We start from the raw sequence: 112945 nt of genomic DNA, 5'->3' as shown, positions 1-112945 counted from the left end.
CCATGCCAGCCATGTTGGACATGTCGCCTTTGCCCATGCCAGCCATCTTGCTGTGATCCATACCAGCCATGTTAGTCATGTCACCGCTGTCCATGCCGGTCATCCCGGTCATCCCGGTCATGTCACCTTGGTTCATCCCTGCCATCTTGCTGTGATCCATGCCGGCCATGTCGCCACCGCCCATTCCAGCCGAGCTGCCATGGTCCATACCAGCCATACCGCCCATCCCCATGTCATCCATAGTTACTATAGGACGTGGGTCAATTGCAGGTATCGGTGCCTTTAGGCCTTCACGCACTGCAAGTGTTCCGCTAGCGTAACCTGTACGATCCATAGACTGGGCGAAGATGGTGTAAGCCTCTTCACTGGCAGGCTCTACGATCACGTCATACGTTTCAGCTACGGCGATGCGGAATTCGTCAACGCTCACTGGATTGACGTGTTGGCCGTCGGCGGCCACAACGGTCATTTTCAAACCAGGAATGCGGACGTCGAAATAGCTCATCGCCGAGCCGTTGATAAAGCGTAGTCGTAGCTTCTCACCCGGCTTGAAAATACCGGTCCAGTTACCGTTGGGCGCCTGGCCATTCATGAGATAGGTGTAAGTATCTGCGCTGACGTCTCCAAGGTCGGTTGGGCTCATGTTCATTTCAGCCCACATCTTCCTGTCAGCTACTGTTGCTGACCAACCTTGCTTACTGACATCGTCGATGAAATCACCAACGGTGCGTTTATGGTGGTTGTAGTAGCCCGACTGTTTCTTAAGCTTGGCCATGACGCGACTAGGATCTTCATCGGTCCAGTCAGTCAACATCACCACGTAGTCGCGGTTGTATTGAAAAGGTTCAGGCTCTTTCGAGTCGATAACGATTGGCCCGTAAACCCCTGCCTGCTCCTGTAAGCCCGAGTGGCTGTGGTACCAGTACGTACCATTCTGATGAACCTTGAACTTGTACTCGTACATGCCGTCGGGTGCGATGCCATGGAAACTCAAGCCAGGTACACCGTCCATATTGGCCGGCAGAATGATCCCGTGCCAATGGATTGAGGTGTCTTGGTCCAAGCGGTTTTTTACACGCAGGGTGACTGTCTCTCCTTCGCGCCAACGCAGCAAAGGCCCTGGCAATGATCCATTGATGGTCATGGCTGTTCGCGGCGAGCCGGTAATGTTTACAGGGGTTTCACCAATAAACAGATCAAATTCATTGCCAGTGAGTACGCTCGGCAGACCTGGACTTGTCACCGCCCATACAGGAGTGCGCCAAAGGCCAAAGCCGCCGAGAATGCCACCAGCGGCCAAGCCTTTTACGAATGTCCGTCTAGAGGTTTTGGAATGCATGCCGTTTATTTCCAATCAGTCAAAAGGGAAGCCGTGCGAAACAACCGATCATGAGTTGCCCGGATCAGCTTTGCCCACCGTCACAAAAGACAAACTCTTACGGCAAGCGAGCTCAGAAATTGCCACATTTAAACCACCGCAGTGATTACATTTCTGTCAGCTTGGAGGGCCCAGCTATTTAGCAATTTTTGTGATCCATCGCCTTGGCTTTGCTTTCAGCGACGGGAGGTTGGGCATTTTGCGTTTGAGCTACTCGGTACGATTCCATCGAATTATTCCTGGCCACTTCCATGCGTGCGAAAGTCCGGTCACCACCGCCTTCAGCCATAGCCAAAGAAGAGACGGTCAGAGCCGCGATGAAGAACAAGGTTTTGATAGGGTTCATTTGGGGGGCCTCGGATGATTATTGGTAACCCCTGAATCCACATCAATCGTTGACTCTTGGGGGGTGAGCTTGAGGCTCAATAGGACTATAAGACTCATCCCCTGTCAGGAAGCTTAGGCCAATATTACAGTTGTGTCAGGTTGCGATATTTCTCTTGAGATACAGGGTGATTAGTCCGTAAGGTCTAAGCTATCCAACGACACATAACCGCCATCCACCATCTAAAATTTACCTGTGCGGTGTTGTAAGTTTCCGGTCACTGCACGATGGCGTGGCGTTTTTGAGGTTTCGCTGAAATCATACATCGGCTCGGACGCACTACGTTAAGCACTTGAGTGTTCGATAGGTGGGAATTAAATGGCAGCGTAACTAAAGGTGGCCACCGGTGAGTATTAATTTTGAAAAAGCGCTTGGCTCCGCAGAAAGAGCATTACTTTTTCGCAGCCAACGAGCTGAGGTACTTAGCAATAATATCGCTAATGCCGACACTCCTAACTTTAAGGCCAGAGACTTGGACTTTTCTGCTGTACTGGCTAGCCAAACAGAGGGAGGTTTGGCTACTCCGTTCTCTTTAAAAACAACAAACCCGAAACATATTGCCGTAAACGAATTAGCAAGTGATATTCACAGCGGTGCTTTGCTTTACAGTACGCCGAACCAACCTTCCATTGATCAAAATACTGTGGATCAACAGGTCGAGGTCGCAAAGTATACGGAAAATGAAATTCATTTCGAAAACGCCTTTACTAGATTAAATGGAGCATTTAAGGGGCTACTTAAAGCTCTGCGAGGTGAATAATAAACTTTACCCAGCGAGGGAATCAGCGCCTCAGGCGCTGATTTGGGAAGGGAACCCGAGTGCTTCGACAGTTTTACGGACCTGCTCTGGGTTTTCGCTACTTTCGACGCTCACTTTACCGGCAGCGCGATCTACGGAAACCGTAGCCTCGCTGTCCAGTGACTGGATCGCTTTGGTGATTTTGCTGACGCAGCTACCGCAACCAATGCCTGATACGTTTAAGACGAACATGGTTATTCCTCTTGTGCTGGGCGGTCTCTTTTCACCGCAACAACAGCATCAACGTTGACACCACGGTAAGGTCAAGAGTTATATATTGCGGGCTGCGAGCATCGGTTACTCTCAATCTATTCGGGTATTCCTCAATCTCAAAGCATTGAAAACTACAGATGCAGAACTGACGCTCATGGCTAACGCAGCGATCATTGGCGACAGAAGGTGTCCCGTCAGTGGATAGAGCAGGCCTGCGGCGAGGGGAATACCCATTGAGTTGTAAAGGAAGGCGAAACCTAAGTTTTGCCGCATGTTTTTTACCGTTGCAACCGAAAGTGCCCGTGCCCGTAAAATCCCCATCAGGTCGCCTTTTACCAGCGTGAGCTGCGCGCTATTCATCGCGACGTCAGTCCCTGTCCCCATGGCAATGCCCACATCAGCTCGCGCCAAGGCCGGTGCGTCGTTGATACCGTCGCCGGCCATGGCAACCTTTCGACCGTATTGCTGGAGGTCGGCTACCAGACGCTCCTTGTCCTGAGGTTTCACTTCACCATGAACCTCTTCAATACCCATCTCCCTGGCGACAGCACGTGCGGTGGTGATCCCGTCTCCGGTGGCCATGATGATTTTTACGTTATCAGCCTTAAGCTTGGTGACTGCTTCTTTAGAGGTTGGTTTTATCGGGTCTGAGACCGCCAGTAACCCCGCCAAGACCCCGTCAACTGCTAGATAGATGATGCTGATGCCTTCAAGGCGCAACAACTCTGCACGGTCTTGTAAGACCTTAGTGCTCACGCCGGCAGCTTCCATAAGTGCAGTGTTGCCCAGCTGTACTTTCTTGCCACCAACGAGGCCACTGACTCCAATCCCTGATCCGGACTCAAACGATTCAGGCTTGGTGAGCGCAACATTTTCAGTTCGGGCGTGATCGACGATGGCATGAGCCAAAGGATGTTCGCTGCCTTGATCAAGGCTAGCGGCCAGTTGAAGCACATCGTGTGGGTTGAAATCTGGTGTGGCCTCCACACTGTGAAATACCGGCCGTCCCTCTGTCAGGGTCCCCGTTTTATCGACAATCAGTGTGTCGATCTTGCAGAGATTTTCGATGGCACTGGCATCCCTGAACAGCACACCCATACTGGCGGCTTTACCCGTCGAAACCATGATCGACATGGGCGTTGCCAGACCCAGTGCACAGGGGCAAGCGATGATAAGTACGGCGACAGCGTTGATCAGGCCGAAGACCCAGCTGGGTTCAGGGCCGAACAGTCCCCAGCCTAAGAGGGTCAGCAACGCAATCGCGATAACCGCTATCACAAAGTAGCCTGCGATTGAGTCGGCCATTCGTTGCATGGGCGCTTTGGAGCGTTGGGCTAGTGCGACCATTTGTACTATCTGCGACAGCATAGTGTCAGCGCCGACCTTTCGCGCCTCCATCACCAAGCTTCCATGAGTATTAAGCGTGGCACCGATCAGACTATCCCCTGCACTTTTCATGACCGGCACAGGTTCACCAGTGAGCATGGATTCATCCACCGCACTTTCTCCCTCGAGTACAGAGCCATCAACTGGCACTTTTTCACCAGGTCTGACCCGCAAATGGTCTCCCAAGTGAACATGGGTAAGAGGAATGTCTTCCTCCTGACCATCAGCGTTGATCTTGCGTGCAGTTTTGGGAGACAGGCCTAGAAGGGACTTAATGGCGGCGGAGGTTTGTGACCGTGCTTTGAGCTCAAGAATTTGCCCAAGCAAGGTGAGCGAGATGATGACCGCAGCGGCTTCGAAGTAGACGCCGATGCGTCCATCTTGCATGAAGGTGGTGGGAAAACTTTGGGGAAATAGGGTTGCCGCGACGCTGTAAAGATAGGCTGCGGCAGTACCTAAACCAATCAGAGTCCACATGTTTGGACTGCGATTTCTAACAGATGCTATGCCTCTTACAAAAAAGGGCCAACCTGCCCATAAGGTGACCGGAGTGGCAAGAGCGAACTCGATCCAGTTTTGAACCGAACCATGGAAGAGTTGTAATGAGTGACCCGCCATGGCTAGAAGGGCCACCATTACGGTTAAAGGCAGCGACCACCAAAAGCGGCGGGTGAAATCCAGGAGCTCGGTTTTGTCATCGTCATCAAGCGCGGGCATGACCGGCTCTAATGTCATGCCACATTTAGGGCAATTGCCGGGCCCTGGCTGTCTTATTTCCGGGTGCATAGGACAGGTAAACTCAGTGGCTACCTGTAGCGCGGGCTCTATAGCGGCGCTGCTGGGTTCAGCGCTGGGATGATTACCAATGTAGCGTTCTGGATCTGCCCGAAATTTCTCTTGGCATTTCTGGCTACAAAATTGATACGTCTGTCCTTGGTAAGACTCGCCAAATTTACTTGGAGGTGTAACCGCCATACCGCACACCGGGTCACGTAGATCACCGTCATGGGGCGAGGCAGCGGGGGCGGGACCGTGATCGTGGTGGCTCGGTGTAGTGGGCATAGCTATTTCTCTTCCTCGTTGGTTCCTGCCTGATCGCCATGGGCATGTCCGCCATGTCCATGCCCAAAAAAATGCATCAATGGACAGATCAACAGGATGAGATAGGGCAAATACGGATAAACGTGGGTGAAATGTTCCCGCACCCCGTAAAAGGCACCGATCGCAACGAGCATGATCAGTACAACGCCTGTTTTGCGCCTCCAAAATGGTGGGGAGGTGCTTCCAGCCGGATGCTGATGGTTATCCATGATCTAGACCCAGTGTGTGAGCGTGTTGCTCTGATCTCTGCCTCAGAGCATAGCGAACTCTTGCGTCGACGCGGTTTTTGCGGTCGGTTCAGGCTTACTTCAAGTCAAATTGACCGACCATCCCCGACTGGTAATGACCTGGCACGTTGCAGGCAAATTGGAGTCCAGTTGTGTTGTTGAAGGTCCAGATCAACTCCTTGGTTGCCCCTGGCTCGATCAGCACGCTATTCGGGTCGTTGTGTTCCATTCCAACCATCTTCATGCCTCCCATGCTATGGCCCATGTTGCCCGACATTTTTCCAGTTCCGGTGGGTGTAAGCGTTCCATTCTGGAACATGCTCGCCATTTCTTTTTGGTGCGCCGCGTGAGCAGCGGCTTGGCCGATATTGAATTCGTGCAGCAGTGCGCCCTTATTGCGAAGGACAAAACGAATAGTCTCACCAGGTTTCACGTCGATGTTTTTAGGCATGAAGAAAATATCACCCATCTCCACCTCTACCGTACGGGTAACCGCAGAGGCGACGCCAGGCTGACCGATATCCTCTTTCCCATGACCTACGCTGGCCATCGCCGTAGCGCCGAGGAGTAGGGTGATTGCCGCAATAACTGGGGTAATGAGCTTAGTTTTCATGGTGACCTCGAGAGCAAGTGGAAAACACTAGCTATGCTAAAGGGATAGAGCTGCCCGTTAACTGACTTGAATACTACATTTCTGTCAGTTTTCCTGAGAAAACACGGCGCCCAGATGACGCCGTGTCTAGCGGGGCGGTTCAAAGAGCCCCGTGGGAGTTATTCGGTTACTGATGGTTCTCAGAAAGCATCAGTTTGTGCTCGCGCTGCATTTGGTTCAAAACGTCATCAACCATGGCGTCGTGTTTTTCCATCCAGGCGAGATGTTCCTGAGGTGACATTGATGCTTTTGGATGATCTAGATGAAGCTGGTCCATGATCTCGCCCAGTATTTTCATATGCTCGGCCATGTGAACATGGCGTTGCCCTTCAGGAGCTTTTTCAGCTTGTACCAAGGTCGCTTCGGCTTTGTCGCGCAGACTTTCCATGCGCTCCAGAATCCGATCTGCACCACCTTCAGCCAACGCAGACGCAGAGATGAGCATCGAACTAACAAAGAATAGGACTTTTAAACGGTTCATGAAGCAGCTTCTTTTGATTTGTTTTCTGGCTCCTCTAGGTTTCATGCTGAAGAGTCGGTCGAGCACCAAGAAGTACTCATGCTCGAACCCTAGACAGCACTTGCTGATATCTACCTGAAGCCAATATTACTTTTCTGTCAGTTGCTGGTTGGCAGAGGTATTTCATTGCAGACTCAGCCTCACAATTATTCGAGAGCCATCCTCATGAGACTTCTGGTTGCGGAAGACGAACCCAAAATAGGTATTTATTTGCAGCAAGGACTCACTGAGGCGGGGTTCAATGTTGATCGCTTCACCAATGGCCAAGACGCGCTTCAGCACGCATTGAGCGAGGCGTATGACCTGCTGATTCTCGATGTGATGATGCCTGGGCTGGATGGCTGGGAAGTACTTCAGAAAGTGAGAGCATCCGGAAAAAATGTACCTGTGCTTTTCCTCACGGCGCGAGACCGCGTTGAGGATCGAGTAAAAGGACTTGAGCTGGGCGCAGACGATTACCTGATCAAACCCTTCGCATTTTCTGAACTGCTGGCTCGCGTCAGAACGCTGCTGCGTAGAGGCACCACTGCACCCTCCCAAACCCATATGAAATTGGCTGATCTGGAGGTGGACCTCCTCAAGCGCAGGGTTATCCGCGCAGGCAAACGTATAGATCTAACGGCCAAAGAGTTTGCGTTGCTCGAATTGCTGCTCCGTCGTCGAGGTGAGGTTCTGCCCAAGTCGCTTATTGCTTCCCAGGTCTGGGACATGAACTTTGACAGCGATACTAACGTCATCGAGGTTGCTGTCAGGAGGCTCAGAGCAAAGATTGATGATGATTTTGAGGTCAAGCTTATCCACACCTCTCGAGGCATGGGGTACATGCTGGATGCGCCGGATTCGGGGACGGGGTCGGAATGAAGCGAATGTCCCTGACTACGCGCATGAGCCTGATGTTCATGCTAGCTGTAACGGCTGTGCTCACCGTCGCTGGACTCAGTTTTAACAACCTCAGCCGGCATCATTTCAAGATGCTGGATCAGCAGGCGCTGAACGAAAAGCTTCACTCGACGCAAAGAATTTTGACTGGGTTGAACAGCATTGATCAGTTCAGTGATGTTAAGCCTGAGCTGGAGGCACTGCTTGGTGCTCATCGTGATTTGACAGCTCTTATCATCGATGGTGACGGTAAGCTCCTGTTTGCTGACCCAGGTCCGATCGTAGTTCCTGAAGACTACCGAACGGTCACAAACAGCAATGTCTGGGAGTGGCGAGACCAGGAGCAGATATTTCGAGGCGTGACGGCGCAAGCCATTGTGACGGGGCAGGACAAGCCATTGACAGTGATGTTGATCTTTGATGTTACTCAACATATGGCCTTCTTCGAGACGCTTGAACGATGGTTTTGGATAGGACTGGTGATAAGCGCGCTGGTCAGTGCTGCACTGGGCTGGATGGTAGCGCGTAGTGGACTACGACCTATTCGCCTAGTCACTCAGGTAGCAGCTTCAATGTCAGCTAAATCGCTCAAAGAGCGTATTCCATTAGGTCCCGTTCCCCAAGAGCTCCAGCAGATGGTGCTCTCGTTCAACGCAATGTTATCTAGACTGGACGATGCGTTTGTTCGTTTATCGAACTTCTCTGCGGACATTGCTCACGAATTACGGACACCCGTTAGCAATTTGATGACTCACACTGAAGTGGTTTTATCTAGAAAAAGAAATATTGAGGACTACGAGGACAATCTGTACTCAAATCTTGATGACTTGAAACGTATGGGACGTATGATTGATGACATGCTTTTTCTAGCGAAATCAGATAACGGTCTAATTACACATGAAAACAAACCGATAGACCTGGTAGCAGTAGTAGAGAAATTACTCGAGTACTACCGTTTGCTGGCTGATGAGCGAGGGATCGACCTCAAGGTCACAGGCAGGGGCAGCGTCCGAGGTGACGTACTCATGCTCGACAGGGCCATCTCTAATTTGCTCTCAAATGCGCTCCGGTACACCCCCGAAGGAAAGTGTATTACTGTCGATATCCGGCAGAAAGGAACTTCAATATCAGTCTCTGTGGAGAACCCGGGAGAGCCCATCGCGTCCGAGCATCTTGAAAAGCTGTTTGATCGATTTTATCGCGTGGACCCAGCTCGCAGAGAAGGAAGTCCAAGTAATGCAGGGCTAGGTTTATCGATTACTCGATCAATCATTGAAGCGCATGACGGAAAAATATGGTGTACGTCGTTAAACGGAAAAACAGCCTTTCATATTGAACTCCCATGTGCTGATGCAAGAAAGGTCTAAGACACCTTGTTCATATGTATGCAGGCAACATGTGGTTAGCTCAATAGGATCGTTTTTGGATGAAAGAAAACTCTTGGAGCGTTCCAAAGAGAGTCGCGTATTTGGCGCCGTATCCGGGCAGATCAGTGCCAAAAACCCGCCCAAAGCTGACTGAAATGTAATCGAACAGTTTGCGTTCATGTGGCATCGTGTACTCGCACTGTGACGTTGGAAATCTTGTGATTTCTCCCTGTCCAGCCGGCCTTAGAACACGGAATCTGCTAGGTATTCGCCAGTGGTTTTAACGAGCGTCAAAAAGTAAAAAACTAGATATTCCCTAAAAACCTAGAACCAACAGCTTTTGCTGTGAGGAGTCTTGCATGTCATTCCTTAAAACTACCACCGTAGCTGTTGCTCTGACTGCGGGTTTGCTTCTGAGTGCAGTTGCTCAGGCACATCCAAAGCTGCTTTCTTCTACTCCAGCAGAAGGGTCGGATGTTGCTGCTCCTGCGAAAATTGAACTGCAATTTTCTGAGAATCTAACGACTCAGTTTTCCGGTGCTAAGCTGATCATGACCGATATGCCTGGCATGCCTAACTCCCCAATGGGCGTTAAAGCAGCTGTTGCAGGCGGTGGAGATCCTAAGACGATGGTTATTACGCCTGCATCGCCATTGACCACAGGTACTTATAAAGTTGAGTGGCGTGCCGTCTCATCTGACACTCATCCCATCACCGGCAATTTTTCTTTCAAAGTGAAATGATTCATGAGCGACTCAATAAATATAGCTGTTCGCTTTGCTCTATATTTTGATCTGATGCTGTTATTTGGACTGGCAATATTTGGTCTTTATAGCCTGAGGGGAAAAGAGAGAGTATCGGGAGCGGTTTTAAATTTTGAGTCGCTTCTTTACAGTACATCTGTTTTAGGTGTAGCTCTGTCTCTAGCAGCCATGTTGTTGCTTGCGAAAGCTATGAGTGGTGTGTCGGGCTTCATGGAGCTACATCACCATATTTTTCAAATGGTTCTCATGGGAACTGACGTCGGTTTGACCTGGATGGTCCGGATAGTGGCGTTGCTGACGGCTGTTGTCGGCGTAGCTCTGAGTAAGCGCTTTCCGACACTCAGTCTTTGGATTGTCACTGCATGTGGCGCCATTGCGCTAGCGACGCTGGCATGGACAGGGCATGGTGCGATGGACGAAGGGAGCCGTCGTTACTGGCATTTTACTAGCGACATCTTCCATCTCTTGGCCGCAGGCGGTTGGTTGGGTGCGTTGGCAGCATTTGCACTGCTGCTGCGTTTAAAATCGCTGAAAGGTGATCAGGAAGTACGAGTTCTTGCTCGGGTACTGACAGGGTTTGAATCGGCCGGCGCGGTGATTGTAGTGATCATCAGTATAACGGGCGTGGTGAATTATCTATTTATCGTAGGACCGAGCCTCGATGAGGTGATGCTCAGCACTTATGGCCAGTTACTATTTTTGAAAATCCTGCTATTTGCAGGGATGATCGTATTAGCCACGCTTAACCGTTTTCATCTAAGCCCCTTATTGGAGCGATCAGTTCGCAATGGCGAATACGCTGTCGCGGTGAATGCCTTGCGCCGTAGCATGAAACTTGAGTTTTCAATGGCGGTCATCATTATCTGTCTTGTCGCATGGTTAGGTACTTTAAGCCCTGTCATGGAAATGAGCGCAGCATAGACGTTGGTAACAGCCAATACAGGAGTCTTAAGGGTGAATTGTAAGGGCCATTTGCACCGTCTACACTTTAGCCCATGAAACACTATGTGCGGTTTTGCCTGATTTTCCTAATTAGCTTGGCGCTTCCCCTTAGCGGGATGGCGGGTGTTCAGGCATCGACTGAACCATGCCCGATGAAAACCATGGGTATAGCGATGATGGATGGTATGGGTCAAGACTGCTGCCACGACATGAAAAGTACCACTGAGCATGGCAAACCTTGTAAGTCGGGCCAGGAATGCAAAACGGGCGGCATGCTGCAAGTCTCGATCATCAAGCCTCCTATTACCTTGTCCAGTCCAATCGTTCCGCCCTTCTCCAGCCATTTCCCACTCGTACAAACCCTTTCTGGGTTATGGCGACCGCCCCGTACTTGATTCCTGTACCACACTGAGCCTCATTCCGCGTTAGCGGGATGGCATATCTGCGCGCATGTCTTATGAAGCGCGCGGTGGATCATCACAGGAATCGTGAACATGAACTCCAACTGCTTTTGCACAGGTTGGTCCCTCGTGGCCGGCCTGGCGGCAAGCGTACTGGCATTGCCGAGCCTTGCTGGTGCATTGACACTCGATGAAGCGCTGCGGCTGGCCGAAAACAATGCACCGTCGTTGACCGCACAAGACGCCAAAATTCAAGCAGCCACCAGTGTGGCCATTCCCGCCGGCGAACTACCCGATCCCAAGCTACTGCTGGGCGTGCAGAACTACCCCATTGGTGGTGCCGACAGATGGAGCATCGACCAGGACTTCATGACCATGCAAGTGGTCGGGGTCAGACAGGAGATGCCCAACAGCGATAAGCGCAAAGCACGTATCGAGGTCGCGGATGCGGCTGTTGATCGAGCGTCCGCTGAGCGTCGAGTGGCGCGTCTGAACGTCCGACAGTCCACGGCATTGGCCTGGATCAGTAGCTACTCGGTTGAGCGTAAAGATGCGATGTTCCAGGACTTCTACAAAGAAAACCGTCTTCTGACCGATACCGTCAGATCTCAGATTGCGGGTGGCCGCGCCCAACCCGCCGATGCGGTGACACCTAAACAGGAAGCTGCCCAACTGGCGGAGCAGCAGGATGATTTAGTTCGCCAACGTGCACAGGCCCGGGCGGCCCTCAAACGCTGGATTGGCCCTGCTGCCAATGACAAACCGGCGGGCAGCTTGCCTGATTGGCCCATTGAGACCTCTGGATACTCCCATAAGCTGCAACATCACCCTGAATTGGCGGCGTATGTGCCGATGACCCGTGAAGCACAAGCCAAGATCCGTGAAGCGGAGGCGGAAAAGCAATCTGACTGGAGCTGGGAATTCGACTATCAGCATCGAGGCAAACAATTCGGTGACATGGTTAGCGTCCAGTTTTCATGGGATCTCCCGCTGTTTCCTGACTCTCGGCAAAACCCCAAAATTGCGGCAAAGCACGCCGAACTCAACCAACTTGAAGCTGAGCGGGAAGCTCTGTCGCGCGAGCATACCCAGCAACTGGAGGATGAGTTGGCCGACTACGAGCGACTCAATCGTGCAGTCACCCGTAATCAGGAAAGCTTGTTGCCGCTGGCTAAAGAAAAGGTTGAACTCACCATGGCTAGCTACCGTTCCGGCAAAGGTGATTTGAATTCGGTTGTGGCCGCCCGACGCGAACTCATCGAAGCCCGTCTCAAGCAGATTGACGTTGAAGAGCAACGTGCTCTCACCAGCGCTCGCCTGTATTTCTCTTACGGGGAGCCCGCTCAATGAATTTCAAAGTATGGAAAGGGACTTTAGTTGTCGGCATCTCGATTGCCTTGGGTGTTGCCGGTGGTTACTGGTTAGCCCAACCGCGAATGAGCGGAGTAGCTGGTGTCGTACCGGATCATGAACCCAAAGCCTCTGCCGATCGAAAAGTTCTGTATTGGTACGATCCCATGTACCCACAACAGAAATTCGATAAACCGGGTAAGTCACCCTTCATGGACATGCAGATGATCCCTCAATACGCAGATACCAAGGGGGACAGCGCTGCCATTCGAATTGATCCAAGCCTGACTCAGAACCTTGGTGTGCGACTGGCTAGTGTCAGTCGAGGCGTATTTGCCTCGACACTGAACGTGGTAGGTGTGCTGGCCTTCAACGAACGGGACGTTGCAGTCATTCAGGCCCGCACGGCGGGTTTTGTCGAGCGTGTGTATGCCCACGCACCTGGTGATGTGCTGAAAGCGAATGCCGCCTTGGCAGATATCTTGGTGCCGGAGTGGGCAGCTGCTCAGGAGGAATTTCTCGCCCTCAAGCGTAGTGGCGATGCTGGCTTGCTGACAGCGGCCCGGCAGCGATTGCGGCTAACCGGAATGCCACCTACGTTAATTGCTCAAGTTGAGCGCACTGGCAAAGTTCAATCGAACCTGACGCTGACTAGCCCTATTGGTGGTGTGCTTCAAGAGCTGAGTGTGCGTGAAGGTATGACGGTGGCCGCAGGCGAGACGTTGGCTCGTGTTAATGGTTTGAGCAGTGTCTGGCTGGCCGTGGCTGTACCAGAGGCGGAAGCTGGGTCAATCGTAGTAGGGCAAGCAGCTGAAGCGCGTTTATCCGCATTCCCTGGAGTTGTGCTCAAGGGCGTCGTCAGTGCGATTCTTCCGGAAACCAGTTCGGACAGTCGCACACTTCGCGTTCGAGTTGAGTTACCCAATCCAGATGGGCGACTCAGACCAGGTTTGACCGCACAGGTAAGCCTCAATCGTTCAACGGAGCAAAGTGTTTTGTGGGTGCCGAGCGAGGCCGTCATTCGTACCGGTCGACGTGCGTTGGTCATGCTCTCTGAAGACGCTGGTCGATATCGCCCGGTGGAGGTGCAGCTAGGCCAGGATAACGATGGCAAGACGGCGATATTGAAAGGCTTGGAAGAGGGGCAGAAAGTGGTGACCTCTGGCCAGTTCCTGCTCGACTCGGAGGCCAGTCTCAAGGGCGTTGTCGCAAGCTCATTGGACGTTTCGCCATCTACTATGCCCGTTGGCGCTTTGCATGAGGCCGATGGTCAGATCGTTGAGATCAACGACAAAGAAGTCACGCTCGCCCACGGTCCCTTCAAGACATTGGGTATGCCAGGCATGACGATGACTTTCCCTCTCGCCACTCCAGCTCTGATGAAAGGCCTAAAAACGGGCGACAAGGTTCGGATCGCTGTTAGCCAGACGGATGATGGTCTGCGTGTTGAACGTCTGGAACGCTCTGGGGGCCAGCCATGATTGCGGCCCTTATTCGCTGGTCGGTGGCCAACCGCTTTCTTGTGTTGCTGGCGACGCTGTTCGTCACGGCATGGGGGATCTGGGCGGTTCAAAGTACGCCCATCGATGCATTGCCAGACCTGTCGGATGTTCAGGTAATTATCCGTACACCTTACCCAGGCCAAGCCCCACAGATCGTCGAAAACCAGGTGACCTATCCACTGGCAACCACCATGCTCTCAGTACCTGGGGCCAAGACTGTGCGCGGTTACTCCTTCTTTGGCGACAGTTTCGTTTATGTGCTGTTCGAAGACGGAACTGACTTGTACTGGGCCCGCTCGCGGGTGTTGGAATACCTGAGCCAGATACAAAGCCGCCTACCAGCCAGTGCTAAGCCAGCCTTAGGACCTGATGCCACTGGCGTTGGCTGGATTTTCCAGTATGCGTTGGTTGATCGCAGCGGTGGGCACGATCTGGCGCAACTGCGAGCCCTACAGGACTGGTTTCTCAAATTCGAGCTCAAGACGCTGCCGAACGTTGCGGAAGTTGCCACCGTAGGTGGCATGGTCAAACAGTATCAGGTCCAGCTCGATCCGCTAAAGTTGGCGAACTTGGGTATCACGCAGTCTGAGGTGACCGAGGCGATCGGCAAAGCCAATCAGGAAACCGGTGGAGTCGTGCTGGAAATGGCGGAGACAGAGTTCATCGTACGAGCTTCCGGCTACCTAAAGACGCTCAATGACTTTCGCGCTATCCCGCTCAAACTGGGCACGGGCAGTGTGCCGGTCACGTTGGGCGATGTTGCCACGATTCAGTTAGGGCCTGAGATGCGTCGAGGCATTACCGAACTCGACGGTGAAGGTGAGACCGTCGGCGGCGTGGTGATTCTGCGCAGCGGGAAGAATGCTCGTGAAACCATTGCGGCGGTCAAGACCAAACTCGACGAGCTGAAAAGCAGTCTGCCGGCGGGGGTTGAAATCGTCACCACCTACGACCGCAGCAAGTTGATTGATCGTGCCGTGGAAAACCTCAGCCACAAGCTGATTGAAGAGTTCATCGTCGTCGCGTTGGTTTGCGGAATCTTTCTCTGGCACCTGCGTTCATCTCTGGTGGCAATCATTTCCCTGCCGGTTGGGGTGCTGATCGCCTTCATCGTGATGCGCTATCAGGGTATCAACGCCAACATCATGTCCCTTGGCGGGATTGCCATCGCCATCGGCGCTATGGTCGACGCTGCCGTGGTGATGATTGAAAATGCCCACAAGAAGGTCGAGGCTTGGCACGTGGCCAATCCTGAGGAGGAACTGAAAGGTGAACGTCATTGGCACGTGATGACTGAAGCGGCTGCCGAGGTAGGACCTGCATTGTTCTTCTGTCTGCTGATCATCACCCTGTCGTTCATTCCGGTGTTCACGCTGGAGGCCCAGGAAGGACGTCTATTCGGTCCATTAGCGTTTACCAAAACCTACGCTATGGCCGCAGCGGCTGGACTGTCGGTAACTCTCGTACCGGTGTTGATGGGGTATTGGATTCGTGGACGAATTCCCAATGAGCAACAGAATCCGCTAAATCGCTGGTTGATCCGGATCTACGAGCCCGCTCTGGACGCCGTATTACGTCGACCTAAAGTAACGCTGCTGGTTGCGTTGCTAGTCTTTGTCAGCGCGTTGTGGCCGATCTCTCGTCTGGGTGGTGAGTTTCTTCCCCCGCTGGACGAAGGCGACCTGCTCTATATGCCATCAGCTCTGCCTGGATTATCGGCGCAGAAGGCCGCGCAACTGCTTCAACAGACTGACCGTCTGATAAAGACAGTTCCAGAGGTCGAACACGTTTTCGGAAAAGCCGGCCGCGCTGAAACCGCGACTGACCCCGCACCTTTGGAAATGTTCGAGACCACCATCCAATTCAAACCACACGAACAGTGGCGCCCAGGCATGACCCAAGAAAAGCTAGTGGAAGAGCTGGATCGAGTGGTGCGAGTTCCTGGGCTGACCAATATCTGGATACCACCGATTCGCAACCGAATCGACATGCTGGCTACGGGGATCAAGAGTCCTATTGGGGTGAAAGTTGCCGGCACCAACCTGACGGAGATCGATGCCGCGACTCAGGCGGTCGAGCGAGTGGCTAAGGGCGTACCCGGTGTCAGTTCGGCTCTGGCCGAGCGACTGACCGGTGGTCGCTATATCGATGTGGATATCGACCGCAAAGCCGCCGCCCGCTACGGACTGAATATCGCCGATGTGCAATCCATCGTGGCCGGTGCTATCGGCGGTGAGAACGTCGGGGAGACCATTGAAGGGCTCGCACGTTTCCCGATCAACGTGCGTTACCCTCGGGAGTGGCGTGACTCGCTCGGCGCCCTGGAGCAGTTGCCGATCTACACCCCGCTAGGGAGCCAGATCACCCTCGGCACTGTGGCGAAGGTCAAGGTCAGCGACGGCCCACCGATGCTCAAGAGCGAGAATGCACGGCCCTCCGGTTGGGTATACATCGACGTGCGTGGCCGGGACATTGCCTCGGTAGTCGCCGACCTGCGTCGGGTCGTCAGTGAACAGGTCAAGTTGCAGCCCGGCATGAGCCTGAGTTACTCAGGGCAGTTCGAGTTTCTCGAAAGGGCCAACGCACGACTAAAATTGGTGGTGCCTGCCACGCTGTTGATCATCTTCGTGCTGCTCTACCTGACTTTTGCCCGCTTCGATGAGGCCCTGCTGATCATGGCCACTCTGCCATTCGCCCTGACTGGCGGGGCATGGTTCCTCTATCTGTTGGGGTTCAACCTGTCGGTCGCCACCGGGGTCGGCTTCATCGCCTTGGCCGGTGTTTCTGCCGAATTTGGCGTGATCATGCTGCTCTACCTGAAAAATGCCTGGGCCGAGCGTCAAGACCTCGGTGACAACACAGAACGCGGGTTGATGGCCGCGATTCGTGAAGGCGCTGTGCAGCGCGTTCGACCCAAGGCCATGACCGTTGCGGTGGTTATCGCTGGTTTGTTACCAATACTTTTGGGAAGCGGTACCGGCAGCGAGGTGATGAGCCGCATTGCCGCCCCGATGATTGGAGGTATGGTTACGGCGCCCTTGCTATCGCTGTTTGTGATCCCGGCGGCCTATCACCTCATGCGTCGTCGACACTTGTCCGTTGAGTCTGGCAAGCACTGACGCGTAAAAATGCATACAAAAGGGGCTGCGCTTGCAGCCTCGTTTGAGCTGCACAGCCCGTTTTCATCGGTCCTACGCGCGGTATGTATCGAAATTAGCAAGTTTATGTCTTTTGCATAAACTCGCTAATTTCGATACATACGCTGTGGTCAGTGCCGTTACCCACCTGCACTTGCCAGAAAAACGAACGCTGCCGCCACTGCGTTTCGATGAGCCACAAACAGCATCCTGCTCAAAGCCGACTCAGCATTCGTCACCCTCAGATCACTCTTGAAATCGAGGCGAATGACCTTAATATGATCTTATCTTGCCATCATCATTTTCAATAATGGATGTTTCTCTGGGGTAGGTCGGAATGGCAGAACAAGAAGACGCTAAACCCGCAAGCGGGCGTTTCAACACAAATGATGAGACGAAGCGGATCGTATGGACACAGACCGCTGGTCATTGTGAACTGTGCGGCACGGATCTGACGTTCGATTATCGTGCCGGCAAGCCAATGAAATGGGGCGAAGTGGCGCATATCCTGCCCGCCAGTCCCAAAGGCCCTCGGGGACGCGCGGATCATGATGCTGAGGCGCACACGAACGATACTGCTAACCTGATGCTCCTGTGCCCAGGCTGTCATGACAAAATTGATCGTGACGCAGACGGTTATCCTGAAAATGATTTGAGTGGTTTACACCAAGCATACCTAGAGCGCATCCGAATCGCCGCAACGACCCCTGATGGTGGCAGAGCGATTCCTCTCATTGTCCAGAGTCAGCATTTCCAGACGATCAACGATATTCCCGTTCGCGATCTGTTGACTGCGATGTCTGCGGAGGGATTAACCGCCTTCGATCAAGGCATCAAAATTGCCTTCCCTGCGCCCGGACCGCGCGGCAGGGACGCTGCCTATTGGCAGAACGTCAAAGACAGCATCCAGTATGAGCTGGAGCAGCAACTCAAGCGTCGCGGCGGCACCTATGGCGACTCGCCCGCGCTAGCAGTAGTAGGCTTGGCCGATATCCCAGCTTTGATGATGTTGGGCCAGAGCATCGGCGATCGTTCCAAACGCTTAATCTTCTCTTTTCACCGCGAGCATCTTTTGCGCTGGCCTGATCAGTCTGCTGAGCCGCCCAGTTTTCTGTTTACGCCTCCACCCAACGGCGATGGTCCACTGGCGTTGGTGCTCTCCATTTCTGCGCAAGTTCCAGTTCGCGACGTGACCGACGCTCTACCCGGTGCACGTATTGCAGAGCTGTCGATCCCAGAGCCAAGCTATGCGATGGTACAAAACCGTCGGGTGATTCATGCCTTTCGTGACGCACTTCAAATACGACTGAGCCAGCTTGAAGCTTCGACTCCTGACCCTATTCACGTCTTCGCCGCTATTCCTGCGGCATTGGCCATCGAGTTTGGCGCGTTGCTCACAACGCAGCATCAACATACGTACCTGATCTTCGATCGGGACAAAGAAAACCAAGATCGGTTTACGCAAACACTGCAATTGGGCTCGGTGGCCCAGGAGGCTAGGTAAATGCTGTTGAGCAACGAACAGACCAAGCGCAGCAGTTGGGAATATTTTCTGCTTCGCGCTGCGCGGGAAATCTCGCTGTCGGAAGCGCAGTACGAAAAAATTAATGACCGCTACTCCCAACTGGAAAAAATCCTCTCGGCTTCCGACAACCCGCTGCTCGCTGAGGCCCATATCTTTGTGCAAGGCTCGATGCGGCTGAAAACGACCATCAAGCCAATCCCCGGCGCGCCTGCGGATCTGGACACCATTGATGCGGACGCGATTATCTGGCTCCCTCACGCTCAAGGCGCTGGTGCGAAGGAAGTTCTAGAAGCGATTGAGCAGCGTTTTAGGGAAGGCTCCCGCGTTCAGGAAGAAGTTAAGCAATTACGTCGTGGCATCCGGATCGTTTATGCCGACGAAAATCCAGGTTTCCACATTGATGTCACGCCTGCCCGCGCGATCAACGGAAATGGCGAAGCAAACGGCGAGGGTAAGCTGGAGGTTCCGGATCGGGTCACAGGGTGGAAAGCAAGCAGCCCTATCCCTTACTCGAATTGGTTGCAGGTTGCTTCTGCCCAGGAAATCTCTTTGGAAAGCTTGGTGGTTGCCAAAAGCCAGCGGATGCTTGATGCCGCGACACAAGATCCTTTGCCGCATTATCAGGATTACATCGATCAAGATCCCCTGCGTGCGACCATTAAGCTGCTCAAGCGGCATCGCGATGAATGGGCCATCAAGACAAGGAGCGCTGATACTCGCCCAATATCTGCGGTCATCACCACCCTAGCTACGCACGCATACCTGGATGTCGTAAAGGAGTCGCAGTCGAAGCCTCTGGCACCGCTCGATGCAATTTTGGAAATCGTTCGCAGAATGCCGCAGCACATCGCGCATAGAGGTAGCGACTGCTATGTCTGCAACCCTGCCGATAACGGCGAAAACTTTGCAGAGAAGTGGAATCGACCGGGCGAGGGGCAAGGCTATCGTCAGGCATTCGCCAAGTGGCATGCGGACGCCAGTGCGTCTGTGTCATTAGGTTTGGAAAGTTTTGAATCCAATGATTCCTTTGCCGAGGCAGTGAAAAAGAATTTCGGTATAGCACCGGCATTCATCACGGCAGTGAACAATGAAATCCCTGCGAATTGGACGATGCCCGGCCGACCGGATGGCACTACTCGAAACTCTGCTTCGATGGGTTCGCTCTTCGGAGGGGCCAGCGGTGGCGGAACCTTTCAGTCGAGCGTAAAGCCAGTTGGACGCCTTGGCTGACCCTATTAAGACGCCATTGCAGCGCGGAATCGCCGCACTGCGAGACACCCTAGGTCAGGATGCTGCCGATGCATTGCTCCAGCCCGCACCCATGCGGGCTGACGAAGCGGCGTGCTTTCACTTCCCCTTGCCCATCGATTACACGGGGCAGGAGCGGCGACTGCGTATAGGTTTCCCCTCCAACTTTCCCCGCGGGCTCTTGCGGCTGAACGTCGAACCCTCTCCATGGCTGGTTTGGCCGCATGCCACCAAGTCGGGGCTTTGCCTTCATGGCTTTCAGGAGCGCCCCATTATGGGCTCCCCGGAGGTCGTGGTAGAGGACAGCCTTGCTCGCTTGGCCCAGATCGTTTCGTTGTCCAAGATGGGATCAAGCCAGGCAACGCGCGATATCGAATTTCAGAATGAGATCACTACCTACTGGTCTTTTCAGCACGGTCAGTCATTCCAGAACCTCTTACTGTTGGATCGACCTCAGACTGCCTCGCAGTTGTTTGCGCTCAGCGATCCGCGCCGAGCTGTGCCATCCGGTCAGGAAACGGTTTGGTTAGCATCGAACGTAGCTGCACTCAAAGGGCATTACCGACGGGTTGTCGGGCGCTCCGCTGTCATTCGCGCGGCCGAAACTCCCGGTTTTTACGTCAAGCTTCAGACTTATCCTGACATACGCACCCCGGATCCCGAAGATTTATTGCTGTGGCTCACGCCACACCTTCAACCAGACGATGCCGAGCAATTGCTGGCATGGTTTGAGCTGCATGGAACGTTGCCGAGTCGATGGATTGTTCTGGAGCTTCCAGGAGGGGCAGATGCTCCAACATATTGCCTCAATGTTCGGTCGCTCGGCGTACAGCGGGAGCGGGGGGCAAAGTTTGGCTTGCGTACAGCGCGCCGTCGGCCAGCTATCGCAAATGCACATCCTCCGGCGCTCGTCCGAGCAACTGCCCTGGACGTGCTTGATCGAGCGTCCATTCTGTCCCGCGATATAAGTGGCACTGCACAGCACCTTGAAAATGCTCGAGTCGTTTTTGTTGGCGTTGGCTCATTAGGCAGTGCGGTGGCAATACAATTGGCACGATCCGGTGTCGGCCACCTAACCCTCATCGATCCTGACACTTTGGTGTCAGCCAATCTGGGGAGGCACGTACTGGGAGCGGATAGCCTAGGGAGACTGAAAGCCTTAGCGTTGAGGGACAAGATTCTGTTAGATCTTCCGACGACAGAATGTACCGCTTATGCGACTTTTGCCGAAGTGGTGATGAGCAGCAAACCAGAAGTGTTTGATAACGCAGATCTGGTGGTGATCACGACAGCAGACTGGCAGTCGGAGGTCACTGTATGGCGAGCCAAATCAAGCGGCGCTCCTTGGGGGCTTTTACAAGCCTGGAGCGAACCGTATACACAGGTAGGCCATGCTCTATTCGCACCAGCCGGCACCTTTGATGGCCGTCAGTTGTTCACGGACGTCGGCGATTTTCTGCATAGATTTACAGAGTGGCCGGGAGGCGGTGTTGTTCCACTGCCCGCGTGTGGCGAGAGCTTTATCCCAGGCGGCTCGCTGGGAATGACCAATATCGCCTCCATGGTGTCGCACACGGCCTTACGCGCATTGACCGGCAACATCGCCACTGCATCTTGGGTCAGCAGCATTTACAGACCTGAAGATGTGCTGAGCCTAGGAGGCCAATACCATGGGCCCAAGCTGCCAGAGGGGGCGCAGCAGATCCTACTCGAGCGCGGATGGCCGGAAGATAAGGACGAAACGGTATGACGGATATCGCATGGCGCTGGCGATGGCCGAAGGTTAATTCCGAGCTGTTGGTGTCCCAAGCTGTCGCGGACATCTTGGATAGCCATCGGCAGGGCCTTTTTGGCGTGGAGCGAGGGGGACAGTTATTCGTCAACCCGGTTGATCCGAAAGGGTTGCTGCTGGCCTTGGCCACGTTGCCTCATCGCGCCGATCGGTCAGGCTGGTCTTGGCTAGAGTTGGATGCGGAGCGGTGCCGTCAGGAGATCCAGGCTGCCAACGAACAAGGGTTACGTCTGGTGGGCTATTGGCATACGCACCCCCAATCCGTTCCGGTGATCTCTCCGGCAGACATCGGAAGCTTCTCCAAATTTGCTGCACGTTACACGCAGGATCTGCCGCACCCAATAGCCATTATTGTCGGCAAGTCCGAAAAACCAGAAGGTATCAAGGCGTGGTCGTTCAGGGACGGCAGATATGTTGAGGCAACCTGGGTCAGATGAGCTTCAAGTCCGTGCGGTGGAACGCAGGTCAGCGTTTACCTTTACCCGCTAGCATTAGTGCGAAGAGCTCTGCCTGAAAGCGGGCATCATCCAATGCGTTATGGTTCGGTTCGCTGAGTGGCTTCAGCGCAGCGGTCATCTTGGATGATTTTGTTTCCTGCCAGCTGCACCCTACAGCTCCCATGAAGTAGGCCTTCATGTCGATAGCTGTAAAACCAAAGGGGTTGGTTTCCAGGTATTTGTGGAAGTAGTAATTGACGAATGACCAGTCAAACGGTGCATTGAGTCCTACGAAAATGACTTTTTGCCCCGTTTGGCAGGACGATTTCAGCCACTGATCAAATGTCAGCATCGCCTGTTGCGGAGCGAGGCCCTCGCTCTCCAGCTTCTCCAGACTCAGCCCCGATACTGCCAGCGCTTCGGGGTCGTGTTTCGGACTGTCAGGCCGCAGTTCAAGATAGATGGACGTTTCAGGTTGGGCTACAAGACAAGCTCCAATGGAAAGCAGGCTGTATTCGCCGGGTATAGGCCCAGAAGTCTCGACGTCGACGGAAACATAAAGCTCATCAGGGTGCATGTCATATCCTTTTCGTGTAGTTACCTGATCACGCTCAGGCTCTTAACCATGTGAAGGTGGAAAGGCAGGTATAGCCATTGCCACATTTTTTGCTGTTTCACTCGCTAGCCGGCGTTCGAGCAGCGGCAGTGCCTGTCTACCAGCGGATTGCGCGTTCCTTTGGTCAGCTCTGGGCCCAAGCATAATGATGTGTGTCATTCTCTGATGGCGGATGAGGGCCGGACGATCATGAGTGAAACTGAGCGCTGGATAGTCAAATGCCAGAAAACTGAGGACGGTACTGGCGACATCATCATTGATCTGCCTCAAGAGTTGCTTGACCAAATGAGGTTAGGTGTTGGGGACGACCTGGAGCTAACGGTATTGAATGGCACATTAGTCCTGACGCCCGTGCGCAACGCAACATCAGTGCGGCCCATGTTTGCAGGCGTCCTGCGTCAGGATGCCTATCATGCTTACCGCATGCGGCTGGAGACGCTTCTTCATATCGCTGTCAATGCTTCGGATCTGGACATTCACGACATGATAGTAGCTGGCTTCTCGGTCAGCCTGATCAAAATGCTTTGTGATGATGGAACCCTCAGCGACGAAGAACGCGACAGAATCATTCAACCCAAAACGCTCAAAACAAAACTGTCAGCCAATCAGCTTTTAACGTTGCATGAGAGCGATCGCCTGTTCCGGTTTGCACATATTACCGCCATGGCCGAGGTGATCTTCGGTGACAAAGGGAAGGCCAAACAATGGCTTTCCAAACCCAAAGCCCGTTTTTTGGGAGAAAGCCCATCGGCGATGGTCACTACAACCTTTGGCACACATCTAGTCGAAGAAATGCTGATTCAAGTGTCTGAGGGCATGTCATTTTGATTCAGTCGCAGCCAAACGGCTTCTACCGCTCCTTGAGTAACATGGATTTCATGCGCCTATACCGGCGTCGCCTTGCCGAATACGGCATGCACGGGCATCCATGAAGCACTAGGTTTCACCCACATTGGCACCTACCGCTAGGTAGGGATCACGCGCGGCAATGGCATAGCTGGGTACTGGCGCAAACCACTTTATCCGGTGACAGCTCGATAGAAATCATCCCGTTCAGTGAGATGAAGGGAGAAGACGGAACAGCCATGAGATCACCCTGCTGCTATCCGTCGGCATCGGAACCTGGTGATCCGCTAGGAGCTAAGCTGAATGATGCTTCTCGTTCGAATCGGTTTTTTTGATCGGCAGGAGGTACAAATGAATTTGGCAGATTATGTTTCAGTGCTTTCTGCGGGTGAGAAAATAGATGGTTGCCAACTTACCACCTCAGATGCTGTGGACCTCGCCAGTCTGCATTTTCCTTCCAGTGCCTATTGTCTTGTTGCTGATTGGGCAATATTGGATCTCGACATTACACTACGTCAGCGAAAAGCCATTACGGATAGACAGCTAATACCTGCTCTCGTTTACGCTTTGACCGTTATCCAAGACAGTAAAGGCCGCTTCCTGCCTGGTGATTGGGTCCGAACAACGCTGGGTGTTTCCTTCACCCATGACTGCTTATTTCGAACAAAAAACACAGTTTATGTGCTGATGGGGACCGGTCGAAGGTTGCGCACGCATTTAGACGTCGCACTGAGCCTGTGCTGAAAAAGACTATTTCCGCACAGGTGAGTTACCGGTCGCGCTCACATAATATTTCGGCCTGAATGAACGCTCTCGCTGATGTGTCAATCTATGTTGTTACCAATCGAACCCCGTATTTGAAGTGCGACCTGTCTGTGTCAATCTATGTTGCTGTTGCCTTTACCCCGAATCATCCTACAGACCCCTATTTACGGGAGGGGCTGAGTCAAACTATGTTGCTGGTAACCAAAGGGTAATCGTAAACATTAAAGTCTGTCTCGCTTGGAGCCTCCGTGGGCTCCAAGCGACGATCTTCTCTCCCGCTCCTTTTGTGCCGAGTGCTGCACCTTGCGGCTCACCTTCCAGATTCAGATTTACAAAAAAAATCGCGGAGATTGGCAAGTCGTAAGCAGATTTCTGAAGAAAAACTAAACGCGATCTATTGAGTACTTGATTAGTCTAGAAAAATTTCAGATACAAACACGGATTATCGTCCTGACGTTATGTACAGCCTGGATATTATAGGCGTCATAGCAACTGCGCATGGGAGCTTCGCAGGTTTGCTGGATAGCCTGCGTAGAAAAGGTAGATTGGTCCGAAAAGTAGATGATCTAAATGTCGTTTAGTTGATGAGCCTCTGGCTGTTTCGATAATTAAAACGGTAAATAACGTACTCAGTTTGTTATGGCGTACGTACGTTCTTCATCTCGCAGTTATATTGAGGGCGGGCTGGCCTATTGCAGATCATGATGCCCACTATAATCAGTGCGCCCCCCATAAATGTGGGAGCGCTGAGCTGCTCATCCAACAAAAGAGCACCCAGTAACACCGCCGTCAGCGGATTGAGCGCGATGAACACTCCGGCACGTGTTGCGCCGATCTGCTCGATACCCTTGTAATACCAGATGTATGCCAGCGCCGAGCCTATGGCACCCAGATACAGCAAGCTGGAAAAGTCGGCAAGCGTTAGAGCTCGCAGTGATTCCTGATTGAACTGACCCGTGACGATAGCGGTCGCCGTCAGCATCGCGGCCCCCGCGAAGATGGAGTAGGTCACCGTATGTAGGGCGCCGATTTCTTTGACTACCGACTTACCGAACACGCTGAAGGCGACCCAACTGAGTACGCAACCAAAGATCAAAAGGTCTCCGCGCCAGTCGTTTTTATCTACGATTAATGTGCCTGACGACTTATTGAGAATCACGACAGCCGCCCCTATCAGGCAAAGAAAAATACCTGCGGTTTTCATTGCAGACATTTTTTCTCGGAAAAACACATAAGAGAAAAGAGCCATAACGGCGGGATTCAGGGCTACGATCAATGACGCGCGGGAGGCTGCTGTGTAATGTAGACCATAAAAAAAACAGAGGTTATAAGTATAAATTCCGCAAAATCCCAATCCTACGATCTTGACTAGTTGCGACCGATCAAGCCGGACAAAGCTCTTTTTTAAAAAGAAACCTAGGAACAGTCCGAGTGTGATTCCGGCGAATATAAACCTGACACTGGCGGCTAATAGCGCGGGTGTGTCTGCGGATAGATACCGACCAGCGACAAAGGTACCTCCCCAGATCATTGCTACCAGAGAAAGCTTAAGATAGGTAAGGCTGTCTGGAGTAAGGACCAGAGGATGAGAATGGCTGGTCATGCAGGTGCCCTCTCTTCAACGATCGGTCGGGTCTTGAGCTCTATGTATTCGAGAGTCAGATCAAGGACTTCGCGTTGGGCACGGCTCCCTCCTAACAATGGCCACTGGTCTTGGCTGGTACGCAAGAGCGCCAGGCTTTCGTGATAACGCTTCAAGGTGAACAGTAGAATGCCTTTGAGCACGTCTAAGCCTGCTCGGTGCGCTTCGGGCTCGATGCCGAAGCCGTCGCTTTCGGCGATTTGCTTCTCGATGAGGAGAGTCTGATTGGTCGCAGAAAAGGCAAGCGCAGCATGGATTTTGTGAAAGTAAGAGGTTGATCCAGAGACGCTGCCGGTCCACAAAAGAGCGAGACGTTCCCAGATTGCGTTGAACTTGCTGTCTGTGGCTTTCAAACGCAGGCGCCAGAGAAAACCCACCGCATCCAGATCCTGCTTCGCGAAGGGGCTGTCCTTTAATTCATACAGTTCCTCGAACGCTTGGAGCGCCTGCTCGACCTCGTTGCATCGCTCGTGGGCTATAGCCATGTGCCAATAGACGTGCATGCGTATGCCGCTATTTTCGATCCAGTCAGGCTTGCAGTCGATCAGGAAACTCGAAAGTTCCTGCCAGCGGCCCATCTCATGCAGTGCGTGCGCAGTAGCATGGATGCCGTAGATGTTATGGGGAATCAGCCTAACCGCCTCAAGGCCCAGTTCAAGGGCTTCTTGGAAGCACTGGTCTTCACACAAAACAAAAGATTTTATTGCCAGGTAGTAGGAGTACAAGGCATGAGTGTGCGGTATGTGTGGTTCGCAAAACGAAAATTCTGCCGTTAATCTAGGTGTCTTACCAGTACAGAAGTCGAGCATGTGCACAAAAAAAATTGTGATGATGTCGGAGGGGTACGCTTTCAGGTGTTGCGTAAAGAGTGTACGTGCTCGCTCATATTCAAAGTTTACCCAAGCTATAAATGCCTTATGGATCAGTAACAACTCCGGGGGTAAGTTCGATCGTTGATGCATCCGATTGAGAAACAGTTTGAACTTGTAAAGTTCTTTCATCTCGCAACTCGTGATTGCATCGAATCCTAATAGAAGGTCTTTGTACAGTTCCTGAGTCTCGGTGACCGGCATCAGATGCTCGGGTATACCTCGCAGGGACAGGAATGGGCCGTTGATTTCAGGCCACAGTGACGAAATCCCATCAGTCTTCCATTGGGCGACCATAAAACAATCCTTGGATATAAGTTGGCGAAAAGGGCTGGCCTATCTCGTTATGCCTGTTTCATCTATGCTTACGCAAAATCATGGTCATATGAAAATGAGCGATTACTCATGGATGAAAAATGACGCTGACCCAATTGGAAATTTTTGTCGCTGTCGCAGAGCGGCGTGGCTTCACCCTCGCAGCCGCTCAACTGAAAATATCCCAATCTGCGGTTTCTCATGCAATAAGGGCTCTGGAGCAAGAGTTGGGTGTCGAACTGCTACTTCGGCATCAAGGCCAGATTGAACTGACAGACATAGGGGCGCGAATCCTTCTGCGTGTGCAACCTATGCTTGGTCTGGCGGATGCAATTAGGCAGGATGCCAGCGATGCCCGCAGCATGAAACTTGGCACCCTGCGAATTGGTTCATTTGGCCCAACCTCATCCCAGCTTTTGTTGCCGCGGATTCTTACAGACTACCGCCGCCTTTACCCCAATATTGAAGTTCATGTGAGCGAGGGGCCTGATCGCCAAGTGATGGAATGGTTGTTAGACAGGGAGGTGGACGTAGGATTTGTCACCTTACCTGAAGCCCAGTTTGACACCTGGCCTTTACTCGAGGACCAAATGGTTGCCGTGCTACCGATTGCGCACCCTCTCGCTTCAAACGAAAGAGTGACATTGGGGGACTTATGTTCTGATCCGTTTGTACTAACCGAGGCTGGTTCATCCGAACTGGTCTCGCAGCTCTTTGCTGCTGTCAAATTGAAGCCGCGTATTCGCTACAAGACCTCTCAGTTAATGAGTACCTTGGCCGCGGTGGCTCGCGGAGATGGGGTAACGATTGTGGCTGAGTCTTCGTTGCCCGACGATAGCGAGAAGCTTTATGTGGTTAGGACACTCGATCCGGCAGTCAGGCGCCAAGTCGGAATTGCGGTGCTGGATTGCAGCGAGACTACTGCTGCAGCTCAAGCATTCATTGAGTTGGCAGAGAAGATTTACCGGAGTCGTAAGAGTGATTTGAAGGGAAATGGCTTATAAAGAGGGAGCCCCTCCGGTCATTTCAATGCTGTCGAGCGGGTTGATTTGCTGCGCGATGCCGTGCTGTAGCCCAGCCTGCCTAGCTGCGCATTACCTTATTCCTATCAATTTCGTATCCAGCATCCTGGAGCGCCCGGCTGAAGGCTTGCTTCCAACCATCGTCGTTGATCGACGTCCAGACCGAGGGTACGGTCTTCAGGATTAAAAACGGTCCCGTTTGGGGCCCCTCGGGGCTCCAAACGACGTCCTTCTCTAGCAAAAGGCGCAATTACAGGTGGAAGTGGCCCGCCGCCTCCGGCTGGTAAAGCACTTTCCTGATTTCAATCCGGCGGGTCCGATCAGAAATTCGCCATTCGATGGCGTCCCCCTCCTGATAGCCCAGGATGGCGGCGCCGATGTCGGAATACACGGAATGCTTGCCTGCGGTGCTGTCCGCGTCTTCAGGGTAGACCAAGGCCACTTCGATCTCTTCTTCGTCCAGTTGCAGCAAGGCCCTAGAGTTCATCGTGACGACATTGCACGCCACCTGCTGCGGCTTGACGACAATGGCTCGTTCAAGCTCATGTTCAAGTTCAACAACGGCCGGGCCTTGCTCGAGCGCGATTAGGCTTTCGAGCCTGGCCTTGTCGATTTCAGTAATGTAGATCCTGGTGGCGTCGCCAGCGGCACCTTCGCGCAAGAGCTGGAGATAGCGCCCCGCCGTCATGGAAAATGACTTCAATGTCGGCGTTTCGCCTTCAAGCAGAAAGCCGCTGCGCAGAAAGGCGTTCAGCGAGCGCGCGTTGTCCGGGTGGATCTTGGCGATGAGCTTCTTGGCCCGCATGTCGAGGAAGGCCAGTTTCATGCCTTCGCGGATCGTGCGGGCGCCAAGGTTCTGGCCCCATTTATCGCTGTCTCCGATGACCAGGACTATCTCGCAATCTGAGCCGGTCTTGATCAGACGGACAAAGCCCACCGGGGAGTCATGTCGGTCATAGGCCATGAAGAATCGGCCGCCCTGGTTGAATAGATGGGTCAGGATCGGCGATTGAGTCCGATCGATGGCTTGCTCGATGGAGCGGGAGACATGACGCGAATCGCTCAGATAGCAGGTGACGCGTTCATCCTCCAACCAATCCATCAGCGTCAGCGCGTGCGCCCGAGTAATTTCAGGGCACAGCGAAATGAAAGGCTTGTTCATCTTCATCACACTTACTTGTAAAGGATGGAAGCCCGTCATGGCTTTGGCCATGACGGCTCTTTGGGCAACCGACCATGTTAAGGCATAACGCGGGTAATGCCGAACCCTGCCCCAGCCAAGCACTCTATGAAGCCGACAGCGCTGCTCCTTCTGGCCCTGGGTCCGACCCAGAGGAAATGTACGTGGATGTCGTATCATTACTGGGTGCAACAGTTTTAACTCTCTAAATTCATAGGATAAACTTCAAGTCCTCCAAAAGTCTCGATGAGTTGATCTATGCCTTAGCCGGATATTTTATTTGCGCTGGTCATCCCGATAAGTCCTAGTACTTGATCTGAGATTAACTACTTGCAGCCTAGCCTGACAGAATACTATTGACCGACTTGAACAATAGAAATGAATAAGATTTTTAATTAATTAACTCTTTTGAAACGATGATTTAGTAGACGGATCAAGGTGTTTGTTATCCCGGTCTCAAGGCTGGCATAACGCCATTTCGGCGTCGTTGGGGCGCCTTTTTTTGTGTTATGATCCTGCGCAACTTTGGGCTGGCACCAGGTTCGATAGCGTTTGTCTATTTTGCCGCGCCCCCGGTTTTTCTGGCTTGGCCGCTGTTTCGGGCGTGCTTTGAGCCAACTGCTTCAAGGAAGAGCGATTTGAACGTTTGGCAATGGCTACCCCTTCTCGGCAGTGATGACCCTGCGGTTCTGAAACTCTCGGTCAGTGGTGTGAGGCATTCCGGCTATCTATGGCGATCTCGGATAAACGACTCATCCAGTCTTTTAATTAATTTTTGCGAGAGTTGGTGATGGCTTATTTTCCCTGTTTTTTATCTGTCGTTTTTGTCGTTCGTAATCAGGGCGATAAAATAGAAAAAATACTGTCCGAAGCTGCCGAAGTCATTGCGAAAACAGTCAGTGACTATGAGCTGATCGTTGTTGATAACGCGTCCGATGATGACAGTGTCATGGTCTTGAAGGGCCTGACGAGCGAGAAAGGCCTAGCCAACTTGCAGGTCTATGCATTGACCAAGGAAGTGGACACCGACACCGCATCCTGGGTCGGTCTGGAAAATGCCTTGGGTGACTATGTTGCGGTCATCGACCCGCTGGTGGACGACATCAACTTCGTTCCACAGATGCTTGATCAAGCGGTGAGCGGCGCCGATGTCGTCTTTGCCCACAACGAACAAAAGAGCACCCAGAGCCTGGCTTATCGTTGGGCGAATGCGGTGTTCCACAGCATGTACAACCGCTTCAACGGGGTCCATCTCGCCAAGGAAGCACCTCAGTACCGCATCCTGAGCAAGCGCGTAATCAACTTCATCCTGCAACACCCCCAGCCTTCGATGACGTACCGCCACCTGCCGGCCACCGGTGGTTTTGCCCGGGCCTATCTCAAGTACAGCGCCGTGCCCCAGGCTTCCAGCCCCAAGCGCCTGGGCGACAGTATTGATCGCGGCGTGCGTTTGCTGGTTTCCACCACGCGAGCGCCCATGCGTCTGGTGACCTACCTTTCGCTGTTTGGTGCGGTTGCCAACCTGGTGTACTGCGTCTATGTGATCTCGGTGGGTATCTTCAAGGCTGATGTAGCACCTGGCTGGATCAGTTTCTCGTTGCAACAGTCGGGCATGTTTTTCCTGATCTCACTGGTGTTGCTGGTACTGGGTGAGTACATCCTCAATATGGCCAGCCTGTCGAATGAAGGGCCGCTCTACCATGTAGGCCAGGAGTTCACCAGTGCACGCATGACCCGGCGCGAGAAGCTGAACATTGAAGAGGTAGCGTCGGGTTCGGTCGTGCCCAAGGCTCAGCCCTCCGAACGAGTTTCCTGATGTCGAGCGCCCAAGCCAGCCAGCCTGAGCAGGATGCCGTCATCATCGGTGGGGGGTTTTACGGTGCAGCCATTGCGGTTTACCTGGCCAAGCAACGGGGCTTCAAACGGATCCTGTTGATAGAGCGCGAGCCGGCACTGATGATGCGCGCCAGTTACAACAACCAGGCGCGTGTGCATAACGGCTACCACTACCCGCGCAGCTTCACCACGGCCTATCGCAGCCGGGTCAACTTGCCCAAGTTTGTCCAGGACTGGCCACAGGTGGTCAAGCAGGACTTTACCAAGCTGTATGCCATTGCCCGGCGCAACTCCAAGGTCACGGCCAAGCAGTTCGAGCGTTTTTGCCGGGACATCGGTGCGGACCTGAAACCTGCCGATCCAGCGCTGCGCGACTTGTTCGAACCACGCTTGATCGAAGAAGTATTCCTGGTCGAAGAATATGCGTTCGACACTACTCGCCTGGCAGCCTGGGCAGCTCGCGAGCTGGCAGAAAGCGGTGTGCAGATCCGCTACCGGACACGAGTCACTTCGATTTCCAGGGGCACCGAGGCGCCTTTGCAAGTGGTCACCCAAACCTCCCTGGGCGAGGAAGCGCTGACGACTTGTCGGTACGTCTTCAACTGTACGTACAGTGGCCTCAATCAGTTTGCAGGTGATTTCGCGGGGGTCAGTACCGGCCTCAAGCAAGAGATCACGGAAATGGCCTTGATGCAGATGCCCGAATCCCTCGAAGGGTTGGGGGTCACGGTGATGGATGGGCCGTTCTTTTCACTGATGCCGTTCCCGGCCCGTGGGCTGCATACCTTGTCCCATGTACGCTATACGCCGCATTTGCACTGGAACGATGAAAAAGGCCTCGATCCCTATGAGAAGCTGCGGCTATATGAGCGCGATACACGGGTCGATCGGATGGTCAGGGACGTCGGCCGGTATATCCCTGAAGTGCTCAAGGCCCAACACAAGGATTCGCTGTTCGAGGTCAAGACCATCCTGGTGAAGAACGAAGGGGATGATGGACGCCCGATTCTTTTCGAGAAGCATGCCGAGTTGCCAGGTTGCTTCTCCGTGCTGGGTGGCAAGATAGACAACATTTACGATGTGCTTGAAAAACTCGATACCGAGAGTTTTTCCCATCAAGGTTAATAAAACTTCAGGTTTGGAGCGGAAAAAGATGAATTCGCTTATTGGTTTCTCCGGGTTTGTCGGGGGCACGCTTCTTAAACAGGCTTCATTCGAGGACTTGTACCGGTCCACCAACATCGGTGAGATAGAAGGAAAATCCTTTGAACTTGTGGTCTGCGCCGGCGCCCCGGCGCAAAAATGGATTGCCAACCGCGAGCCTGAGGCCGACCGCGAGAAGATCGAAGCACTGATCGCCCACCTGAAAACCATCCAATGCAAGACCTTCGTGCTGATCAGTACGGTGGACGTGTTCAAGAGCCCCATCGGCGTCGATGAAGACACTCCCGTCGATGAGTCCGGCCTACATGCTTACGGCCTGCACCGTCGGCTGCTGGAAACCTTCGTTGAAAGTCATTTTCCGAATCACTTGATCGTTCGCCTGCCGGGGCTCGTCGGGCCTGGATTGCGTAAGAACGTGATTTTTGACTTCCTCAATGACAACAACCTGCAGGCGATCGATAGCCGGGGCGTGTTCCAGTTCTACCCGATGATCAACCTGTGGTATGACATTCAGACCGCACTCGATGCGGGGCTCAAGCTGGTCCACCTGACTGCTCAGGCAGTGAGTGTCGCCGACATTTCGCAGAAGGGCTTTGGCAAGCCTTTCACCAATACCCTGGCCAATGCTGCTGCTACCTATGACATGCAGACCAAGCATGCGCAGCTATTTGGTGGCACTGGGCGCTATCAGTACAGTGCTCGTGAAACCGTGCAGGCCGTACGGGCCTATGCGCAATCGGAGCCGCTTAAGGCCGCATCGGGAGCACAGGCATGAGGCTGGCGATTTCCAATATCGCGTGGGAGACCACCGAGGACGAAGTCATCGCTGAACTGCTTGCGCGTTTTGCCGTGGATGCGATTGATATTGCACCGGGCAAATACTTCCCGGAGCCTGCCAAGGCCACGGACGCAGAGATTGCGCAGGTCAAGGATTGGTGGGCGCAGCGTGGGATTGCGTTGACCGGCATGCAGGCACTGCTGTTCGGCACCACGGGCCTGAATGTATTCGGCTCCGAGCAAAGTCAGGCGGCCTTGCTGCAACACCTGGCGGGCGTGTGCCGCATTGGCGCAGGCCTGGGTGCAGCACGGATTGTGTTTGGCTCGCCAAAGAACCGTGATCGCAGTGGTTTGACTGATCAACAGGCGCTGGACGCTGCTGTATTGTTCTTCCGGAAACTGGGCGATATCGCCCAGGCGTGTGGTGTCACGATCTGCCTGGAGCCCAACCCCACCTGTTACGGGGCGAACTTCATGACCACCAGTGCTGAAACCGCAGTGGTGGTACGGGCCATTGATCACCCGGCTATCCGCATGCAACTGGATACCGGCGCGTTGGCGATCAACGGTGAAGACCCATTTACTGTGCTTGAGGACTGTGCCGAGTTGATCGGGCATATCCACGCCAGTGAACCGGACCTGCTCCCGCTGGGTGACGGCGGTACTGACCATGAAAAAATGGCACGTGCCGTGGCCCACTACTTGCCCGAGCATGTGGTCACCATTGAGATGGTGGCGACCAAGACCGAACCCCATGCGCAATCGATCGAGCGTGCGCTGCAGGTTGCTCGCCAGCATTACCGCACCTGCGACGAGGTGACGGCATGAGCATCAAATGGATCATCTTGATCCTGGGTATCCTGTCGAACGCCTCCGCCAGCGTCCTGGTGAAGATGGCGATGATGCCCCCGCGCAAATTCCCTTCCTTGAGCGACCCGATGGCGGCACTCAGCAACTGGCCGTTCTGGGTCGGGCTGGTCCTGTATGGTGCTGCGTTCCTGCTCTATGCCGCAGCATTGGCCCGTTTGCCGCTGAACGTGGCACACCCGGTCCTGACGGCTGGGGCTATTGCGACGGTCGCCCTGTTTTCCCTGCTGTTTTTCCGTGAGTCCTTCCACTGGACCACGGGAGTCGGCATCGCCCTGGTTATTGCTGGCGTAGGGCTGATCACAGCTCGCGTCGTTTGATGGAAATTAAAATGAATTCTTCTGATATTACTCCCGATGTACGTGCCGGTTGGCAGGTACCGTCCTTTGACACACCACTCTGGTTGGGCCGCCAGCACCCCTGGTGCGTGGTCATTCCGGTCATCAACGAAGGCGAGCGGATCAAGAACCTGCTCGCCCGTATGGCGGCATTCAACATTGCGGACATGGCCGACATCATCATCGTCGATGGTGGCAGTTCTGATGGCTCGCTTGAGTTGCAATCACTGCAACAGGTGGGTGTGCGCGGCCTGCTGGTCAAGACTGCCCCTGGCAAGTTGAGCGCGCAGTTACGTTGCGCCTATGCTTTTGCCCTGGACCAGGGTTACGAAGGTATCGTGACCATTGATGGCAATGACAAGGATGATCCAGAGGCCATCCCGCGCTTTATCGAAGCGCTGCAGCAGGGTGTGGATTTTGTTCAGGCTTCGCGTTTTGTCGAGGGCGGTGTCGCGGAGAACACCCCCAAGTCCCGCGATTTTGCGATCCGTTTTATCCATGCGCCGATGCTGAGCCTGTTTTCCGGCTTCAAGTGGACAGATACCACCCAGGGCTTTCGTGCCTATAGCCGCAAGATGCTGATTGATCCGAAGATGGCAATCTTCCGTGATGTGTTCAATACCTATGAGCTGCTTGCCTACCTGTCGTACCGCGCGCCGAAACTGGGCTATCGCTGCGTAGAACTGGCGACGGTGCGCCGCTACCCCCAAGGCGAAGTGCCTACCAAGATCAGCAGCGTGAAAGGCAACCTTTCGGTGCTGGCTGTATTGTTTCGAGCCTGTTTTGGCAAGTACAACTAAAGATCTGGTAGTTAAATGTTCAAGCATCTGGAAATGAATGAAAGGGTTTCTTCAGTACTGGCGACCGTGGTTATTACGGCGTTTGCACTGTTGCTATGTCTGGGTATCTCGACCGCACCCAAGTATGCCGACTTCATCGTGGGCTACATCAGTTGGACCGCAGATACCAAGTTTCAGGACCAGGTGGTTGCTCCGGTATTCATCGCTGTTCTTTTCTGCGCGTTGCTGTTTTTTACGTCCTTGATGGGGCGTCAGAAGAAACAATTCGGTAGCGACAGCGCGCTGGTTTTTTCCAACCAGCTGTTGTGGTGGTCGCTTCCGGCGATTACCGCTATAGCATGCATGGTGCTTGGGACGGACTTCGAGCCGAAAGTCCTCTACTGCTCGGTGTTTGGCGTCTCGTTTATTGCTTTGGCGGTTACAGTTGGCGCGGTCAAAAAAGTTAATGTCGACCCTCGGGTATTCGGCCTGGGGGCACTCGGCATCCTGTTGCTGGCGCTGGTACAGCTGGAGGTAGTGTTGGCTCTGGGCCGTGCGCCAGCTGCCTGGACCAATGGGGTTGAGCTGTCCAGATACGCCAAGCCTACCTATGGGATAGCCATCGTCGGATGGATCCTGGGTATGGCGTACATCGTGTGGAGCCCCAAGGGTTTTGCACGAATTGCCTCGTGGCTGGTGATGGCCGGTCAATTGGGATTGTCGACCTTTTACCTGGCGCTGTACCCCGCTCGAATACAGGAGCCAGATGGCAGTATTTCCAAGTACGAGACCACGGTCTGGTTGAAGGTACTGGTTATCGCAATGCTGGTCTGGGGCGTGGTGGATGTACTGCGGCGTTTCCGTCGGTATACATCAACTAGCGACATTGCCACGTTGCTGTCGCCTATCGCATTCTTCGGCTTGTTGGTGGGCTTGAAAATGGGCACGACCATTTTCCCCAACATCAGCGCTGACGACTATCACTTCGGTGAAAGCCTGTTGGGCTGGTGGTCCTACCTGCAAGGTGCCATTCCCTACATTGACTATATTCCTGCCCACGGCGTCATCGGTGATGACCTGACCCAGTTCTTGTCATTTGTGTTTTATGACGGTTCTGCCGGCAGCATTATTCATGTCGGTAACCTCAGCATCGCGCTGTTATCGTTTGCTGCGTTCCTGTCGCTCTATTATTTTTCGCGAAGTATTGGGCTGGCGTTCGCCGCCATCTTCTTCCTGACGGCCAACATTATCTGGCTGTTTCTGATCCCGTTTCTCTGCCTGTGGCTGAGCCCGTCGTTGCGCCAGCGTCCCGAGCGCTGGCTGTTGGTCTGGATGGTCACGGCACCGCTGGTAGTCCTCGGAATTCCGCCACAAGGGCTGCTGCTTGCGGCGGCATCTGGGGTGATGGCTGCTTATTACGCCTGGCACCTCTGGAAAGCGCCACGCCCTCGGAAACTGAAGGGCATTTTGATCGCAAGCGTGGTGCTTCTGGTGTTGGCGGTGGTTACGCCAGCGGGGATCATGCTGTTGGGGGCCATCCGTTATGTCTTGGAAAACGGGCCTATCAATCAGGTGGCTTACGGCGTGCCATGGGCGTTGAGCTGGGAGGGCGCGCGCAAAGGCTTTGTGTTTGAAGCGTTGCGTATGTCCTGGATTGCTATTCCGCTGGCGTGCCTGCTGTTGGTCCATCGCTGGTTCCAAACGCCCGAGCGTCGTCTCGACGCCTTGCTGCCGCTGTTGGTCGTGTTCCTGTTTGCGTTGTTGCTGATCCCTTACTCGATGGGGCGCGTCGATCCAGGCGGTATGTCTCGTCCGGGGCTGGCGGCAAGCTTTGGCTGGGCGATCCTGCTGCCTATCGCGTGTTGGGGCATGCTCAGTGCGCGCAATAAAGTGGTGATGGTTGTTCTGGCCGCGAGCATGAGCGCATCCTTGGGGTTCACGCAGGTGTCGATCAATAACCTGGTCAAATCCACCACGGCCGTTATCAGCACGCAAGGGTTGGGAATCAGTGATGGCGTGGCGGCAGGCCTGCCGAATATCGGCCGGTCCTTTGTACAGCCTCCTCACTGGGACAGGCTGACCCGACTGTCGCGAGTATTGGCAGACAATGTTCCGGCCGGCGAAACCTATCTGGACCTGACCTCCCGCAACGCCCAGTACTTCTACCTGGGCTATCGACCACTGCTGCCGGTCACGGCGGCGTACAACATGGTGTCGCCAGCCCAGCAATTGCGTGCTATCGAGACCCTCAAACAAGACCTGCCGACCATCGCCTTGCTGGAAGGAATGAACATCATCCACGACGGCGGCGGGCTGGCGTTGCGTAACCCGTACCTGTACCGGTTCATTGTCGATCATTACGAGCCGTTCTATGTGGATGGCTTCATTCTCGGGCGCAAAAAGGGCAGCGCCTCAGCGCCAGTCACCAGCATCGAGATCCCTTTGATGGACTTCACCGATGCGAACTGGAGCCACGGCATCAATCGCGCTGTCGCAGCGCTCTATGTGTCCGATCCGGGTATGTTGGCGGCGTTGAAGGTGGGTGATCATATTCAGGTCAACCAGAGCGAAATTCGCCGGATTCGCGAGATACGTGTCGCGGGTCAAAGCGTATGGCTGGAGGGCTCGGCGTTGCAGGTTTCGGATGCCGACCCGATAAGCCACCCACGCCTGATCGAGCCTCGCCCCGAAGCGATCGCCGAATACCAGGCAGCCTTGCTGCAGCGCGCTTTTGCATCACCGGACCTGAAGAAAATTCCGGTTGCCTGGGGGCGTTCCCAAGTCTCCCTGAGCAACAAGATGGTCCTGATCAACAATCTGGATAACGTAAAGCCAAGCCTCAATCAGTTGGTGGCACAAGAAAACAGCTACCGAGTGGATGGCGGTGATCCGTCGATGAGTTTCGATTTGTCTGCGTTGAATCTGTCTGGCCACGACGCTGGCCTGCTCAAGTTCGAGTTCCGCTGCTCAGGCCGCGCCGCCGAGCCGCGTATGCAGGTGTTCTGGTGGGGTGATGGGCAGCAGGGGCCGCTCGAAGCCTCCAGTGTTCGTTTCAATGCAGAGGACGGGACGTTGATCGTGCCATTGGATGCGTCACCGCGCTGGTTGACGTTGCAGCACGTGAAGGGCATCCGGATTGATCTGGACAATGCTGGCGCCTGCAGCAGTTTCAAGGTCGATAACCTGAGGCTGTATCAGCGACAGCACTGATGTAAGTTGCGCTAAATCCACAAGACCCGATGTCCGTGGCGGACATCGGGTCTTGTCGTTTCAGTACTGTGGGGTACTGCTCAGGTCCACCAATACCGCACCAAATGAAAGAAAATCGGCGCCGCAAAACACACCGAATCCAACCGATCCAGCATCCCGCCGTGTCCTTCGATCATATGCCCCCAGTCCTTCACCCCTCGGTCGCGCTTGATCGCCGACATCACAATCCCGCCGGCAAAGCCCAGCAGGTTGATCAGCAGGGCAATCAGGAATGACTGCCAAGGGTTGAACGGGGTGGTCCACCACAGTGCGGCGCCGATCAGGGAGGACAGCAGGATCCCGCCGACAAAGCCTTCCACGGTCTTCGAGGGTGACAGGTTGGGCGCGATTTTGTGTTTGCCGAACAGTTTGCCGCACACGTACTGCAACACGTCCGAGAGCTGCACCACGATCACCAGGTAGGCGATCAGCAGCAGGTTGCGGCCCTCGTAGCCGACGATGTCGAGGGTCAGCAGGGCGGGTACGAAGGAGACGCAGAACACCGCGATCATCAGCCCCCACTGTACTTTCGATGCGCGCTCCAGGAAGTGCGTGCTGTCGCCGCCCAGCGAGGCAAGGATGGGCAGCAGGAGGAACACGTAGACCGGAATAAAGATCGAGAACAGGCCGTACCAGTCAAAGTAGATCAGCAGGTATTGCAGGGGCAGCGCCAGGTAGAACGCGGCGACCAGTGCGGGGTAGTCGCTGCGGCGGGTGGGCGTGAGGGTGAGGAACTCGCGCAGGGCGTAGAACGACACGGCGTAGAACAGCAGGATTACCGCGCCGGTGCCGAGCCAGAAGGCGACGCCGATCACCACCACCATCACCCACCAGGCATTGATGCGGGCGTTGAGGTTGTCGATCACCGCATTGGGTGTGCCACGGGTGCGCAGCTTGAGGATCAGGCCGATCAGCGAGGCGAGCACCAGGATCATGCCGATGCCGCCGAACAACATCAGGGTTTGGCTATCCATGTCAGGAATGCTCCGGGGCGAGGGCGAGCAGGGCGTCGCGGCTGCGGGCAAGAAACAGGGCCTTGTCTTCACCGTCTGCAAGCTGCAGCGGTGCGCCAAAGCTGGTGGTGCACAACAGCGGCAGTGGCAGCACACGGCCCTTGGGCATCACGCGGTTGAGGTTGGCGATCCACACGGGGATCAGTTGCGCCTGTGGGTAACTTTTTGCCAGGTGATACAGGCCGCTCTTGAAGGGCAGCAGGCCATCCTCCAGGTTGCGCGTGCCTTCGGGGAAAATGATCAGCGAATCGCCGTGTTCCAGGGCTTCGAGCATCGGTTGCAACGGGTTATCCACAGGGTCTTTGCGTTCGCGGTCGATCAGCACGCCGTTGAATACCCGGTTGATGATGTAGCGGCGCAGTGCGCTCTTGTTCCAGTAGTCGGTGCCGGCCACCGGGCGCGTGGCCTTGCGCAGGTTCTGCGGCAACGACGCCCACAGCAGCACGAAGTCGCCGTGGCTGCTGTGGTTGGCAAAGTAGATGCGCTGCACGGGTTCTGGGGCGCAGCCCAGCCACAGGCTGCGGGCGCCGGTCACTGTGCGGGCCATGGAGGTAATCAGGGTCGCGACCAGGGGTTCGAACATAAGGATTCCTTATCCGGCGAAGGGCAGCCACGGGCTGGCCAGGATGACGGCCAATGTCAGTAACACTTGCGCACCCAGCAGGTAGGCCTGTTTGCGCAGCAATTTGAGGGCGCCACGCCGGCGTTCGGTCCAGGGCCGGCTTGCGCGGTTGGCGGGTTGCAGGCCCAGGGTTTGCAGAGTCTGGTCCAGCTCGCCGGTGCGTTCTATGTCCTTGGCCATCAGCGCAAACAGGTCGGCGTCGAAGGCCACCCGTAGCGCCCAGTACTTTTGCAGCAGCCCGAGGATAATCATCCACAGGCTTAGCAACAGGCAGATCGGCGTGATACTGACCATCAACAATTGCGCCAGGCCAAACAGTACCCCGAGCAGGGTCAGGCCTGTGGATAACTGATCCAGCGAACGGCCGCGGCGCAGCAGGCTGGCGACTACTTGGAGTTGCATATCAGCGGGCATAGGGCAGTGCTCCCAAGGCTTGGCGGTGATCGGCATGCAGGACCACATCTGATCGTGCTGTACGAATAATAGCCAGTGCCTCGTCCACCGTGGCCGCCCGTCCGCTGTGCAGCAGCCAGGCCGCCACGGCGCTGGCGCTGCGGGAATAACCGAGGGCACAGCACACCAGCAACGGGCCGTGCTCGCGCAAGCGCTCGATGGCTTGGGCCGCCTCCAGGCACTGTGCCGGTGTGGGTGCGGTCAGGTCGAGGACGGGCAGGGCATGGTAAGCGCGGCCCTGTGGATAAACAGGCAATTCGGCACACAGATCGACCACCGCATTGAAAGAACTCAGCTGCGCTGGCGTCGGAATTCGCCCCAACCATACGTTATCCACAACCCGGTCAGGCTGCGGATGCTTGCGCGTCCACAGCCGCGAGTTGAGCCACGCCGCCGCGAGATAAGGCGCATACAGCCAGCGTGCTGCCGGGCTGAGGCGGCCATCTGCGCGTTTCTGAAAGCCTGCGGCGCCCAGCAGCCAGTAGTTGAGCGCCACCAGCAACACCGCGACGGCAGGCCACAGCAGCCATAGCCAGGCACCGCCCCCGGTAAAGGCCACTATTGTCAGCACCAGGGCGCCCATGGCGTAGCGCAACCCCAGGCGCCAACGTTTCGGGTCTTTGGCCGGCCGCGCATGCAACAGCGGGCTGGGTTGATCCACCGGCCATAGCCACACACACAGCCAGCCGGCCAGGGCGCCTGTGGGTAAGTCTATAAAGTGGTGTTGGTAAGTGGTCAGCACCGAAATGCCAATCAGCGCGAACCAGCCATGCACCAGCCAGCGCCACAGGCCTTGGCTATGCCGCTGGTACATCACCCACAGGATCACCAGCAAAGCGATATGCAGCGAGGGTGCCTGGTTGAACGGTTTGTCGAACCCGGCCAGTACCGCAAACAGCCAGCCGAACACGCCGTCCATTTCCGGGCGCTCAAAGGTGAAGCGCAGCGGCCATAGCAGGAAGCAGCTCACGGCAATCACCTGCGCACTGAGCAGACGCAGGGCATGCTGTTTGAGCTCATGGCGGCTGTTAGGCAGCAGCAGGGAGAAGCCGTAGAGCAGGTCGATCGACCAGTAGGGCACGATGGTCCAGGCCCAGAACGGCATATGGGTTTCCCAGCCGAATACCAGGGTGCCCACGTCGCTGCGCTGGCTGGTGACCCAGGTGGCAAAGCCGTAGGTGCTGAAAAACAGCGGCGCCAACAGCAGCAGCCAGAGCAGGGCTGGTTTGAAGAGACCTGGTTCGCGCATGGTCAGATCTTCTGCGCCAGCGACACGCTGAAGATGCCCCACTCATCCACACGCTGGGTGATCTTGCGAAAGCCCGCTGCTTCCACCAGTTGATCCATTTCCGCCTGGCTGCGACGGCGCATCACCCAGGCCTGGCCCTGGCGATGGCTGGTCAGGGCGCGGGCGATCAGTTCCAGTTGCGGGTGCCACGGTTGGCCGGTGTACACCAGGTATCCGCCGGGCTCCACGGCTTCGGCCAGCCCTGCCAGGGAACCACCGACCATGGCGTTATCGGCAAACAGTTCGTACAGCCCGGACACCACTGCCAGTGTCGGCGTGGGCGCCAGTGCGGCGAGGTCGGCCCGGTCAAAGGCATCGCCTTTGACGAACTGCGCAATCTCCCCCAGGCCTTTCTCGCGGATCAGCGCGCCACCGTCGCGCACGTTGATATCGCTGTAGTCGCGCAACAGGATTGATTCAGGCAGCGGCGAAACGCCCTGCAAGGCTTCCAGAATGTACCGACCATGCCCTGCGGCAATGTCGACGATGCGCACTTCGCGCCCGTCGTCGCGCAGCTTGGCCATGGCCAGGCGCAACAACTCTTCAACATGCAGTTTGCGCTGGCGAATCCCGCGCCAGCCGATGGAGTTCAGGTAGTTGGTATCAATCATCCGCCCCAGCGCGCCCTTGCCGGTGGGGGTATTGCGGTACACGTAGTCCAGGGTACTGCCCGAGTCGAAGCCGGTGTCGAAGCCCAGCTTCACGCCCTCGGACAGCTTGCGGCCCAGGCCCATGCTGGCGCGGGTCATGCGCCAGTACAGGTCGCGCAGGGAGTTGTGCGGCAGCGGCGCGGCGAGGGATTCGGATTCGGCGCAGGTCGCGCCGATCTTGTCGGCGTCCAGCAGGCTGGCGCGGTCCAGCGGGTGCGCGAAGTTTTGCAGGATAAAACGCCTGGCGCTGGCCAGTGCCACGGCGCGGTCACGTTCGCCGAGGGTGTCGTGGAAAAAGCCGGGCAGGATGTGCAGTTCCTTTTTCAGGCTGCCAAGGCGCTCGAAGAACTGTTGCTGGGGTTTGCGGTGCACCACAAAGTCCGAGCCGGAGATCAGCAGTTGGGTCGGCACCTGGATCGCCTGGGCATCGGCGACCACGCGGTCGGCCGCTTCGTACAGGCCCAACAGCACATTTACCGAGATCGCCTTGGTGATCAGTGGGTCAGTGTCATAGGACGCGACGCGCTCGGGGTCATGGCTGAGGAACTTGGCTTTGACGTAGCTGTTGACGAAAAAATTGCCGCGAAAGCGCCGCATCAGCGCCAGGCCCGAGCGGGCGAAGGGCACGTAGAGCTTGACCTTGAACGCCGGGGAGGCGAGCACCAGGGCCCTGATACTCGGGGCGTAGTCGTGGACCCAGGTGGCGGCAATCACTGCGCCTACGCTCTGGGCGATCACTGCGAGGTTTTCTGGCGCGATGCCATAGGTGGCGCCGATATGGTCGCAGAAGGTCTGCACGTCGCGCGCGCTGGTGGCAAAGCTCGGGCTGTCGCCACGCTCGCCGGGGGACTGGCCATGGCCACGGGCGTCCCAGGCGAAGAAATCGAACTGTGGCAGGTCCAACTCGTCCACCAGGTGCGCAATGCGCCCGGAATGCTCGTGGCCACGATGGAACAGCAGGATCGCCTGGCGTGGCTCAGGCCCGGTGGCACTGGTCGCGGGCCAATGCCGATAGAAAAGCTCTACGCCGTCATGGGTACTGAAGGTGTGCTGTTGCGGTTCGCGCATCGCAAGATCCTTATGCCGTCGGAGAGATGTCGGATTGTTCTTTGAGGCCCTGGCGTACACGGTTGACCAGGGTGTAGGCGAGCAATGCCGCCACCAGCCACATCACCCCGTCGACCCAGCCGGCGCCGAGCCAGCCCAGGGCCACGCCGGTGGCGAGTACGCCAAGGACAAACGCCCGATCACTCTTGCCCATGGGCCCGTCGTAGCGGCGCGAGGCACCGACCATCGGCCCCAGTACGCCGGCGTATTCGCTGAACACAGCCAGCAGCGTCACCAGCAACACCGGCGCCAGGCTGACCCCGGGGAGCAGGGCAAATGGCAGGATCAGCGCGCTGTCGGCGATCACGTCGCACAGTTCATTGAGGTAGGCGCCCAGGCGTGATTGCTGGCCGAATTCCCGGGCGAGCATGCCGTCGATGGCATTGAGGGCCATGCGCAGGATCATCCACAGCGGGATCAGTACGAACACCCAGGCGTGCTGGGCGAACCCCGCGATCAGCAGGCCGACGAGCAACGACACGATCCCGGCCAGCACGGTGATCTGGTTGGCGGTGGTGCCGTTGTCATACAGGCGCTGCACCAGGTGCCGCAGCAGGTTTTGAAAACGCGGTTTGAGCTGATAGATCGAAATCATGAGGGTGACGCTTCCTTGTCCGTGATCCCACGAAAAATCTGCTGTGAGTGTGACGATAAATCGCGGTGCGCACTAGTGATGGCTCCTACAAGGATTCAGGAAACCAGGAAAATTTTCACGGCGCTGTAACGCCCCTGCGGCACCTCACTCTAGTGCTGTGTCGGGACTGGACAAACCGTTCAGCCGACCCCCTACAGACCCATGAGGAATACCACAATGAACTTCAAGAACGCTGTTTCCGGTGCTGCCCTGGCCATTGCTGCCGCCACGATGTTTGCCGGTGTCGCGACCCAGGCGCAGGCCGCCGATGAGGCGAACGTGCATTGCTATGGCGTGACCTCCTGCAAAGGCATGAACGACTGCAAGACCGCTGAAAACGCCTGTAAAGGCCAGGCTGTCTGCAAGGGCCATGGCTTCAAGGCAATGACCAAGGCCGCTTGCGATGCGGCTGGCGGCAAAGTCGGCGAGTAACCGCGAATACGTGATCCCGCAGCGGTGTGCACGTCGCTGCGGACACTTTCCAGGAGTTCGTCATGTCGGTATCGGTTCCTTGCCTGGGCTACGGCCTGGGGCTACGCAGTCATTACTATCAACACATCATCGAGCAGTCGCCGGAGGTGGACTGGTTCGAAATCGTCTCCGAGAATTATCTGGTCCAGGGCGGCAAGGCCCTGTACTACCTGGACGCCATCGCCGAGCGTTATCCGCTGGTGATGCATGGGGTGTCCCTGTCCATTGGCGGCCCCCATGCCCTCGATAGGGACTACCTCAAGCAACTCAAGCAATTGGCCGACCGGGTCAAGCCGGCATGGGTCTCCGATCACCTGTGCTGGAGCAGGGGCAACGCCCATCAACTGCATGACTTGTTGCCGCTGCCCTACACCGAAGAAAGTCTCTACCACGTCGCCACCCGTGTGCGGCAGGTACAGGCGGTGCTGGAGCGGCCGCTGGTATTGGAAAATGTCTCCAGCTATGTGCGATCCAAGGCCGATGAATTCACCGAGTGGGAATTTCTCAGCGCCTTGAGCCACCTCAGCGGTTGCGAGCTGCTGTTGGACGTCAACAACGTGTATGTCAGCTCGCGCAACCATGGCTTCGACGCCTGGACCTTTATCCGCAACCTGCCGCCGCAGAGCATCCGCCAACTGCATTTGGCCGGGCATATGGACTACGGCGACTACGTGGTCGATACCCATGACCATCCGGTGTGTGATCCGGTGTGGCAGCTGTTTCAACAGACACTGGAACACCTGGGGCCAGTGGCGACGTTGCTGGAGCGCGATGACCATTTCCCGCCGTTTGCCGAGCTGCTCGACGAGTTGGGCAAGGCCCGTGAGTTGGGGGCGGATGCCTTGGCCCGGAGGTCGCTATGCGCCTGACCGACTGGCAACTGGCGTTTGAACGGCATTTATTGGCAGACGCCGACGACACTGGCTTTGCCGGCACCTTGATCGGTGGCCCGACACTGGATGTCGACACCGGCCTGGCGATCTACCACAACGCCTATCGGGCCCGTTTGCTGGAAGTGATGCAGGGGGATTTCCCTGCGGTGTGGCATTGGCTGGGGGACGACGAGTTTGCCGGGCTGGTGGCGGCCTATGTGCAGTGCTATCCATCCACGCATTTCAGCCTGCGCTGGCTGGGGCAACGGTTTGCAGACTTTATCGACGAGCATCTGGTCGCCGAACAAGCCGCCCCCCTGGTGGAGCTGGCGCGCCTGGAATGGGCCTTTACCCTGGCGTTTGATGCGCCTGCGGGCCAACCCCTGACTCTTGAAGACATGGCCCGGCTGGCGCCCGAGGCCTGGCCGTTATTGCAGGTTGAGTGGGCGCCGGCGGTGCAGCAAGTGCTGTGTCGCTTCAACAGCCTGCAGATCTGGCGTGCGGTCAAGGCGCAGGCTGGGTTTCCCGGTAGCCAGGCGTTGCCGCTGGCCGAGGTGTGCCTGATCTGGCGTAACCAACAGGTGTGCCGTTACCGGAGCCTGGAGCCTGCCGAGGCGTACGCCCTGGCCGGGATGGCCGACAGCGGGTGGAGTTTTTCAGAACTGTGCGCGGAATTGGCAGTCACTTATCAAGAGGGCGCGCCGCTGCAAGCTGTCACGTGGTTGAAACAGTGGGTTGAGGACGGTTTGCTGCAACGTCGGGCACCATAAAAGGGCGTTATCGAACCGATAGCCTGCTACTTTTTGTGGATGGTCTACCCTCATTTCGGACGTCTGAAACAAGGGGGGACTACTCATGCTCGCGCAACTTCCACCGGCCTTACAGAATCTTCAGCTACCGCTGCGTCTGCGACTCTGGGATGGCCATGAATTCAACCTGGGCCCGGAGCCCAGCGTTACCATCGTGGTCAAGGATCCGGTGATGGTGACGCAACTGACCCACCCCACGCTCGATTCCCTGGGCGCTGCTTTCGTTGAAGGCAAACTGGAGCTGGAAGGCTCGATCAGCGATGTAATCCGGGTGTGTGACGAATTGAGCCACGCCCTGCTAGAGGAGGACGAGCACGCCGGCCCGGTGCGTTCGATTCACGACAAGGCTACGGATGCGGCCGCGATTTCCTACCACTATGACCTGTCGAACGAGTTCTACCAGCTCTGGCTGGACCGCGACATGGCCTATTCCTGCGGTTACTTCGAGACCGGCAGCGAATCCCTCGACCAAGCCCAGCAAGACAAATTCCGCCACCTGTGCCGCAAGCTACGCCTGCAGCCTGGGGAGTACCTGCTGGATGTCGGTTGTGGCTGGGGCGGGTTGGCGCGGTATGCGGCCCGCGAGTTCGGGGTCAAGGTGTTCGGCATCACCCTGAGCAAGGAACAATTGGCACTGGCCAAGGAGCGGGTAATCGCTGAGGGCCTGGAAGACCTGGTTGAGTTGAAATTGCTCGACTACCGCGACCTGCCCCAGGACGGGCGGTTCGACAAAGTCGTCAGCGTCGGCATGTTCGAGCACGTCGGCCACGCCAACCTGGCGCAGTACTGCCAGACCCTGTTCGGCGCCGTGCGTGAAGGGGGGCTGGTGCTCAACCATGGCATCACCGCCAAACATACTGATGGCCGCCCGGTGGGGCGCGGTGCTGGCGAGTTTATCGAGCGTTACGTGTTCCCCAATGGTGAGCTGCCGCACCTGGTGATGATCAGCGCCGAAATCAGCGAAGTCGGCCTGGAAGTGGTCGACGTGGAAAGCCTGCGCCTGCATTACGCACGCACCCTCGACCACTGGAGCGAACGCCTGGAAGACAACCTGGAGGCGGCGGCAAAAATGGTCCCGGCCCAGGCACTGCGTATCTGGCGCCTGTACCTGGCGGGTTGCGCCTATGCGTTTGCGCGTGGGTGGATCAACCTGCACCAGATCCTGGCGGTCAAGCCCCTTGCCGATGGCAGCCATGAGTTGCCGTGGACGCGGGAAGATCTCTACCGCTGAGCCAACCGATGGCTGAGTGTGGGAGCTGGCAAGCCAGCTCCCACCTTCTGTCCGGCGCAATTTATAAGATAGGGGAAATCAGCCGCGCCACGCGCATGCCCAGTTGCTGCAGGCGGCGGGTCTGCTGGCTTTCTTCTTGGCTGGTTTCGTGGGCCTGGGCGAAGTCATCCAGCAGCATGTGTTCCACCTCGCTGGCGAAGGCTTCGTCGACGGTCAGCAACATCACTTCGAAGTTGAGGCGGAACGAACGGTTGTCCAGGTTCGCACTGCCGATGGCGCTGATTTCCCGATCTACCAGCACCACTTTCTGATGCAAAAAACCCGGTTTGTAGCGGAACACCCGGACCCCGGCGCGCACCGCTTCAATCGCGTACAGGCTGGAGGCGGCGTACACAATGCGATGGTCGGGGCGTGACGGCAGCAGCAAGCGCACGTCCACGCCACGCAACACCGCCAGGCGCAGCGCGGCGAATACCGCCTCATCGGGGATGAAATACGGGCTGGTGATCCACACCCGCTCAGTCGCCGCATGAATGGCTTCGACGAAAAACAGCGAACAGGTTTCATACGGGTCCGCCGGACCGCTGGCCAGTAATTGGCAGAGCACGCCGTCATCGGCATAGGTATCGGGCAGGATCAGCGGCGGCAGTTCGCGCGCGGCCCAGAACCAGTCTTCGGCAAACGATTCTTGCAGGCACGCCACCACGGGGCCGCTGACTTGCACATGGGTGTCGCGCCAGGGGGCGAGCGGCGGCTTCTTGCCCATGTATTCGTCGCCGACGTTATGCCCGCCGACAAAACCGGTCAGGCCATCGACCACGACAATCTTGCGGTGGTTACGGAAATTCACCTGAAAGCGATTGAGCCAGCCGCTGCGGGTGGCAAACGCCTTGATCTGCACCCCGGCGTCGCGCAGCGATTGCACATAGCGGTGGGGCAGGGAGTGGCTGCCGATGCGGTCATACAGCACGTAGATGGCTACACCTTCGGCGGCTTTGGCCTTGAGCAGTGCATGCAGTTGGCGCCCCAGTTCATCGTCATGAATGATGAAGAACTGCACCAACACGGCAGTCTTGGCGGCGCGGATGGCGTCGAAGATGGCGCTGAAGGTGGCGTCGCCATTGACCAGCAAACGCACCTGGTTGTTCGCCAGGCACGGCATGCGTCCCAGCTTGGGCATGGCGCGCAGGGAGGCGTAGGCCTGGGAGTTACGCGCAGCCAGGGCTTCTTCGACCCAAGGGCGCCAGTTCAACTCAGTGATTGCCTTGTGCATTTCCTGGTTGGCCTGGCGCCGCGCCTGGATATAGGCGTCGAAGCTGCTGCGGCCAAAGATCAGGTAGGGGATCAGGGTCAGGTACGGCATGAACATCAGCGACAGTGCCCAGGCGATTGAGCCTTGGGCGGTACGCACGGTGAGCACCGCGTGCAGGGCAGCCAGCGAGCCGAGAAAATGCAGGGTTGCGATGAAGTAGCCAAGCAAGTGCGGGCCGAAGAAATCCATGGGCAACGGTACTCCTGACAATCCAATGCGTAACAGACCATGTTCGGCGGCGATTGTCGCTATTTTATTGAGCATGCAACGCCGACCACTTTACGACGTCTAACGCCGACAATTACCCAGGAGTTACCCGATGAATGCTCGTCTGCTTGGTTTGGCCATGGTTGTTGGTTTGACGCTGCCGGTGGCAGCGCAGGCGCAGATGTTGGCGCCGGGCTTGTGGGAATTGACCACCAGCAATATGAAAGTCGATAACCAGAATCTGCCGGACTTGTCGTTGATCCTCGGTCAACTGAAGCAACAGATGACCCCGGAACAACGCGCAATGCTGGAAAAACAAGGCATCACCATGGCTGGCAAGGGCGTGCAGGTCTGCCTGACCCCGGCCCAGGTGGCCTCTGATTCCATCCCGCTGACCGACCCGCAATCGGGTTGCAAGCAAGAGGTCACAGACAAGACCGGCAACCAGTGGAAATTCCGCTTCAGTTGCCCGAAAGCCCAGGGCACTGGCGTGGCCACGTTCCAGAGCCAGAAGGCGTTCACCACCACGGTCAACGGTACTTTCAATGCCACTGGCGTGCAGCAGAACGGCAGCCTCGACACCCATGCGCAGTGGCTGGGCAACGACTGTGGCACGGTCAAACCCCGGGCCTGAACGGCTCCTGGGTTTTAGCGCAGAAAATGCAGGGGCAGCCCCTGGCAACTGTCGATCACCTGCCCCTGGTGCCAGGCCACATGGCCTGACACCAGAGTAGTGCTGATACTATGGCGAAAGCTGCGCTCGGCAAAGGGTGTCCAGCCGCAGCGGGCGAGGATCGGTTGGCTGCTCACCGGTTTGCCTTCGGGCTCGGGTTTGATCAGCACCAGGTCGGCCCAGTAGCCCTCGCGCAGGTACCCCCGGTCGGGAATGGCGAACAGGTCGGCAACGCGATGACTGGTTTTCGCCACCAATGTGGTCAGGGGCAACAGGCCGTCCGCCACCAACTCCATCAATGCCGGTAGCGCATGTTGCACCAGGGGTAACCCCGCTGGCGCCTCGCGGTACGGCCGCTGTTTTTGCTCCCATGTATGAGGCGCGTGGTCGGTGCCGATCACATCCAGGCGATTGCTCAGCAGTGCCAGGCGCAGGGCATTGCGGTCGGCCCGGGTTTTGATCGCCGGGTTGCATTTGATCTGGTGGCCGAGGCGGGCGTAGTCGCGGTCGTCGAACAGTAAGTGGTGCACGCACACTTCTGCCGTGATGCGTTTTTCTGCCAGCGGTTTATCTTCAAATAGCGACAGTTCCCGGGCGCTGGTCAGGTGCAGCACATGCAAGCGCGTGCCGTGGCGGCGCGCCAGCTCCACGGCCAGGGACGAGGAGCGATAGCAGGCTTCGGCATCGCGGATCAGCGGGTGGGCGACGGCGGGGATCGCCTCGCCAAACCGGTTTCGCAAGCGTTGTTCATTGGCCTGGATGCTCGGCGTGTGCTCGCAATGGGCGAGGAGAATGGTCGGCACCTCAGCAAATAAACGCTCCAGGACGCGTGGATCATCCACCAGCATATTGCCGGTGGAGGCGCCCATAAACACTTTGACCCCGGCGACCTGCCGCGGATCAAGGGCAGCCACGGTGTCGAGGTTGTCGTTGCTGACACCAAAGTGAAACCCGTAATTGGCTACCGAGTGCAGTGCGGCGCGGCGTTTTTTGTCGGCCAGAGCTTCCAGGGTCAAGGTCGCGGGCTGGGTGTTGGGCATATCCATGAAACTGGTAATGCCCCCGGCCACTGCGGCGCGGGACTCGCTGTAAAAACTGCCTTTGTCCGGCGCGCCAGGTTCGCGGAAATGCACCTGGTCGTCGATCATGCCCGGCAGCAGCCATTGGCCTTGGGCATCAATCTCAATTTCGGCCATTTGCCCCTGGATGCTGCTGGCGATTTTTTCGATACGGCCATTGGCGACTAGCACGTCGGCATCGAATTCCTGGCCTTCATTCACCAGGCGGGCGTTGCGGATCAGCAAGCGGCTCATGTTTAGAACTCGTTTTGCAGGGCTTTGTAGCCGCGCACCAGGTCGACATTGGTACGCGCCACGTCTTCGGAAAACTCCGATGCGCTGACGCTCACGGGCGGGAACTGCGACAGATCGGTGTTGGGGCCGATGCGCGTGGTGGGCGGCACGTAGAACGCGGCGGGCAAGTCGCGGCCATCGACCACCGAGTTATGCCGCACCACGCAGCCATCACCCACCACACAGTTGAACAGCACACTGTTGAAGCCGATAAACACCCGGTCGCCGACAGTGCAGGGGCCGTGGACAATCGAGCGATGGGCGATGGAGCTGAACTCGCCGATAGTCACCGCCGCACCGGATTTGGAGTGGATCACCACGCCGTCCTGGATATTGGAATTGGCGCCGATGGTGATCGGGTCCATGTCGCCGGTGGCATCGACTTCGTCGGCGCGGATCACCGCATAGGGACCGACAAATACATTCTCGCCGATGATCACCTTGCCGCAGATGATCGCGGTTTTATCGACGTAGGCCGACTCGGCAATGACCGGCAGATCGCCGGAAGGGTTCTTGCGGATCATGCTGTAGGTTCCTTGAGAGGCGCGGTGATGATGTGCACTTGATCGTTTTCGATAGCGTTGTAAAAACAGGTGGGTCGGCCGGTGTGACAGGCAGGACCTTGTTGGTCGACGATCAGCAACACGGCATCGCCGTCGCAATCCAGGCGTGCTTCGATCAACTGCTGCTGGTGGCCAGAGCTTTCGCCTTTGCGCCACAACTGCTGGCGCGAGCGTGACCAGTAGCAGACCTGGCCGCTGGCGAGGGTCTCGTCGAGGGCCTGGCGGTTCATCCAGGCCAGCATCAACACTGCGCCGCTGCCGTGTTGCTGGGCGATGGCGGCGATCAGGCCGTCACTGTTCCACGGCAGGGCATCCAATACGGGGGCCAGGGGAAAACGGCTACCCACGGCTGCCGCTTCCAGGTCGAGCATCGTCAGTTTCATGGGGTGCCCGAGGCGCCTCTCGTCCAATGGCTTTCGGCCACGGCGTCATGGGCGTGCAGGCTTTCGGCGTGGATGACTTTGAGTTGAATGGCTTGCACCGCATCCGAGCGTTTCAGTGCCAGGTTCAGGCGGCGCGCGGCGTCTTCGCAAAACATCAGGTTCTGGCCGTTGGCGAGGGCGAACGCCTGTTCATCAGCGCGCTTTACAGCGGTTTGTACGGCGGTGCCGAGGGCTGCTTCGGCCTGGTCGATCAAGGCCGTCAGGGGCAAGGCTTGGACGTCGGGCTGCAGATGGACCTGCAACAGCGCACTGCTGCGTTGGCTATGGGGCGTGGCGACGATGCCATTGGCACTGCCAAGCCAGGCCAGTACATCTTCGTGTTGCAACGACTTGTTGCCGAAGTGATCAACAAATTGCTGTTGAATCAACTGCCTGGCGAGGGCCGCAGAGCATGGGCAGGTGGAAGAGTAGGTCACGTCAATTTTTAGTTCCACGTGGAACATCTGTTTTTCCAGACGCGCTTCGATGGTCACCGGGTAAGTCTTCCAGCCCGATAGCGGGCTGACCAACGCCGGGCGTTTGAGCAGCAAATCGGTGTGAATCCGCAGGTAGGCGCTGCTCGATAACCCTTCATGGCTATCGAGAAATCGCTGCAACACCTGACGCAGCAGCGCCGGTTGCAGGTCTTGTTGCTCGAGCATTTCCAACGCCAGGTACAGGCGCGACATATGAATGCCCCGCGCCTCGCCGTCATCCAGGCTCACGCCGGCATCGGCCTTGGCACTCAAACGTTGGCCGTCGATCAGGATGGGAAGAGCAATGCCGCACATACCCACCCAGTCGAGGGGCAAGGCTTGGCGAGAAGCCTGCGCGGCGATATCGGGCAGAGTCAGCGCATTCATGAGAAGGTCCATCGTTGGAGATAATCCGACATGTTATAGTATAACAATTAGATCGACGATGATTTTTCTACGACCGCTCTAGCACCCGCTGATACGGCTGCAGGTGAACTTGGCGCTGGAGCCTCCGGAACTGGAGAACCGGTTGATCGTGGTCCAGCCCACACGCCGTGTGTAGCCGCCCCACGCCTCACCGTCTGAGGCCAGACCGGTAAAGAACGTCAATTGGCCGTAGCGGCTATTGGTCTGCGCCCAGTAACGCTTGCCGATCACCTCGAATCCGCGCAAATACGTGGTGTTGCCCGCGGTTGCGACACTGTAGGCATTGCCCTGGGCATCGACACAGGCCAGCAGGGTGGCGCTGCGGGTGCACGTGGCCAGGGGGCTGGCTACTTGGGCGCCGGCCTGGGTCGCTACCAGCAACAACACACCGCATAACAGGGATTTCATCGCGTTTCTCGGGGCCTGGAGGCGTTCAAGGATTGCGCCCTTCGTCGTGACGGGCAAGAGGGGATTAGCTTATTTGCATTGTTATACTATAACATCAAAATACAGCCTGACCCGTGAACCGACCTGATGACTGAACAAGACCTGCTCGCTCAACCACCTGCTGATTATATGAACGAGGCCCAGCAGGCCTTTTTCCGCGAGCTGTTGTTGGCTCAGCGCTATGACCTGCAAGCGCGCATCGAAGCCGAGTTCATCGTGCTGCGCGAGCAGGAGCCCCATAGCGATCCCGCCGATGTCGGCAGCGCCGAAGAACAGCGCCAATGGCAACTGCGTCTGCTGGAGCGGGAAAAGAAGCTGCTGGACAAGATCGACGAGGCCCTTGAGCACCTCGCCCGTGGTGAGTACGGCTGGTGCCGTGAGACAGGCGAGCCGATTGGCCTCAAGCGCCTGTTGCTGCGGCCCACGGCCACCCTGTGTATTGAAGCCAAAGAACGTGAAGAGCTGCGCGAACGCCATCAACGGGCGATTTGACCGGCCAACCTGATGAGGAACACCCGATGACCGACCGTCTACCCGTAACCGTGCTGTCCGGCTTTCTCGGCGCCGGTAAAAGCACGCTGCTCAATTACGTCCTGCGCAACCGCGAAAACCTGCGAGTGGCGGTGATCGTCAACGATATGAGCGAAATCAACATTGATGGCGCTGCGGTACAGCGCGACGTCAGCCTCAATCGCGCCGAAGAAAAACTGGTGGAAATGAGCAACGGCTGCATCTGCTGCACTTTGCGCGAAGACTTGCTCGTTGAGGTCGGAAAGCTCGCCAGGGAGGGTCGGTTCGACTACCTGCTGATCGAATCCACTGGCATTTCCGAACCGCTGCCCGTGGCAGAAACCTTCACCTTTCGCGATGAAAACGGTCAGAGCCTGGCCGACATTGCGCGTCTGGACACCATGGTCACCGTGGTCGACGGCATGAACTTCCTGCTCGACTACCAAGCCGCCGAAAGCCTGGCGTCACGGGGCGAAACCCTGGGTGAAGATGATGAACGTTCCATCACCGACCTGTTGATCGAGCAGATCGAGTTTGCCGACGTCATCCTTATCAGCAAGATCGACCTGATCAGCAGCCACGAACGTGAAGAACTGGTGGCCATCCTTGAACGCCTGAATGCCCAGGCGCGCATCATTCCCATGGTCATGGGCGAAGTGCCGCTGGCCGAGATCCTCAATACCGGGCGTTTTGACTTCGAGCGCGCGGCCCAGGCGCCGGGCTGGCTGCAGGAACTGCGCGGCGAACATGTGCCGGAGACTGAAGAATATGGCATCGCCTCCACGGCCTATCGGGCGCGCCGGCCATTCCATCCTCAGCGTTTTTTCGACTTTATCGACCGCCCGTGGGTCAACGGCAGGCTGCTGCGCTCCAAGGGATTTTTCTGGCTGGCCAGCAAACATCGCGACGCCGGCAGTTGGTCCCAGGCCGGTGGCTTGATGCGCCATGGTTTTGCCGGTCGCTGGTGGCGCTTTGTGCCCAAGAGCCAATGGCCCGAGGACCAGCAAAGCGTCGCGGCGATCATGGAGAACTGGCAACCGAGCACCGGCGATTGCCGCCAGGAACTGGTGTTTATCGGGCAGAACATCGACTTCGTGCGCCTGCGCGCGGAGTTGGATGCGTGCCTGCTGACCGACGATGAAATGGCCCAGGGCGTCGAAGGTTGGCGCCTGCTGGTCGATCCTTTTGGCCCTTGGTATGAGGAGGCAGCCGCCTGATGTTGGCCCCTGTGATTCAACTGCGCCCGGTGATTCGCCAGACCCGTGGTGAAACCCCGTTGGCGCTCGCCGATATCCTCGATAACGGGGTGAACCTGGCGCTGTGGCAGCGCCAGTTGCCGCTGCATATCGCCGAGTTTGGTGCGTTGCTGGTCTCGCTGAACGAGCCGCTGGCAGAATCGCTGGTGGTTGAGTTGGACAGTGAAGATGCTGAGCCCAACTTGCAGGGCTTGGCCGCAGGTTGTCGTGACCTTGAAGGCTACGACGGGTTTATCGCCGATGTGGCATGGCTGGTCAGCGCCTTTGCCTGCCTGCTGGGCGCCAAGCGTATTGGCGTGCGGTTAAGGCTGTTGGACAAGGCCATGTGCCCGCGTTTTCACGTCGATCATGTGCCCGTGCGCTTGATCACCACCTATGCCGGTATCGGCAGCCAATGGTTGCGCGAAGGGGTGATGGACCGACGTCAGTTGAGTCAGGCGGACGCGGAGCCCACCGAGCGCATCGAACAGATCCACTGCGGTGAAGTCGCCCTGCTCAAAGGCGAAAAGTGGCGTGGCAATGAAGGCTACGGCTTGATTCATCGTTCGCCGGCGCTGGCCGCCAATGAACGACGGCTGATTCTGACGCTGGATTGGCTGGCATAACCGGGTAGGATCAATCGTCTCTACACGGCCTGAATAATGTCCACGATGCTGCAGAATATTCCCACGCATGTGATTGCCGGCCCCTTGGGGGCTGGCAAGACCAGCTTGATCAAGCACCTGTTCACCCAGCGCCCGGCCAATGAGCGTTGGGCGGTGTTGATCAATGAGTTCGGGCAGATTGGCCTGGATGCTGCGCTGCTGACCCTGGATGACGACGGTATTGCCATCGGCGAAGTGGCCGGTGGCTGTTTGTGCTGTGTGAATGGTGCGCCATTCCAGATAGGGCTAGGTCGCCTGCTGCGTAAGGCCAAGCCGGACCGCCTGTTTATCGAACCCTCAGGGTTGGGGCACCCGGCGCAATTGCTGGCGCAGTTGCGCCAGGCGCCCTGGCAAACCGTGCTGGCCGTCCAGCCTTGTGTGCTGGTCCTGGATGCCCAGGCACTGGCGGCAGGCAGACCGTTGCCCGACGCGCAACGCGAGGCATTGGCCAGTGCCGGGTTGCTGGTGCTGAACAAGGAAGAAGGGCTGGATGCCGCGCAACGCAGCGTTATCGAAAACACATTACCAGCCTGCGAGGTTTACTGGACTCGACAGGCGCAACTGCCATTGGTCCGCCTGCCAGGGTTCGGCGTACAGGCCGGATCGCCTGTGGATAACTTTGAAGTGCCCAAGGGGTTGACGCAAATCCCGGCAATCTGGAGCGATCCATGCGTGCCGATTTGCCTGCACCAGGCGCAGGAAGGCGGCTGGAGCATCGGTTGGCGCTGGCACCCGAGCCAGCAGTTCGATCCCGCGTTGCTGCGGCAATGGTTGCAGGGCCTGGACTGGCGCCGTGCCAAATTGGTTATCCACAGCGCCGATGGTTGGGTTTCGGCCAACGCTGTGGATAACACCATGCTCACTTGGCAGCCCAGCGAATGGCGCCGGGACTCACGCATCGAGCTGATCTTCAGCGAAGAGAAGGACGTGGCAGAACTGCAAAAGGCCCTGGCCGCTTGCCGTCAGTGACGGCTCTTGCCGTGCTCCTGACGCCACTGGCTCAGTTCAATCACTTCGGCGCTGGGCGGCGGGGTCTTTATTTCAAACGGGTAGGGCGCCAGTTCGATCTGCGCACTGTGGGCCCCAAACTGGGTGATGGTGCCAGGGTGGCGGGCCTCACCGGTCACGGTGAACTCAAAGTTGTAGACCCGCGCCAAACGCCGGCGGCCGCTGGCGTCCTTGACGAAGCCGATGCGTTTCAAGGCCACGGCGCCGTCGAGCAATTCGATGTCGAGCTTGGCGCAATGCTGTTTGACCCTCTCCAGCGCACGCTCGCGCAAGCCGTGGTTGTGCCACACCCAGGCGGCAGCCGCCGCCACTAGCATCAGCACAAAGATATTTCCCAGGGTCAGCATGCGATTTGCTCCAACAAAGTAAGGCCAGCTTAACTGTGTCTCCGGTCTGTCGTACAGGATGCTTTTAGTCGCATACTGCGCGGCCAGAATTCAACGGTTTTACGGAAGTTTCCTGCATGAAACGCACACCTCATCTGCTTGCGATCCAGTCCCATGTGGTCTTCGGCCATGCCGGCAACAGCGCCGCCGTATTTCCCATGCAGCGAGTGGGGGTGAATGTCTGGCCGCTCAACACCGTGCAGTTCTCCAACCATACCCAGTATGGCCACTGGGCGGGAGAAGTGTTGGCGCCGCAGCAAATTCCGGCGCTGGTGGAGGGGATTGCGGCGATTGGCGAACTGGGCAACTGTGATGCGGTGCTGTCCGGATACCTGGGGAGCGCCGCCCAGGGGCGGGCGATCCTGAGCGGTGTGGCGCGGATCAAGGCGATCAACCCCAGGGCCCTGTACCTGTGCGACCCAGTGATGGGCCATCCGGAAAAAGGCTGCATCGTACCCCAGGAAGTCAGTGATTTTTTGCTGGACGAAGCGGTGGCCATGGCCGACTTCCTGTGCCCCAACCAACTGGAGCTGGACAGCTTTTGCGGGCGTAAACCGCAGTCGCTGTTCGATTGCCTGGGCATGGCGCGCGCCCTGCTGGCGCGGGGGCCCAAAGCGGTGCTGGTCAAGCACCTGGACTACCCGGGCAAGCTGGCGGACGGTTTCGAGATGCTGCTGGTGACGGCCGAAGGCAGCTGGCACCTGCGCCGGCCGCTGCTGGCATTTGCGCGCCAGCCGGTGGGGGTGGGCGACCTGACATCGGGCCTGTTCCTGGCGCGGGTGCTGCTGGGCGACAGCCTGCTGGCCGCGTTCGAGTTCACGGCGTCGGCTGTGCATGAAGTGTTGCTGGAAACCCAGGCATGCGCCAGTTACGAGTTGGAATTGGTACGGGCCCAGGACCGCATCGCCCATCCGCGCGTGCGCTTTGAAGCCACGCCGATCAGTCTGTAATACCCAAAATCCCCCTGTAGGAACTGGCAAGCCAGCCCCTACAGGGGGATTGTGTTTTACAGCGCGTCGGCTTTGATTTCCTGGTAGCGCTTCTCCAGCTCCTGGCGAATCTGCCGGCGCTGTTTGCCCTGGATAAACCGGCGCTTGTCTTCACTGTTCTGTGGCTGCAACGCTGGCACGGCGGCCGGTTTGCGGGCGTCGTCGACGGCAACCATGGTGAAGAAGCAACTGTTGGTATGGCGCACCGAGCGCTCGCGGATGTTCTCGGTGACCACCTTGATCCCCACTTCCATCGACGTGTTGCCGGTGTAGTTGACCGAAGCCAAAAATGTCACCAGTTCGCCCACATGAATCGGCTCACGAAAAATCACCTGGTCCACCGACAGTGTGACGACATAGCGGCCGGCATAACGGCTGGCGCAGGCGTAGGCCACTTCGTCGAGGTACTTGAGCAGGGTACCGCCGTGGACATTGCCTGAGAAATTGGCCATGTCAGGGGTCATCAATACCGTCATCGACAGCTGGGCGTTTCCGGGTTCCATAGCACACTCACGGTTGTAGGCATTGGTTGGGGGGGGCACCTCTGCGGATGCTCGAATCATTACAGCGCCATCCCTAACGGGACGCCGGGACGGGGCTTGCCGTCACGCCCAGGGCGATCTGTTTCCATATATTGCACCGGCTTTCTGCCGCAAGTCGCGGTGTTACCCTTGAAAAGCCCATTTCAAGGGCATTTCTTACGAATAAGGCAGACTTTTCCTTCCGCACATTGCGCGCCGTTGTGGCGGCTGCCTGGAATTCGGGACAGTGCCAGTACCCTCAAGGAGCCCCTCGCCATGCACGCCATCAGTTTTATCCAGGACTTGGCCGTGATCATGCTCGTGGCAGGGGTGGTGACCATCCTGTTCCATCGCTTCAAGCAGCCGGTCGTCCTGGGGTACATCGTCGCCGGCTTTATCATCGGCCCGCACACCCCGCCTTTCGGCCTGATCCACGACGAAGACACCATCAAGACCCTGGCCGAGCTGGGGGTGATTTTCCTGATGTTCTGCCTGGGCCTGGAGTTCAGCCTACGCAAGCTGTTCAAGGTCGGCGCCACGGCGTTTATCGCGGCCTTCCTGGAAATCATCCTGATGATCTGGATTGGCTATGAAATTGGCCAATGGTTCGACTGGAACACCATGGATTCACTGTTCCTCGGTGCGATCCTGGCGATTTCCTCGACCACCATCATCGTCAAGGCGCTCAACGACCTGAAGATGAAAAACCAGCGCTTTGCCCAACTGATCTTTGGCGTGCTGATCGTCGAGGACATCCTGGGCATCGGCATCATCGCCTTGTTATCGAGCATCGCCGTCAGCGGCACGGTCAGCTCCGGCGAGGTATTTTCCACGGTCGGCAAGCTCTCACTGTTCATGATCGTGGCCCTGGTGATTGGCATTTTGCTGGTGCCACGCCTGCTGGCCTACGTGGCCAAGTTTGAAAGCAACGAGATGCTGCTGATCACCGTCCTGGGCCTGTGTTTTGGCTTCTGCCTGCTGGTGGTCAAGCTGGAGTACAGCATGGTGCTGGGCGCCTTCCTGATCGGTGCGATCATGGCCGAGTCCCGGCAGTTGCTGAAAATAGAACGCCTGATCGAGCCGGTTCGCGACATGTTCAGTGCCATCTTCTTCGTTGCCATTGGCTTGATGATCGACCCGCAGATCTTGCTGCAATACGCGTGGCCGATTGCGGTGATTACTGTGGCCGTGGTGCTGGGCAAGATGCTGTCCTGTGGCCTTGGCGCGTTTATCGCCGGTAATGACGGCCGCACCTCGTTGCGGGTGGGCATGGGCCTGTCACAGATCGGCGAATTTTCTTTCATCATTGCGGCGCTGGGGATGACCTTGCAGGTCACCAGCGACTTTCTCTACCCGGTGGCGGTGGCCGTTTCCGCCATCACTACGTTGCTCACGCCATACCTTATTCGTGGCGCCGACCCATTGTCCTTGAAGATCGCGGCTGTGATGCCACAGCGTCTGAGCCGAGTGTTTGGCATGTATGGCGAATGGCTGCGCAGCATTTCGCCCCAGGGCGAAGGCGCGATGCTGGCGTCGATGATCCGCAAGATCATCTTGCAGGTAGGGGTAAACCTGGCGCTGGTGGTGGCGATCTTCTTTACCGGCAGCTTCTTCGCCGCGCGCATTGGAGGGTATCTGGAAGGCTGGATCAGTGATCCGAGCTGGCAGAAGGCATTGATCTGGGGTGGTGCGTTGCTACTGTCGCTGCCGTTTCTGATTGCCGCATATCGCAAGCTCAAGGCGCTGTCGATGCTGCTGGCGGAGATGAGCGTGAAGCCGGAAATGGCTGGGCGCCATACCCAACGTGTACGGCGGGTGATTGCCGAACTGATCCCGATTCTCTCGCTGCTGGTGATCTTCCTGCTATTGGCGGCCTTGTCGGCCAGTATTTTGCCGACCAACAAGTTGCTGGTATTGATTGCGGTGGTGACGGCCGCAGTGGCTGCCGTGCTCTGGCGCTGGTTCATCCGCATCCATACGCGCATGCAAGTGGCCTTGCTGGAAACCCTGGATAATCACAAGGACACGCCGGAGCATTGAGCGTATGTGGCGAGGGGGCTTTGCACACCGCCCCCTTGTCACTGGTTTTGGCTCAGCTTTCCAGCCACACGTCCCGCGCCCAGTGCCACACCGATTCCCATGACTCTTCGGTTACCAGTTCTTCTTCGCCGGACCACAAGACCACCGTGCCGTCTTCTTCGACGCAGTAGTAGTCGTCGCCATCCTGGCAAATCGGGATCAGTTCGCGAGGCACGCCGATATCCCAGGCATTGGCGGCGACTTCCGGCAGGTAAGTGTGGGACTGGGGGTCGGTGATGGTCACCGGCTCCAGGCTGCCATACACCACATCGCTGACGGTCAGCAGGAATTCCTTGAACACAAACGGGATGTTGATAAACAGCTGTTCTTCGACTTCCACCAGCTGGTCTTCGTCGGGCAGCTCCAGAGGAACCGGTACCGGTTCGTTGGCTTCACGCAATTGTTCGATAACTTCTTCCACGGCCGGGATCCTCATGCTAAATGGCGCGGTTTATAGGGGCGTTTTATACAGTAGCTCGCTATAAGTGCAACCGCGAAATAGAAAACCCGGGGTTATTGGTTAAAACTGCTTTTCCAGCTTTAGGCTGATGCTGTTTTTATCGTAGGAATAAAGCCAGTCGACATTGCTGACGATCTTTGTACTTGCCCCGTCAGACTGGGCACCGCCTCTAGCCAGGCCCTGCGGCTGGGCAATACGCAGCACGCCGACTTTTCCACAGGCAAAAAAACACCCCGGCTGTGCAGGCTTCTTAAAGCACTGCACAAGACCGGGGTGTTCGTTACAGCAGGCTGTAGGCCTTTGCGGATCAGCCGTTCTGGCGGATACCGGCTACCAGCCAAGGCTGGTTTTCGCCCTGTGGACGTTCCATGTTCCAGCTTTCGCTGAACACTTCGCCCTGATCGAAGCGCGAGGTCTTCGACACACCGCTGAAGGTCAGGGTGGCGATGGTCTTGTCGGCGCGGTCATCCACACCTTCCAGTTGTACGCGCAGGTCGTCGATATAGGTCGACTGGAAAGCGTCGCCCAACTCGGCACGTTCGCGCTTGAGGAACTCCAGCAGTTGCGGGGTCACGAACTCGGCGATCTTGTCCATTTCGTTGGCGTCCCAGTGTTGCTGCAGGGACTGGAAGTGGTTGCGGGCCGCTTCGACGAAACGCTCTTCGTTGAACCAGGCTGGCGCATTGATCACCGGACGAGCGGCAGCAGCCGGTGCCGCCGAGCCGCCGAAGATCGAACCCATGGCAGGCTTTTGCTCGAACACTTCACGCTGCATCGGCGCGCCGGCTGGAGCCAGGTGCTCCTGCTGCTTGCGGCGACGGGCGGCGATAAAGCGGAAGATCACAAAGGCGATGACGGCCATGATCAGGATGTCGAAGATCTGCATGCCCTGGAAGCCGCCGCCCATGAACATGGAAGCGAGCAGGCCACCGGCAGCGATACCGGCCAGAGGGCCCAACCAGCGCGAAGCACCGCCGGCCTTGGCAGCAGCGCCTGCGGCACCGGCTGCACCTGCGGTGGCAGCCGCTCCACCCATGCCGCCAGCGGCTGGGGCCATTTGGCTGGTCTGGTGGCTCGGCGCTGCGCCGGAGCTTTTACCGCCACCGAAGCGTTTGGCGTTGGCGTCGAGGCTCATCGTCAGGCCGATGCACAACGCCATGGCGATGCTAAGAAAACGTTTCATAAAGGGAATTCCCATTTGTGGATTGCACGCGCGCCATGTTGCACAGGTGTAGAGGCAGTGGCTAGCGGCATAATGTTTCGGGCTTTTGCGTAAGACCTATTCGGAATGGTCTGTAGGACTAATTACAGATATTGGCCCGTACGTGTGAAAAACAAGGGCAAGGCGACCCATTACACTGAGGTAGAGCGTCCGGTCGTTCCCACGCAGAGCGTGGGAACGCTCAGTCAGACCGCTTCGAGCTTGGCGTAACCCATCATCAACCACTTGCTGCCTTCGGCGAAGTTCACCTGCACTCGGGCCTGGGCCCCGGCGCCTTCGAAGTTGAGGATCACCCCTTCGCCAAAGATCGCATGCCTGACCTGCTGGCCAAGGCTGAACGGGGTCTCGGGAATTTCCGAACCGGCAAACATGCTGCTGGAGTTCTGCTGCTGGCCGCCGCCAAACGGCCGGCTGACGCTATTGGACAAGCGCACTTCCTGAATCAGCCCTTTCGGCACTTCCCGTACGAAACGCGAGACCTTGTTGTAGGTTTCGCTGCCATACAGGCGCCGTGTCTCGGCGTAGGTCATCACCAGGTTCTGCATCGCCCGGGTAATACCCACGTAGGCCAGGCGGCGTTCTTCCTCAAGGCGGCCGGGCTCTTCCAGGCTCATCTTGTGCGGGAACAGGCCTTCTTCCATGCCCACCAGGAACACGTAGGGGAATTCCAGGCCCTTGGCACTGTGCAGGGTCATCAACTGCACGCTGTCTTCGTGCTCGTCGGCCTGGGTATCGCCCGCTTCCAGGGAGGCATGGCCGAGGAACGCCGCCAATGGCGACAGGTCGGCATCTTCCTCACTGTTCTCGAACGCGCGGGCGGCGCTGACCAGTTCCTCAAGGTTTTCTACCCGAGCCTGGCCTTTCTCGCCTTTTTCCGCTTCGTGATAAGCAATCAGGCCGGACTGTTCGATCACGGTCTGGGTCATCAGGTGCAGCGGCATTTCCAGGCACTTGGCGGCGAGGCTGTCGATCAACTCGACAAACCCACCCAAAGCCCCGGCAGCGCGGCCGGTCAGGCCTTTATTGGCGATCAGCAGGCGCATGGCCTCCCACATCGACACATCGCTGTGACGCGCATGCTCGCGGATCGCCTCGACGGTTTTCTCGCCGATGCCCCGTGCCGGTACGTTGATCACCCGCTCCAGCGCTGCATCGTTGCCGCGGCCTTCCAGCAAACGCAGGTAGGCCATGGCGTTCTTGATTTCCGCACGCTCGAAGAAGCGTTGGCCGCCATAGATGCGATACGGGATGCGCTCGCGCAGCAAGGCTTCTTCCAACACCCGCGATTGGGCGTTGGAACGGTACAAAATAGCGATATCGCTGCGGGCCAGCCCGGTTTTCAGGGCGCTTTCAATGGTTTCGACCACATAGCGCGCTTCGTCGTGCTCGTTGAAGGCGGCGTAGAGGTTGATCGCCTCGCCTTCGCCGCCATCGGTCCACAACTCCTTGCCCAGGCGCCCGGTGTTATTGGCGATCAAGGCGTTGGCGGCCTTGAGGATCCCGGCGGTGGAGCGATAGTTCTGCTCCAGGCGAATAGTCTCGGCGTCGGGGAAGTCGTCGGAGTACTGGTAGATGTTCTCGATTTTCGCGCCGCGCCAGCCGTAGATCGACTGGTCGTCGTCGCCCACCACCATCAGGCTGTCGCCGCCCTTAGCCAGCAGGCGCAACCAGGCGTACTGCACGGCGTTGGTGTCCTGGAACTCGTCCACCAGGATGTGCCGGAAGCGCTTCTGGTAGTGCGCGAGCAAACCGGGGTTGTCACGCCACAGGTCGAGGGCGCGCAGCAGCAGTTCGGAGAAGTCGATGACGCCGGCTCGCTGGCAGGCCACTTCATAGGCTTCATAAATGCTGCGCATGGTGGCCAGGAACAGGTCGCCACTGGCCTGGATATGTTGCGGGCGCAGGCCTTCGTCTTTCTGGCCGTTGATAAACCACTGGGCCTGGCGGACCGGCCAGCGTTGTTCATCCAGGCCCAACTCGCGGATTACCCGCTTGACCAGGCGTTGCTGGTCATCGCTGTCGAGAATCTGGAAGGTCTGGGCCAGGCCCGCCTCCTGCCAGTGGGCCCGCAACAGGCGGTGCGCCAGGCCGTGGAAGGTGCCGACCCACATCCCGGCCGGGCTGATGCCCATCAACTGCTCGATGCGGTGGCGCATCTCGGCAGCGGCCTTGTTGGTGAAGGTCACCGACAGGATCGAATGCGGGGACGCGTTCTCGACCTGGATCAACCAGGCGATACGGTGCACCAGCACGCGGGTTTTACCGGAGCCAGCACCGGCCAGGACCAACTGACGGCCAACGGGGGCTGCTACGGCCTGGCGTTGGGCATCGTTGAGGGAGTTCAGCAAAAGGGAGAGATCATCGCGCATCGGCGCATTCTAGGGTGCCGGGGGAAGGGGGGCAAATCCCATTGCCGGGTGGTCGCTACAAAAAAACCGCCGGCGCTGTTCAATCGGTAAATATTCCAGCCACGGTGATGACTGGTAAGTCATCGTCTGTAGCCCGCGCCCTGTCTTGTTCAGCCCCTCTGGGTCCATGGTTTGCGGGGGTTTATTCGCGGATTTTTATGATCCAGAGCAGTTTGGTCTGCCCGTCTGCTTGTGTATGCTCCGTCGACGTTTCGGGCTCACCATTATAAGAACACTGCCTATGACCCTCAGCACTGACTTGCCCGGCCCTTCTGTCGCGCCGGAGCAGGTTATCCGCAAGCACTACGCCATGGAGATGGCGGTCGAGCGCACGCGTCTGTTGTACCAGGGGTCGTTGCTGCCCACGTTATTGATGCTGATTAACGGTCTGGTCTGCGCCTGGTTGCTCTGGAGCCCGCAGCGTTATGTGCTGGTCGGCAGTTGGCTGGTGTGGTTGCTGGCCCTGGTGGCGATGCGCGTGATCCAGGTGGCGGCCTTCGACAGCGCCTTGCCCAGCCGACAGGCTCAGCCGGTCTGGCGGCGGATGTTCATGCTCGGTTCGGCGGCCAGTGGCCTGACCCTGGCGAGTGCGGCCATTGCCCTGGTGCCCTTGGATAGCTTCGTGCAGCAGGCCTGGGTCTTTGGCCTGATTGGCGCGGCCACTTTATCGGCCAGCGTGGCTTACGCCGTGAGTTTGCCGGCGTTTTTGTCGTTTGCCTTGCCCTGCCTGGTGCCCACCATCCTCTATCTATTCTGCAGCGGCGAACCGCAACTGCAGGGGTGGAGTTACCTGGGCCTGATCCTGCTGGCATCCCTGAGCCTGGTGGCATGGCAGGTCAACCGCCTGATCCAGCGCGGCTTGCTGCGGCGCTTCCAGAACCAGGCCCTGATCGAGCACTTGCAACAGGCACGTCAGCGTAGCGAGCAGTTGAATCAGGACCTGGTGCGCGAGGTCGAGCAGCGCCGCCAGATCGAGCAGGAACTGCGCGAGGCCCAGGTCGGCCTGCAACAGCGCGTCGAACAGCGCGGCCAGCAATTGGACGCCGCCAGCCTGGCCCTGAGCAAAAGCGAGGCGCGCCTGGCCATGGCGTTGCAGGCCAGTGAGCTGGGCTTGTGGGACTGGAACCTGCAAACCGATGAAGTCCACCACACCCAACTCAAGGAGTTGTTCGGCCTGGAGCCGGAATACGTCACGGCGATGCTGCGCGACCTCAAGCCACGCCTGCACCCGGACGACTTGCCGCTGCTCAAGTACGCGCTGGTGGAGCACTTGAAAGGGCGCAGCGAGGACTATCAGGTGGAGTACCGTGTGCGCCATGGCGACGGGCGCTGGGTGTGGATCGAGGACCGTGGGCGCGCCGTAGAGCGCACCGCCAGCGGGCGCGTGACGCGCATGCTCGGTACCCGGCGCGATATCAGCGCCGGCAAGGCGGTGGAAGAGCAGTTACGGCTGGCGTCCACGGTGTTCGAGGCGGCCAGCGAAGGCATCGTGATCCTGGACCCGGAGTACGTGTTGATTGCGATCAACCAAGCCTTCAGCCGTGTCACCGGCTTTGATATCGACGACATGCTGGGGCGCAATGTCGTGGAGTTGCCGTGCAGCCGCGACGCTCGCCGGCACTTCCCGGTGATTCGCCAGGCCTTGTTGAACCACGGCAGTTGGCAGGGTGAACTGGTAGAGGCGCGCAAGAACGGCGAGCTGTACCCGCAATGGCTGCAATTGAGCGTGGTGCGCGATGTTCGGGGAAATGTCAGTCATATCGTGGGCTTCTTCGCCGATTTGTCCGCCCGCCGCGAGTCCGAGGAGCGCATGCGCTACCTCACCCATTACGACGAACTGACGGGCCTGGCCAACCGCTCGCTGTTCCGCGAGCGCCTTCGTGAGGCCCATCAACGGGTGCGTCAAGGCGGCCGCAGCCTGGCGTTGCTGCATATCAACCTGGACCGCTTCAAGCTGCTCAATGACAGCCTGGGCCACGAAATTGCCGACCAATTGCTGCAAAAAATGGCCCGACGCCTGATCAATGCCTTGCCGGAAGCCGACACCATTGCGCGACTGTCTGGCGACGAATTCGCGGTGTTGTTCGACGCCTATGGCAGCCTGTCGAGCCTGGCGCGGGTGGCCACCCGACTGCTGGCCAAATTGCGGGTGCCGGTGGCGGTGGAGGGGCATGAGTTGGTGGTCAGCGCTTCAATCGGTGTCAGCCTGTTACCGGATAACGCGCGGGAAATTTCCGCATTGGTCAGCCAGTCAAACATGGCCATGCAACACGCCAAGCATTTGGGCGGCAATAACTTCCAGTTCTATACCGACAGCTTGCAGGCCAGCACCCTTGAGCGTTTGCAACTGGAAAACCAGTTGCGCAAAGCCATTGATGAGCGCCAGTTGAAGGTGTTCTACCAACCCAAGCTGTGCCTGGCCACCGGCAAGATGAACGCCGCCGAGGCGCTGGTGCGCTGGGACCATCCGCAGTGGGGCAGCGTGCCGCCGGGTGATTTTATCGGGCTGGCGGAAGAGACCGGGTTGATCGTGCCATTGGGCGAGTTTGTGTTGCGCCAGGCCTGCTGGCAGGCCTGTGAATGGCAGCGCCAGGGCCTGGCGCCGATCCGCGTGTCGGTCAACCTGTCGGTGCACCAGTTGCGCCAGGGCAAGTTGGTCAGCCTGGTACGCCAGGTGCTGGACGAAACCGGGTTGGCCCCGCAGTACCTGGAGTTGGAGCTGACTGAAAGTCAGTTGCTCGACAGTGTCGAGCACATCATCGCCACCTTCCAGCAACTGCGCGATCTGGGGGTGAAGCTGGCCATCGACGACTTTGGCACCGGCTATTCGTCCCTCAGTTATCTCAAGCGCATCCCGGTGGATTACGTGAAGATCGACCAGACCTTTATCCGCGGCCTGGGCCAGGGGCGTGAAGACTTGGCGATTACCCGGGCCATCATTGCCATGGCCCATGGGTTGTCGCTCAAGGTGGTGGCCGAGGGTGTGGAAGATCAGCAGCAGCTGGATTTCCTGCGCGCTGAAAACTGCGATGAGGTGCAGGGCTATTTGATCAGCCGGCCGATCGAGGCCGAAGGACTGGCGGATTTGTTACGGAAAAATGCAGATTTTCCTGACGGCTAGCCAGGCGCCATCGGGTGCTACATCGCACTTGCCCGCTGATTCAGGGGGCAGTAGGGCGATTTAGTGATGCATCGAGCGGGCAAATCAGCAATTCTTGTAGTATAACTACAAGCTTGCTACATCCCTGGCGTCTGCCAATAACAAGAGTCCTGCCCTTTGAACCTGTTGCAACATATCGCCCAGTCGCGCCACCTGTTACGCAAATCGGAACTCAAGGTTGCCGATCACGTGCTGCTTGACCCTGCGGCCGTGATGCACAGTTCCATGGCTGACCTTGCCCACAGCGTGGGGATCAGCGAGCCGACCATCGTGCGCTTCTGCCGCGCCATCGGTTGCTCGGGGTTCCAGGACTTGAAGCTGAAACTGGCCCAGAGCCTGGCGGCCGGTGCCAGCTTCGGGCAGTTCGCGATTCATGAAGACGACTCCGTCGCCGACTACAGCCTGAAAATTTTCGACACCACCCTGCACACCCTGATGGAAGTGCGGGAGAAGCTCGACCCGATCGAGCTGCAAAAAGCCGTGACTGCCATGTCCCAGGCCCAGCGCGTGGAGTTCTATGGCTTTGGCGCGTCGGGTGCGGTGGCGGCGGATGCCCAGCACAAGTTCTTCCGTCTGCTGCTGACGGCGGCGGCCTACAGTGACCCGCATATGCAGGCGATGTCGGCGGTGACGTTGAAACCCACCGATGTGGCGATCTGTATTTCCCAGTCGGGCCGCTCCAAGGACTTGCTGATCACCGCCAACCTGGTGCGTGAAAGCGGCGCCTCACTGATCACCTTGTGCCCGAGCCAGACGCCATTGGCGGAGCTGTCCACGGTCAACCTGGCGATTGATGTGCACGAAGACACCGAGATCTACACCCCGCTGACCTCGCGGATTGCCCACCTGGTGGTGATCGACGTGCTGGCGATGGGCGTGGCCATGGCCCGTGGCCCGAGCCTGGTCAACCACCTCAAGAGCGTCAAGCGCAGCTTGCGCAGCCTGCGGCTGTCGCCCAAGTCCGTCAAAGCCCTCGACGACTGACCCAAGGTGGCACTCGGTCAACTGTGAGAGCAGGCAAGCCAGCTCCCACAGATTTGCTCGGTGTTGCACCGGCAAGATTCATCGTCCTGTAACCCGCGTGCCGCCAAACCGTCATCCCCCGCGCCCATCCTGAACTCCCCGTACTCGCATTGGGAGACTCGAAATGGCCCGGCACTACGAAGACAGCACCAGCACCGTCAAAACCCGTCGTCAGCAGGAAGACCAGCGCCGCATGGCGTTCCGTCGTGCAATTGAAGACCGTTGTGACCAGCGTCAACTGCTGCAGAGCATCAGCGACTATCCGGAGCTGCACTGGCAGGCGCCCGCGGCTGCCCAGCGAAGCGTTCAGCCAGCACGCTGATCTGCACCCGCTCGCTGCGGATAAAGCCCAGGAACGCATGGGCCACCGGTGACAGGCGCTTGGCCTTGGCCTGCACCAGGCACCAGCTGCGGTACAGCGGCAGCTCTTCCACCGGCAACTCCTTGAGCCCGCCGGTGGCCAGCTCCAGGTTCAGGGCGTGGCGCGTCAGCAGCGCCACGCCCAACCCCGCCACGACGCACTCGCGCTGTGCCTCGGCCGAGGCCACTTCCACCGTCTGGGTGAAGTGCACGCGCTTTTCCTTGAAGAACTCCTCGCAGGCCAGGCGCGTCCCGGAGCCCGGCTCGCGCAACAGCAAGGTGTAGGGTTCCAGATCCTGCAGGCGCAATGGGCCTTGCAGGCTCAGTGGGTGGTCCGGCGGGGCCACCGCGACAATCGGGTTGTTGAGAAAGGGCAAAAATTCCAGGCCCATGTCCTGCGGCACCATGGACATGATCACCAGGTCGTCACGGTTGTCCGACAGCCGGCGGATCACCTGGGCGCGGTTGACCACCGTGAGGTGCAACTGCACCTCGGGATGCTGGCGCTTGAAGGCGGCGAACAAGTGCGGCACGAAGTATTTGGCACTGGACTCCACCGCCAGCTTCAATTGCCCCTGCAGCGAGCCCTGCATGTCCGAGAGCTGCATATCAAGGTTTTCCAGGCGCCCGAAGATGTCCCGGCTGGCCCGCTGCAGGGCTTCGGCGGCTTCGGTCATGTAGAGCTTTTTGCCCACGTAGTCGAACAACGGCTGGCCGACCAGCTCTTCGAGCTGGCGAATCTGTAGGCTGACGGCGGGTTGTGTAAGGGACATTTCCTCGGCAGCGCGGCTGTAGGAGCGCAAATCGCAGACTTCATTGAAGATTTGCAATTGACGTAATGTCATACGCATCAGTGACTTACGCATAATTCAAAGCGGCTCGCAGGGGGCTGTGGGGTCAACTATAAGTCTTTACTTATACACAACCCAATAATTATTGATTTTTGTTAATCCCTAAGTGCGCATAGTGTGTGTCTGGCGACTGACCTGAAACATTTAGTCACGCGCCGACCTGGTCTAGCAGGTCGAAGAACGCAGCAATCGGCTCAAGGGAATTTCCAAGTGATAACAAAGATCCTGATCGCCAACCGTGGTGAGATTGCCGTCCGCATTGTGCGGGCCTGTGCCGAAATGGGTATTCGTTCGGTGGCGGTCTATTCCGACGCTGACCGGCACGCCTTGCACGTCAAGCGCGCCGATGAGGCCCACAGCATTGGTGCCGAGCCCCTGGCCGGTTACCTGAACCCGCGCAAGCTGGTGAACCTGGCTGTGGAAACCGGCTGCGACGCGTTGCACCCTGGCTACGGCTTCCTCTCGGAAAACGCCGAACTGGCGGACATTTGCGCCGAACGTGGAATCAAATTCATTGGTCCATCGGCCGAAGTCATTCGCCGCATGGGCGACAAGACCGAAGCGCGCCGCAGCATGATCAAGGCCGGCGTGCCGGTGACGCCGGGCACTGAAGGCAACGTCGCCGACATCGCCGAGGCGCTGACCGAAGGTGACCGCATTGGTTACCCGGTGATGCTCAAGGCCACCTCCGGTGGTGGCGGTCGCGGCATTCGTCGCTGCAACAGCCGTGAAGAACTCGAACAAGCCTTCCCCCGCGTCATCTCCGAGGCCACCAAGGCCTTTGGTTCGGCGGAAGTGTTCCTGGAAAAATGCATCGTCAATCCCAAGCACATCGAGGCGCAGATCCTCGGCGACAGCTTTGGCAACGTGGTGCATCTGTTCGAACGTGATTGCTCGATCCAGCGCCGTAACCAGAAGCTCATCGAAATCGCCCCCAGCCCCCAACTGACCCCCGAACAGCGTGCCTATATCGGCGACCTGTCGGTGCGTGCGGCCAAGGCCGTGGGCTATGAGAACGCCGGCACCGTGGAGTTCCTGCTCGCCGAGGGCGAGGTGTACTTCATGGAGATGAACACCCGGGTGCAGGTGGAACACACCATCACCGAAGAAATTACCGGCATTGATATCGTTCGCGAGCAGATCCGCATCGCGTCCGGCCTGCCGCTGTCGGTAAAACAGGAAGATATCCAGCACCGTGGCTTTGCGTTGCAGTTCCGTATCAACGCCGAAGACCCGAAGAACAACTTCCTCCCAAGCTTCGGCAAGATCACCCGTTACTACGCCCCCGGCGGCCCCGGCGTGCGTACCGACACGGCAATCTACACCGGCTACACCATCCCACCGTTCTACGACTCCATGTGCCTGAAACTGGTGGTATGGGCGTTGACCTGGGAAGAGGCCATGGACCGCGGCCTGCGTGCCCTGGACGACATGCGCCTGCAAGGCGTGAAGACCACCGCCGCCTACTACCAGGAAATCCTGCGCAACCCGGAATTCCGCAGCGGCCAGTTCAACACCAGTTTTGTGGAAAGCCATCCTGAGCTGACCAACTACTCGATCAAGCGCAAACCCGAAGAGCTGGCCCTGGCCATCGCCGCCGCCATCGCCGCCCACGCAGGCCTGTGAGGAATATAACAATGAGCAAGAAGATCTTCGTTACCGACACCATCCTGCGCGACGCCCACCAATCGTTGCTGGCTACCCGCATGCGCACCGACGACATGCTGCCGATCTGCGACAAGCTCGACAAAGTCGGCTACTGGTCCCTGGAAGTCTGGGGCGGCGCGACCTTCGACGCTTGCGTACGCTTCTTGAAAGAAGACCCGTGGGAGCGCCTGCGCAAACTGCGCGCCGCGTTGCCCAACACGCGCCTGCAAATGCTGCTGCGTGGGCAGAACCTGCTGGGCTACCGCCATTACAGCGACGACGTGGTCAAAGCCTTCGTGGCAAAGGCAGCGGTAAATGGCATCGACGTGTTCCGTATCTTCGACGCCATGAACGACGTGCGTAACCTGCGCGTGGCCATCGAAGCGGTAAAAGCGGCCGGCAAACACGCCCAGGGGACCATCGCCTACACCACCAGCCCTGTGCACACCATCGAGGCGTTCGTGGCCCAGGCCAAGCAGTTGGAGTCCATGGGGTGCGACTCCATTGCGATCAAGGACATGGCCGGCCTGCTGACCCCGTATGCCACCGGCGAACTGGTCAAGGCGCTGAAGGCCGAGCAGAGCCTGCCGATCTTTATCCACTCCCATGACACCGCCGGTTTGGCCGCGATGTGCCAACTCAAGGCTATCGAAAACGGTGCCGACCATATCGACACCGCCATCTCCAGCTTCGCCTGGGGCACCAGCCACCCGGGTACCGAGTCGATGGTCGCCGCCCTCAAAGGTAGCGAGTTCGACACCGGCCTCGACCTGGAGCTGTTGCAGGAGATCGGTCTGTACTTCTATGCCGTGCGCAAGAAGTACCACCAGTTCGAAAGTGAATTCACCGCCGTCGACACCCGCGTGCAAGTCAACCAGGTGCCGGGCGGGATGATTTCCAACCTGGCCAACCAGCTCAAAGAGCAGGGCGCCCTCAACCGCATGAGTGAAGTGCTGGCGGAGATCCCACGGGTACGTGAAGACCTCGGCTTCCCGCCGCTGGTCACGCCAACCTCGCAAATCGTCGGCACCCAGGCGTTCTTCAACGTGCTGGCCGGCGAGCGCTACAAGACCATCACCAACGAAGTGAAGCTGTACCTGCAAGGCGGCTACGGCAAGGCGCCGGGCACGGTGAACGAGAAGTTGCGTCGCCAGGCCATCGGCAGCGAAGACGTGATCGACGTGCGCCCAGCCGACCTGCTCAAGCCGGAAATGACCAAGCTGCGTGGCGAAATCGGCGCGTTGGCCAAGTCCGAAGAAGACGTGCTGACCTACGCGATGTTCCCGGACATCGGCCGCAAGTTCCTTGAAGAGCGCGACGCCGGCACCCTCGCCCCAGAAGTATTGCTGCCGATCCCGGAAGCCGGCGGCGTGGCCCGTGCCGGCGGTGAAGGTGTGCCGACCGAGTTCGTGATCGACGTGCACGGCGAAAGCTACCGCGTGGATATCACCGGTGTTGGCGTCAAGGCCGAAGGCAAGCGTCACTTCTACCTGTCCATCGACGGCATGCCGGAAGAAGTGGTGTTCGAACCGCTCAACGAATTCGTCGGCGGCGGCACCAGCAAGCGCAAGCAGGCCAGCGAGCCGGGCCATGTGAGCACGGCGATGCCGGGCAATATCGTGGATGTGCTGGTCAAGGAAGGCGACGTGGTCAAGGCCGGCCAGGCTGTGCTGATCACCGAAGCGATGAAGATGGAGACGGAAGTGCAGGCGGCCATCGCCGGCAAAGTCACCGCCGTTCACGTAGCCAAGGGCGACCGGGTCAACCCGGGTGAAATCCTGATCGAAATCGAAGGCTGATCCCCAGCCTTCGAGACTACCGCTTAATCCTCGGGGGGGCATGTGCCCCCTTTTTTTTCGTCTGCAAACCGTGCGAAATCAGAACGTCAGGGTCCATTGGCCCATCACGGCCTGGTTGCTGCTGCGCGCGCCAAAATCGCCGGTGTAGGTCAGGCCCACGCTCTGGGTGGTCGATACGCCCAGCCCCAGCCCGGCTTGCAGGGCCATGCTATTGCGGTCCAGGGCAGTGCCCTCGATGGTGAAATCGCTGTTGAACACCGACCTGTCCACCCAGGCCGAGGACTGGCGCACGCGGTTGCCGACATCGCCATACAGGTGTTTCCAGCGGGCGCTGAAATGGGGTTTGAGGGGCATCTGGTTGTCCAGGGTATAGAGGCTGGTCATGCGCAGGCCGAAGGTGCTGCTCAGGTTCTGCTGGGTCTGCTCGCCGACATTCAGGGCGCTGAGGCCGCCTTTTTCCTTGAAGCGCTCGCGCTGGTAGCGCTGATAACCGAGGCCCGCGAACGGTTCGACGGTAAAACTGCCGTGGTCCGCGCGATAGCCCATTTCGCTGAAAACCGTCTGGCTTTGCGCGGTGTACTTGCCCTTGAGTTGTTCGCGATGGTCGATGAAATCAAAATCCACGCTGCGCTTGTTCAACCCGGCGTGGTTGCTGTGGATCGCCCCCAGGCGCAAGGCCAGCGGCCCATCCTGGCGCACCGCGTAACCCCCCAGGTGCCAGCTGTCGAGCGCGGCCTTGAAGCGTTTGGCGCTCAGGTCACTGGTCGTCTTGGCCCCCATCACACCCATGCGCCAGGCGGGGTCCACGGCCCAATCGGCGCCCAGCACCACGCCCTGGTTACGCTGTTGCAAATCGCCACCGCCGTGCTGGCCGTCCAGGCTGCCGGCGTTGCCCAGGCCCTGTAGCCAGACACGACCGTTGGCATCGCCGCTCACGTCGCTCATGGCCGCCAGCAAACTGCTCTGCAGTGGCTTCAGGCTGTTCTGGGTGGCGTTGCCCAGGTTGGCGTTCTGGCTGGCAGCCAGTTGCTCCAGCACCGCGCCGATTCTTCCAGGGGCCAGGTTGCCCATATAGCGGGCGTCATCTGCAATCAGATACTTTTCTCGCGCGCTCAGGTCGCCCGACTCCAGCAACGCATCCACCGCACGGTCCAGCACCTGGGCCACAGCCCGGCCATTGCCGGTGGTGGCGTAGTCAATGAAATAAAAAGGACTGGCCGGTTCAGGTTCGCTGGGCGGCGACCCCATATCCCCGCGTGCAGCGGCCAGTTGAATGCTCAACGCACTCAGCGCGAAAGTGATGACAAGGGCGAGTCGTTTGGATGTGCAGGGCATAGGTCCGAACCTCTGAGATGTGAGGCGGGAAATTTAGCGAGGCGCTGGAGGGATAACTGTCAGGGTAAGCGTTTGCGGTTTGCGGGAGAGATCTTCAGTGCCAGGTGAATAAAGGCGTAAGGGTTGTGGCCTGGAGGAATGTGTATTTTATTGGATACACGCGCCTTGTTCATCGAGAGTGTGGAGCAGGGCCTGGCCGAAGGTACCCTGCAGGTCGGCGAAGCCGTGCGCCGGCTGCGTGTGGAGGTCACCGGCCTGCACCAGACTCCGTTCGCCAGGATGTGCAGGATTTCCCTGCGCACCCTGGTGCATATCGAGCACGGTGAGGGCAATCAGTCGCTCAAGTCGTTGAACGCGGTGTTCCGGCCGTTCGGCTTGCAGATGGGCGTGGTCAAGGTTCGGCGCCCGTTGAGCTGAACGTCAGCCCCGGCATTCAGTCAGGGTTTTCGCCTGCCCATCGGCCGTCTGGTTAGCCTCGCCAAGCCAGGCCTCAAACCCGGCGCCGACCTTCGGCCATTCTCCATCGAGGATCGAGTACCACGCCGTGTCGCGGTTCTGCCCCTTGACCACCATATGCTGGCGGAACACCCCTTCAAAACTGAACCCCAGGCGCTCGGCTGCGTATTTGGAGCGGGCGTTACCGTTGTTGCACTTCCATTCCAGGCGCCGGTAGCCCAGCTCAAACGCGTGCCGGGCCAGCAGATACACGGCCTCGGTGCTTTTCGGTGAGCGCTGCATTGGGGCGCCGAAGGTGACGTGGCCGATTTCGATGCGGCCCTGGGCCGGGACGATCGACATCAGGCTAAGGATGCCCTGCACGTCGCCGCTGGCGCGGTCGATCACGCTGAAAAAGTACGGATCGCTATTGGCCGCGTGGTTGTTCAGCCACGCATCAAAAACGGCGCGCTCGGTAAACGGGCCGTAGGGCAAATAGTCCCACAGCTTGGGGTCGGCACCGGGGCCCTGGAGGGCTTGCCACAGGCTATCGGTGTGGCGGGTCGGGTCGAGTTTTTCCAGGCGGATAAAGCGCCCTTCGATCAGTTGGGCGGTGGGCGCCGGGGCGCCTTTCCAGTCTGCGAGTGAGGTCGACATGCTGTGCTCCTTATAGGCCTTTGCGAAACTGGATAAAGCCGGGACGTTCGGCGATGCGTTCGTATAACGCAATCGCAGTGGCATTGGTCTCATGGGTCAACCAGTGGACCTTGCAGCACCCCTCGGCCTTGGCGGTGGTGTAGACGAATTCGATCAATTTTCGACCAGCTCCGGCACCGCGCTGGGCGGCGTCCACGAACAGGTCTTGCAAGTAACAGGAGCTTTCGATGCTCCAGTTGGAGCGGTGATAGATGAAGTTGACCATACCCACCGCCTTGCCGTCCTGCCAGGCCAGGGCCGAATGGGTCGGCTCGTTGCGGTCGAGCAGGCGTTGCCAGGTGCTGGTGCTGACGGCGTCCGGCAACTGCGTGTCGTAGAAGCGCAGGTAGGCCTGCCACAGTGGCAACCAGGCAGCGTGGTCGGCGGCTTGCACCCGGCGGATGTCGATCTGGCTCATGAAGGCTCCTTGGGAATGAATCGGGCGAGGGTTTGGTCACGCACGTCAAAGCTTGTGGCCAGCCCTTCGCGTACGCCGGCGATATCCGCCGCACTGCGGTTCTGGCTGAGCTTGCGCTTGCCTTGCAGGCGCTGGATCGGCAGGGCGAACCCGACGATGGCCTTGAGCATGCCGTCGATGTAGTCCACCGGAGCATCGCTGACTTTCCACGGTTGGGCGCGCCCGTTTTCGTGGCGGTCGGTCAGGGCGCTGACCAGTGTGAGCAGGCGCTCGGCATCGGTGAACACCTCGGCCTGGCCATAGGCGTGGACCGCCAGGTAATTCCAAGTGGGCACCACTTTGCCGTGTTCGGCCTTGGCCGGATAAAACCCTGGGCTGACATAGGCCTCGGCACCGGCAAAAATCACCAGGGCCTCGCTGCCGTTCTGCAGGTCTTGCCACTGGCGATTGGCCTTGGCCAGATGGCCGTAGAGGGTGCCATTGGGTCCTTCATCAGGGTTGAGCAGCAGCGGCAAATGGCTGGCCTGCAGGCCGTGCTCGCCAAAGGTCACCAACTGCGCCAGGCGCGTGTGCCGGATCAGTTGCTGCAGTTCGGGCAAATCGTCGAGGGCAAAGGCGCGAGGCGTGTACATAAATATTTTCCTTGGCGAATGCCTGCATCCTAGGCAGGCTAATGGTCTGTTGTAAGAGCCATCTAAGGCCAATTTCATAGGTCCAATATGTCGCCCATGTCATTCAACCCTGCGGGTATTGAACTGGATCGCCGTCAGGGCCTGACACGCCAGCTGTACGAGGCCCTGCGCCAGCGGGTGCTGGATGGGCGGCTGGCCAGTGGGACCCGGCTGCCAGCCAGCCGGGATCTGGCGGCGGCGTTGTCGATTTCCCGCAACAGTGTGGTGCGGGCCTACGATCAGTTGTATGCCGAAGGCTTTATCGAAGGCCGCGTGGGCGATGGGACCTATGTGGCGCAATTGCCCACCACCGACCCGGGCACAAAAAAATTATCCACAAAAGTGTCCACAGGGTTATCAACAGGCTTATCCCCAGCCTTATCCACAAAACCCGCAAATATAACTGGGAATTTATCCAGTGAAGTTATCCACAGTCCCGCTCTGGGTCGTCTGGAAAACAACCATTTACCGCTGCCACCCAGTGGCCCTCTACGGGCTTTTCGTGTCGGTGTACCGGCCTTCGATCTGTTCCCGTTTGACGTCTGGGCCAAGCTGAATGCGGCTTTTTGGCGCAAGCCTGACCTGCAACAACTGTGTTACGGCAACCCGGCCGGGGATGAGCGATTGCGTGGGCTGATCGCGGCTTACTTGCGCAGCTCGCGAGGCATGCAATGCACCGCTGAGCAAATTGTGATCACCAGCGGCGCGCAACAGGCAATCAGCCTTTGTGCACAGCTACTGGTGGGCCCTGGGGATAGCGTGGCAATTGAAAATCCCGGCTACCGGGCGGCAGGGCATGCGTTTGCCAATGCCGGGGCAAAACTCCAGGGCGTGGAGGTGGACGCAGAGGGCATCGACTGCACGGCATTGAACGCGCTCAACGACTGCCGCCTGGCCTATGTCACGCCTTCCCACCAGTACCCGACGGGGGTGGTCATGAGCCTGGCCCGGCGCCTGGAGTTGCTGGCCTGGGCCGAGCGCACGGGCGGCTGGATCATCGAGGATGACTACGACGGTGAGTACCGTTACAGCGGCGCGCCCCTGGCACCGCTGGCGGCCCTGGATCGCAGTGATCGGGTGCTCTATGTGGGGACTTTCGGCAAAGTCGCGTTCCCGGCGTTGCGCCTGGGTTATCTGGTGTTGCCGCCGGGCTTGGTGAGCGCCTTCACCCAGCGGCGCGCCGTGGACGTGCGGCATTCGGAGGTCAGCACCCAGGCGGTGATGGCCGAGTTCATGGCAGCGGGGCACTTCCAGCGGCACATCCGGCGCATGCGCCGCGCCGCCTTGAGTCGTCGCAATGTCTTGCTGGCCGGTTGGCCCGACGACGTGCCTGGCGTGGGTAGCCTGCCCGGTGTCGCGGCAGGCTTGCACCTCACGGTACGGGTGCAAAGCCTGGCCCGTGAGGCGCAGTTAGTCGCCCAGGCCCTGGCAGCGGATGTAGAAATCAACGCCCTGAGCAGCTATTGGCTGCCCGACACCCACTCGGCACCGGCCCAGCGCGCCGGCCTGGTGCTGGGGTTTGCCGCCGTGCCCGAAGCGGCTATCGCCCAGGCCCTGGCGCGGCTGCGCAAGGCCTGGCGGGTGGGATGATCTGGGCGCGCGATCGCTTTCGGTGAGGTGGCGCCGGGGCCGGAGAGGGTGCTCCCCGGCCATGATTGCTCAGGTCCCGGACTTGATCTTGGTCCAGGCGCGGGTCCTGGCGCGCTCGGCGTCACGGGCCAGCGGCTTGAGGGTGTAGAGCGTGGCCATCGCCGCCTCGGTCGGGTACAGGTTAGGGTTGTTGCGGATCGCCGGGTCCACCAGCCCGGTCGCGTCCTTGTTCGGGTTGGGATAGCCGACAAAGTCGCTGATGGGCGCAATGACCTGGGGTTGCAGCAGGTAATTGATAAAGGTGTAGGCGTCCTGCGGGTTTTTCGCGCCCTTGGGAATGGCCAGCATATCGAACCAGATCGGCGCGCCCTCTTTGGGCAGGCGCATGTCGACAATCACCCCGTTCTTGGCTTCCCTGGCGCGGTTGGCCGCCTGGGAGAAACTGCCGGAGTAGCCGACGGCCACGCAAATGTCACCGTTGGCGATATCGGCCATGTACTTGGAAGAGTGGAAGTAGGTGATGGAGGGGCGGATCTTCATCAGCAACGCTTCGGCTTTTACATAGTCCTTGGGGTTGCTGCTGTTGGGGTCCAGGCCCAGGTGCTGCAAGGCCAGGGGCAGGATTTCCGATGGCGAATCCAGCAGCGCGACCCCGCACTGCTTGAGCTTGCTGATGTTCTCGGGCTTGAAGATCAAGTCCCAGCTGTCCACCGGCGCGTCGGCCCCCAGCACGGCCTTGACCTTGTCCGGGTTAAAGCCAATCAGGATGGTGCCGTACATATAGGGCACGGCGAATTTATTGCCCGGGTCGTTGGCTTCAATCAACTGCATCAGCTTGGGATCGAGGTGGTTCCAGTTCGGCAACTGGCTGCGGTCCAGGGGTTGGAACACCCCGGCCTCGACCTGCTTGGCCAGGAACACGTTGGACGGCACTACCACGTCGTAGCCGGAGTTGCCGGTCAGCAGCTTGGCCTCCAGGGCCTCGTTGGTGTCGAAGATGTCGTAGATCAGTTTGATCGCCGGGTTCTGGGCCTTGAAGTCGTCCAGGGCCTTGGGGGTGATGTAGTCGAACCAGTTATAGACCCGCAGGGTTTTTTCTTCGGCGTGGGCGGCGGTGCTCAGCACGGCGGCACAGAGCACAAGCGACTTGAGCATGTTCATTGGGCAGCCCCCTCAAAACCTTCGAGAACGTTGACGGCATTGATGCCGATTTCTTCCACCGCATAGCCCCTTCCATCACAAACAGCGTCGGCTTGCCCAGGCGAGCGATACGCGCACCCATGGCCAGGTAGTCCGGGCTGTCGAGCTTGAACTGCGAGATGGGGTCGTCCTTGAATGTGTCGACGCCCAGGGACACGACGATGATGTCCGCGCCATAGCCTTCGATTGCCTGGCAGGCCTGCTCCAGTGCGGCGCTCCAGGTGTCCCAGGCGGAACCGGCCGGCAGTGGGTAGTTGAAGTTGAAGCCTTCACCGGCACCGTCGCCCAGCTCATCGGCGTAGCCGAGGAAAAACGGAAACTCTGCCTCCGGATGCCCGTGGATCGAAGTGAACAGCACGTCACTGCGCTCATAGAAAATCGACTGGGTGCCGTTGCCGTGGTGGTAATCGACATCGAGGACCGCGACCTTTTTGTGGCCCTGATCGAGAAAGGCCTGGGCGGCGATGGCGGCGTTGTTGAGGTAGCAATAACCGCCCATCAAGTCACTGGCGGCATGATGCCCCGGCGGGCGGCACAGGGCGAAGGCACTGTGGGCACCGTTTTGGATCGCGTGTTGTGCGGTCAGCGCGACCTGCGCTGCGCTGTAGGCGGCTTGCCAGGTGCCGGCGGTGATCGGCGCACCGCCATCGAAGCTGTAATAGCCCAGTTGACCATGCAGGCTGGTGGGTAATACGCGGCGCAGGGTGCGGGCGGGCCAGGTGTAGGGCAGCAGGTCACCGTCCTGGCCGAAGGCCGTCCAGCGTTGCCAGGCCCCTTTGAAAAACTCCAGGTAGTCGCGGCTGTGAATACGTTGCAGCGGCGCCAGGCCAAAGTCCTGCGGCGCTTGCACCGGGCCCAGTTCACGGTCCTTGACCCGTTGCAGCACATGGTCGGCGCGCGAAGGCATTTCGAAGCAGGGCATCAACTGGCCGTCCATCAATTCGCAACGGCCATGGTGCAGGTGGTGATCGTCCGAGTAGATCGTCAGCATTTTTATTGTTCTCCGCAGGCAGGTTGGGATGCCTTGCAGTGTTGCGGTGTACGCAGGTTTGGAGAACGGCAGGAGCGGCCAAAAGGGGATAAATATGGCCAAATTATCTGTCCGAAATTCGCCCCTACATGGGGCGTCATGCTCGAAATTGACTCGGCGCTACACCGCTCCAGCGAACAAAGGCATGCCGGAAGCTCGCGGTCTCACTGAAACCCAACTGCTCGGCGATGCGGTAGATCGGCCACTGGTCTTGCGCCAACAGTTGCTTGGCGCGCTCAAAGCGCAGTTCGTCCAGCAGTTCCTGGTAGCTGCAGCCCAGGTCATGCAGGTGCCGGCGCAGGGTGCGGGGTGAACAGTTCATCTGCTGGGCCAGGCCATCCAGCCCGGGGGCGGCGTGCAGTTGCGCCGCGAGCAACTGGCGCACCCGCCCCAGCCAGGCCTCGCGCCCGGTGAATTCGGTGTTCTGTTTGCGGCAGCGCTCGGCCATTGCCCGGTGGGTCACCGTGTCGGCCAGGGGCAACGGTTGGGCGAGCCAGCGTTGGTCAAAGGCGAACGCATTGGCAGTGGCCTGGAATTGCAGCGGGCAGTCGAAACACTCGGCGTAGCGCGCCTGATAATCCGGCGCGGCATGCTCAAAGCGCGCACCCAGCAGCGGCAGCGGGTGGCCGAGCAAGTCGTCACAGATTACCTTCAGCGATCCCAGGCACAGCTCCACATTGAAGGCGGTCAGTGCCGGGCTCTCGCGGTAATCGCTGGCGGTGAACCAGATACGCTCACCGTCTTGCTCCAGGCTCAGCTCGAACAGTGTTCCCAACAGCGCCGGATAACGCAGGGCCAGGCGCAAAGCGTCACCGAAAGTGGCACTGGTGAGCAGCGCATAGCCGAGCATGCCGTAGGCCGATACGTGCATCCGTCGCCCCACGATCAGCCCGATATCACGCTGCAAGGCCACGGCATTGGCGCACACCTGCATTTCCTGGTGCGTGGCGATGCGTGTGTCGGCGCGGCTCAAGTCCGCCGCACAGATGCCACTGCCGGCCAGCAGCGCTTCGGCGGGCAAGCCTTCGGCCTTGAAGGTGCTGAGCACCAGGGAAACGGCATTGAGGGTGGTGAGGTGGGAGTGCAGCATGGGAACTTCCAGCCAGGGGATGGCTGGAAGTGGAGCAAGTTATATGCCGCTCAGCTCAGTTCGCCGCACAGGTCCAGTTCGACCAGGCGCCGTACTGCGTCGTTGGGCAGCCCGGCGCCGAGCAGGGCTTGCAGCTTGCCGAACACAGCTTCGCGGGTCATGCCGCCACCGGACAACACGCCGACCCCACGCAAGCGGCTGCCCGCTTCATACACGTCCAGTTCCACGCCACCTTCATGGCATTGGGTGATTGCGACCACCACCACGTCCCGATCCAGCGCGCGCTGCAGGCTGGCAAGGAACGCCGGGTTATCGCTGGGCCCGGTGCCGCTGCCAAAGCATTCGAGCACCAGCGCCTGGATGCCGCTGGCGACCAGGGCGTCCAGTTGCCCGGCATCAATGCCCGGCACCAGCGGCAACACACCGACATTGGCCAGGGCCTTGGGCTGGCGGTAGTCCAGGGCGGCGGGCAGGGCCTGGGCCTTGGCCACGCCACCGTTGCGCTGCAGTGCAGCAAAGGGATGACGGCCAAAACTGCGGATTTTCGCGCAGCGGGTCGGCGCCATCAGTGCGCCGTGGAAGTACAGGTGCACGCCGGGCGCGAGGCCTTCGCCCAACGCTGCCAGGGCGCCGCTGACGTTTTCCCAGGCATCGCTGTCAGGCACGCCGGCCGGCAGCATTGAACCGGTGAACACCACGGGCGCCGGTAGGCCCAGCAGTTGGAAACTCATGGCTGCCGCGCTGTAGGCCAGGGTGTCGGTGCCATGCAAAATCAGCACGCCATCGCAGCCCTCGTCCACAGCCTCGACCACGGCGCTGCGCAGGCGCTGCCAGTAGGCGGGCGTCATATTGGCGCTGTCGATCAGCGGCGACATTTCCCGAAAGCGCCAGGCTGGCGCTGGCAGGTGGGCAAGCTGTTCGCGCATGCGCGCTTCAAAGCCCGAAGCGGGCGCCAGGCCGTTGGCGCTGGCCTGCATACCGATGGTGCCGCCGGTGTAGAGCACCATGATGGTGTTAGCTTTGGACATCGAAGAATCTCCTGAACGAAAAACGCCGCCGGGCCCAGAGCATGCCCAAGGCCGGGCGGCGTGTCATCTATCTAGGCTCAGCGTTGCACTTGGGCGTTCAGTTCAGCAGTCGCTTGAGCCGTTGGCTCCGGCTGCACCGGGTTGGCCGGCCAGGCCTTGCGGTCCAGGTCCAGGTCAGGGAACTGGCTGGAATCGAACACCGGGGTCTTGATGCCCGCCGCGCGCTGGCTGTCGTAGTCGTTGAGGATGCGCATGGCGATCTTGAACAGGAACGCCAGGGCGAACAGGTTGACGAACGCCAGCATGGTCATGGTGATGTCGGCGAAGGCGAACACGGTGCTCAGGTTCTCGATCGAACCCCAGAAGATCAGCACCAGCACCAGCGCGCGATAACCGATCAGCACCTTGCGGTTGTTGCCCACCAAAAAGCGCAGGTTGCTCTCGCCCAGGTAGTAGTTGTACATGATCGAGGTGAACACGAACAACGCCAGGGCCACCGAGATAAACATCCGGCCCCAGTCACCGACCACCGCCGCCAGGGAGTTCTGGGTCAGGGCAATGCCGTCGCCTTCAAAGCCTGGGGTGTAGAAGCCCGAGAGCAGGATCAGCAGGGCGGTGCAGGTGCAGATGATGAAGGTGTCGAGGAACACGCTGAACGCTTGCACCACACCTTGGGCGACCGGGTGTTCCACCGAGGCCACGGCTGCCACGTTGGGCGCGCTGCCCAGGCCCGCTTCGTTGGCAAACACGCCGCGCTTCACACCCATGATGATCGCGCTGCCCACCAGGCCGCCGAAGGCCTGGTCCAGGCCAAAGGCGCTCTTGACGATGGTCGCGAGCATGGCCGGTACCTGGTCGAATTGCAGCACGATCACGTAGACCGTCACGGCGATATAGACCAGGGTCTTGACCGGTACCAGCAGGTCGGCAATCGAGGCAATGCGCTTGATCCCGCCGATAAACACCAGGCCCAGCAACACCGCCAGCGCCAGGCCGGTGTAGGTGGTGTCGAAGCCAAAGGCGTTGTTCAGCGAGTGGGTCACGGCATGGGCTTGCAGGCCATTGAAGGCGAACCCGAAGGTCACCAGCAGCAGAAACGCCATGACCATCCCCAGCCAGCGTTTTTGCAGGCCGTGCTGGATGTAATAGGCCGGGCCGCCACGGTAGGTGCCTTCGGCGTCGGTACGTTTGTAGAGCTGGCCCAGGGAGCACTCGATAAAGCTCGAAGACATGCCCACCAGCGCGGTGACCCACATCCAGAACACTGCGCCCGGGCCGCCCAGGGTCACGGCAATGCCGACCCCGGCGATGTTACCGGCACCCACTCGTCCGGCCAGGCTGAGCATCAGCGCCTGGAACGAGCTGAGTTGGCCGGCACTGCTTTTCAGGCTGTCGCGAAACACCGCGAACATATGAAAGAAGTGACGAAACTGAACGAAACGCGAGCGGATCGTGAAGTAACCACCGAGCCCGACAATGAGCACGATCAGTACTTTTCCTGAGAGGAAGTCGTTGATGACTTCTAGCATGGAGTATTCCTCGCTGTTTTCTGTAAAGGCAAAAGCCGGACGGCTCGACTCCACACCATTTCGCAGACAGCACGATAGGTGGGGCGAGGGCTCGTCCCGGTTCCATGTCGCGGGTTGTTATTAGTTCGGCGTTCGCATGCGGCTGACGATCGTGCATGCGAAGAGGGGCGGCACTATACCTAGGTGTGCGCCAGCCGTCTGCAAGCAGCGCAATTGAGCGAGGAATGGTCGAGTGTCACACTGACCTAATGTAGGAGCTGTTGAGCTTTGGTGAGGCTGCGATGGGCATGAGTTTCTACATAACTCTTTTCTCTGGTGCTTCTTGGGTTTGTGTACATATCCGTTGCTGCGGTCACGGCCACTTAGGGTTCCGCTCTTACAGCGGGTCACTTTTGGAAAAGAGCCCCAAAAGTAACCAAAAGGGCTCCTGCCCCACCACTCGGCACCTCGCCTAGGCTCGGTGTGCCCGTCATCCGATATTGATTTGGGGGGCCGCCGCGATGGGCCATCCATGGCCCAGCGCGGCTAACCCGGCGTCCTGCCGGTTTACCCCCCAAATCAATATCGGATGACGGCCAGCGTGGTTTAACGGGGCGCCTCAGATCAAAAGCAAAGCGAGGCGGCCTGACAGCCGACCTGATCTTCGAGGCGTGCGCGTATACCTGTGGGAGCAGGCAAGCCAGCTCCCACAGGGAATGCAGCTTCGCGCTCTGGCTTTGCTGTTGCTGTGGCTCTGCTTTTGATCTGGCTTTTGATCTTGATCTCAGGCGCCCCGTTAAACCACGATGGCCGCAGGCAGGTATTGCGCAGTGGGCACCCCGGCAGGATGCCGAGGTAGCCGCGACACGGCCATGGATGGCCGATCGCGGCGGGCCCACGGAGCAATGCCTGACTGCGGGCATGCCGAGCCTAGGCGAGGCACCGAGTGGTGGGGCAAGAGCCCTTTTGGTTACTTTTGGCTGGGCCGGCACTCCGGGCTCTTTTCCAAAAGTGACCCGCTGTAAGAGCGGAACCAATAGCCGCCGTAACCCCAGCAACGGATATGTACACAAACCCAAGAAGCACCAGAGAAAAGAGTTATGTAGAGACTCATGCCTATCGCAACCTCGCCAAAGCTCAACAGCTCCCACCTTTGATTTTTGTTGCCTGGTTAGAAGTAGTAACCAATATTCACGTTGGTGCGGTAATACCACTCGTTGCTGCCCACCGAGCTGGTATTGGTAAAGCCGCTGCCATTCTCGGCCCCGCCATAGGGGTTGGCGTTGCGCGCCCAGGTAAAGTCGACCCAGGCCATCACCGGCATCGCCAGGAACTGCGCGCCCACGGTGAACATCTGCGAATCATCCCAGGCGCTCTTGTCTTTCATCATCCGGCTGTAGTCGGTGTACAACTTGACCTTCTTCAACTGCCCCAGCGTCGGCGTGTAGACGTCATAGCCGAGGTTGATCGAGGCGAGGGTGGCCTTGGACGCGATCAGGTACGCGGGGGTCAGGCCGTTGCCGCCCATCAGCACCGAGTCCTTGCTGACGCCGGTGGGGTTTTCAGGGTCGTATTCGTAGCGGATGGCCTGGCTGGTAACGGTCCACAGCCCCTTGTTGATGATGGCGTGTACACCGGCGGCCCAGTAGTCGCCGTCGTCCCGGGTGGTGGCGTTGTACAGCTGGGCGGTGGCCAGCGAGGCGCCGATCTCGGTTTTCCAGCCATTGCTGTTGAAGGTCCGTGCTACGCGGGCGTTGAGTTGGTTGCGCTTCTCGTTGTCCTGGCGCGATTGGATCGCGGCAATCGCATTGTCCTTCAGGTCGGCGTAACGCCCGACTTCAGGCGAGTAGCGAAGGTCGCTGGGCAACATGCGCGGGAAGAAGCCAAGCTGCACGTCCCAGTCCTGGTCCTTGTAGCTGTACTTGAGGCCGGTGCCGGCACTTGAGGCATAGCCCATGAAAAACGGCAGGTGGTAGCTCCAGCCAAATTGCGGATACGGCTCCAGGCCAAACGGCTTGAACGGCGCTCCCAGTTGCACGTTGGAGTTGGCATTGAGCCGATAGCCGACGAAACCACGGTCGATGGAGCGCTTGCCGTCGTCCTGGAACCAGTAGCCGATATCGCTATAGAGGCTCTTGTAGGTGGCCTGCACGTCCAGGCGGAACGTGTCGAAGAGGAAGCGGCCATTGTTCTCGGTGGTGTCCCAATGCTCGTCGCGATAGTTGGTACGCAACGCACCGCCGATATCCAGGCTGGCGTCGCCGGCCTCACTGCGCCAGGCAATATGCGGGAAAGGTTTATTGGCGGCGTTGGCCCGCACCGGTTCGGAAGGGATGGGTTCTGCGGCGAAACTGCTGAAACTGGCAAACATCAATCCTGCACACAAGACACGCTTCATAGAGACCTCTCTACCGGGTAATCGGCAACACTCGTCCGCTTGCCTTTAAAGGCAACTAAGGAGGGAGCGGGTCTTACCGGGTTTAAGTGTTGGTTATTATTGTTTTATCGGCGAAACGCCGTTTAATCAGTGAATGCACAGGAGTAGAGCAGGAAGTGTGCCAGGCGGCGTATTTACTGGGGATTTACAAAAACCTGCTTGAAAACAATTGTTTATATGGGAAACAAAGCGCTTTGTATAACCCATGAAACAACCTGTAAGTGCGGTAACAAAGTTGCTCGTGATAGGTGCGTCTTTATTGCACGCTGCCAATGAAACGGGCAATTTTGTGTTTTACGGGTGAATAATAAGTTGCCTACTTATTTACTCGATAGATGGTCTGCCTGACATTGTGGCGAGGGGACAAGCCCCCTCGCCACAACAGCCCCACCACCGAGCCTATGCAGACTAAAGGTCCAGCACCAAGCGCCGGCTCTTGCAGCCCGAAACGCACACCATCATCGACGTGTTCGCCGCACGCTCGGCCTTGGTCAGTACCCCGTCGCGGTGGTCGATCTCGCCTTCCACCACCCGCGTTTCACAGGAGCCGCACACCCCCTCGCGGCAGCTGTGGTCAATGTCGCAACCGGCTTCAAGCAGCACATCCAGCAAACTCAAACCGGGCTCCACCGACAGCGTCTTGCCGGACTTTTTCAGCTCCACGCTATAGCGGCTCTGGGCATCTTCGCTGGGCGGCAGTTCGGCGGCGGTAAAGCGCTCGATATGGGCATGGGGATAACCCAGGCGCTCACAGGTGCCCTCGAACGCATCCAGCATCGGCGTCGGCCCGCAGCAGTAGAAGTGCGTATCTGCCGGCTGGCCAGCGAGGTAGGCGGCGAGGTCCGGCGGCACGCCTTTCTCGTCGTTGAAGTGGTACACCACCCGCGCATCCAGGCCGTTCAAGGCTTCCACCAATGCCGCTTCCTGGCGCGAGCGCGCGCAATAGATCAGCTCGGCGGATTTTCCCTGGGCCAGCAACTGGCGGAACATGCAGTAGATCGGGGTAATGCCGATGCCACCGGCCACCAGCACACTGTGGCTGGCGCTCAGGTCCAGCGCGAAGTTGTTGCGCGGCGCCGAGATCGACAGCGGCATGCCGACCCGCAGTTGGCTGTGCACATATTCCGAGCCGCCGCGGCTGTTGCGGTCACGCAGGATGCCCACGGTGTAGCGCCCCTGGTCGCTGGGGGAGTTGAGCAGCGAGTAGCTGCGCACCAGGCCGTTGGCCAGGTGCAGGTCGATGTGCGAGCCGGCCTCGAACGGCGGGAACACGGTATCGCCCAACGGCCGAAACTCCACGCTGATGATGCCTTCGGCTTCATAGCGCAGGGTATGCACGCGGGCATTGAGCAGGGAGGGCTTAGACATCATTCACCTCTGTGACGGTACGCAGGTCGACATCGAGCCGGGCACTGGCCTCGATCTCGACCCGTAGTTCAGGAAACACCAGCGCGCTGACGGCCACCAGGGTGGACGTGGGAAACACGGCCTGCCCGGCGAAAAAATCCCGTCGGGCGCGGCCCACTTGGTCTTTGTCGGCGATATCAGTGAGGTACACCGTCAGCCGGTAGATATTGCCCACGTGTCCGCCGGCCGCCGTCACCAGCGCCTGGATCTTGCCCAGCACCACCAGGGTCTGGGCGTAGCAATCCAGGGGGGCCTCGCGGCTGGCGGGGTGCGCGGTCATCCCCGACATCACCACTTCGCGGCCGATCAGCAGCGCATTCGACCAACTGGCCCCGGCGGGCGCCACCACGACCGCGTTCATGGCAGTTGCTTCGCGTCGATCAGTTCAAGCTGGGCCTTGGCCGCGTTTTTCAGGTAACGGCGCATGCGGACCACGCCCAGGTCGTGCTGGTAGAGGTTTTCGCGCTGGTTGGCGTCCGGCTCCATGAATTCCAGCAGCACCCGATCCTGCTCCAGCACGGCCCAGTGCCGCGCTTCCAGGCGGTTCTTGTAAAGGAAGCGCCAGGTGTCGCGCTGCCAGCCGGTCAGCGGTCGGCAGCGCCAGTGGAACACCGCCGAGAGCGCGCGGCTGCTCGGCGTGTAGCTGCCGATAATGGTGAAGTTGCCGCCCGGGCCGCCGGTTTTCGGGTAGGGGATTTCCAGGCGCAGCCAATGGCAGCCGTTGTCCATGAACTCGGTCCAGTCGAAGTTCACCCCGCGCTGGCCTTCCTTCTCGAAGAAGAACCCGTTGTCGGTGTCGCGGGTGACGAACTTGGCGGTGGCTTCGCCTTCACTCATCGAGTGCGACATCTTGTGCAGGTAGGTGCCGTGCATCGGGTCCATGACGTTGTCGATCACGTAGCGGTAGTCGCCTTTCCACTCGGTGTAGCAGACGAAGCTGCTCCACTCCGGCGAGGTCAGTTGCTCGGGCAGCACCAGTTCCGGCGGGGTCTCTAAATGCGCGTCGGTGGCATTGAACAAAAAGATCGCGCCTGCCGCTTCGCGGGTATGGAACATGCGGGTCGGGCGGCTGCCTTCGAGTTTGCAGCCGGGGCTGCCGGGCACCTTGGTCACGGTGCCGTCACAGCGCACTTCGACGCCGTGATACGGGCATTGCAGGCGATCACCCAGCACCGGGCCCTGGGACAGCGGCGCGCCGCGATGGGGGCAATGGTCTTCGAGGGCGTGTACGCGGCCATCGTTGTCGCGCCACAGAGCGATCTTGTAGCCGAGGCGGCGCACCGACACCGGCTTCTCCCCCAACAGGTCCGAAGGCAACACCGGGAACCAGAGGTCTTTGAGGCCATTGGCCAGATGGTTTTCAACAGGGTCGACGGTCAATTGCATAGTCATTGTTCTATTCCTTCTGCCGGGTCATTCGCCCAGCCGGGCCATCAGGGTTTGATAGGCATCTGCCGTCCACTCGCCGCTGGTCAGCGGGCAGGGCGGGCCGGCCAGGTTGAGGTGGGCGAGCAGCGCCGGCAGCTCGGTCACGCCGTTGCCGAAGGCGCGTTCGATGGAGTCGCCCAGCAGCTCTTCAAACTGGGTATTGGGCCGTTTGCGCGCCTGATGGGGCTCGAGGAAGCGTTCGGTAGTGCTCATGTCATTGACCTCCGTTGCGTACCCGTTCGCGGATGGTTTCGCGCACGGGGATAAAGTCGTATGTCGGGAAAACTTCAGTGCTGAACACGCCCCACGCCGAGCGCTCAAGCTCGACGTTAAGGGCTGGCAGCAGGCTCGGCGGCAAGCGCAGGGTGACGATCTGGCCCAGGCCCATGGCCACGGTCCAGCTCACCAACTCCACGCCCTGCGGTGGAAAACGCTCCCACCAATCCTGCTGCTTCATATGCCGCTGAATGTCTTCCAGGTTCTTCGATTGGTCGTGCTTGAGCAGCACGGTCACCAGCAAGCTGTCGCTCATGTTCAGGCCGCGCTTTGGGTGGGGATGGTCCAGGCGTCGTAGCCATAGACCCAATCGGCGTTGCCGCCGTCCTTGAGCCACTGGTTGCCCCGCGAGCCGATCTGGATCTGGCTGGTGCGTTCCAGGCGCGCCTGCTGATAGCCCTGCAAGGCCGTGGCGACCTGGGACGGGCTGTCGAGGTCTTGCAGGTAACGGGCGAGCACCACCGCATCCTCGATGGCCTGGCCGGCACCCTGGGCCATGAACGGCATCATCGGGTGGCAGGCGTCGCCCAGCAGGGTGATCGGGCCCTTGGACCAGAACGGCAGCGGGTCGCGCTCATACAGCGCGGTCTTGAGCACATCGCTGCACGCATCCAGCAGGGCGCGGGCGTCGGGGTGGAACGCCTGATAGTGGCTGCGCAGCTCGTCGGCATCGCCAGCGCTGGTCCACGATTCTTCGTGCCAGCTGTCCTGGGCGGTGGTGGCGAAGATAAAAATATCTTTGCCCTGGTTGAGCGGGAACGTAACGATCTGGCTCTGCGGGTTGGGGCCCCACCACTTGGTAAAGGCCTGGATATTCGGCACATGGGCCACCAACTCGGCCGGCACCACCGCGCGGTACGCCACCACCCCGGTAAAGCGCGGGTGCTCTTCGCCAAACAGCGCGTTGCGCACCACCGAGTGGATGCCGTCGGCGCCGATCAGCACATCGCAGCGGTGCTGGCTGCCGTCCTTGAAGTGCAGGCAGATGCCGTCGTCAGTGTGCTCAACCCGCTCGGCGCGTTTGGCGAACTTCACCTGCTCCAGCGGGAACACTTCGGCCAGGGCCGCCAGCAGGTCGGCGCGGTGGATGGTCAGTTGCGGGGCGCCGTACTTCTGCTCGGCGGCGTCGGACATTTCCAGGCGTGAAGTCTCTTCGCCGCTGTCCCACATCCGGCTGATGCGATGGGTCGGCCGGGCGGCCGGGATGCGCACGGCGGCGCCAATCCCCAGGCCATCCAGCGCACGTACCGCGTTGGGGGTGAGGTTGATGTCGGCGCCGACCCGCAAAAAGGCCTTGGACTGTTCAAACACGGTGACCTGGTGACCGGCGCGGTGCAGGGCGATGGCGGCGGTCAGGCCGCCGATACCGGCACCGGCGATAGCAATATTCAGGGAAGGCATGGGCGACTCCTGCTCAGGATTTGGGTTTGTCGGTGAGGAACTTGCCTTGCGGCGCCTCGACGTGTTGTTGGCGCCGGGTATTGCCGTCGATACCGCCGGCAATCGCCCATTCGGCGAACACCGTGGGCCCCGGCTCAAAGGTGCGTGGCTGCCATTCGCCGGTCAGTTGGTCTTCGTCGGCGTAGTACTCCACCAGCGCGCCGGCCGGGTTCTTGAAGTACCAGAAAAACGCCGAAGACACCGGGTGACGCCCAGGGCCGATCTCGGTCGGCCAGCCGCTGCGGGACACGTGCATGCCACCGCCAAACACCTCGTGCACATCGCGCACGGTAAAGGCCACATGGTTCAGTCCCGCCCGTGGCGCCGGCAGTTGCAGCATGAACAGGTCGTGGTGGCCACCTTCCTCGGCGGTGCGCAAAAAGGCCCCGCGATCCGGATAGCGGTCCGAGGCCTGGAAGCCGAAACGCTCGTGGTAGAAGGCTTCGCAGGCGTTCACGTCCTTGACGAAAAACACCACGTGACCGACTTCAATCGGCGTGGCGCGCTCGTAGATCGGCGCCGCCTTGTTGATCCGGCCCTTGGTCTGCCAGGTGTTGTGGCCGCTGCACTCAATCTCCAGCTCGCGCTTACGCGTGACTTGCAGGCGGATCGCTAGGCCGTTGGGGTCGGTGCAGCCGATGCGCCCGTTGCCCTCGATAAACCCCGGGTCGTTGGCGATGCGTTCGGCGTACAGCGCAAGGTCCGTCGCGTCGGCCACGCCCCACACCACTTCGCGCACGGTGGAGCCGGCCTCGATGGCGGGCGGCAGGCCGGGTTTGTTCAGGTCGGCGAGCACTACGCGGCAGCCATTGAGGGTCTCGAAGATCACCTCATCGGGTTGCGTGCTGACCTGGGTCAGGCCCCAGTCGCTGAAAAAACGCACGCAGGTGTCGAGGTCCTCGACGCCATAGGTGACTTCATCAATACCTAAAACGCTCATCACGCTACCTCGTGTGGCACACCGGCCCAGGCCAGTGGCTGTTGGTTCATGCCCCAGTAGAGGCTCTTCTGTTCCATGTATTGCAGGATCCCCAGGCGGCCTTTTTCGCGGCCCAGGCCGCTGTCGCGCCAACCGCCGAACGGTGTGGAAATCGAGAACTGTTTGTAGGTGTTGATCCACACGGTGCCGGCCTGCAAGCGCCGGCCCAGGGCCCAGGCGCGCTTGTAGTCGCGGGTCCAGATGCCTGCCGCGAGGGCGTACAGGCTGTCGTTGGCCTGCTCCAGCAATTGCTCTTCGTCGTCGAAGGGCATGGCCACCAGCACCGGGCCGAAGATTTCTTCCTGGCATACCTGTTGTTGGTTGTGCAGGCCCTCAAGGATGGTCGGCGGGTAGAAGTAGCCCTGGTCATACAGGCCACCGCTGGGGCGCTGCCCGCCCAGGCGCAGGCGCCCGCCTTCGGCCAGGCCAAGGGCGACGTAACGTTCCACCGATTCACGATGGCCGGCACTGATCAGCGGGCCCATCTGCGTGTTTTCGTCGGCCGGGTCGCCCATGCGCAGGTTCGCGGCGGCGGCTACCAGGCGTTGCATAAAGGGCTCGTACAGGGCGCGCGCGACAAACAGCCGCGAGCCGGCAATACAGGCCTCGCCCGAGGAGCTGAAAATGCCGTAGAGCACGCCCGCCACCGCGTGGTCGAGGTCGGCGTCATCAAGGACGATGGTCGGCGACTTGCCGCCCAGCTCCAAAGACACCGGCATCATCTTGTCGGCGGCGATATGGGCGATGTGCTTGCCAGTGCGGGTGCCGCCGGTGAACGACACGCGCTTGACCAGCGGGTGGCGGGTCAGGGCGTCGCCCAGCAGCGAGCCCTTGCCGGGCAGCACGCTGATCAGGCCCTTGGGCAGGCCGGCCTCTTCGCACAGACTGGCCAGGCGCAGGGCCAGCAGCGGGGTGATTTCCGCCGGTTTGATCACCACCGCATTGCCCGCCGCCAGGGCTGGCGCGACCTTCTGCGCCTCGCTGGCAATCGGTGAGTTCCACGGGGTGATCGCGGCGACCACGCCCATCGGCTCATACACGCTCATGCTGACGAAATCACCGCGCGACGGGGTGATGGTTTCTTCCAGGGTTTCGCAGGCGGCGGCGAAGAACTGGAAAGTGCCGGCCGCACTGGCCACCAGCGCACGGGTTTCATTGATCGGCTTGCCGTTGTCCTGGCGTTGCAGCTGCGCCAGTTCCTCACTGTGCAGGCGGATCAGCTCGGCGATGCGGTACAGCACACCGGCCCGCTCATGGGGTTTGCGGTGGGCCCAGCCGCTGTGCAGGAAGGCCTGGTGCGCGCCCTGGATGGCGTCTTCCACATCCTGCAAATCGGCAGCGTTAAGCCAGGCCACGGCCTCGCCAGTGGCCGGGTAGCGGCTGGCGTAGCGCTCGCCACGGCCCAGGCGCCAGTGGCCGGCGATGCAGATCGGTAAAGTCTGTTCGAGGGTCATCGACGGGCTCCTAAATTGAGATGGCATGGGCGTGGTTGCCCAAGGCACGGACCACGCTGTACACGGTCAGCGCCGAGGTCTTGGGGTTGGCCAAAAGCGGCTTGCCGCGCAGGCTCAACTCGAAACGGCCAAAGGCGCCACGGGCTTCGAAGTGGTGGACGTTTTCGTCGCTGTGGGGGTCGGCGATCAGCGTGACGTGGGTGCGATCCAGGCCCAGCCCGGCCAGGGACAGGGTGGCCGCAACGTTGGCGTTTTTCGGGTACAGCCGCGCGGCCTCACGGGCACTGCCCTGGAAGATCACCGTGGCTTCGCGGATGCTGTCCAGGTCGCAAGCCTGCTCGCCGGGAGTGTTCTTCCAGGCGCGGGCTGGCTTGCGCCCGGTGTAGTTGACCGAGTCCAGGCCGCCGACCTTGGCCGCCGACAACGCATCAATACCGCCAATTGCCCCGGGCAGCAGCTCGATGCGGGTCTTGCCGCGCTCGGCGGCGGCCTCCAGGCGTTCCACCAGGCCCACTTCGGACAAGGCGCCGACCGACACAATCAGGCAGGCAATCCCACGCTCCAGGGCCGGCAGCACATGCTCTTCGATGGCGCGGTGGCCGGCGCACTCCACCAGCAAATCCGGGCACGTATCGGCCGGCAAGGCGGTCAGCACCTGCGGCGGTTGTTTGAAACTGGCCAGGCGCTGGCGCACCAGGGCTTCGGAGCCCTCGGAAGCGATGACGTAATCCACGCACAACTGCGGATCGTTCTCCAGCAGCTCCAGCACGCCGACGCCAATGGCGCCGCAGCCGATCATGGTGATATGCAACATGCGACGATCCTCAGGCGGTGGCCTTCTGGGCTTTGGTTTCGCTGTTGGGCGGGCCGGCGAACTGGGTGGCGAAGTTGCCCACGCTGAGCATGTCCACTTCCAGCAGGAACGGGCCGGGCTGGCTCAAGGCGCTGTCGACCACCTTGCCGAAATCCTTGAGGTCAGTGACCAGGCCATGGCGCAGGCCCATGGATTCGGCGAGCTTGGTGTAGTCCGGGGTGTGCAGGTCGACATAGCAATGCCGGCTGCCGTAGACCGCGTCCTGGATATTGCGGATCACCCCGTAGCGCTGGTCGTTCATCAGCAGAATCACCAGGTTGGCGCGCTCCTGGACCAGGGTCGCCAGCTCACCCAGGTTGAGGATGAAACCGCCATCGCCCGCCAGGGCAAACACCTTGCGCTCGGGCGCGGTTTCAGCGGCTGCCACCGCGGCACCGATGCCCATCGCCAGGCCCTGGCCAATACCGCCGCCCAAGGCGTGAACCCCGGCGCGCGGGTGGTACAGGTTGAGCAGGCGGTTGCCCCAGATGCTGTTGGACAGGGTCACATCGCGCACCCAGGAGAAGTTGCGCCCGGTGCTGGCCTGCAATTGCTCGACCATCGCCGAGTACGGGCCCAGGTCCGCGACCAGTTGGCTGCGCGACTGTTCACGCACGGCCTTGAGTTCGGCGAGGAACTGCGGGTCGGTGTGCAGGCGGCCTTCCAGGCGGTCAGCCAACCCTTCCAGGGCCAGGGCCGCGTCGCCACAGATAAACAGTTCGCTGGCATAGCTGCGGCCTTCGATGGCCGGGTTGGCGTCGATGCGCAGCGTGTTCTGCGGCAGCTTGAGCGCGTACTTGAAGGTCTCATTGCTGCGCAGGCGCGACCCGGCGATCAGCAGTGCATCGCAGGTTTGCAGGAACTGCTCGACCCGCTTGTTCTGCGAAAAGGCCCCCAGGCAACGTTCGTCGTCTTCGTTAACCACGCCGCGACCCTGGGTCGAGGTGATCACCCCCACGCCCATCGCCAGCAGGCGCTTGACCTGCGCCCCGGCATGCCGTGCGCCGCCACCGAGCCAGAGCATCGGGCGTTTGGCACTGGCCAGGCGCGCGGCCACCAGGTCGAGGGCTTCCGGTGCCGGCACAGCGACCGGGATCGGCAGTGGCGACAGGTCGGTGGGCATTGGGATAAAGGCCGACTGGATGTCGATCGGGATCTCGACGCTGACCGGGCCGGTGGGCGCGGTGAGGGCGGTCTGCACCGCGAGCTTCAGGGTGCTGATGGCGGTCTCGACGCTGCGCACGCGGAAGGCGGCCTTGGACACGGCCTTGAGCATGTTCAACTGGTCGCGGGCTTCGTGGATATACGCCAGTTCCTGGTCCAGGTACGGCGTCTCGATCTGCCCGGTGATGTGCAGCACCGGGGTGCCGGCAGTCTGCGCTTCAACCATGGCCCCAGCCGCATTGCCGGCGGCAGTGCCGGTGGAGGTCAGGCACACACCCAGGCCACCGGTGGTGCGGGCATAGGCGTCGGCCATGTTGGCGGCGCCGGCTTCACCCCGGGCCATGACAAAGCGGATATTGCCGCGCACGGCGAAGGCATCGAGGATCGGCATGTTGTGGATCGAGATCACGCCAAACGCGGCCTTGACGTCGCATTGTTCGAGAAAGGCGGTGATGGCAGCGCCCACGGTGACAGTGTTTTCATTACGCATGGCGGGACAGGCCTCCAGAGACATCGATATGGCTGCCTGTGGTGTAAGCCGACAGAGGCGAGGCCAGAAACAGGATCGCGCGGGCCGCTTCAATCGGCAGGCCCAGGCGCCCCAGGGGAATATGTTTTTGTTGGGCCAGGCGGGCGGTCCATTGCGCCCAGTCGAGGTCGCGTTCTTCACGCGCCTCGAAGCGGCGGCGCCATTGCCCGGACTCCACCAGGCCAATCAGGATGCCGTTGACGCGGATGCCTTGCGGGGCGAACTCGGTGGCCATCGAGCGCACCAGGTTCTTGATCCCGGCGCGGGCGGCGGAGGTGGCGACCATGTGCGGTTCCGGCTGGCTGGCCAGCAGCGAGTTGACGCAGACAATCGCGGCGTCGGCCTGGCTTTGCAGCTGCGGCGTGAAGGCGCGGACCGGGTTGATCACCGAAAAAAACTTCAGGTGCAGCTCTTCGGTCCAGGCGCTGTCGGTGGTGTCGGCAAAGGTCGAGACCCGGCCTTGCCCGGCGTTGTTGATCAGCACGCTGGCGGCGCCCAGCGCGGCCTGGCTGGCGCTGGCAAAGGCGTTGACCGATTCGCCATCGAGCACATCGCACACCTGGGCCAGCAGTTGGCCTTGCGGGAAACGTTGGCGCAGGTCGCTTTCGGCACGGCGCAGGCGTTCCGCATCGCGGCCGCAAAACGCAACGGCCGCACCGGCTTCCAGCAGCAGTTCGACGCATGCCAGGCCTATGCCCGAGGAGCCTCCGGTGACGATTGCGGTGCGGCCCTGCAATGAATAAAGGCTCATCTCAATCTCTCATCAAGGCAGTGACGCGGGGCTGCCCGCTGTGGGCGCCGCCGTTGTAGTTGAGCAGGCGCGACAGCTCGTCGGCGCTGCGCCGCACTTGGTTCAGCAGCTCTTCAAAATTCACATGACCGATCTGCGTGGTCGGGATGGTCACGCCGAGGGCGGCCACGATGTCGCCGCTCTGGTCGCGCACGGGCGCGGCCACTGTGGAAATCGCCGATTCAAAGAACCCTTCGCCGCTGACAAAGCCGCGCTGGCGGTCGGCCTGGAGCATGTCGAACAGCTCCATCACGGTTTTCGGGGTGCAGTGGGAGTGCTGTTCCAGGTGCTCCTCGGGGTACAGCTCGCGCAGTTCGGCCAGTGACAGGTCTTCGAGGAGGATGCGCCCCAGCACCGTGGCATGGGCCGGCAGGCGGGTGCCGACGTTGACCGCGTTGGAGAACACCGAAGGCGGCGACACCTTGGCCACGTACACGATGGAACGCCCGTCGCGCACCACCAGGTTGCTCGGGTAGTTAACCCGGTCGCACAAACGGGCCAGCAGTGGCTGGCCGAGTTCGGTCAGCTCCAGCGACGCCAGGTACTCGAAGCCCAGGCGCAGCACCGACATGCCCAGGCGGTATTCGTTGCCGCTGCGGGTGACGAAGCCCATGGTTTCCAGGGTGGTCAGCAAGCGGAAAATCGTCGAGCGCGGCAGCGCCAGGCGCCGCGCCAGTTCCGGCGCGGTCAGGGTACGGTTGCGCCGGCTGAACTCGCAGAGCAGCAACAAGCCGCGCTCCAGGCCCGGCACGATGTATTTGTCCTGAGCATCCTTCAGCAGATCTGAGTCGTTCATAGGGTTCTACCTGTCAGGGATTGTTTGAGGGCGTAGGCCAGGCGACCGGCAACCACCAGCGGTTGTTCGATGGGGCTGGCATGGCCTGCGTCGGCGATCAGGTTGAAGCTGGCACCCAGGGCCTTGGCCACGCCCAGGCAGGTGTCGGGTGGGGTGATGCTGTCGGCTTCGCCGCAATGCACCTCGCAGGGCATTGCAGGTTGGCCGTGGCGCAGCAAGTCGTCGCCGCACAGCAGTTCGATGGCCTGGCGATAGCCCAGCGGGTTCAGGCGGGCCATGTTCCAGTGCACCCAGGCCAACGCTTGGGGCTGGGCACTGGGCGAGAGCATGTGGGCGCTGCGCTGCTCGGCCAGCCCGGCGATGCCCAGGCGTTGCAGGTTGTCCAGGCGTTGCTGGCGCACTTGCTGGCGCTGCGCGTTGCGCTCGGGCGCGCCATAGCCACGAGCGGGGCTGATCAGTACCAGGCGGCTCACGCGTCTGGCCTGGGCACTGCGGGCCAAGGCCAGGGCGGTCAGTGCGCCCAGGGAATGGCCGACCAGTACGCACTCGTCCACCTCCAGCGCATCGAGCATCTGCACCAGGCGCGCGGCGTATTGCTCGGCCTTGGGTACTTGCGACTCCAGGGGGCTGGAGTCGCCATAGCCGGGCGCGTCCCAGGCGATGACCCGCGCCTGGGCCGCCAGATGTTGTGCCACCTGCAGCCAGGACGCCGCGCCCGAGCCGATGCCGTGCAGCAACACCACTGCCGGTCCCGTGCCGCATACCCGCAGGGCCTGCTGACCACCTGCTGACGCGACCCGTTGCTGGGGGAAATCGCGCTGCAGTTGGGCTTGCAGGTCGGCCGTCGGCGCGGCGTGCGTGAGTCCTGGCAACATGGGCTTACCCGCGCTTGATCGAGGCCAGAGGGTGCTCTGGCGGATAGGTCGGGGTGATCGGTTTTTTCGCGCCGAGCATCACGCACATCAGCGCGTCTTCATCGCCGATGTTGATTTCTTCGCGGTATACGCCGGGCGGCACGGAAATCACGTCGCGGTCGGTGAGGATGGTCTCGAAGCGCTCGCCGTCCTTTTCCAGCACCACCTTGAGTTTGCCGCGCAGCACGAAGAACACTTCTTCGACGTCAATGTGCAGGTGCGGCGGGCCTTCATGGCCGGCCGGGATGACCATGGTGGAAAAGGTGAAGTGCTCCGACGGGATGGTGTTCATGTCGGTGCTGATGCCAGTGCCGCCGGTGCCGATGTAGCGCATTTGCGCGCGGCGGAACTTGGGGTCGTAGTCAGCCTGGAACTTCAGGGCATCCCAGTCGTACTTGCGCGTCTCGTAACGGGCGATGCGCGTGCTCATCCAGCTTTCCAGGCTGGCGCCGGCAGGGCGGTCCCAGCTTTTCGGGGTGTCGTTTTGGGCAGATAGATCAGTCATGACAGTCTCCAGATCAAGGCATGACGAACCCGCCGTTGACCGGCAGGGTTTGTCCAGTGATAAAGCGGGCAAGGTCGGACAGCGCGAACAGCACGGCGCCGCTGACGTCTTCGGGCAATTGCGGGCGTTGCAGGGCCCGTTGGTCGTTGTACAAACGGTGGCGCGCCTCGGGCACGTAGGCGGTGGCTTCCACCAGCACCAGGCCGGGGGCGATGGCGTTGACGGTGATGTTGTCGCTGCCCAGCTCCCGCGCCAGGCTGCGGGTCATGGCGATGATCGCGCCCTTGCTGGCGACATAGGCCAACAGGTTCGGCGCGCCCCACAGTGGGGTGTCCGAGGCCAGGTTGACGATGGCGCCCTGGCCGCTGGCGCGCAGGGCCGGCAGGCAGGCGGTGGTCATCAGCCAGGTGCCGCGCACGTTGACCTGCATCACCTGGTCCCAGGTGTCGATGCTCAATGCTTCGCAGCCCTTGCCGCCGGAGTTGGTGATCGAGGCGTTGTTCACCAAGCCATCGAGGCCGCCCAGCAGGCTGATCGTCGCGTCGACACAGGCCTGGATCGACGCGGGTTGGGCCAGGTCGACGGTGACGGCCTGCACATCCAGGCCCAGCGCCCGCAATTCACAGGCGGCCTGCTGCACACGTTCGTGCAGCACATCGGCAATCACCACTCGGGCACCGGCCTGGCCGATGGCCTGGGCAAAGGCATAGCCCAGGCCACGGGCGCCACCGGTGACCAGCACGCGACGGCCTGCAAGCAAAAGGTCATGGCGGCTCATCATTGGGTGCTCAACATGGCTTTGGGCATGTAGTGCAGGACGCGTTTTTCCGCCCACACCACTGCGCCGTAGGCGATCACCCCAATCAGGGTCAGCGCGACAATGGCGACGAACACCCCGGCGGTATTGCCCTGGCCCTCGGCGTCCACCAGCAAAAAGCCCAGGCCCTGGTTGCCGCCGACCAGTTCACCGACGGTGACGCCGATCACGGCCAGGGTCGAGGCAATGCGCAGGCCGGAAAACAGTGCGGCCATGGCCGAGGGGAACTCCACCAGGCGGAAGATCTGCCAGCGGTTGGCGTTCATGGTGCGCACCAGGTTGATCATGTCCGGGTCGACGGTGCGGATCGCCGAGAGCACGTTGATCATCACCGGGAAAAACACGATCAGGATCGCGATCAGAATCTTCGGGTAGATGGTGTAGCCCAGCCACATCACGAACAGCGGCGCGAAGGCGACTTTCGGCGCGATCTGCAAGGCCAGGATGTACGGCGACAACATGGCCTCGGCAGCCGGCGACAGGCCCAGCGAGACACCGATCACCACCCCCAGCAGGGCGCCGAGGGCGAAGCCGACAACGATCTCCAGCGCGGTGATCAGGGTGTGTTGCAGCAGGCCGCCGGTCTGCCACATCACCAGGCCTTCCTGGGCCACGCGGCTGAGTTTGGGCATGACGAACTCGGGCATGCCGAGCAGGCCGGGGCCCCATTGCCAGAGGACCAGGAACAGGATCAGCAGCGCGACGCTACCGAGCACGGAGTTATTGTTTTTCATCGTGTACGTACCTCAATGTCCCGGTGGTTCACTGTGCGGCGACCGGGCTGTCGACGAATTGGTTGGTGAAGAGGTCTTCAAGCGGAGTCGCCTGGGTGACGATGCCTTCGCTGACATAGAACTGCAGGACCTTGTCCAGGTGCTGCGGATCGATGTGCCCAAGCACGGCCTGCTTGGCGTAGACGTGTTCGACGTAGAGCTTGAAGATCTTCTCCAGCGAGTCCTCCTTGCCGGCATACGCCGGTACCGCCTTGGCGAAGGTCACGGCAGCGGCGCGCGGGTCCTGGATGATGTCGCGCATGCCTTGCAGGGTGCCCTGGACCACGCCACGCACGAGCTTGGGCTGGTTCTTGATGGCGTCGTCGGAGGCGAGAATCGCCTGGGCCATGCTTTCGAAGATCTGGTCCTGGGGGATCAACTTGATCTGCACCCCGGCTTCCTCGGCATTGATCACCCAGTCCGGCACCCCGGCCATGGCCTGGGCCTTGTTGGCGGAGAACAACTGCCAGACGCCGGCGGGGCCGGCGGCCTGGATGTTCACGTCGTTCTTGCCCAGCCCGGCTTTGCGCAGCGAAGCGAGCAGGGCGTAGTAGGTGGTGTCGGAGTACGACATCACCGTCATGGTCTTGCCCTTGAGGTCGCTGACGCGGTTGATGTTGTCCTTGGCGTTGGTGGCGATCATCGTCACGCCGCCGTCGCCCAGCACCGCCACGGCGCGTACCGGGATGCCATTGGCCCGCACCACGATAGGCGTGTCACCGATGGCCCCGCCGATCAACGCGTTACCGGCGCCGATCTGCTTGGCCACATCCACGCCACCTTTGGCGGCGATGAACGTCAAGTCCAGGTCCTGGGCCGTGTAGTAGCCCTTTTCCTTGGCGATGATCCACGGTGCGAACGCGGGCGAGTTGGGCGGCGCCGGCAGCAGGTAGGTGACCTTGGTCGGCTGCGCCTGGGCGGCACAGGCCACACCGAGGCCCAGGCTGAGGGCGCAAAGACGTTGAAACAGAGACTTGAGCATGGGGACTCCGGAATCGGTTGGGGGCCGCAAGGGCGGTGATCAGTGCAGTTCGGTGTCGGCGCCGACCTGGAGCAACTCCATCAGGCGGCCTACCAGCGGGCCGATTTCCGGCAGCTTGCGGCGCTCCAGGGGGTTGTCGCGAAACGGCAGGTCGATGCTGATTTCTTCGATGATCGTGCCGGGGCGGGCGCTCATGACCAGCAAGCGGTCGGACATGGCGATGCCTTCGATCAGGTCGTGGGTGATGAACAGCGCGGTTTTCTTCTCGTCGAAGAGCATCCGTGCCATGTCCTGTTGCAGGATCATCTTGGTCTGGGCATCGAGGGCCGAGAACGGCTCGTCGAGGAACAGCACCTGCGGGTCGATGGCCAGGGTGCGGGCCAGGGCGGCGCGCTGGCGCATGCCACCGGAGAGCTGGAACGGGTAGTGATCGGCGTAGCCATTGAGGTGGCAGCGGTCGAGCAGGTCCAGGGCCACCTTCTGCCGGGTGGCGGCAGGCACGCCCTGGATTTCCAGGCCCAGTTCGACGTTGCGGCGGATGCTGCGCCAGGGCATCAGCAGGTCCTTCTGCAGCATGAACGCAACCTGCGGCACCGGCCCGGTGACCGGCTCGCCACCGACGAACACTTCACCTTCGCTGGGGCGGTACAGACCCGAGCCCATGTTCAGGATGGTGCTCTTGCCGCAACCGGAAGGGCCGATGATCGACACCACTTCACCCCGGCGAATCTTGAAGTTCACCTCGCGAATGGCGAAGGGGGCGTCCGCTTTACCCTTGGCCGGGAAACATTTACCGACATTGCGAAATTCAATTTCAGTCGGCTCCAGCTCTTCCCTGAGAGCTTGGTTATTCCATTGGGGCGTCACGGCGTACATCTCTTTCACAGCCATCAGGAAGGTACTCTGGTCTGTTTTATAGGTGATACGCCGTTTAGTGCATGAACAATGCCAGGGGTTTATTTCCTATAGGTTTTTAGTAAATGTCCTTTTATATGAGTGACTTGGGTTTAAGTGATTGAAAACCTGACGTTTCATATATGAAACGTTGGTTCTTATATGGCACGAATTTGCACACTGTTCGGGCATGTAATGGGAAGTTGCGAGAGATCGGTGCTTTTTCAGGTAACGCGGGGAAGTTAATAAACGGCTTATTTGTTTTATATATAAAACGCAGTTGCGCGCTTCTATATAGGTGCGAGTGGGAGCGAGCCAACTCGCTCAGGGGGCAGGCGTTAAAAAAGCAAAAAAAAGGGCCTGAAGATCGAAATCTTCAAGCCCTCAAAAGGGTGAGAGGTGTCTAGTCCCTCAACCTGGTGAGCGGTGCTACATGCGTTCAGGCCTTCAAAGGCACCAGACGCGGGGCAATCATGTTTTCCGGGCGCAGGATGTCGTCGAGCATGGCATCGTCGAGCAAGCCTTCTTCGCGCACCAGTTCCAGCACGCCACGGCCGCTTTCAAGGGCGATACGGGCGATGCGGGTGGCGTTTTCATAGCCGATGTACGGGTTCAGCGCGGTGACCAGGCCGATGGAGTGCTCCACCAGTTCGCGGCAGCGTGCTTCGTTGGCGGTGATGCCGACGATGCAGTGTTCGCGCAGCATGTCCATGGCGCGTTGCAGCAGGCGGATCGAGTCGAAGATCTTGAAAGCGATCAGCGGCTCCATCACGTTCAGTTGCAGTTGGCCGCCTTCGGCCGCCATGGTCAGGGCCAGGTCGTTACCGATGACCTGGAAGGCCACCTGGTTCACGGCTTCCGGGATGACCGGGTTGACCTTGCCGGGCATGATCGAGCTGCCTGGCTGACGCGCTGGCAGGTTGATTTCGTTGATCCCGGTACGTGGGCCGCTGGACAGCAGGCGCAGGTCGTTGCAGATCTTCGACAGCTTCACCGCGGTACGCTTGAGCATGCCGGAGAACAGCACGAACGCGCCCATGTCGGAGGTGGCTTCGATCAGGTCGGCCGCCGGTACCAGCGGCTGGCCGCTGATGGTGGCCAGGCGTTGCACGGCCAGGGCCTGGTAACGCGGGTCGGCGTTGATGCCGGTACCGATGGCGGTGCCGCCCAGGTTGACTTCGGTCAGCAGCTCCGGAGCCAGGGTCTTGAGGCGTGCCAGGTCTTCACCCAGGGTCGTGGCGAAGGCGCGGAACTCCTGGCCGAGGGTCATCGGCACGGCGTCTTGCAGTTGGGTGCGGCCCATTTTCAGGACGTGGCCGAACTCGACACCTTTGGCGGCGAACGCCTGGATCAGGCTGTCGAGGCTGGCCAGCAGCGCGTCATGGCCCAACAGCAGACCCAGGCGGATCGCGGTCGGATAGGCGTCGTTGGTCGACTGCGCCATGTTCACGTCGTTGTTGGGGTGCAGGTATTGGTATTCGCCCTTGTTGTGGCCCATGGCCTCCAACGCGATGTTGGCGATGACTTCGTTGGCATTCATGTTGGTTGAAGTGCCAGCGCCGCCTTGAATCATGTCCACCACGAACTCTTCGTGGAAGTCGCCGCGGATCAGGCGGGCACAGGCTTCGCTGATGGCAGCGTGCTTGGCTTCGCTGAGCTGGCCCAACTCGCGGTTGGCATCAGCGGCGGCTTGCTTGACCATTGCCAGACCGACCACCAATTTCGGGTAATGCGAAATCGGAACGCCGGAGAGACGGAAGTTGTTCACCGCTCGCAGGGTCTGGATGCCGTAGTACGCTTGGGCAGGTACTTCGAGTACGCCAAGCAGGTCTTTTTCTGTACGGAATGATGCAGCAGAGGACATGACGGAAATCATCTCGATATGGACCCGGGCTAGGCCGGAACGCTGTGAATGCTAGGCTTGTGGAAATTTTTGGGCCAATGCTATTAAGCGCTGGCCTATGCACAAACGGCATAATGTTGATGTGACCCGGTTATCATGGCGGGCGTGTGTGCCAAAATGGTGCATGCCCTGGAGAATCAGATGAACCTTGAAAGCAAATGGCTGGAAGACTTTAGCGCCCTGGCGGCCACGCGCAGCTTCTCCCAGGCGGCGGAGCGGCGCTTTGTCACCCAGCCGGCCTTCAGTCGACGCATCCGCAGCCTTGAGGCGGCCCTGGGGCTGACCCTGGTCAACCGCTCGCGCACGCCCGTCGAGCTGACGGCAGCGGGGCAGTTGTTTTTGGTCACGGCGCGCACGGTGGTCGAGCAACTGGGCGAGGTGCTGCGGCATTTGCATCACCTTGAAGGCGGCCAGGGCGAAGTCATGCAAGTGGCGGCAGCGCACTCCCTGGCGCTGGGTTTTTTCCCACGCTGGATCGCGCAATTGCGCAACGAAGGGCTGAACATCGCCACGCGCCTGGTCGCCACCAACGTCGGCGATGCGGTGCATGCCCTGCGCGAAGGCGGCTGCGACCTGATGCTGGCGTTCTACGATCCGGACGCAGCCATGCAAATGGATCCGGAGATTTTCCCGTCACTGCACTTGGGCAACACTGAAATGCTCCCGGTGTGCGCCGCCGATGCCGATGGCAAGCCGTTGTTCGACCTGGAAGGCGAGGGCAGTGTGCCGCTGCTGGCCTACAGCGCCGGGGCGTTCCTCGGCCGTTCGGTGAACCTGCTGTTGCGCCAGCGCGCGCTGCGCTTTACCACGGTGTATGAAACCGCCATGGCTGACAGCCTGAAAAGCATGGCCCTGGAAGGGTTGGGGATTGCCTGGGTGCCACAGTTGAGCGTGCGCGCCGAACTGGCCCGGGGCGAGCTGGTGGTGTGTGGCGGGCCGCAGTGGCATGTGCCGCTGGAGATTCGCCTGTATCGCTGTGCGTTGGTGCGCAAGGCGAACGTGCGATTGCTGTGGCGCAAGCTGGAAGGTGGGGCGGCGCAGAATAGCTGAGCCCAGCACAGAACAAATGTGGGCGCTGGCTTGCCTGCGATGGCGGCAGGTCAGCCAATAGATTTATCGACTGATACACCGTCATCGCGGGCAAGCCCGCTCCCACAGGGGAAGGCAGCTTCGCGCTCTTCGAAAGTGACCCGCCGTAAGGGCGGAACCCTAAGTGGCCATTACTGCAGCAACGGATTTGCACACAAACTCAATAAGCACTAGATAGAGAGTTGTGTAGATACCTATGCTGCGATAGCGGTGTATCAGCCGACATTGCAGGCAAGCCAGCTCCCAGAGTATTTCGGGGTGTTTTCGCTGACTCTAAAGTCAATAAAACCGCAGGTTTGAAGCGTAAGACAGATGGTCGGCACAGGGGCTGTTTATCTGCATTATTACGGTATACTGCGCGGCCTTCGGCCGGTCCAACCGGCCTTAATTCGTACAACAAGCCACGCCGGATTTCCCGCGTGGCTTGTTGTTTTTTGACGCGCCTGCGGGCGCCCAGAGAGAAGAGGCACGACGATGAGTGCATTGGTTGGCGTGATCATGGGCTCCAAGTCCGATTGGTCCACCCTTAGCCACACCGCCGATATGCTGGAAAAACTCGGCATTCCGTTTGAAGTGAAGGTGGTTTCCGCCCACCGCACGCCGGACTTGCTGTTCCAGTATGCCGATGAAGCAGAATCCCGTGGCATCGAGGTGATTATCGCCGGTGCCGGTGGCGCAGCCCACCTGCCGGGCATGTGTGCGGCCAAGACCCACTTGCCGGTGCTCGGCGTGCCGGTGCAGTCGTCGATGCTCTCGGGCGTGGATTCGCTGCTGTCCATCGTGCAGATGCCCGCCGGGATTCCGGTGGCCACCCTGGCGATTGGCAAGGCCGGCGCGATCAACGCGGCATTGCTGTCGGCCAGTATCCTGGGCGCCAAGCATCCACAGTTCCACGCGGCCCTGAAGAAATTCCGCGCCGAACAGACTGACAGCGTCCTGGACAATCCAGACCCACGCATCGCCTGAGGTTGTTGATTGATGAAAATCGGTGTAATCGGTGGCGGCCAACTGGGTCGCATGCTGGCCTTGGCGGGTACGCCGCTGGGGATGAACTTCGCGTTTCTTGATCCGGCGCCGGACGCCTGTGCGGCGGCCCTGGGTGAACACCTGCGGGCGGACTACAGCGACCCGGATCACTTGCGCCAATTGGCCGATGAAGTCGATCTGGTGACCTTCGAATTCGAAAGCGTGCCAGCCGAAACCGTGGCGTTTCTGTCGCAATTCGTCCCGGTGTACCCGAGCGCTGAAGCGCTGCGCATCGCCCGTGACCGCTGGTTCGAAAAGAGCATGTTCAAGGACCTGGGCATTCCGACTCCGGCCTTCGCCGACATCCAGTCCCAGGCGGACCTGGATGCGGCGGTCGCCAGCATCGGCCTGCCGGCGGTGTTGAAAACCCGCACCCTGGGTTATGACGGCAAGGGCCAGAAAGTCCTGCGTACCGAAGCCGATGTGGTCGGCACGTTCGCCGAACTGGGCAGTGTCGCCTGCCTGCTGGAAGGCTTCGTGCCGTTCACCGGCGAAGTCTCGCTGGTGGCCGTGCGCGCCCGTGATGGCGAAACGCGCTTCTACCCGTTGGTGCACAACACCCACGACAGCGGCATCCTCAAGCTGTCCGTGGCCAGCACCGACCACCCGTTGCAGGCCCTGGCCGAAGACTATTCCAGCCGAGTGCTCAAGCAACTGGATTATGTCGGCGTGATGGCATTCGAGTTCTTTGAAGTCGACGGTGGCCTCAAGGCCAACGAAATTGCCCCGCGCGTGCATAACTCCGGGCACTGGACCACCGAAGGCGCCGAGTGCAGCCAGTTCGAAAACCACCTGCGGGCGGTAGCGGGCTTGCCACTGGGTTCCACGGCCAAGGTGGGCGAGAGCGCGATGCTCAACTTCATTGGCGTGGTGCCGCCGGTAGAGCAGGTCATTGCGATTGATGACTGCCACCTGCATCACTACGGCAAGGCGTTCAAGGCCGGGCGCAAGGTCGGCCACGCCAACCTGCGTTGCAAGGACCGCGCGACACTCGACGCGCAGATCGCCAAGGTCCAGGCGCTGATCGCCGCGCAATAACCCACGGGCTGGCGGGAACCATTGGTGACCGCCATCCTCTGATTGCAGGACGCCAAAGTCTGACTAGGCTTCAGCTAACTTTCATTCAGAGGGAAATGCCATGGGTATCATTGGGACCATCTTTATCGGTTTGATCGTCGGCCTGCTGGCGCGTTTCCTGAAACCAGGCGACGACAGCATGGGCTGGATCATGACCATCCTGCTGGGAATCGCCGGCTCCCTGGCGGCGACCTATGGCGGTCAGGCCCTGGGTATCTACCAGGCAGGTCAGGGTGCAGGTTTCATTGGCGCGCTGGTGGGTGCCATTGTGTTGCTGGTGATCTACGGTCTGCTGAAAAAGAAGTAATTTAGCGACAAGCCCTCTGCGCTGCGCAGGCGCAGAGGGCTAGAATGCCGGCACTGTTCTTATTTGCCGAGCCCCTTCATGCGCCGCCTTCTGTTGACTGTCCTTTTGCTGGGTTCAAGCCTGGCCCACGCCGCTGAGCTTACGGAAACCGACTGGCTGGAACTGATGCCCGAGTCGGACCAGAAGGCTCTCGAACAAATGCCGGATATCGACCACAACTCCCCAGAAGCCCTGGGCACCTTTACCGAAAAGGGTGGCCTGAAACAGAGCAAGGGCTTGCCGGCGGTGATGTATTCGACCAAGACCGTGGCCGCCATGAACGGCAAGCACATCCGTCTTGGCGGTTATCCGGTGCCATTGGAAACCGATGCCAAGGGCCGCAGCACCCTGTTTTTCCTGGTGCCTTACCCGGGCGCCTGTATCCACGTACCGCCGCCGCCACCCAATCAACTGGTGCTGGTGCGCTATCCCAAAGGCTTGAAGCTGGACGATATCTACACGCCGTTGTGGGTCACTGGCACGTTGAAGGTGGAGACGGTCAACAACGACCTGGCGGATGCAGCGTATGCGCTGGATGCGGGGGTGGTGCGGGTGGTGCAGGAGTCGGACCTGTAACCGGCGCCAAAAATCCCCTTGTGGGAGCAAGCCTGCTCCCACATTCGATTGGGTTTACAGGGGCAGGCTGGCGATGCTCACACCCATGGTGTGACTAGCGCCCGGTGCCAATGCCACCACATCGTCCAGCACGTTCGCCGTCTCGATGCACAGCATGCCCTGCCAGCCATCGTCGGCCATATCATCGAAAGCCTTGGCCCGTTCGGTCCATGGGTTCCAGATCACGGTCGATTTGGACCCTTCGCTGGTGAGCTGGATCCGGCGTTGCCAGCCTTGATCGACGATGTTCAATTGGGCTGGAGTATCGAGGTAGATACGATCGGTCTCTGCAGCGAAGTGCAGCGCGCCGGCCTGTTGCTTGGTCACCCAGCCGTCGGCGGTATCGATATAGTCCAATCCGTCCAGGCCTTCGACCTGCACCTTGCGCACGTCGCTGACTGCGAAGTAGCTGTGCAGCGCCTGGCTGATGGTCACGGTGTCGGTGCCACGGTTGTGGCTGGTCAGGCGGATATGCAGTTGCTCGTCGAGCAGGATGCTCATTTTCAGATCGACCTGATGCGGCCAATCCGGGAAGCCGCCAGCAGGTGCCGGCAGTACCAGCTCAACCCGATTGTCTTCGACGCCGGCCAAGGTCCAGATGGCCGTGCGCGCGAAACCATGGGCGCCGGCCGGCTGATCACTCTGGCGCATCGCCTTGACGCTTTGCGGGTTGCGGTCAAATACACCAAACCACGGCCAGCACACCGGCACACCCGTACGGATACCTTTGCCAGCCTTGAATACGGCCTGGTCGTTGGGCCAGATCACCGGCTTGGCGCCCGCGGGCTGGTAGCTGAAGATGTGCGCGCCTTGTTGGGCCACCAGCACTTCGGCGCCGTTGTGGCGGATGCGCCAGCAGTCCAGCTCATCCATTTTCACGGTTTCAAGGTGGGGCGTAGGCATACAAGGCTCTCTTAGTGACAGGCAATGGGGCAATGGACCGCCAAACCGCCGCGAGGTTTAACGCGCCCGCGACGGAACCGAGCGAGTGCGACCGCTGCCATCAATGGCGACGAACACAAACACCGCCTCGGTGACTTTGCGCCATTCGCTGGACAGCGGGTCATCGCTCCACACTTCGACCATCATCTGGATCGAGCTGCGGCCGATTTCCAGGGCCTGGGTGTAGAAGGACAGTTGCGCGCCCACTGCCACCGGAACCAGGAAGGCCATGCGGTCAATGGCGACGGTAGCCACGCGACCACCGGCGACCTTGCTGGCCATTGCCGTGCCAGCCAGGTCCATCTGCGCCACCAGCCAGCCGCCGAAAATATCGCCGAAACCGTTGGTTTCACGGGGGAGTGCGGTGATTTGCAGGGCGAGATCGCCTTGCGGGATAGGATCTTCTTGTTCGAGTTCGATCATGCCGGGGGTGCCTCTGACCCGTGACTCTTGGACTATGTAATCGGTGAATAGCCGTCTTGGAAAAACGATTCAGCCCCGAACATACTACGTTCGTCACGTTTTTCGAAAGGCGCCTGAAGGGAAACTCTGCGAAATCGGCTGGCCGGTGCCAACGACGTTTTCGCGCAACTTCCACGGATATGCCGGTGCAAGGTGGGCAGTATATCGGTCGATAGCCTGCGCGACGACCGTCCGGCCCTGATTTTGTACATCTATCTGCACGGCTTCACAGGCGTCAAGGAAATGGCCAAAACAGTCATGCAACTTGAGGGGTTTGACCATTGTGCCTTTTGAACTCTGCGCTCCAGTATTTGCTGGCGTTTTCGGTCCCCGATAATAATTCGAAGAGGGAATAGGCGGGCCTTGCAAGGTGGTGACTTTGCGAGTCGACGCCAGTCGCTGTGCAGGTGTTTAGACTGTGCTTTTGCGGGCAATTTGTTATCTTGCCGGACCTGCCAGGCCAAACCAGCACTGTTGCGGATTCCTGATCTGACCTAATAAGAGAAGCCTTGCCATGACCACAGTGCCTTCAAGCATTGCGCCGCCCGCACGACCGCTGAACCGCAACGACTACAAAACCCTGTCGCTGTCCGCCCTGGGGGGCGCGCTGGAGTTCTACGACTTCATCATCTTCGTGTTCTTCGCCACTGTGGTCGGGAAACTGTTTTTCCCCGCCGACATGCCCGAATGGCTGCGCCTGATGCAGACCTTCGGCATCTTCGCCGCCGGCTACCTGGCGCGGCCGCTGGGCGGGATCATCATGGCGCACTTCGGCGACCTGCTGGGGCGCAAGAAGATGTTCACCCTGAGCATCTTCATGATGGCGGTGCCGACCCTGATCATGGGCCTGTTGCCGACCTACGCGCAGATCGGCCTGTGGGCCCCGATCCTGTTGTTGCTGATGCGCGTGATCCAGGGCGCGGCGATTGGTGGAGAAGTGCCGGGCGCGTGGGTTTTTGTTTCTGAACATGTACCGCCACGCCATATCGGCTATGCCTGCGGCACCCTGACCAGCGGTCTGACCGCCGGGATCCTCCTGGGTTCGCTGGTGGCCACCGCGATCAACACGATCTACACCCCGGAGCAAGTGTCGGACTACGCCTGGCGGATCCCGTTCCTGTTGGGCGGTGTGTTCGGCCTGTTCTCGGTGTACCTGCGCCGCTGGCTGCACGAAACCCCGATCTTCGCCGAAATGCAGCAGCGCAAGACCCTGGCTGCCGAGCTGCCATTGCGTGCGGTCCTGCGTGACCACCGTGGCGCCATCGTGCTGTCGATGCTGCTGACCTGGCTGCTGTCGGCCGGCATTGTCGTTGTGATCCTGATGACCCCGACCGTGCTGCAGACCATCTACCACTTCAGCCCGACAGTCTCGTTGCAGGCCAACAGCCTGGCGATCGTCACCCTGAGCCTGGGCTGCATCCTCTCCGGCGCACTGGCTGACCGCTTCGGCGCCGGGCGCGTGCTGATCGCCGGCTGCGCGTTGCTGCTCGCGACCTCGTGGACGCTGTATCACAGCCTGCTGGACCACCCAAACTGGCTGTTCCCGCTGTACACCCTTACCGGCCTGTTCGTCGGCGTGGTCGGCGTGGTGCCCTACGTGATGGTCAAGGCCTTCCCACCGGTGGTGCGCTTCAGCGGCCTGTCGTTTTCCTACAACGTTGCCTACGCGGTGTTCGGTGGTCTGACGCCGTTGGTGGTGTCGCTGCTGATGAAAGAAAGCCCGATGGGCCCGGCGTACTACGTCGCCGTGATCTGCACGATGGGGATGCTGGTGGGTGCCTACCTGTGGAAACGCGGGCGTTGATCCTGGCAAGTCCCCTGTAGGAACCGGCTTGCCGGCCATGGCGCTCCTTGAACAGCGCACAATTCAAGGGCCCCATTGCCGGCAGTCGGCTCTTACAACGTTTACAGAGTATTTCTGAATAACCGCAACTCCTCGCTTCGCCCCCGCATTTACTCAGCTTCTATCCCGCATCCGCTTTTCCTGCCAATACTGGCCTTTCATCTAATTGTCATATTCCAGACATAGAGTGTTCACACGGCCTACCGATACTTGGCCCCGATCCAACTATCCCTATCTGCTAGGAGTAAGGCATGAAACTGAAGCGTTTGATGGCGGCAATGACTTTTGTCGCTGCTGGCGTAGCCACTGCCAACGCGGTCGCCGCTGTTGACCCTGCGATCAAGCCCTACACCAAGACCTCTGGTGTATCGGGCAACCTGTCCAGTGTCGGCTCCGATACTCTGGCCAACCTGATGACTCTGTGGGCCGAGAACTACAAAAAAGAATACCCGAACGTCAATATCCAGATTCAAGCCGCCGGTTCTTCCACCGCGCCGCCTGCACTCACCGAAGGCACCGCTAACCTGGGCCCGATGAGCCGCAAGATGAAGGACAACGAACTGCAGGCTTTCGAGCAGAAGT

108 protein-coding genes and 1 pseudogene (2 of these 109 cut by a window edge) are annotated in these 112945 nt (G+C 59.3%); 48 read left to right on the top strand and 61 right to left on the bottom strand.

Features of this window, described 5'->3' with window-relative positions; genetic code table 11:
- Together PSFL_RS15665 and PSFL_RS15660 are read right to left on the bottom strand one after the other, a co-directional pair.
- Nucleotides 1-1339 carry the 5' portion of a copper resistance system multicopper oxidase gene (locus PSFL_RS15665; protein WP_397470238.1) on the bottom strand. The gene continues 599 nt to the left of window position 1, outside the view, so the window shows 1339 of its 1938 coding nt (coding positions 1-1339); the start codon lies at nt 1337-1339; its stop codon lies off the left edge, out of view.
- Between the two features lie 178 nt (nt 1340-1517).
- Nucleotides 1518-1724, bottom strand: a complete 207-nt coding sequence (locus PSFL_RS15660; protein WP_397470237.1) for a co-regulatory protein PtrA N-terminal domain-containing protein — start codon at nt 1722-1724, stop codon at nt 1518-1520.
- A 385-nt stretch (nt 1725-2109) separates the two neighbouring features.
- On the opposite strand from PSFL_RS15660, the gene flgB reads away from it, so the two are divergent.
- Nucleotides 2110-2523 (top strand): flagellar basal body rod protein FlgB, encoded by a 414-nt coding sequence (gene flgB, locus PSFL_RS15655; RefSeq protein WP_397470236.1) that lies wholly within the window; start codon nt 2110-2112, stop codon nt 2521-2523.
- Nucleotides 2524-2553: 30 nt separating this feature from the next.
- On the opposite strand, the gene PSFL_RS15650 is transcribed toward flgB, so the two are convergent.
- The 5 genes from PSFL_RS15650 to PSFL_RS15630 all read right to left on the bottom strand — a co-directional run bounded on the left by PSFL_RS15650 (nt 2554) and on the right by PSFL_RS15630 (nt 6622).
- A complete protein-coding gene (locus PSFL_RS15650) occupies nt 2554-2754 on the bottom strand; it encodes a heavy-metal-associated domain-containing protein (RefSeq protein ID WP_034116564.1) in 201 nt (66 codons plus the stop codon).
- Nucleotides 2755-2865: 111 nt separating this feature from the next.
- Nucleotides 2866-5223 (bottom strand): heavy metal translocating P-type ATPase, encoded by a 2358-nt coding sequence (locus tag PSFL_RS15645; protein ID WP_397470235.1) that lies wholly within the window; start codon nt 5221-5223, stop codon nt 2866-2868.
- Between the two features lie 2 nt (nt 5224-5225).
- Nucleotides 5226-5471, bottom strand: a complete 246-nt coding sequence (locus PSFL_RS15640) for a DUF2933 domain-containing protein (RefSeq protein WP_085057430.1) — start codon at nt 5469-5471, stop codon at nt 5226-5228.
- Between the two features lie 94 nt (nt 5472-5565).
- Nucleotides 5566-6102, bottom strand: coding sequence for a plastocyanin/azurin family copper-binding protein (locus PSFL_RS15635; RefSeq protein WP_054896109.1), 537 nt, complete (start codon nt 6100-6102; stop codon nt 5566-5568).
- A gap of 166 nt (nt 6103-6268) precedes the next feature.
- Complete coding sequence (locus PSFL_RS15630; RefSeq protein ID WP_397470234.1) at nt 6269-6622, bottom strand: co-regulatory protein PtrA N-terminal domain-containing protein; 354 nt, start codon at nt 6620-6622, stop codon at nt 6269-6271.
- A 204-nt stretch (nt 6623-6826) separates the two neighbouring features.
- On the opposite strand from PSFL_RS15630, the gene PSFL_RS15625 reads away from it, so the two are divergent.
- From PSFL_RS15625 to PSFL_RS15570, 12 genes are all read left to right on the top strand, one after another.
- Nucleotides 6827-7522 carry a heavy metal response regulator transcription factor gene (locus PSFL_RS15625; protein ID WP_103299503.1) on the top strand — a complete coding sequence of 232 codons (696 nt, stop codon included), beginning with the start codon at nt 6827-6829 and terminating at the stop codon, nt 7520-7522.
- Entirely contained in the window at nt 7519-8907 is a 1389-nt protein-coding gene (copS, locus tag PSFL_RS15620) for a copper resistance membrane spanning protein CopS (RefSeq protein WP_397470233.1), read from the top strand. The genes PSFL_RS15625 and copS overlap by 4 nt, the downstream gene beginning before the upstream one ends.
- Before the next feature lie 359 nt (nt 8908-9266).
- Entirely contained in the window at nt 9267-9650 is a 384-nt protein-coding gene (gene copC / locus PSFL_RS15615; RefSeq protein ID WP_017341635.1) for a copper homeostasis periplasmic binding protein CopC, read from the top strand.
- 3 nt (nt 9651-9653) lie between these two features.
- On the top strand, nt 9654-10592 hold the full coding sequence (gene copD / locus PSFL_RS15610) for a copper homeostasis membrane protein CopD (RefSeq protein ID WP_397470232.1): 939 nt from the start codon (nt 9654-9656) through the stop codon (nt 10590-10592).
- Between the two features lie 74 nt (nt 10593-10666).
- The gene (locus tag PSFL_RS15605) at nt 10667-11008 is read left to right on the top strand and encodes a hypothetical protein (RefSeq protein WP_397470231.1); all 342 of its coding nucleotides are present in this window, start codon (nt 10667-10669) and stop codon (nt 11006-11008) included.
- 99 nt (nt 11009-11107) lie between these two features.
- Entirely contained in the window at nt 11108-12364 is a 1257-nt protein-coding gene (locus PSFL_RS15600; protein WP_397470230.1) for a TolC family protein, read from the top strand.
- Nucleotides 12361-13845, top strand: coding sequence for an efflux RND transporter periplasmic adaptor subunit (locus tag PSFL_RS15595; protein ID WP_397470229.1), 1485 nt, complete (start codon nt 12361-12363; stop codon nt 13843-13845). Before PSFL_RS15600 ends, PSFL_RS15595 begins: the two co-directional genes overlap by 4 nt.
- Nucleotides 13842-16985 carry an efflux RND transporter permease subunit gene (locus tag PSFL_RS15590; protein ID WP_397470228.1) on the top strand — a complete coding sequence of 1048 codons (3144 nt, stop codon included), beginning with the start codon at nt 13842-13844 and terminating at the stop codon, nt 16983-16985. Before PSFL_RS15595 ends, PSFL_RS15590 begins: the two co-directional genes overlap by 4 nt.
- Nucleotides 16986-17340: 355 nt before the next feature.
- Complete coding sequence (locus tag PSFL_RS15585; protein ID WP_054896103.1) at nt 17341-18507, top strand: SAVED domain-containing protein; 1167 nt, start codon at nt 17341-17343, stop codon at nt 18505-18507.
- The gene (locus PSFL_RS15580) at nt 18508-19758 is read left to right on the top strand and encodes a nucleotidyltransferase (protein ID WP_397470227.1); all 1251 of its coding nucleotides are present in this window, start codon (nt 18508-18510) and stop codon (nt 19756-19758) included.
- On the top strand, nt 19742-21526 hold the full coding sequence (locus PSFL_RS15575; RefSeq protein ID WP_397470226.1) for a HesA/MoeB/ThiF family protein: 1785 nt from the start codon (nt 19742-19744) through the stop codon (nt 21524-21526). The genes PSFL_RS15580 and PSFL_RS15575 overlap by 17 nt, the downstream gene beginning before the upstream one ends.
- Nucleotides 21523-22005 carry a Mov34/MPN/PAD-1 family protein gene (locus PSFL_RS15570; RefSeq protein WP_138725967.1) on the top strand — a complete coding sequence of 161 codons (483 nt, stop codon included), beginning with the start codon at nt 21523-21525 and terminating at the stop codon, nt 22003-22005. Before PSFL_RS15575 ends, PSFL_RS15570 begins: the two co-directional genes overlap by 4 nt.
- A gap of 28 nt (nt 22006-22033) precedes the next feature.
- Here PSFL_RS15570 and PSFL_RS15565 read toward each other — a convergent pair whose 3' ends face one another.
- Nucleotides 22034-22582 carry a 3'-5' exonuclease gene (locus PSFL_RS15565; protein WP_032901853.1) on the bottom strand — a complete coding sequence of 183 codons (549 nt, stop codon included), beginning with the start codon at nt 22580-22582 and terminating at the stop codon, nt 22034-22036.
- Between the two features lie 228 nt (nt 22583-22810).
- Between PSFL_RS15565 and PSFL_RS15560 the strand changes: the two genes are divergently transcribed.
- Together PSFL_RS15560 and PSFL_RS15555 are read left to right on the top strand one after the other, a co-directional pair.
- On the top strand, nt 22811-23449 hold the full coding sequence (locus tag PSFL_RS15560) for an antitoxin Xre/MbcA/ParS toxin-binding domain-containing protein (protein WP_236530376.1): 639 nt from the start codon (nt 22811-22813) through the stop codon (nt 23447-23449).
- Between the two features lie 321 nt (nt 23450-23770).
- On the top strand, nt 23771-24211 hold the full coding sequence (locus tag PSFL_RS15555; protein ID WP_397470225.1) for a DUF6957 family protein: 441 nt from the start codon (nt 23771-23773) through the stop codon (nt 24209-24211).
- A 658-nt stretch (nt 24212-24869) separates the two neighbouring features.
- Here PSFL_RS15555 and PSFL_RS15550 read toward each other — a convergent pair.
- Nucleotides 24870-25835, bottom strand: a complete 966-nt coding sequence (locus PSFL_RS15550; RefSeq protein ID WP_057440600.1) for a DMT family transporter — start codon at nt 25833-25835, stop codon at nt 24870-24872.
- On the bottom strand, nt 25832-27040 hold the full coding sequence (locus tag PSFL_RS15545) for a tetratricopeptide repeat protein (protein ID WP_397470224.1): 1209 nt from the start codon (nt 27038-27040) through the stop codon (nt 25832-25834). The genes PSFL_RS15550 and PSFL_RS15545 overlap by 4 nt, the downstream gene beginning before the upstream one ends.
- A gap of 119 nt (nt 27041-27159) precedes the next feature.
- Between PSFL_RS15545 and PSFL_RS15540 the strand changes: the two genes are divergently transcribed.
- On the top strand, nt 27160-28062 hold the full coding sequence (locus PSFL_RS15540) for a LysR family transcriptional regulator (protein WP_115129332.1): 903 nt from the start codon (nt 27160-27162) through the stop codon (nt 28060-28062).
- Nucleotides 28063-28330: 268 nt separating this feature from the next.
- Here PSFL_RS15540 and PSFL_RS15535 read toward each other — a convergent pair whose 3' ends face one another.
- Nucleotides 28331-29293, bottom strand: coding sequence for a bifunctional GNAT family N-acetyltransferase/nucleoside diphosphate kinase regulator (locus tag PSFL_RS15535; RefSeq protein WP_170060064.1), 963 nt, complete (start codon nt 29291-29293; stop codon nt 28331-28333).
- Between the two features lie 757 nt (nt 29294-30050).
- Here PSFL_RS15535 and PSFL_RS15530 point away from each other — a divergent pair.
- The 7 genes from PSFL_RS15530 to PSFL_RS15500 are packed head-to-tail and all read left to right on the top strand — an operon-like array spanning nt 30051 to nt 38231.
- Nucleotides 30051-31076, top strand: coding sequence for a glycosyltransferase (locus PSFL_RS15530; RefSeq protein WP_057440597.1), 1026 nt, complete (start codon nt 30051-30053; stop codon nt 31074-31076).
- On the top strand, nt 31076-32221 hold the full coding sequence (locus PSFL_RS15525) for an FAD-dependent oxidoreductase (RefSeq protein WP_057440596.1): 1146 nt from the start codon (nt 31076-31078) through the stop codon (nt 32219-32221). Before PSFL_RS15530 ends, PSFL_RS15525 begins: the two co-directional genes overlap by 1 nt.
- 28 nt (nt 32222-32249) lie before the next feature.
- Nucleotides 32250-33035, top strand: a complete 786-nt coding sequence (locus PSFL_RS15520; protein WP_057440595.1) for an NAD(P)-dependent oxidoreductase — start codon at nt 32250-32252, stop codon at nt 33033-33035.
- Nucleotides 33032-33865, top strand: coding sequence for a sugar phosphate isomerase/epimerase (locus tag PSFL_RS15515; protein ID WP_057440594.1), 834 nt, complete (start codon nt 33032-33034; stop codon nt 33863-33865). The genes PSFL_RS15520 and PSFL_RS15515 overlap by 4 nt, the downstream gene beginning before the upstream one ends.
- 2 nt (nt 33866-33867) lie before the next feature.
- A complete protein-coding gene (locus PSFL_RS15510; RefSeq protein ID WP_057440644.1) occupies nt 33868-34224 on the top strand; it encodes an SMR family transporter in 357 nt (118 codons plus the stop codon).
- Between the two features lie 11 nt (nt 34225-34235).
- The gene (locus PSFL_RS15505; protein ID WP_057440593.1) at nt 34236-35042 is read left to right on the top strand and encodes a glycosyltransferase family 2 protein; all 807 of its coding nucleotides are present in this window, start codon (nt 34236-34238) and stop codon (nt 35040-35042) included.
- A gap of 15 nt (nt 35043-35057) precedes the next feature.
- Nucleotides 35058-38231 (top strand): hypothetical protein, encoded by a 3174-nt coding sequence (locus tag PSFL_RS15500; protein ID WP_397470223.1) that lies wholly within the window; start codon nt 35058-35060, stop codon nt 38229-38231.
- A gap of 80 nt (nt 38232-38311) precedes the next feature.
- Here PSFL_RS15500 and PSFL_RS15495 read toward each other — a convergent pair whose 3' ends face one another.
- From PSFL_RS15495 to PSFL_RS15470, 6 genes are read right to left on the bottom strand one after another with little or no spacing between them, the layout of a single operon-like run.
- Nucleotides 38312-39244 (bottom strand): phosphatidate cytidylyltransferase, encoded by a 933-nt coding sequence (locus PSFL_RS15495; RefSeq protein ID WP_115129328.1) that lies wholly within the window; start codon nt 39242-39244, stop codon nt 38312-38314.
- A gap of 1 nt (nt 39245) precedes the next feature.
- Entirely contained in the window at nt 39246-39866 is a 621-nt protein-coding gene (locus PSFL_RS15490; protein ID WP_057440592.1) for a 1-acyl-sn-glycerol-3-phosphate acyltransferase, read from the bottom strand.
- Nucleotides 39867-39875: 9 nt separating this feature from the next.
- Nucleotides 39876-40319 carry a hypothetical protein gene (locus PSFL_RS15485; RefSeq protein WP_198799720.1) on the bottom strand — a complete coding sequence of 148 codons (444 nt, stop codon included), beginning with the start codon at nt 40317-40319 and terminating at the stop codon, nt 39876-39878.
- Nucleotides 40309-41607, bottom strand: a complete 1299-nt coding sequence (locus PSFL_RS15480; protein WP_115129326.1) for a phosphatase PAP2/dual specificity phosphatase family protein — start codon at nt 41605-41607, stop codon at nt 40309-40311. The genes PSFL_RS15485 and PSFL_RS15480 overlap by 11 nt, the downstream gene beginning before the upstream one ends.
- A 2-nt stretch (nt 41608-41609) precedes the next feature.
- Nucleotides 41610-43364 (bottom strand): bifunctional alpha/beta hydrolase/class I SAM-dependent methyltransferase, encoded by a 1755-nt coding sequence (locus PSFL_RS15475; protein WP_397470222.1) that lies wholly within the window; start codon nt 43362-43364, stop codon nt 41610-41612.
- A gap of 10 nt (nt 43365-43374) precedes the next feature.
- Nucleotides 43375-43998, bottom strand: coding sequence for a CDP-alcohol phosphatidyltransferase family protein (locus PSFL_RS15470; protein WP_397470221.1), 624 nt, complete (start codon nt 43996-43998; stop codon nt 43375-43377).
- Nucleotides 43999-44214: 216 nt separating this feature from the next.
- Between PSFL_RS15470 and PSFL_RS15465 the strand changes: the two genes are divergently transcribed.
- The 4 genes from PSFL_RS15465 to cfaB all read left to right on the top strand — a co-directional run bounded on the left by PSFL_RS15465 (nt 44215) and on the right by cfaB (nt 47420).
- The gene (locus PSFL_RS15465) at nt 44215-44469 is read left to right on the top strand and encodes a hypothetical protein (RefSeq protein ID WP_057440587.1); all 255 of its coding nucleotides are present in this window, start codon (nt 44215-44217) and stop codon (nt 44467-44469) included.
- A gap of 62 nt (nt 44470-44531) precedes the next feature.
- Entirely contained in the window at nt 44532-45377 is an 846-nt protein-coding gene (locus PSFL_RS15460) for a DUF692 domain-containing protein (RefSeq protein WP_057961222.1), read from the top strand.
- Nucleotides 45368-46150 carry a putative DNA-binding domain-containing protein gene (locus tag PSFL_RS15455; RefSeq protein WP_397470220.1) on the top strand — a complete coding sequence of 261 codons (783 nt, stop codon included), beginning with the start codon at nt 45368-45370 and terminating at the stop codon, nt 46148-46150. Before PSFL_RS15460 ends, PSFL_RS15455 begins: the two co-directional genes overlap by 10 nt.
- Nucleotides 46151-46235: 85 nt before the next feature.
- On the top strand, nt 46236-47420 hold the full coding sequence (cfaB, locus tag PSFL_RS15450; RefSeq protein WP_397470219.1) for a C17 cyclopropane fatty acid synthase CfaB: 1185 nt from the start codon (nt 46236-46238) through the stop codon (nt 47418-47420).
- A 61-nt stretch (nt 47421-47481) separates the two neighbouring features.
- On the opposite strand, the gene cls is transcribed toward cfaB, so the two are convergent.
- Nucleotides 47482-48921, bottom strand: a complete 1440-nt coding sequence (cls, locus tag PSFL_RS15445) for a cardiolipin synthase (RefSeq protein ID WP_115129322.1) — start codon at nt 48919-48921, stop codon at nt 47482-47484.
- A gap of 130 nt (nt 48922-49051) precedes the next feature.
- On the opposite strand from cls, the gene PSFL_RS15440 reads away from it, so the two are divergent.
- Nucleotides 49052-49573, top strand: coding sequence for a DUF3617 domain-containing protein (locus PSFL_RS15440; protein ID WP_057961218.1), 522 nt, complete (start codon nt 49052-49054; stop codon nt 49571-49573).
- A gap of 14 nt (nt 49574-49587) precedes the next feature.
- On the opposite strand, the gene PSFL_RS15435 is transcribed toward PSFL_RS15440, so the two are convergent.
- From PSFL_RS15435 to PSFL_RS15415, 5 genes are all read right to left on the bottom strand, one after another.
- A complete protein-coding gene (locus PSFL_RS15435) occupies nt 49588-50925 on the bottom strand; it encodes a dihydroorotase (RefSeq protein ID WP_397470218.1) in 1338 nt (445 codons plus the stop codon).
- Between the two features lie 2 nt (nt 50926-50927).
- On the bottom strand, nt 50928-51488 hold the full coding sequence (locus PSFL_RS15430) for a DapH/DapD/GlmU-related protein (RefSeq protein ID WP_397470217.1): 561 nt from the start codon (nt 51486-51488) through the stop codon (nt 50928-50930).
- Nucleotides 51485-51910, bottom strand: a complete 426-nt coding sequence (gene hisI / locus PSFL_RS15425) for a phosphoribosyl-AMP cyclohydrolase (RefSeq protein ID WP_057961216.1) — start codon at nt 51908-51910, stop codon at nt 51485-51487. The genes PSFL_RS15430 and hisI overlap by 4 nt, the downstream gene beginning before the upstream one ends.
- Complete coding sequence (gene folE2, locus PSFL_RS15420) at nt 51907-52812, bottom strand: GTP cyclohydrolase FolE2 (RefSeq protein WP_057440581.1); 906 nt, start codon at nt 52810-52812, stop codon at nt 51907-51909. Before folE2 ends, hisI begins: the two co-directional genes overlap by 4 nt.
- A 78-nt stretch (nt 52813-52890) precedes the next feature.
- Entirely contained in the window at nt 52891-53259 is a 369-nt protein-coding gene (locus PSFL_RS15415) for a glutamine synthetase (RefSeq protein WP_397470216.1), read from the bottom strand.
- Between the two features lie 126 nt (nt 53260-53385).
- Here PSFL_RS15415 and dksA point away from each other — a divergent pair, with 126 nt between their 5' ends.
- Genes dksA through PSFL_RS15395 form a run of 4 tightly spaced genes read left to right on the top strand, consistent with a single transcriptional unit; the run spans nt 53386 to nt 56677 of the window.
- Nucleotides 53386-53790: an RNA polymerase-binding protein DksA gene (gene dksA, locus PSFL_RS15410; protein ID WP_057961215.1), complete on the top strand. Its 405-nt coding sequence runs from the start codon at nt 53386-53388 to the stop codon at nt 53788-53790.
- 26 nt (nt 53791-53816) lie between these two features.
- A complete protein-coding gene (zigA, locus tag PSFL_RS15405) occupies nt 53817-55025 on the top strand; it encodes a zinc metallochaperone GTPase ZigA (protein ID WP_057440578.1) in 1209 nt (402 codons plus the stop codon).
- On the top strand, nt 55025-55669 hold the full coding sequence (locus PSFL_RS15400; protein ID WP_057440577.1) for a DUF1826 domain-containing protein: 645 nt from the start codon (nt 55025-55027) through the stop codon (nt 55667-55669). The genes zigA and PSFL_RS15400 overlap by 1 nt, the downstream gene beginning before the upstream one ends.
- 45 nt (nt 55670-55714) lie before the next feature.
- A complete protein-coding gene (locus tag PSFL_RS15395) occupies nt 55715-56677 on the top strand; it encodes a CobW family GTP-binding protein (protein ID WP_397470275.1) in 963 nt (320 codons plus the stop codon).
- Here PSFL_RS15395 and PSFL_RS15390 read toward each other — a convergent pair.
- Nucleotides 56671-57063 (bottom strand): DUF3301 domain-containing protein, encoded by a 393-nt coding sequence (locus PSFL_RS15390; protein ID WP_057440575.1) that lies wholly within the window; start codon nt 57061-57063, stop codon nt 56671-56673. The genes PSFL_RS15395 and PSFL_RS15390 overlap by 7 nt on opposite strands.
- Before the next feature lie 116 nt (nt 57064-57179).
- Between PSFL_RS15390 and pdxY the strand changes: the two genes are divergently transcribed.
- Nucleotides 57180-58052 carry a pyridoxal kinase PdxY gene (gene pdxY, locus PSFL_RS15385; RefSeq protein WP_057440574.1) on the top strand — a complete coding sequence of 291 codons (873 nt, stop codon included), beginning with the start codon at nt 57180-57182 and terminating at the stop codon, nt 58050-58052.
- A 56-nt stretch (nt 58053-58108) separates the two neighbouring features.
- Here the strand turns inward: pdxY and PSFL_RS15380 are convergent, their stop codons facing one another.
- A complete protein-coding gene (locus tag PSFL_RS15380; RefSeq protein WP_057961210.1) occupies nt 58109-58594 on the bottom strand; it encodes an acyl-CoA thioesterase in 486 nt (161 codons plus the stop codon).
- 294 nt (nt 58595-58888) lie between these two features.
- Here PSFL_RS15380 and PSFL_RS15375 point away from each other — a divergent pair, with 294 nt between their 5' ends.
- Entirely contained in the window at nt 58889-60652 is a 1764-nt protein-coding gene (locus tag PSFL_RS15375) for a cation:proton antiporter (RefSeq protein WP_057961209.1), read from the top strand.
- Between the two features lie 52 nt (nt 60653-60704).
- On the opposite strand, the gene PSFL_RS15370 is transcribed toward PSFL_RS15375, so the two are convergent.
- The 4 genes from PSFL_RS15370 to uvrD form a co-directional block, all read right to left on the bottom strand.
- Entirely contained in the window at nt 60705-61112 is a 408-nt protein-coding gene (locus PSFL_RS15370) for an SMI1/KNR4 family protein (RefSeq protein WP_029290059.1), read from the bottom strand.
- A gap of 99 nt (nt 61113-61211) precedes the next feature.
- A complete protein-coding gene (locus PSFL_RS15365) occupies nt 61212-61355 on the bottom strand; it encodes a hypothetical protein (RefSeq protein WP_164844818.1) in 144 nt (47 codons plus the stop codon).
- 103 nt (nt 61356-61458) lie between these two features.
- Complete coding sequence (locus PSFL_RS15360; protein WP_029290048.1) at nt 61459-62334, bottom strand: Tim44 domain-containing protein; 876 nt, start codon at nt 62332-62334, stop codon at nt 61459-61461.
- A 224-nt stretch (nt 62335-62558) separates the two neighbouring features.
- A complete protein-coding gene (gene uvrD / locus PSFL_RS15355) occupies nt 62559-64742 on the bottom strand; it encodes a DNA helicase II (protein ID WP_057961208.1) in 2184 nt (727 codons plus the stop codon).
- Nucleotides 64743-65022: 280 nt separating this feature from the next.
- Between uvrD and PSFL_RS15350 the strand changes: the two genes are divergently transcribed.
- From PSFL_RS15350 to PSFL_RS15340, 3 genes are all read left to right on the top strand, one after another.
- Nucleotides 65023-67902, top strand: coding sequence for a GGDEF domain-containing phosphodiesterase (locus PSFL_RS15350; protein ID WP_057961207.1), 2880 nt, complete (start codon nt 65023-65025; stop codon nt 67900-67902).
- 156 nt (nt 67903-68058) lie between these two features.
- A complete protein-coding gene (hexR, locus tag PSFL_RS15345) occupies nt 68059-68925 on the top strand; it encodes a transcriptional regulator HexR (RefSeq protein ID WP_029290040.1) in 867 nt (288 codons plus the stop codon).
- Between the two features lie 163 nt (nt 68926-69088).
- Nucleotides 69089-69286 (top strand): PA3496 family putative envelope integrity protein, encoded by a 198-nt coding sequence (locus PSFL_RS15340; protein WP_057444237.1) that lies wholly within the window; start codon nt 69089-69091, stop codon nt 69284-69286.
- Here PSFL_RS15340 and PSFL_RS15335 read toward each other — a convergent pair.
- Nucleotides 69216-70175 (bottom strand): LysR family transcriptional regulator, encoded by a 960-nt coding sequence (locus PSFL_RS15335; protein WP_315492851.1) that lies wholly within the window; start codon nt 70173-70175, stop codon nt 69216-69218. The genes PSFL_RS15340 and PSFL_RS15335 overlap by 71 nt on opposite strands.
- A 210-nt stretch (nt 70176-70385) precedes the next feature.
- Here PSFL_RS15335 and PSFL_RS15330 point away from each other — a divergent pair, with 210 nt between their 5' ends.
- Together PSFL_RS15330 and oadA are read left to right on the top strand one after the other, a co-directional pair.
- Nucleotides 70386-71801 carry an acetyl-CoA carboxylase biotin carboxylase subunit gene (locus PSFL_RS15330; protein ID WP_029290035.1) on the top strand — a complete coding sequence of 472 codons (1416 nt, stop codon included), beginning with the start codon at nt 70386-70388 and terminating at the stop codon, nt 71799-71801.
- A gap of 11 nt (nt 71802-71812) precedes the next feature.
- Nucleotides 71813-73621, top strand: coding sequence for a sodium-extruding oxaloacetate decarboxylase subunit alpha (gene oadA, locus PSFL_RS15325; protein WP_115129316.1), 1809 nt, complete (start codon nt 71813-71815; stop codon nt 73619-73621).
- A 78-nt stretch (nt 73622-73699) separates the two neighbouring features.
- Here oadA and PSFL_RS15320 read toward each other — a convergent pair whose 3' ends face one another.
- A complete protein-coding gene (locus PSFL_RS15320; protein WP_397470215.1) occupies nt 73700-74956 on the bottom strand; it encodes an autotransporter domain-containing protein in 1257 nt (418 codons plus the stop codon).
- A gap of 138 nt (nt 74957-75094) precedes the next feature.
- On the opposite strand from PSFL_RS15320, the gene PSFL_RS15315 reads away from it, so the two are divergent.
- Nucleotides 75095-75373: a helix-turn-helix domain-containing protein gene (locus tag PSFL_RS15315; RefSeq protein ID WP_397470214.1), complete on the top strand. Its 279-nt coding sequence runs from the start codon at nt 75095-75097 to the stop codon at nt 75371-75373.
- 3 nt (nt 75374-75376) lie between these two features.
- On the opposite strand, the gene PSFL_RS15310 is transcribed toward PSFL_RS15315, so the two are convergent.
- Genes PSFL_RS15310 through PSFL_RS15300 form a run of 3 tightly spaced genes read right to left on the bottom strand, consistent with a single transcriptional unit; the run spans nt 75377 to nt 77137 of the window.
- Complete coding sequence (locus PSFL_RS15310) at nt 75377-76048, bottom strand: GNAT family N-acetyltransferase (RefSeq protein ID WP_273879822.1); 672 nt, start codon at nt 76046-76048, stop codon at nt 75377-75379.
- A gap of 10 nt (nt 76049-76058) precedes the next feature.
- Entirely contained in the window at nt 76059-76505 is a 447-nt protein-coding gene (locus PSFL_RS15305) for a GNAT family N-acetyltransferase (protein WP_397470213.1), read from the bottom strand.
- On the bottom strand, nt 76502-77137 hold the full coding sequence (locus tag PSFL_RS15300; RefSeq protein ID WP_271043573.1) for an FMN-binding negative transcriptional regulator: 636 nt from the start codon (nt 77135-77137) through the stop codon (nt 76502-76504). Before PSFL_RS15300 ends, PSFL_RS15305 begins: the two co-directional genes overlap by 4 nt.
- A gap of 87 nt (nt 77138-77224) precedes the next feature.
- Here PSFL_RS15300 and PSFL_RS15295 point away from each other — a divergent pair, with 87 nt between their 5' ends.
- Nucleotides 77225-78766: a PLP-dependent aminotransferase family protein gene (locus tag PSFL_RS15295; RefSeq protein WP_170060056.1), complete on the top strand. Its 1542-nt coding sequence runs from the start codon at nt 77225-77227 to the stop codon at nt 78764-78766.
- A gap of 69 nt (nt 78767-78835) precedes the next feature.
- On the opposite strand, the gene PSFL_RS15290 is transcribed toward PSFL_RS15295, so the two are convergent.
- The 25 genes and pseudogenes from PSFL_RS15290 to aspA form a co-directional block, all read right to left on the bottom strand.
- Entirely contained in the window at nt 78836-79927 is a 1092-nt protein-coding gene (locus tag PSFL_RS15290; RefSeq protein WP_057440563.1) for a polyamine ABC transporter substrate-binding protein, read from the bottom strand.
- A pseudogene (locus PSFL_RS15285) lies at nt 79924-80957 on the bottom strand (histone deacetylase family protein). Before PSFL_RS15285 ends, PSFL_RS15290 begins: the two are co-directional and overlap by 4 nt.
- A 136-nt stretch (nt 80958-81093) precedes the next feature.
- On the bottom strand, nt 81094-82086 hold the full coding sequence (locus PSFL_RS15280; protein ID WP_057440561.1) for an AraC family transcriptional regulator: 993 nt from the start codon (nt 82084-82086) through the stop codon (nt 81094-81096).
- Nucleotides 82087-82136: 50 nt separating this feature from the next.
- Nucleotides 82137-83114, bottom strand: coding sequence for an asparaginase (locus PSFL_RS15275; RefSeq protein WP_273872069.1), 978 nt, complete (start codon nt 83112-83114; stop codon nt 82137-82139).
- Between the two features lie 77 nt (nt 83115-83191).
- Nucleotides 83192-84643 (bottom strand): sodium:alanine symporter family protein, encoded by a 1452-nt coding sequence (locus PSFL_RS15270; protein WP_198830396.1) that lies wholly within the window; start codon nt 84641-84643, stop codon nt 83192-83194.
- Nucleotides 84644-85793: 1150 nt separating this feature from the next.
- The gene (locus PSFL_RS15265) at nt 85794-87020 is read right to left on the bottom strand and encodes a hypothetical protein (RefSeq protein WP_170059927.1); all 1227 of its coding nucleotides are present in this window, start codon (nt 87018-87020) and stop codon (nt 85794-85796) included.
- A 447-nt stretch (nt 87021-87467) separates the two neighbouring features.
- Nucleotides 87468-88427 (bottom strand): PDR/VanB family oxidoreductase, encoded by a 960-nt coding sequence (locus tag PSFL_RS15260; RefSeq protein WP_057440558.1) that lies wholly within the window; start codon nt 88425-88427, stop codon nt 87468-87470.
- Nucleotides 88420-88827, bottom strand: a complete 408-nt coding sequence (locus PSFL_RS15255) for a Rid family hydrolase (RefSeq protein WP_057440557.1) — start codon at nt 88825-88827, stop codon at nt 88420-88422. The genes PSFL_RS15260 and PSFL_RS15255 overlap by 8 nt, the downstream gene beginning before the upstream one ends.
- Nucleotides 88824-89858, bottom strand: coding sequence for an aromatic ring-hydroxylating dioxygenase subunit alpha (locus PSFL_RS15250; RefSeq protein WP_057440556.1), 1035 nt, complete (start codon nt 89856-89858; stop codon nt 88824-88826). The genes PSFL_RS15255 and PSFL_RS15250 overlap by 4 nt, the downstream gene beginning before the upstream one ends.
- Nucleotides 89859-89879: 21 nt before the next feature.
- Nucleotides 89880-90107, bottom strand: a complete 228-nt coding sequence (locus tag PSFL_RS15245) for a recombinase-like helix-turn-helix domain-containing protein (protein WP_034116488.1) — start codon at nt 90105-90107, stop codon at nt 89880-89882.
- Nucleotide 90108: 1 nt separating this feature from the next.
- Complete coding sequence (locus tag PSFL_RS15240; protein WP_057440555.1) at nt 90109-90426, bottom strand: hypothetical protein; 318 nt, start codon at nt 90424-90426, stop codon at nt 90109-90111.
- 2 nt (nt 90427-90428) lie between these two features.
- Nucleotides 90429-91571 carry an FAD-dependent monooxygenase gene (locus PSFL_RS15235; RefSeq protein WP_115129305.1) on the bottom strand — a complete coding sequence of 381 codons (1143 nt, stop codon included), beginning with the start codon at nt 91569-91571 and terminating at the stop codon, nt 90429-90431.
- Between the two features lie 13 nt (nt 91572-91584).
- Nucleotides 91585-92550 carry a VOC family protein gene (locus tag PSFL_RS15230; RefSeq protein ID WP_057440553.1) on the bottom strand — a complete coding sequence of 322 codons (966 nt, stop codon included), beginning with the start codon at nt 92548-92550 and terminating at the stop codon, nt 91585-91587.
- On the bottom strand, nt 92550-94043 hold the full coding sequence (locus PSFL_RS15225; protein WP_397470212.1) for an aldehyde dehydrogenase: 1494 nt from the start codon (nt 94041-94043) through the stop codon (nt 92550-92552). Before PSFL_RS15225 ends, PSFL_RS15230 begins: the two co-directional genes overlap by 1 nt.
- 10 nt (nt 94044-94053) lie before the next feature.
- Entirely contained in the window at nt 94054-94857 is an 804-nt protein-coding gene (locus tag PSFL_RS15220; protein WP_198848696.1) for an aspartate dehydrogenase, read from the bottom strand.
- A gap of 10 nt (nt 94858-94867) precedes the next feature.
- Nucleotides 94868-96550: a thiamine pyrophosphate-binding protein gene (locus PSFL_RS15215; RefSeq protein WP_057440551.1), complete on the bottom strand. Its 1683-nt coding sequence runs from the start codon at nt 96548-96550 to the stop codon at nt 94868-94870.
- Nucleotides 96543-97340, bottom strand: a complete 798-nt coding sequence (locus tag PSFL_RS15210; protein ID WP_115129302.1) for an SDR family oxidoreductase — start codon at nt 97338-97340, stop codon at nt 96543-96545. Before PSFL_RS15210 ends, PSFL_RS15215 begins: the two co-directional genes overlap by 8 nt.
- A 1-nt stretch (nt 97341) precedes the next feature.
- Complete coding sequence (locus PSFL_RS15205; RefSeq protein WP_057440549.1) at nt 97342-98175, bottom strand: IclR family transcriptional regulator; 834 nt, start codon at nt 98173-98175, stop codon at nt 97342-97344.
- Nucleotides 98172-99050 (bottom strand): alpha/beta fold hydrolase, encoded by an 879-nt coding sequence (locus PSFL_RS15200; RefSeq protein ID WP_169960045.1) that lies wholly within the window; start codon nt 99048-99050, stop codon nt 98172-98174. The genes PSFL_RS15205 and PSFL_RS15200 overlap by 4 nt, the downstream gene beginning before the upstream one ends.
- Before the next feature lie 4 nt (nt 99051-99054).
- Nucleotides 99055-99594, bottom strand: a complete 540-nt coding sequence (locus PSFL_RS15195; RefSeq protein WP_029289969.1) for a cupin domain-containing protein — start codon at nt 99592-99594, stop codon at nt 99055-99057.
- Nucleotides 99595-99607: 13 nt separating this feature from the next.
- On the bottom strand, nt 99608-100372 hold the full coding sequence (locus PSFL_RS15190; RefSeq protein WP_115129446.1) for an SDR family oxidoreductase: 765 nt from the start codon (nt 100370-100372) through the stop codon (nt 99608-99610).
- Nucleotides 100372-101145 carry an ABC transporter permease gene (locus tag PSFL_RS15185; protein WP_057440547.1) on the bottom strand — a complete coding sequence of 258 codons (774 nt, stop codon included), beginning with the start codon at nt 101143-101145 and terminating at the stop codon, nt 100372-100374. Before PSFL_RS15185 ends, PSFL_RS15190 begins: the two co-directional genes overlap by 1 nt.
- A gap of 28 nt (nt 101146-101173) precedes the next feature.
- Nucleotides 101174-102166 carry an ABC transporter substrate-binding protein gene (locus tag PSFL_RS15180; RefSeq protein WP_273867411.1) on the bottom strand — a complete coding sequence of 331 codons (993 nt, stop codon included), beginning with the start codon at nt 102164-102166 and terminating at the stop codon, nt 101174-101176.
- A 39-nt stretch (nt 102167-102205) separates the two neighbouring features.
- Nucleotides 102206-103042, bottom strand: coding sequence for an ABC transporter ATP-binding protein (locus tag PSFL_RS15175; protein WP_057440627.1), 837 nt, complete (start codon nt 103040-103042; stop codon nt 102206-102208).
- A 457-nt stretch (nt 103043-103499) separates the two neighbouring features.
- Nucleotides 103500-104924 (bottom strand): aspartate ammonia-lyase, encoded by a 1425-nt coding sequence (aspA, locus tag PSFL_RS15170; RefSeq protein ID WP_038444539.1) that lies wholly within the window; start codon nt 104922-104924, stop codon nt 103500-103502.
- Between the two features lie 180 nt (nt 104925-105104).
- On the opposite strand from aspA, the gene PSFL_RS15165 reads away from it, so the two are divergent.
- From PSFL_RS15165 to PSFL_RS15145, 5 genes are all read left to right on the top strand, one after another.
- Nucleotides 105105-106013 (top strand): LysR substrate-binding domain-containing protein, encoded by a 909-nt coding sequence (locus PSFL_RS15165; protein WP_057440625.1) that lies wholly within the window; start codon nt 105105-105107, stop codon nt 106011-106013.
- A 513-nt stretch (nt 106014-106526) separates the two neighbouring features.
- Complete coding sequence (gene purE, locus PSFL_RS15160; protein WP_057440545.1) at nt 106527-107018, top strand: 5-(carboxyamino)imidazole ribonucleotide mutase; 492 nt, start codon at nt 106527-106529, stop codon at nt 107016-107018.
- Nucleotides 107019-107030: 12 nt separating this feature from the next.
- On the top strand, nt 107031-108116 hold the full coding sequence (locus tag PSFL_RS15155; RefSeq protein ID WP_057444228.1) for a 5-(carboxyamino)imidazole ribonucleotide synthase: 1086 nt from the start codon (nt 107031-107033) through the stop codon (nt 108114-108116).
- Nucleotides 108117-108216: 100 nt separating this feature from the next.
- Nucleotides 108217-108462, top strand: a complete 246-nt coding sequence (locus tag PSFL_RS15150; RefSeq protein ID WP_029289950.1) for a GlsB/YeaQ/YmgE family stress response membrane protein — start codon at nt 108217-108219, stop codon at nt 108460-108462.
- A gap of 78 nt (nt 108463-108540) precedes the next feature.
- Nucleotides 108541-109077, top strand: a complete 537-nt coding sequence (locus PSFL_RS15145) for a DUF3299 domain-containing protein (protein WP_057440544.1) — start codon at nt 108541-108543, stop codon at nt 109075-109077.
- Between the two features lie 54 nt (nt 109078-109131).
- On the opposite strand, the gene PSFL_RS15140 is transcribed toward PSFL_RS15145, so the two are convergent.
- Both PSFL_RS15140 and PSFL_RS15135 read right to left on the bottom strand, forming a co-directional pair.
- Nucleotides 109132-110019 carry a D-hexose-6-phosphate mutarotase gene (locus tag PSFL_RS15140; protein WP_115129298.1) on the bottom strand — a complete coding sequence of 296 codons (888 nt, stop codon included), beginning with the start codon at nt 110017-110019 and terminating at the stop codon, nt 109132-109134.
- A gap of 57 nt (nt 110020-110076) precedes the next feature.
- Nucleotides 110077-110481 (bottom strand): acyl-CoA thioesterase, encoded by a 405-nt coding sequence (locus tag PSFL_RS15135; protein WP_003176975.1) that lies wholly within the window; start codon nt 110479-110481, stop codon nt 110077-110079.
- 562 nt (nt 110482-111043) lie between these two features.
- On the opposite strand from PSFL_RS15135, the gene PSFL_RS15130 reads away from it, so the two are divergent.
- Both PSFL_RS15130 and PSFL_RS15125 read left to right on the top strand, forming a co-directional pair.
- Entirely contained in the window at nt 111044-112324 is a 1281-nt protein-coding gene (locus tag PSFL_RS15130) for an MFS transporter (RefSeq protein WP_169955454.1), read from the top strand.
- 290 nt (nt 112325-112614) lie between these two features.
- Nucleotides 112615-112945, top strand: partial view of a phosphate ABC transporter substrate-binding protein PstS gene (locus PSFL_RS15125; protein ID WP_057440542.1) — the 5' end (the start) only. The gene runs 653 nt beyond the window's last position; only the first 331 of its 984 coding nucleotides appear in the window; the start codon lies at nt 112615-112617; its stop codon lies beyond the right edge, outside the window.

The organism is Pseudomonas sp. DD1, assembly GCF_044510355.1.
In the GTDB taxonomy this organism is placed as follows: domain Bacteria; phylum Pseudomonadota; class Gammaproteobacteria; order Pseudomonadales; family Pseudomonadaceae; genus Aquipseudomonas; species Aquipseudomonas shahriarae.
This window is presented reverse-complemented; position numbering and strand designations above follow the sequence as displayed.

Bases quoted from the DNA above. Each gene is read 5' to 3' on its own strand.
- PSFL_RS15660 (WP_397470237.1), bottom strand. From the start codon at position 1,724: ATGAACCCTATCAAAACCTTGTTCTTCATCGCGGCTCTGACCGTCTCT.
- PSFL_RS15650 (WP_034116564.1), bottom strand. From the start codon at position 2,754: ATGTTCGTCTTAAACGTATCAGGCATTGGTTGCGGTAGCTGCGTCAGC.
- PSFL_RS15645 (WP_397470235.1), bottom strand. From the start codon at position 5,223: ATGCCCACTACACCGAGCCACCACGATCACGGTCCCGCCCCCGCTGCC.
- PSFL_RS15640 (WP_085057430.1), bottom strand. From the start codon at position 5,471: ATGGATAACCATCAGCATCCGGCTGGAAGCACCTCCCCACCATTTTGG.
- PSFL_RS15635 (WP_054896109.1), bottom strand. From the start codon at position 6,102: ATGAAAACTAAGCTCATTACCCCAGTTATTGCGGCAATCACCCTACTC.
- PSFL_RS15630 (WP_397470234.1), bottom strand. From the start codon at position 6,622: ATGAACCGTTTAAAAGTCCTATTCTTTGTTAGTTCGATGCTCATCTCT.
- PSFL_RS15625 (WP_103299503.1), top strand. From the start codon at position 6,827: ATGAGACTTCTGGTTGCGGAAGACGAACCCAAAATAGGTATTTATTTG.
- copS (WP_397470233.1), top strand. From the start codon at position 7,519: ATGAAGCGAATGTCCCTGACTACGCGCATGAGCCTGATGTTCATGCTA.
- copC (WP_017341635.1), top strand. From the start codon at position 9,267: ATGTCATTCCTTAAAACTACCACCGTAGCTGTTGCTCTGACTGCGGGT.
- copD (WP_397470232.1), top strand. From the start codon at position 9,654: ATGAGCGACTCAATAAATATAGCTGTTCGCTTTGCTCTATATTTTGAT.
- PSFL_RS15605 (WP_397470231.1), top strand. From the start codon at position 10,667: ATGAAACACTATGTGCGGTTTTGCCTGATTTTCCTAATTAGCTTGGCG.
- PSFL_RS15600 (WP_397470230.1), top strand. From the start codon at position 11,108: ATGAACTCCAACTGCTTTTGCACAGGTTGGTCCCTCGTGGCCGGCCTG.
- PSFL_RS15595 (WP_397470229.1), top strand. From the start codon at position 12,361: ATGAATTTCAAAGTATGGAAAGGGACTTTAGTTGTCGGCATCTCGATT.
- PSFL_RS15590 (WP_397470228.1), top strand. From the start codon at position 13,842: ATGATTGCGGCCCTTATTCGCTGGTCGGTGGCCAACCGCTTTCTTGTG.
- PSFL_RS15585 (WP_054896103.1), top strand. From the start codon at position 17,341: ATGGCAGAACAAGAAGACGCTAAACCCGCAAGCGGGCGTTTCAACACA.
- PSFL_RS15580 (WP_397470227.1), top strand. From the start codon at position 18,508: ATGCTGTTGAGCAACGAACAGACCAAGCGCAGCAGTTGGGAATATTTT.
- PSFL_RS15570 (WP_138725967.1), top strand. From the start codon at position 21,523: ATGACGGATATCGCATGGCGCTGGCGATGGCCGAAGGTTAATTCCGAG.
- PSFL_RS15565 (WP_032901853.1), bottom strand. From the start codon at position 22,582: ATGCACCCTGATGAGCTTTATGTTTCCGTCGACGTCGAGACTTCTGGG.
- PSFL_RS15560 (WP_236530376.1), top strand. From the start codon at position 22,811: ATGAGTGAAACTGAGCGCTGGATAGTCAAATGCCAGAAAACTGAGGAC.
- PSFL_RS15555 (WP_397470225.1), top strand. From the start codon at position 23,771: ATGATGCTTCTCGTTCGAATCGGTTTTTTTGATCGGCAGGAGGTACAA.
- PSFL_RS15550 (WP_057440600.1), bottom strand. From the start codon at position 25,835: ATGACCAGCCATTCTCATCCTCTGGTCCTTACTCCAGACAGCCTTACC.
- PSFL_RS15545 (WP_397470224.1), bottom strand. From the start codon at position 27,040: ATGGTCGCCCAATGGAAGACTGATGGGATTTCGTCACTGTGGCCTGAA.
- PSFL_RS15540 (WP_115129332.1), top strand. From the start codon at position 27,160: ATGACGCTGACCCAATTGGAAATTTTTGTCGCTGTCGCAGAGCGGCGT.
- PSFL_RS15535 (WP_170060064.1), bottom strand. From the start codon at position 29,293: ATGGCCAAAGCCATGACGGGCTTCCATCCTTTACAAGTAAGTGTGATG.
- PSFL_RS15530 (WP_057440597.1), top strand. From the start codon at position 30,051: ATGGCTTATTTTCCCTGTTTTTTATCTGTCGTTTTTGTCGTTCGTAAT.
- PSFL_RS15525 (WP_057440596.1), top strand. From the start codon at position 31,076: ATGTCGAGCGCCCAAGCCAGCCAGCCTGAGCAGGATGCCGTCATCATC.
- PSFL_RS15520 (WP_057440595.1), top strand. From the start codon at position 32,250: ATGAATTCGCTTATTGGTTTCTCCGGGTTTGTCGGGGGCACGCTTCTT.
- PSFL_RS15515 (WP_057440594.1), top strand. From the start codon at position 33,032: ATGAGGCTGGCGATTTCCAATATCGCGTGGGAGACCACCGAGGACGAA.
- PSFL_RS15505 (WP_057440593.1), top strand. From the start codon at position 34,236: ATGAATTCTTCTGATATTACTCCCGATGTACGTGCCGGTTGGCAGGTA.
- PSFL_RS15500 (WP_397470223.1), top strand. From the start codon at position 35,058: ATGTTCAAGCATCTGGAAATGAATGAAAGGGTTTCTTCAGTACTGGCG.
- PSFL_RS15495 (WP_115129328.1), bottom strand. From the start codon at position 39,244: ATGGATAGCCAAACCCTGATGTTGTTCGGCGGCATCGGCATGATCCTG.
- PSFL_RS15490 (WP_057440592.1), bottom strand. From the start codon at position 39,866: ATGTTCGAACCCCTGGTCGCGACCCTGATTACCTCCATGGCCCGCACA.
- PSFL_RS15485 (WP_198799720.1), bottom strand. From the start codon at position 40,319: ATGCCCGCTGATATGCAACTCCAAGTAGTCGCCAGCCTGCTGCGCCGC.
- PSFL_RS15480 (WP_115129326.1), bottom strand. From the start codon at position 41,607: ATGCGCGAACCAGGTCTCTTCAAACCAGCCCTGCTCTGGCTGCTGCTG.
- PSFL_RS15475 (WP_397470222.1), bottom strand. From the start codon at position 43,364: ATGCGCGAACCGCAACAGCACACCTTCAGTACCCATGACGGCGTAGAG.
- PSFL_RS15470 (WP_397470221.1), bottom strand. From the start codon at position 43,998: ATGATTTCGATCTATCAGCTCAAACCGCGTTTTCAAAACCTGCTGCGG.
- PSFL_RS15465 (WP_057440587.1), top strand. From the start codon at position 44,215: ATGAACTTCAAGAACGCTGTTTCCGGTGCTGCCCTGGCCATTGCTGCC.
- PSFL_RS15460 (WP_057961222.1), top strand. From the start codon at position 44,532: ATGTCGGTATCGGTTCCTTGCCTGGGCTACGGCCTGGGGCTACGCAGT.
- PSFL_RS15455 (WP_397470220.1), top strand. From the start codon at position 45,368: ATGCGCCTGACCGACTGGCAACTGGCGTTTGAACGGCATTTATTGGCA.
- cfaB (WP_397470219.1), top strand. From the start codon at position 46,236: ATGCTCGCGCAACTTCCACCGGCCTTACAGAATCTTCAGCTACCGCTG.
- cls (WP_115129322.1), bottom strand. From the start codon at position 48,921: ATGGATTTCTTCGGCCCGCACTTGCTTGGCTACTTCATCGCAACCCTG.
- PSFL_RS15440 (WP_057961218.1), top strand. From the start codon at position 49,052: ATGAATGCTCGTCTGCTTGGTTTGGCCATGGTTGTTGGTTTGACGCTG.
- PSFL_RS15435 (WP_397470218.1), bottom strand. From the start codon at position 50,925: ATGAGCCGCTTGCTGATCCGCAACGCCCGCCTGGTGAATGAAGGCCAG.
- PSFL_RS15430 (WP_397470217.1), bottom strand. From the start codon at position 51,488: ATGATCCGCAAGAACCCTTCCGGCGATCTGCCGGTCATTGCCGAGTCG.
- hisI (WP_057961216.1), bottom strand. From the start codon at position 51,910: ATGAAACTGACGATGCTCGACCTGGAAGCGGCAGCCGTGGGTAGCCGT.
- folE2 (WP_057440581.1), bottom strand. From the start codon at position 52,812: ATGAATGCGCTGACTCTGCCCGATATCGCCGCGCAGGCTTCTCGCCAA.
- PSFL_RS15415 (WP_397470216.1), bottom strand. From the start codon at position 53,259: ATGAAATCCCTGTTATGCGGTGTGTTGTTGCTGGTAGCGACCCAGGCC.
- dksA (WP_057961215.1), top strand. From the start codon at position 53,386: ATGACTGAACAAGACCTGCTCGCTCAACCACCTGCTGATTATATGAAC.
- zigA (WP_057440578.1), top strand. From the start codon at position 53,817: ATGACCGACCGTCTACCCGTAACCGTGCTGTCCGGCTTTCTCGGCGCC.
- PSFL_RS15400 (WP_057440577.1), top strand. From the start codon at position 55,025: ATGTTGGCCCCTGTGATTCAACTGCGCCCGGTGATTCGCCAGACCCGT.
- PSFL_RS15395 (WP_397470275.1), top strand. From the start codon at position 55,715: ATGCTGCAGAATATTCCCACGCATGTGATTGCCGGCCCCTTGGGGGCT.
- PSFL_RS15390 (WP_057440575.1), bottom strand. From the start codon at position 57,063: ATGCTGACCCTGGGAAATATCTTTGTGCTGATGCTAGTGGCGGCGGCT.
- pdxY (WP_057440574.1), top strand. From the start codon at position 57,180: ATGAAACGCACACCTCATCTGCTTGCGATCCAGTCCCATGTGGTCTTC.
- PSFL_RS15380 (WP_057961210.1), bottom strand. From the start codon at position 58,594: ATGGAACCCGGAAACGCCCAGCTGTCGATGACGGTATTGATGACCCCT.
- PSFL_RS15375 (WP_057961209.1), top strand. From the start codon at position 58,889: ATGCACGCCATCAGTTTTATCCAGGACTTGGCCGTGATCATGCTCGTG.
- PSFL_RS15360 (WP_029290048.1), bottom strand. From the start codon at position 62,334: ATGAAACGTTTTCTTAGCATCGCCATGGCGTTGTGCATCGGCCTGACG.
- uvrD (WP_057961208.1), bottom strand. From the start codon at position 64,742: ATGCGCGATGATCTCTCCCTTTTGCTGAACTCCCTCAACGATGCCCAA.
- PSFL_RS15350 (WP_057961207.1), top strand. From the start codon at position 65,023: ATGACCCTCAGCACTGACTTGCCCGGCCCTTCTGTCGCGCCGGAGCAG.
- PSFL_RS15340 (WP_057444237.1), top strand. From the start codon at position 69,089: ATGGCCCGGCACTACGAAGACAGCACCAGCACCGTCAAAACCCGTCGT.
- PSFL_RS15335 (WP_315492851.1), bottom strand. From the start codon at position 70,175: ATGCGTATGACATTACGTCAATTGCAAATCTTCAATGAAGTCTGCGAT.
- oadA (WP_115129316.1), top strand. From the start codon at position 71,813: ATGAGCAAGAAGATCTTCGTTACCGACACCATCCTGCGCGACGCCCAC.
- PSFL_RS15320 (WP_397470215.1), bottom strand. From the start codon at position 74,956: ATGCCCTGCACATCCAAACGACTCGCCCTTGTCATCACTTTCGCGCTG.
- PSFL_RS15315 (WP_397470214.1), top strand. From the start codon at position 75,095: ATGTGTATTTTATTGGATACACGCGCCTTGTTCATCGAGAGTGTGGAG.
- PSFL_RS15310 (WP_273879822.1), bottom strand. From the start codon at position 76,048: ATGTCGACCTCACTCGCAGACTGGAAAGGCGCCCCGGCGCCCACCGCC.
- PSFL_RS15305 (WP_397470213.1), bottom strand. From the start codon at position 76,505: ATGAGCCAGATCGACATCCGCCGGGTGCAAGCCGCCGACCACGCTGCC.
- PSFL_RS15300 (WP_271043573.1), bottom strand. From the start codon at position 77,137: ATGTACACGCCTCGCGCCTTTGCCCTCGACGATTTGCCCGAACTGCAG.
- PSFL_RS15295 (WP_170060056.1), top strand. From the start codon at position 77,225: ATGTCGCCCATGTCATTCAACCCTGCGGGTATTGAACTGGATCGCCGT.
- PSFL_RS15290 (WP_057440563.1), bottom strand. From the start codon at position 79,927: ATGAACATGCTCAAGTCGCTTGTGCTCTGTGCCGCCGTGCTGAGCACC.
- PSFL_RS15280 (WP_057440561.1), bottom strand. From the start codon at position 82,086: ATGCTGCACTCCCACCTCACCACCCTCAATGCCGTTTCCCTGGTGCTC.
- PSFL_RS15275 (WP_273872069.1), bottom strand. From the start codon at position 83,114: ATGTCCAAAGCTAACACCATCATGGTGCTCTACACCGGCGGCACCATC.
- PSFL_RS15270 (WP_198830396.1), bottom strand. From the start codon at position 84,643: ATGCTAGAAGTCATCAACGACTTCCTCTCAGGAAAAGTACTGATCGTG.
- PSFL_RS15265 (WP_170059927.1), bottom strand. From the start codon at position 87,020: ATGAAGCGTGTCTTGTGTGCAGGATTGATGTTTGCCAGTTTCAGCAGT.
- PSFL_RS15260 (WP_057440558.1), bottom strand. From the start codon at position 88,427: ATGTCTAAGCCCTCCCTGCTCAATGCCCGCGTGCATACCCTGCGCTAT.
- PSFL_RS15255 (WP_057440557.1), bottom strand. From the start codon at position 88,827: ATGAACGCGGTCGTGGTGGCGCCCGCCGGGGCCAGTTGGTCGAATGCG.
- PSFL_RS15250 (WP_057440556.1), bottom strand. From the start codon at position 89,858: ATGACTATGCAATTGACCGTCGACCCTGTTGAAAACCATCTGGCCAAT.
- PSFL_RS15245 (WP_034116488.1), bottom strand. From the start codon at position 90,107: ATGAGCACTACCGAACGCTTCCTCGAGCCCCATCAGGCGCGCAAACGG.
- PSFL_RS15240 (WP_057440555.1), bottom strand. From the start codon at position 90,426: ATGAGCGACAGCTTGCTGGTGACCGTGCTGCTCAAGCACGACCAATCG.
- PSFL_RS15235 (WP_115129305.1), bottom strand. From the start codon at position 91,571: ATGCCTTCCCTGAATATTGCTATCGCCGGTGCCGGTATCGGCGGCCTG.
- PSFL_RS15230 (WP_057440553.1), bottom strand. From the start codon at position 92,550: ATGAGCGTTTTAGGTATTGATGAAGTCACCTATGGCGTCGAGGACCTC.
- PSFL_RS15225 (WP_397470212.1), bottom strand. From the start codon at position 94,043: ATGACCCTCGAACAGACTTTACCGATCTGCATCGCCGGCCACTGGCGC.
- PSFL_RS15220 (WP_198848696.1), bottom strand. From the start codon at position 94,857: ATGTTGCATATCACCATGATCGGCTGCGGCGCCATTGGCGTCGGCGTG.
- PSFL_RS15215 (WP_057440551.1), bottom strand. From the start codon at position 96,550: ATGCGTAATGAAAACACTGTCACCGTGGGCGCTGCCATCACCGCCTTT.
- PSFL_RS15210 (WP_115129302.1), bottom strand. From the start codon at position 97,340: ATGAGCCTTTATTCATTGCAGGGCCGCACCGCAATCGTCACCGGAGGC.
- PSFL_RS15205 (WP_057440549.1), bottom strand. From the start codon at position 98,175: ATGAACGACTCAGATCTGCTGAAGGATGCTCAGGACAAATACATCGTG.
- PSFL_RS15200 (WP_169960045.1), bottom strand. From the start codon at position 99,050: ATGTTGCCAGGACTCACGCACGCCGCGCCGACGGCCGACCTGCAAGCC.
- PSFL_RS15195 (WP_029289969.1), bottom strand. From the start codon at position 99,594: ATGACTGATCTATCTGCCCAAAACGACACCCCGAAAAGCTGGGACCGC.
- PSFL_RS15190 (WP_115129446.1), bottom strand. From the start codon at position 100,372: ATGAGCCGCCATGACCTTTTGCTTGCAGGCCGTCGCGTGCTGGTCACC.
- PSFL_RS15185 (WP_057440547.1), bottom strand. From the start codon at position 101,145: ATGAAAAACAATAACTCCGTGCTCGGTAGCGTCGCGCTGCTGATCCTG.
- PSFL_RS15180 (WP_273867411.1), bottom strand. From the start codon at position 102,166: ATGCTCAAGTCTCTGTTTCAACGTCTTTGCGCCCTCAGCCTGGGCCTC.
- PSFL_RS15175 (WP_057440627.1), bottom strand. From the start codon at position 103,042: ATGTACGCCGTGACGCCCCAATGGAATAACCAAGCTCTCAGGGAAGAG.
- aspA (WP_038444539.1), bottom strand. From the start codon at position 104,924: ATGTCCTCTGCTGCATCATTCCGTACAGAAAAAGACCTGCTTGGCGTA.
- PSFL_RS15165 (WP_057440625.1), top strand. From the start codon at position 105,105: ATGAACCTTGAAAGCAAATGGCTGGAAGACTTTAGCGCCCTGGCGGCC.
- purE (WP_057440545.1), top strand. From the start codon at position 106,527: ATGAGTGCATTGGTTGGCGTGATCATGGGCTCCAAGTCCGATTGGTCC.
- PSFL_RS15155 (WP_057444228.1), top strand. From the start codon at position 107,031: ATGAAAATCGGTGTAATCGGTGGCGGCCAACTGGGTCGCATGCTGGCC.
- PSFL_RS15150 (WP_029289950.1), top strand. From the start codon at position 108,217: ATGGGTATCATTGGGACCATCTTTATCGGTTTGATCGTCGGCCTGCTG.
- PSFL_RS15145 (WP_057440544.1), top strand. From the start codon at position 108,541: ATGCGCCGCCTTCTGTTGACTGTCCTTTTGCTGGGTTCAAGCCTGGCC.
- PSFL_RS15140 (WP_115129298.1), bottom strand. From the start codon at position 110,019: ATGCCTACGCCCCACCTTGAAACCGTGAAAATGGATGAGCTGGACTGC.
- PSFL_RS15135 (WP_003176975.1), bottom strand. From the start codon at position 110,481: ATGATCGAACTCGAACAAGAAGATCCTATCCCGCAAGGCGATCTCGCC.